We start from the raw sequence: 111,362 nt of genomic DNA, 5'->3' as shown, positions 1-111,362 counted from the left end.
CAGCGGTGGCAGATCATCGAGTCCTACTGGCACCGGTAGAGCTTGAAGCGCGTGAAGGCCCCCTTCCCTCGGCTGAGCCGAGGGAAGGGGCCTTCACGCGCGGTCGTTGTGGCTGTTGTGGCTGCCGGGGCGGGAGTAGCCGCTCCGGGTCGGGTGAGGGGAACTTCGAGGGACTCTGGGTCCCTCAAGGAGTCCTTCACGTACTTGCGGGCACGAGCCCGACGGGCACTCAGCGCCGCGAGTCGACGGCCTTCGCCAGCGTGTCCAGCAGGTCCGCCGTCGTCTCCCACCCGAGGCACGCGTCCGTGATCGACTGCCCGTAGGTGAGCGAAGCCGCCGAGCCCAGCGTCAGGTCCTGCCGCCCTTCCACCAGGAAGCTCTCCAGCATCAGCCCCGCGATGCCCCGCTCACCGGCACCGATCCGCTCCGCGAGTTCACGGACGACCGAAGCCTGCCGCACGTGGTCCTTCGCGCTGTTGCCGTGGCTCGCGTCGATGATCACGCGCTCCGGCAGCCCCGACTTCGCCAGCCGCGCGAGCGTGTCGGCCACCGTCGCGGGGTCGTAGTTCGGGCCGGCGGAGCTTCCCCGCAGGATCACGTGGCAGTCCTCGTTGCCTGCCGTGGTGATCAGCGCGGCGAGCCCGTCGGGGTTGATCCCCGCGAAAACGTGGCTTGCGCCGGCCGCGCGGGTGGCGTCGACGGCGACCTGGACGTCGCCCTCGGTCGAGTTCTTGATCCCCACCGGCATCGACAGCGCGCTGCACAGCTGCCGGTGCACCTGGCTCGCCGCGGTCCGCGCCCCGATGGAACCCCAGGTCACGGTGTCGGAGATGAACTGCGGGGTGATCGGGTCGAGGAACTCGCAGCCCACCGGCAGGCCGAGCGCGGAGATGTCGAGCAGCAGTTTGCGCGCCATCCGCAGGCCGTGGTTGACCTCGTACGTCCCGTCGAGCCCGGGGTCGTTGATGAGGCCCTTCCAGCCGAGCGTGGTCCGCGGCTTCTCGAAGTAGACCCGCATGACGATGTGCAGGTCGCGGCGGTGTTCTTCGGCCTTGGCGGCGAGGCGGCGGGCGTAGTCGAGCGCGGCGTCCGCGTCGTGCACCGAGCAGGGCCCGACGACGACGAGGAGCCGGTCGTCCCGGCCGTCGAGGATGTCGACGGCCGAGGCCCGCCCGGCTAGGACGGTATCGGCGATTTCCGCCGTCATCGGATGTTCGTGCCGCAGCATCGCGGGCGACAGCAGCGGGTTGACGGCCGCCGTGCGGTGCCCGTCGAGGGCGATCAGGGTGTCAGCGGAGGGAGACATCGCGGGTCTGGTTCCTTTCGAAAGGGATACCGACCCGCGGGAACTCGCCGAGCCGGTGTGATTCCGGCTCGGGGTGGAGGTCAGCGCAGGTTCACGCGGCCGTGCCCACCCGGGGCCGGCTTCGTAAACCAGAAATAGCGCTGCACGGGGCCAAGCTAGCACATCGCGGGCGTGGACCGATTCCCGAGGTGGTCCGCCCTGCACCGATCCAGAGAACTCCCGCTACGCTGGCGGCGGGACATGTGACTGTCATCTCTACGGAACACAAGACGGAGGCTTCTCATGCGTGTCGGTGTGCTGACCGGCGGTGGCGACTGCCCGGGGCTCAACGCGGTGATCCGCGCTGTGGTGCGCAAGGGCATCGAGGTGCACGGCTGGGACATCGTCGGGTTCCGCAACGGCTGGAACGGTCCCCTCACCGGGGACAGCCGCCCGCTCGGCCTGAACGACGTCGAGGACATCCTGACCCGCGGCGGCACGATCCTGCGTTCGTCGCGGACCAACCCGTACAAGGTCGACGGCGGCGTCGACAAGATCAAGGCCGTGCTCGCCGAGCAGCAGGTCGACGCGCTGATCGCGATCGGCGGCGAAGACACCCTCGGCGTCGCGAAGCGGCTGACCGACGACGGCGTCGGCGTCGTCGGGGTGCCCAAGACGATCGACAACGACCTCGGCGCCACCGACTACACCTTCGGCTTCGACACGGCCGTCTCGATCGCCACCGAGGCCATCGACCGGCTGCACACCACGGCCGAGTCGCACCACCGGGCGCTCGTCGTCGAGGTCATGGGCAGGCACGCGGGCTGGATCGCGCTGCACTCCGGTCTCGCGGGCGGCGCGAGCGTGATCCTGGTGCCGGAGCGGCACTTCAGCGTCGACCAGGTCGTCTCGTGGGTCGAGCGCCGGTTCGAGAAGGAGTACGCGCCGATCATCGTGGTCGCCGAGGGCGCGCTGCCCGAGGGCGGCGAAGAGAAGCTGTTGACCGGGGAGAAGGACGCCTTCGGGCACGTCCGGCTCGGCGGTATCGGCACCTGGCTGGCCGACGAGATCGCCGCCCGCACCGGTAAGGAGTCCCGCGCGGTCGTGCTGGGGCACGTCCAGCGCGGCGGCACCCCGACGGCGTACGACCGCGTGCTCGCCACCCGGTTCGGGCTCAACGCCGTCGACGCCGTGGCCGACGGTGACTTCGGCGTGATGGTGGCGCTGCGCGGCACGGACATCGTCCGCGTCAAGCTCTCCGAGGCCACCGCCGAACTGAAGACCGTCCCGGTCGAGCGGTACGAAGAGGCCGAGGTCTTCTTCGGCTGAGCCCAGTTTCAGGAGAAGGCCCCTTACTTTGTGCTGAGTTCAGGTAAGGGGCCTTCGTTTTCTTGCGGCACCGCCTCCGCGACAAGTTGAATCGGCCATCCGGGGATCCAGGCGAAAAGGGACGGCGGTTCTCATGGCGGATGCGGGATCCAGTAGGCGCGAGTTCCTGAGGTGGCTCGCCGCCGGCGGGACCGGGATGGCGTTCGCCGGGCTGCTGCCCGGTACGGCCACCGCCGACCTGGGCGAAATCGTCGTCATCGCCGACGTCACGCTGATCGACGGCACGGGTTCGGCTCCGCGACCCCGCGTTTCGGTGGTGCTCGCCGGTGACCGGATCGCCTGGGTGGGTGGCTCCGCCGAGATCCCGGACACCGGTGGCGCGCGGGTGATCGACGGCCGCGGCAAGTACCTCCTTCCGGGCCTGTGGGACATGCACTCCCACGGCGGAGACCTCGAAGAGGTCGTCCCGCCCCTGCACCTGGTCCACGGTGTCACGGGCGTCCGCGAGATGTGGGGGTACGCGGAGAATCGCGCGACGAAGGGCAAGATCGACCGCGGTGAGCTGCTCGGCCCGCGCATGGTGGTGGCGAGCGGGATCGTCGACGGGCCGGTGACGCTTCTGGCGCCACCGGTGCTCCATGTGTCGACGGCGGTCGAAGCGCGGGCCGTCGTCCGCGCGGAGAAGGCCGCCGGCGCCGAATTCGTCAAGACGTACTCCTACCTCGGCCCCGACGCCCTGCGCGCGCTCGCGGACGAAACCCGCGCGCAGGGCCTCCGGTTCTCCGGGCACTGGCCGTACAAGCTGTCCCACCTCGAGGTGAGCGACCTCGGCCAGCACAGCTTCGAGCATTTCTTCGGGGTGTCCGTCCACTGTTCGTCCCGACGCGACGAGATCCTCGACCTGTTGGCGGCGACGCCCTACGACCCCGAGGAGCCGCGTGCGTTCTTCGACCTGGCGCGGCGGCTGGAGTTCGAATCGGTCACCACGTACGACCGCGGCCGGGCGCAGTCCTACTTCGCCAGGCTGCGGCACAACGGCACCTGGCATTCGCCGACGCTGACGATCAACCGGGTGGTCACGCAGCCCGCCGAAACCCACCAGCACGATCCGCGGCTGAAATACGTGCCCGCCGACATGCGCGAGAGCTGGGCCAAGGGCATCGAACGGCTGGCTCCCCGGACCCCGGCGGACATCGCCCTGCAGGAGCGCTACTACCAGGAGACGCTGCGGCTGGTCGGCGTCGCGCACGACGCGGGCGTCGGGATCATCGGCGGCACCGACTGCCTCAACCCGTACGCCTTCCCCGGGAGCGGGCTTCACGAGGAACTCGCCTTCCTGGTCGAGGCCGGGCTTTCGCCGGTGCGGGCGTTGAAGACCGTCACGGGTGACGCCGCGAGGTTCCTGGGCAGGGAAGCGACGTCGGGCACGGTGACGGTGGGGAAGGAGGCGGATCTCGTGCTCCTGGACGCGAACCCGGCCGCCGACATCCGCAACGTCGCGAAGATCGACACGGTGATCACCCGCGGCCGGGTCCTCGGCAGGGCGGAGCGCCGCCGGATGCTCGACGCCGTCGAGGCCGCCGCGAACCGGCCCGAGCCGGTCACGAGCGCGCGGCTCCACTCTCTCGCCCGGCGGGGTTGCTGCTGACCTCACGAAACGCGGGGGGAGTCAGATACGCGCGAGGGTGTCCAGAAGCGACACTGCGCGGGCGATGTCCTCGGTGAGCGGCCGGTCCTCGACGCTGGGGTCGAGCACCGCCGCGGCGGCCTCGTAGGCGTCCCGCGCGGGCAGGGACACGAGATCGGCCTTGCGCATCCGCAGTGCCCGGACGGCCGCGACCAGCTCGCACGCCAGCACCTGCTGGTACGCCGCCCCGGCCGCGGTCGCCGCCCGCGCGGCCTGGGTGGAGAAGCTCGCGTGGTCTTCGATCCCGCGTGAGACGACGGCGGTGCCCAGCGTCGCCGGGAGCGCGGCCTGCCGCAGTTCGGTGAGCGCGTCGTGCGCGACGTACTCCAGGATCATCACACCCGAACTGCCCGACGGCCCGGCCGCGAGGAACGGCCGCAGCCCGGTGAACTCGGGCTCCACCAGATCACCGAGCCGGGCCACCGACAGTTCGGCGACCTGATGGACGGTCGCGCGCACCTGGTCGAGCGCGGTCGAGACGTACGCGGTGTGGAAGTGCGCGTGGTGGTAGGCGTCCTGGTGCACCGTCGAGATCATCGGGTTCTCGGTGCTGGCGTTGATCTCCACCGCGAGCACGTCGCGCAGGTAGTGGATCGCGTCCAGCGCCGGCCCCTGCACCTGCGGGAAAGCGCGCAGCCCGAACGGATCCTGGATCCGCCTGCCGGGTTGGGGCGTGCCCTCCATCCCGAGCAGCCGCCGCATCTCCGCCGCGCACGCGACCTGCCCGGCGTGCGGGCGCGCCTCGTGCACGGGAGTCGCGTACGCCTCCGGGTTCCCGTCGAGCGCGATGTAGGTCAGCGCCGCGACAGCGTGACTCGCCCGCGTCAGCGTGTCGAGCCGCATCGCCGCGAGGGTCGCTTCGGCCAGGGTCGCGGCGTTGCTGCTCATGAACGCGAGCGCGTCACCGGCCCGCACGGGCACCGGAGGCACACCACCCGCCAGCCACGGCCGTTCGCCGGTGAGGGCGAGCGCGGTCTCCGCGAGCGGCGCGAGGTCGCCGGTGCCGATCGCGCCCAGCCGGTGCACCAGCGGCAGCGCCCCGGTCCGCACGGCGGCGGCCAGCGCCCCGATCAGTTCGGGGCTGAGCCCGGACCGCCCGGCCAGCAGCTGGTTGAGCCGGATCAGCATCATCGCCCTGGTCTGGCCGGGCGACATGACGTCACCGCTGCCGCCCGCGTGACTGCGCAGCAGCCGTAGCCCGTGATCCGGCGATTCGCCTTCGCCGACCGGGTCCTCCTTGTTGGCGCCGACGCCGGTGGTGCGGCCGTAGACGATGCGGCGCGTGCTCAGCTCCTCGGCGAGTTTCCACGCGCTTTCCGCGCCCCGCAGGGCGGCGATCGAGACGTCGATACCCAGCGGGCCCTCGGTGCTCGCGGCGGTCACGACGTCCGCGCAGCGCAGGGTCCGGCCGTCCACCCGGATCACGGCGGCCTCCTTTCACGACCGCCCCACTATGAACGCTCTCAGTCCGACGGCGGCTGCCAGGGCGGCCGGTTGCCCCAGTCCCATTTCGGCATGGGCTCGGGAACGGTGACCTCGCGACCCGGTTGCGAGAACATCACCGCGAGCCTGCTGCCCCATTCGACGTACGCGGCGAACGCGGAGCGGAACTCGGGATCGGCGGGCAGCCCGGCCTCGTCGGCGGCGTCGAAGAGCAGGTTCACCCAGCGGCGGCGCTGCGCTTCGGTGATGGCGCGGCCGAGGTGCCGCCCGACCATGTGCCGGTGGCCGCCGTGGTCGTGGCTGTAGGTCTCCGGGCCGCCGAAGACCTCGGCGAGCCAGACCGCGACGTGCTCGGGATGGCCGGGGTCCATCTCGCGGAAGACCGGTTCCAGCAACGGGTCCTTCAGCACGTGGCCGTAGAAGACGGTGGTCAGCCGTCGCAGGGCCGCCAGTCCGCCCGCCCATTCGTACAACGTCGGCGTCTCGGTCACGTAGGGTCCTCCCAGCGGCGCTGATCTTCCGGTCCGGCAAGGCAACCACCCCGGACCGCTCGGGACAACCGCTTACTTTTCGGTGCGTGCCAACGGGAGTGACGATGAAGCGGTACCGCTGCGCGGTCGAGCTCGCGGTCGACGTCATCGGCGGCAAGTGGAAGCCGGTGATCCTGTCGCATCTGAAGGAAGGGGTGCACCGGTACGGCGAGCTCCGGCGCCGGCTGCCGGGCGTCAGCGAGAAGATGCTGACCCAGCACCTGCGCGAGCTGGAGGCGGACGGCCTCGTGCTCCGGGAGAGCAGGGAGGGGCGGGTGCCGCATGTCGAGTACCGGCTCACCGAGGAGGGGGAGCGGTTACGCCCCGCACTCGAAGCGCTCTACGACTGGGGGACGCGGCGTGCGGCGGACCGCGGCATCGCTTTCGAGCCGTTGCCGATTCACTGACTGCGGTCGCTGATCCCGGTCTTGCCGGAAGATCGCGAGGCCGGCGAAGCCTGTTTCCTCGGGAAACGGCCCCATGGAAACATTCTCTCCGGTGAATGTTCGAAAATGTCCATCCGAAAGTCTTGGTCTGAACCATTGACGGAGTGGTCTAGTCCACTTAACTTGTGCGTGTCCCGCCGCAGTCCTCTCGTCACCGCTGGTGACCGTGAAGGGAGCACGCATGTCCCGTTTGACCAGGTTCACCGCGATCGCGGGTGCCGCGGCCGTCGCGCTGGGCGCGCTGGCCGTCGCCGCACCGGCGCAGCAGGCGGCGGCCGCACCGGAAGCGCAGGCGGCCTCGGTCGGCAAGGTACTCGGGTACTTCGCCGAATGGGGCGTCTACCAGCGCAACTACCATGTGAAGAACATCGACACGTCGGGTTCGGCGAGCAAGCTGACGCATATCAACTACTCGTTCGGCAACGTGACGAACGGTGGCTGCGCGATCGGTGACGCGGAGGCGGCGACCAGCAAGTTCTACGACGCCGCGGGCAGTGTGGACGGTGTCGCCGACAGCTGGGACAACGGTGCGCTGCGGGGGAACTTCAACCAGCTGAAGAAGCTCAAGGCCAAGTACCCGGACCTCAAGGTGCTGTGGTCCTTCGGCGGCTGGACCTGGTCCGGCGGCTTCGGCGAGGCGGCGAAGAACCCCGCCAAGTTCGCGGAGTCCTGCTACAACCTGGTCAACGACCCGCGCTGGGCGGGTGTCTTCGACGGTATCGACATCGACTGGGAGTACCCGAACGCCTGCGGTCTCTCGTGTGACACCAGCGGACCGGCCGCGATCAAGAACCTCGCGCAGGCCCTGCGGGAGAAGTTCGGCTCGAAGCTGGTCACCGCCGCGATCACCGCGGACGGCACCGACGGCGGCAAGATCGACGCGGCCGACTACGGCGGCGCCGCGCAGTACTTCGACTGGTACAACGTCATGACCTACGACTACTTCGGCGCCTGGGCCGCGCAGGGCCCCACCGCCCCGCACTCGCCGCTGACCGGCTACGAGGGCATCCCGACCGCCGGCTTCCACTCCGACGCCGCGATCCAGAAGCTGAAGAGCAAGGGCGTTCCGGCGAACAAACTGCTGCTGGGCATCGGTTTCTACGGCCGAGGCTGGACCGGCGTCACCCAGGAGGCCCCGGGTGGCACCGCGACCGGCCCGGCGGCGGGCACCGAGCCGGGCATCCAGGACTACAAGGTCCTGAAGAACACCTGCCCGGCCACCGGCACCGTCGCGGGCACCGCCTATGCCAAATGCGGCAGCGACTGGTGGAGCTACGACACCCCCGCGACCATCGGCGGCAAGGTCACCTACGCCAAGAACCAGGGGCTCGGCGGCGCCTTCTTCTGGGAGCTGTCCGGTGACACCCCCGACGGCGAGCTGATCACCGCTCTGGCCAAGTAAGCCCCTCTCGGACGCGCGTGAAGGCCCCCTTCCCTCGGCTCAGCCGAGGGAAGGGGGCCTTCACGCGCTTCTGTCGGGGGCGGGGATTAACGTCACCGCATGGGTTTCGAGGGTTTCGGCGAGTACGCCATCGACTTCTACGACGGTCTCGAAGCGGACAACTCCAAGTCCTATTGGGACGCGAACCTCGCCACCTACAAGGCCGACGTCCGCGCCCCGATGGAGGCGCTGCTCGCCGAACTGGTCCCGGAGTTCGGCGACGGCTTCGGCGAGGGGAAGGTCTTCCGCCCGTACCGCGACGTCCGGTTCGCCAAGGACAAGACGCCGTACAAGACCCACTGTGGCGCGGTGATCGAACAGGGCCGCGGCGGCGGCGCGTACTACGTCGAGGTCGGCCCGGCCGGGCTGCGGGTCGGCGGCGGCTGCTTCCACTTCGAGTCCGATCAGCTCGCCCGCTTCCGCAAGGCCGTCGACACCGAACTGTGTGGCGCCGAGCTGGCCAAGATCCTCGCGAAGCTGGAGAAGGCGGGCTGGGAGATCAAGGGGGACAGGCTCAAGTCGAAACCGCGCGGCTTCGCCGAGGACCATCCCCGCATCGACCTGCTGAAGTATCGCTCCGTGTACGCCGTCCGCGGCTGGGAGCCGGACGACGTCCTGCACGAACGGGGCACGCTCGACCGGGTGCGGAAGGCATGGCGGCAGGTCCGCGCGTTCAACGAGTGGGCGCGGGACCGGGTCGGGCCGAGCGAGAAGCCGCGACGATAACCACCGAATCCTGATCGGCGGTTGCCTCTCGCCCAGGTGAACTGACACTTTTCTTGAACTTTCGGTATCGGTACAGACGTATCCGCGATGAGGGACTACGCTGTGCGAACGTGAGCCGACGCGCGAAGATCGTTTGTACCCTTGGCCCCGCGACCGCTACGCCGGAGAAGATGCGGCAACTCGTCGACGCCGGGATGGACGTCGCGAGGATGAACTTCAGCCACGGGACGCACAGCGACCACAAGCAGGTCTACGACCTCATCCGCACCGCCGCCGCCGAATCGGGCCGCGCGGTGGGCATTCTCGCTGACCTCCAGGGGCCGAAAATCCGTCTCGGCACCTTCGCGGGCGGGCCGGTCGAGTGGCACAACGGCGACATCGTGCGCATCACCGTCGAGGACGTCGCGGGTACGCACGACCGCGTCTCGACCACCTACAAGGGACTCGCCGACGACGCGAAGCCCGGCGACCGTCTCCTCGTGGACGACGGCAAGGTCGGCCTCGTGGTCAAGCAGGTCGAGGGCCCGGACGTCGTCTGCGAGGTCACCGAAGGCGGCCCCGTCAGCAACAACAAGGGCGTCTCCCTGCCGGGTATGGACGTCTCCGTGCCGGCCCTGTCCGAAAAGGACATCGAAGACCTCGAGTTCGCGCTCGAACTCGGTGTGGACTTCATCGCGCTTTCGTTCGTCCGCTCGCCCGCCGACATCGACCTGGTCCACCAGGTGATGGACCGCGTCGGCAAGGGACGCCTCCCGGTCGTCGCGAAGATCGAGAAGCCCGAAGCCGTCTACAACCTCGAAGCCATCGTGCTGGCCTTCGACGCGGTGATGATCGCCCGCGGGGACCTCGGCGTGGAGCTCCCGCTGGAGCAGGTCCCCCTGGTGCAGAAGCGCACCATCCAGATCGCCCGCGAGAACGCGAAGCCGGTCATCGTCGCGACGCAGATGCTCGAGTCGATGATCAACAGCTCCCGCCCGACCCGGGCCGAGGCCTCGGACGTCGCCAACGCGGTGCTCGACGGCGCGGACGCGCTCATGCTCTCGGGTGAGACCAGCGTCGGCCGCTACGCCATCGACGTGGTCAAGACCATGGGCCGGATCATCGAAGCCGTCGAGACCGACTCGCCGGTCGTGCCGCCGCTGTCGCACGTCCCGCGCACCAAGCGCGGCGTCATCTCCTACGCGGCGCGGGACATCGGCGAGCGGCTCAACGCCAAGGCCCTGGTCGCCTTCACCCAGTCCGGTGACACCGTCCGGCGGCTCGCGCGGCTGCACACGCGGCTGCCGCTGCTGGCGTTCACGCCGGAGGAGAGCGTTCGCAGCCAGCTCGCGATGACCTGGGGCACCACGACGCGGATCGTGCCGAAGGTCGGCTCCACCGACCAGATGATCCAGCAGGTCGACCACGCGATGCTCGAAATGGGCAAGTACGCCAAGGGTGACCTGGTGGTCATCGTGGCCGGTTCGCCGCCCGGGACCGTCGGCTCGACCAACCTCATCCGGGTGCACCGCCTCGGCGAGGACGACCACGCCTGACGCCGGTCTCGGCGAAAGTCCGTGAAGGCCTCCTTGAGGGACCCAGGGTCCCTCAAGGAGGCCTTCACGGACTTCAGGCACGCCTCCCGCGCCGTCCCAGGTGTCCTGAAGGTGGCCTTCGCGACAAACGTCCCGCCTCACCCGGGCCCAGGACACCCGCACGGCCTAAAGTCCATGACATGACTGAGATGGCCAGGGAAGCCGCGGCCGGTTTCGACAACGCCGGCGGGGTGGGCGGACAGCCCGTGCTCGACCGGCTGGTCGCGCTGCTGGACTTGGAGAAGATCGAGGAGAACATCTTCCGCGGCGTCTCGCCCGCCCACTCGCCGGTGCGGGTGTTCGGCGGACAGGTCGCGGGGCAGGCGCTGGTCGCCGCGGGCCGCACGGTTCCCGAGGAGCGGAAGGTCCACTCGCTGCACGCGTACTTCATCCGCGGCGGCGACCCGAGCGTCCCGATCGTCTACGAGGTCGACCGCATCCGCGACGGCCGCTCGTTCACCACCCGCCGCGTCGTGGGCATCCAGCACGGTAAGGCGATCTTCTCCCTGTCCGCCTCGTTCCAGAAGGACGAAGGCGGCATCGAACACTCCGAGACCATGCCGGACGTCCCCGATCCCGAGTCGCTCCCGACGTTGCAGGAGCGAGCCGAGGGGTACTTCATGGGCCATCTCGACCGGCCGCGCCCGATCGACCTGCGTTACGTCAACGATCCGCCGTGGGTGACCAGGAAGTCGGGCGACCGGCCCGCCAGGAACCAGGTCTGGATGAGGGCCGACGGCAAGCTCCCGGACCAGCAGCTGCTGCACGTCTGCGTGCTGACCTACGCCTCCGACATGACGCTCCTGGACTCGGTCCTCGCGCGCCACGGCGTCTACTGGGATCTCGACAAGGTCCTCGGCGCGAGCCTCGACCACGCGCTCTGGTTCCACCGCCCGTTCCGGGCCGACGAGTGGTTCCTCTACGACAGCGCGTCGCCGACCGCGTCGGGTGCCCGGGGGCTGGCGACCGGCCGGTTCTTCGCCGCGGACGGAACGCATATCGCCACCGTGGTGCAGGAAGGTCTTCTCCGAGTCGTGTGACGTTCCGCAGTCGAGATCCAGCCTTGTCCACCCTTTAGAGGGAATGACGAAACGCATTAACATCTGGAGCCAGATCATTGGCGAATGGGTGTGGACATAAAGGGAGGGCCGGAACCGATCGGGGGACGGCTCCGGCCCTGCACCGGGGGTGAATCCGGCTTCGACGGGTATCCTTCCGGACGCCCATCGGTGCAGCTCGCGGCCCCGCGCCCGTGCCGCGAGCGGATCCGCTGCCGCCGGCGAAGGCGGGCGTACCGCGTTGCACAATGCTCAACCTACAACGGCAATCTGCAAATTGCAGGATGAAAATCGACGCGTGGGTGAAAATGGTCGTGTGACCATCTCACCGAATGTGTCTCGGGCTGGTTAGATGTGCTTCGTGCGGGGCATAGAACACTGTTCTCCTCGCCGTGTCGCGATCGTTGGTGCTCGGACAGCTTGTGGAGGTGCCGTGATGACGAGGGGTCAGGGACCCACCGTGCGCCGCCGGCGGCTGGCGAGCGAGTTGAGGCGGTTGCGCGAGGCGGCCGACCTCACGATCGACGAGGTGAGCGAGAAGCTCGAATGCTCGGCGTCGAAGGTCAGCCGTATCGAGACGGGGCACGTCGGCGTCACCCCGCGCGACGCGCGCGACATGCTCGAGCTGTACGGCATCGCGGGCGACGAGCAGGAAGCGCTCGTCCAGCTGGCCAGGGAAGCGCGTAAACGCGGCTGGTGGCACGCGTATAACGAGGTGTTCACCGGCACCTTCGTCGGGTTGGAGGCGGACGCGAGTTCGCTGCGGGCCTTCCAGGCGCTGCTGGTGCCCGGCCTGTTGCAGACCGAGCGGTACGCCAAGGCCGTGATCAGGGCGATGCGGCCCGACGCCGAGGACGCCGCGATCAGGCGCCGGGTGGCGGCGAGGATGGCGCGGCAGGAACTGCTGACCGACCCCTCGCCCCCGGAGTACTGGGCCGTCATCGACGAAGCGGTCCTGCATCGCGTGGTCGACGGCCCCGAGGTCATGGCGGAGCAGCTGTACCGGATGGTCACGATGGCGGCGCAGCCGAACGTGACCATCCAGGTCGTGCCGTTCGGCGCGGGTGCCCATCCCGGGATGGAGGGTCCGTTCCTCATCATGGGCTTCCCCGAACTGGCCGACACCGACGTGGTCTACGTCGACAGCACCTCCAGCGGGCTCTACCTGGAGGAACCCCCGGACGTCCGGCGATACGCGTTGATGTTCGACCATCTGCGTGCCGCCGCGTTGAAGCCGGACGACTCGGTCGAGGTGATCGCCGAGGCCGCCGGAAGGTTCGCCGAACAGGCGGCCCTTCCGGAGAAGTCCCTGGAAACAAGTAAGGAGTGGGGAGCATGACGCCCAACGATGATCTTTCCCAGGCCCGGTGGTTCAAGAGCAGCCACAGCGGTGGCGGCAACGACTGTGTCGAGGTCGCCTTCACCGGTTCCGGTGCCGCGCTGCGCGACTCCAAAGACCCCGAGGGAGGTGCCTTCCGCCTCTCGCCGCAGGCTTGGCGCGGGCTGCTCGGCGCCGTGCGCACGAGTGGCCCCGCTCACGACTAGAGCCGCTGAACTCGACCCCTTACGCCCCCCGAGCAGGGGATGGGCCGGCGTAAGGGGTCGAATCACGTCCGGGTGTAGGTGATCACCCGATGCTGCGAGGCACCCCTCAGGACGAATCTCATCACTACCAACAAGGCAGTGAGTTCCTAAGGGGAGAAGATGAACACGAACGACGCTCTGCTCACCGGAGTACTGGCCGAGGTCGAGTACCGCCGCGAAGAGCTCCAGCGAGCGGGCCGCAGCGTATGGGTCGACCGGGCCCGCCGGGCAGGCAAGCGGATCCGCGCGCAGCGCGCCGAAGTCCGGGTGCCCGCTCAGGAGCGCCGCGAGGTGCGGCAGACGCCCGCCCGCAGCGGCGACGTCACCCGGTAGAGGTCGAGTGCGATGAAGCTCTCGGCGAAAACACAGGCGAAGTTGTCGGCCCGGTAGGCAAGAATGCACCTCGTGCCCCGTCTTGGCTCCGGAATCCCGATCGTCGCCCGCACTCAGGAGATGCGGCAGCTCCGCGCCGCCTTCGCCCGTGCAGAACGGAGCGAGGCCGGCGCGGTGCTGCTCTCCGGTGACGCCGGCGTCGGCAAGACCCGCCTGCTGACCGCGCTCGGCGAGTACGCCGCGGGCGCGGGCGCCCTGGTGCTCACCGGGCGCTGTATCGACGTCCATGAGGGCGGTCTCCCTTATCTTCCGTTCGCCGAGGCGCTGGCGCCACTGGCGACGACTTCCGATCCCGCGGTCACCGCCGCGGTCCGGGCCCGGCCGGCGCTGGGCAGGCTGCTCCCGCAGATGCAGCAGGCGGAGGACTACCCCGCCATCGAAGACGGTCAGCTCACCGCGAGCGAACGGGTGTCGACGCAACGGCTCGGTCCCGAACAGGACCTCGGCCAGCTCCAGCTGTTCGACGCGGTACTGGGGGTGCTGACCGTCATCGCGCAGCGCCGGCCCGTGGTGATCCTGCTGGAGGACCTGCACTGGGCCGACGGCTCCACCCGGAACCTGCTGTCCTTCCTGCTGACGAGGCTGCGCACCCAGCGGCTGCTGGTGGTGGCGAGCTATCGCGAGGAGGACGTCCACCGGCGGCATCCGCTCCGGGCGCTGTTGTCCGAGGTGGTGCGGCTGGGCGCGGTCGAACGCGTCGAGGTCAAGCCGTTCGGCGCCGAGGACGCGCGCGCGTTCGTCGAGGCGCTGGCCGACGAGCCGATCGGCCAGGACCTGATCGCCGACATCGTCTCCCGGTCCGAGGGCAATCCCTTCTTCGTCGAGGAACTGCTCGCGTCCGCGAAGGACTGCCGTGACCTCCCCGCAGGGCTGGCCGAAGTGCTCCTCGCCAGGGTGGAGCAGCTTTCCCAGACAACGCGCCGGGTGCTGCGCGTGGTCTCGGTCGCGAAGGACGCGGTGGCGCACGCCGCGCTCGCCGAGATCTCCGGGCTGGCCGAGCTCGAACTGGACGAGGCGCTGCGCGAGGCCGTGCAGCATCACGTGCTGGTGATCGAGAACGGTTTCTACACCTTCCGCCACGCGCTGCTGCAGGAAGCGGTCTACGGCGACCTGTTGCCGGGGGAGCGGGTGCGCATGCACGCGGCGTACGCGGCCCGCATCCGCGACCGTGCGCAGGGCCGTGGCCAGGACGCGCGGCTCGCGCACCACAGCATGGAGAGCAAGGACTTCGTCACCGCGCTGGCGGCGTTGCTGCGCGCGATGGACGAGGCCGAGAAGCTGGGCGCGCCCGGTTCCGCGCTGCGGCACGTCGAGCAGGCACTGTCCATTTGGGACGCCGTACCCGAGGCGGACCGGCCGTCGGAAGTCGACGAGCTCCGCCTCCTGCACGAGGCGTCGTATTTCGCGAGCACGTCGGGGGAGCCGGAGCGCGCGGTCGCCTATTCGCGGTCGGCGACCGAGGCGCTCGGCCCGGACACCGGCAACGAGCGGGCCGCCAAGGTCTGGCGGCGGCACGCGGAGGCGCTGCTTTCGGTCGACGGCACACTGGACGAGGTCGTCGAGGCGATCGACAAGGCCTGGCGGCTGGTCGAACACACCGAGGCGAGTGCCGCGCGGGCCTGGGTGCTCGCCACCCGCGCCGGGATCCTGCGGCTGATCGACAGGCACGACGAGGCGCTGCAGTGCGCGCTGGCCGCGGTCGCCGACGCCAGGGCCGTCGGCGCGGGCGGGGCGGAGGCGGCGGCGCTGGTCTCGCTGGGCACGCTGGCCGATTCGGCGGGCGACGTCGAGGAGGCGCGGGAGCGGCTGCGCGAGGCCGAGCGGAAGGCCAGGGAATCCGGCGCGCTCAACGGCGAGCTACGGGCTCTGCACTTCCTCGGGCTGAGCTACGACGACCGGGCCGAGATCCATTCCGCGCTGAAGTACTACGCCAAGGGCATCAAGCGGGCCAAGGAGACCGGCCTGACCTGGAGCTCGTTCGGCATCGAGCTGCGCACCAAGCACCTCACGCTGCGCTATGTCAGCGGGGATTGGCCGGAGGACGACGACGCCGGCCGCGCGGGCCGCGGTGTTTCGAGTGTCGTGGCCGGGCGCTTCCTGGGGATCTGGGCACAGTTCGTGGTAGGCAGGGGCCGGTTCGCGGACGCGGACAAGATCCTGCCCAGCCTCCGTCAGCACTGGGGCGCGGACTACTCGATCGCGCTCGCGTCGGCCGACGCCGCGATCCAGCTCGCGTCGTGGCGAGGGGACCACGCGGGTGCGGTGCGCCAGGCGCACGAGCTGATCGACTGGCTCGAAGAGGTCGAACCCGCCGTGCTCGGCGGGATCAGGATCAGCGTGCACGGTCTCACGGCGGCCGTCGCCCAGGCCGCCGAAGCACGGGTACGCGGTGATCTGGCGACGGTCGAGGCCGCGGTGGAATCGGGCGAGAAGTTCCTCGCCCACGGCCGCCACTGCGCCGAACACGGCATCCCGCGTTCGGTGTCGCTGGGCCCGGAGGCGCTGGCGTGGCTCGCCCGGCTGGAGGCGCTCGGGAGCTGCCTGCGCGGCGCGGGGGAGCCGGCGCTGTGGGCCAAGGCGGTCGAGGCGTTCGGCTACGGCGCGGTGTACGAGCAGGCCATGTGCCGTCTCCAGCACGCGAAGTCCCTGCTGGCTTCCGACGGCGACACCGCGCTCGCCGCGTCGGAGCTGCTGGCCGCGCACGCGGTCGCCGATCGGCTGGGCGCCTGCCCGCTGCGCGAAGCCGTCCGGGAGCTCAGCCACCGTGCGCGCGTCGAGCTACCCGGGGAGGCCTTGCCGGCGCGCCGTGACGTCGTGGACCCGCTCACCGATCGGGAACGCGACGTGCTGGAACGCGTCGCGCTCGGCCGGACCAACCGGCAGGTCGGCGAAGAGCTGTACATCAGCGAGAAGACGGTGAGCGTCCACCTTTCGCGCGTGATGGCGAAACTCGGCGCGAGCCGCCGGGCCGAGGCGGTCGCGATCGCCTACGACCGGGGCCTGCTGGCCGCGCCCACCTCGCCCTGACCCCGCGATTCGTCATCTGGTTGCGATCCCTTCGCCGGCACGATCGCAACCAGATGACGAATTGCGGAGGGGGTCAGCGGCGCGGGAGGCGGCGGAGCGCCTTGAGACCGGCGCTCAGGCCCCGGGCCCAGAGCTTCGGCGGGATTCCGCGGCCGGGGCGCAGCGGCATCCCGCGCTGCACCGCGATCGCCTGCGCCTCGGTGTACTTGAGCAGGCCTTCGGCACCGTTACGCCGCCCGACGCCGGACTCCTTCATCCCGCCCATCGGCAGCCCGACGGTCCCGAAGGTCGCCGCGAAGCCTTCGTTGACGTTGACGGTCCCGGCCTTCAGCCGCGCCGCGACCTCCCAGCCCGCGCGGCCGTTACGCGACCACACGCTCGCGTTCAGCCCGAACTTCGTGTCGTTGGCGCGCTCGATCGCGTCGGTGACGTCGGTGTAGCCGTAGATCGACACCACCGGCCCGAAGGTCTCCTCGGCGAACAGCTTGACGTCTTCGCTGACGTCGGTGAGCACGGTCGGCTCGTAGAAGAGCGGGCCGAGATCGGGCCGGGCCTTGCCGCCGGTGAGCACCTTCGCGCCCTTGGCGCGGGCGTCCTCGACGTGGGCCGACACGGTCTCCAGCTGGGCCTCGGAGGTGAGGGATCCCATCTGCGCCTGGTAGTCCAGGGCACCGCCGAGCCGCAGCGCGGCGGTCTTGGCGACGAAGGCCCGGGTGAACTCCTCACGGATCGACTCGTGGACGTAGATGCGCTCGACCGAGACGCACAGCTGCCCCGCCGACGAGAAGCACGCGGTCACCGCGCCGGTCGCGGTCTTGGCGATGTCCGCGTCGGGCAGCACGATCATCGGGTTCTTGCCGCCGAGTTCGAGCGAGTAGCTCGTCAGGCGCTCCGCCACCTTCGCGGCGAGCCCCTTGCCCGTGGGCGTGGACCCGGTGAAGCAGAGATAGTCCGACTCCTCGACGAGCGCGTCGCCGATCTGCGAGCCGCGGCCGAGCACGATCTGCCAGATACCGGCGGGCAGGCCCGCTTCCTCGGCGACTTCCTGCAGCCACAGCGCCGAGAGGGCGGTCTGGTTGTCCGGCTTCTGCACGACGGCGTTCCCCGCCGCGAGCGCGGGCAGGACGTCCATCGCGGTCAGCGCGAGGGGGTAGTTCCACGGCGAGATGATCCCGACGACGCCCTTGGGGTGCCGGATCTCGCCGACCTTCGTCAGCACCGGGATCAGCCCGGCGGCCCGGCGCGGCGAGAGGATCTTCGCACTGTGCTTGCCGTAGTAGGCGGCGACGAGGGCGGTGGCGCTGACCTCGTCGAAGGCGTCCATCCGCGCCTTGCCCGCCTCGATCTGCACGAGGTCGAGTGCCTCTTCCTGCCGCTTCAGCACCAGGTCGTGCAGGCGGATCAGGATGCGCTGGCGGTCTTCGACCGGCCGCTCGGCCCACGCGCGCTGAGCCTCGCGCGCCTGGTCGAACACGGCGCGGACGTCGGCGTCGGTGGCTTGGGGCAGGGTCGCGATCGGCTGCCCGGTGAAGGGCGCGCGCATCTGGACCGGCGCCGAATCCGCCCCGCCCACGACCCGCCGCACGAGCCGTTCCGCCCTGGCCGCGGCCGGGGCGCCGGGGACGTCGCCGATGGTGGCCGGTCCTTCGGTGTGGTGGCCCGCGCTCGCCGGTGTCGTGCTCGTCATGCCGTCTCCGTTCCATGCCGCGCGGAGCCGGAAGGCGCCACGCAGAGCCCAGGTGTTACCGACGAGTACAGCATACCGCCGGTATGGAGACTGTCCACCGCTGATATGAATCAGTTTCACGTATTGTCGGGCCGGGGCGGATTGTCCGGGGACGGGCGCAGGATGTCCTGCTGCTGCAACGCGGATCCCGCGGGTGGCGTCGGAGGCGACGGCGGCTCGTAGGCCTGCGGATACTGCTGCTGGGGGACGCCGGGAGCGTAAGGGTTGTGGGGGGCCGGGTAAGGGGCCTGAGGGGGTGGCGCCGGTTCACGCCGGTTGGCCACGACCGCGAGCCCGATCGTGAGCAACGCCACGAGCCCACCGGCGAGCAGGATCCAGAATCCGCTCCCGGTCCCATAACGCGAGACGAACCGGCCGGTGTCCTGCCCGAAACTCAGGCTCGCCGAGATGTCCATGCCGAGCATCCAGACGCAGGCCGCGGTCCCCGCCCCGCCCGCGATGAGCAGCGTCCTCGACGTCGTCGCGGCGGGTGAACCCGAAGTGCGCTGGTATGCGGCGAAACCCACCGCGGCCCCGGCGAACAGCGTCAGCGCGGCGGCGGACAACGGAATGCCGTAGCGGGCGACATGCGTCTTGTCGTAGAACTCCTTCTCCTCCGCCGACGGTTCGATGTCGAAGGTCCGCGTCCAGCCGGTCTCGGCGAATTTCGACACCGTCTTGCCGTCCGAGACCTGCTCGTACGTCGACTGCGGGAGAAAAGTCGCGATGAGGACCAGCAGGCCGGCGAAAACCCCCATCATCGCGGCGAAGAGGCGGGGGAGGCGCACGTCCGACGCACGCGGGGCGGCGGGTGGTATTACGCCGAACGGGCCAGTCGGTTGGTACGGCTGCTGCTGCGGCGCGTTCATGGTCGACTCCTCCGCCGGTTCTGTTGTCCAGCAAGGAATTTCACCACGGATCCGCCGACGGGATAAGTGTCAGCTGTGCTCTGGTCAGGTGCTTTCGCGCGTGCTAGGCGGAGGAGTCCTCGTACAACATCACCGCGACGCGTTTCCATTCGTCGAGCAATTGCCGCCGTCGCTTCGGATCGCCGCCGAGTTCGGCGTCCAGCGCCAGCCCGCGGGTGAGGTTCACGGTCAGCCAGAACAGGATCTCCGCGCGTTCCTTCGGCAGGTCACCGGCGACCGCGGTGATGTGCTCCAGTGTCGAGCGGCCCAGCGCCCGGTCGACCGGGCGGATCGCCGCGCGGAGTTCGGGGTCGGTGCGCGCCGCGACCCACAGTTCGGTGGCGGCCGTGGACAGCGTGCCCGAGTAGCCCTCCCACAGCAGGTCGATCGCCGCCGCGACCCCCGAGGCGCCACCGGGAAGCGCCGTGATCGACGCCGCGAGGCGCCCGCGCAGTTTCTCCGTCAGATGCTCGACGGCGGCCGCCATGAGCTCGGCCTTGGCGGAGAAGTGATGCTGCACGGCGCCCTTCGAGACGCCGGCGCGGGCGCAGATCTCCTGGACCGAGGTGCGCGCGTAGCCGAGGTCGACCAGGCAGTCGATGGTCGCGTCGAGCAGCGCGGTGCGGGTCTGCTCGCGCCGCTCGGCCTGGGTGCGGTGGGTCCTGCCGAGCACACTCACCGGATCCTGCCCCCTTTACGTGCAGCTCGGTACGGATGTACATTCCGAATGGAACTTACATCCTAAGCGTCATGTTTTCCAGGTCCGATCAGGAGGCGTTGGCCGTGCCCTTGCAGATCCAGAAGAGTTCGTGGAGCACGACGGAACTCGAAGACCTCCGGGACCTCGCCCGGACCTTCTGCCAGAAGGAACTCGTGCCGAACCAGGAACGCTGGGCGGCCGAGAAGAAGGTCGACCGCGAGCTGTGGACGAAGGCGGGCGAGGTCGGCCTGCTGGCCCTGTCCATCCCGGAGGAGTACGGCGGTGGCGGCGGCACGTTCGCCCACGAGGCCGTGCTCTACGAAGAGCAGGCCCGATCCGGTGACAGCGCGTGGGGCGTCACCGTCCACAATGGAATCGTCGCGCACTACATCCTGGAGTACGCGAACGAAGAGCAAAAGAAGGCTTGGCTGCCGAAGTTCGCTTCCGGCGAGATGGTCGGCGCGGTCGCGATGACCGAACCCGGCACCGGTTCCGACCTGCAGAACATCAAGACCCGCGCGGTCCGCGACGGCGACCACTACGTGATCAACGGGGCGAAGACGTTCATCACCAACGGTTTCCACGCCGATCTCGTCGTGGTCGCGGTGAAGACCGACCCGGAGGCCGGTGCGCAGGGTGTCTCGCTGATCGCCGTCGAAACCGACACGCCGGGCTTCAGCCGCGGCCGCGTCCTCGACAAGATCGGCCTCAAGGGGCAGGACACCGCGGAGCTGAACTTCGACGACGTCCGCGTCCCCGTCGCCAACCTCCTCGGCGCCCAGGAAGGCCTCGGCTTCATCCAGCTGATGCAGCAGCTTCCGCAGGAACGGCTGATCATCGCCGTCACCGCGGTCGCCGGGATGGAGGCCGCGATCGACCAGACCATCGCCTACACCAAGGACCGCCAGGCGTTCGGCCGCCCGGTCTACAACTTCCAGAACACGAAGTTCAAGCTCGCCGAGGCGGCGACCGAGGCCGCGGTGTCCCGCGCGTTCCTCGACCAGTGCATCGAGCGGCATCTGCGCAAGGAACTCGACGTGCAGGGCGCGGCGATGGCGAAGCTGTGGACCACGGAACGGGTCAACAAGGTGGTCGACGACTGCCTGCAGCTCTTCGGTGGCTACGGCTACATGACCGAATACCCGATCGCGCGCGCGTGGGCCGACATCCGGATCTCCCGCATCTTCGGCGGTACCAGCGAGATCATGAAGGAAATCATCTCCCGCACGCTGTAGCGGAACCGTTGGCGCAGAAAGGAAGAACGTGGCGAAAAAGGCCGGCCCGCTCAGCGGGCTCAAGGTCGTCGAACTGGCCGGGCTCGCCCCGGCGCCGTTCGCCTGCACGATCCTCGCCGATCTCGGCGCGGAGGTCGTCCGGATCGACCGGGCGACACCGGGCAACGACGTCATCGGCTTCCCGAACGATCCGCTCGCGCGCGGGCGGCGGTCGATCGGGATCAACACCAAGACCCCCGAGGGGGTCGAACTGGTGCTGAAACTCGCCGACGACGCCGACGTGCTCATCGAGGGTTTCCGCCCCGGCGTCGCCGAGCGGATGGGCATCGGCCCGGAACAGGTCCACGCCCGCAACCCGCGGCTGGTCTACGGCCGGATGACCGGCTACGGCCAGGACGGCCCGCTGGCGACCGTCGCCGGGCACGACATCAACTACATCGGCATCTCCGGCGCGCTCGAACCCATCGGGCACGCCGGGCAGCGGCCGGTGGTACCGCTCAACCTCGTCGGCGACTTCGGCGGCGGAGGCCTGCTGCTCGCGATGGGCGTGCTGGCGGCGCTGTTCGAACGCCAGACGTCCGGCAAGGGGCAGGTGGTCGACGCGTCCATGGTGGATGGTGCGGCGCTGCTGACCACCAGCCTGCACGGGCTGCTGGATTCCGGGCTGTGGTCCGGTGGGCGCGGCGAGAACATGCTCGACGGCGGCGCTCCGTTCTACGACACCTACGAGACCGCCGACGGCAAATACGTCGCCATCGGCGCGATCGAGATGCGGTTCTGGGGCGACCTGGTGAAGGTGCTCGGCCTCGACCCCGAGGAGACCCCGGTCCACATCGACAAGAACGAGTGGCCGAAGCTGCGCAAGATCGTCGCCGAGGCCGTCGCGAAGCACACCCGCGACGAACTGGTCGCGAAGGCCGAAGGCACCGACGCGTGCTTGACTGCGGTGCTCTCCCCGAAGGAGGCGCCGTCGCACCCGCACAATGTCGCGCGCAAGACGTTCGTCGACGTCGGCGGCATGACGCAGCCCGCGCCCGCGCCGCGCTTCGACCGCACCCCGGCCGAGACGCCGGAACCGCCGCGGCCCAAGGGCGGCGACACCGCCGAGGTCCTCGCCGAACTCGGCGTGGACGCCGACGGGATCGAACGGCTCCGGGCCGCCGGGACGATCGCCTAAGGCGTGTCCTGCAAGCCCTGTTGGCGGTCTCCGCCCCCGGGTGTCGCGAAAGCCACTTTCGGGACACCCGGCGTCGCGAAAGTGGCTTTCGCGACACACTCCGGCCGCACGACCCACTTGCGGGACGCCACCGCCGAGCCAACTGTCCACAAAGGGCTGTCCTCCAGAGGACGGTGCCCGATTGGCCCAGTTCGAGTGGCTTCACCAAGGGGTCGTGAGTGATAAGGAGGGTTAGAACCGCGCTTATCACTCACGACCTCACTTGAAAAGCGTGCATATAAGCATTAAGCGGACACCGGAGGGGCGCGGACTTACCGGCCAGTGTTCAGAGGTGTTCCGGGTCGGGGCCCAGGTCTGACCGCACCACCGAATAGAGGATGTGGTCGCGCCAGGCCCCGTCCCGGAACCCGTAGCCGCGCAGCACACCCTCCCGGGTGAAGCCCGCCTTCGTCAGGGAGCGCTGCTCGGCGAGGTTGCCCGCCTCCGTCGACGCCTCGACCCGGTTCATCTGCGTATGCGCGAAGAGGTAGCGGACCAGCAATCGCTGGGCCTCGGTCCCGTAGCCGTGGCCGCGTGCCTCGGGGATCAGGACGAGCCCGGCGTTCCAGCAGTACGACGTCGAGCCGGTCCTGGTCTTGTGCCAGGACACGAAACCGAGCCGCTGCCCGTCGAGCTCGATCATCAGCATCCCGTTGTCCGCCGCGAGCATGCCGGTCTCGGCCCAGCGGCGGCGCAGGAAGTGCGGGTCGTGCCAGCCGTGCCATTCGAACGGACCCGCGGCCCGCGGATCGTTCGTCAGTGCTTCGAGCGTCGGCAGGTCGTCTTCGTACACCGGTCTGAGCGCGACTCCGGTTTCTGTCATTCGACAGACATTAGGACGGATCGCTCTCGAAACTGCCGTGACGCCCCGCGCCGTCACTGAACCGGCCTGCGCCCGCGACGGCCTCCTCGGCGAGCCCTCCGCCGATCAAGGCGTTCGAGAACTCGGCGCGCATCGCCTCGTCTTCGGTGAGCCCGTACTGGCCGTACGCGGATTTGCGATCCGCACGCAGACACGCCTGAGGGAACGCGGCCAGGTCGCGCGCCAGCGCTTGCGCGGCCGCCAACGCCTCGCCGTCCGGCACGACCCGGTTCGCGAGCCCGATCGCGAGCGCCTCGTCGGCCCCGACCGGCCTGCCGGTGAGGATCAGGTCCATCGCCCGCGAATGCCCGATCAGCCGGGGGAGGCGCACCGTGCCGCCGTCGATCAGCGGCACCCCCCAGCGGCGGCAGAAGACGCCGAACACGGCGGTGCTGTCGGCGACCCGGAGATCGCACCACAGCGCCAGTTCCAGGCCGCCCGCGACGGCGTGCCCGCGGACCGCGGCGATCACCGGCTTCGACAGGACCATGCGCGACGGGCCCATCGGCCCGTCGCCCGCCGGGCTGAGCGAGTTGGTGCGGCCGGTGCCGACGGCCTTCAGATCGGCTCCGGCGCAGAAGGCGTCACCCGAACCGGTGAGGACGGCGACCGCGGCCTCGTCATCGGAGTCGAACGCGCGGAACGCGTCCGCCAGGGCGTTCGCGGTCGGTTCGTCCACGGCGTTGCGCGACTCGGGGCGGTTCAGCGTGATCGTCGTCACCGGCCCGTCCCGGTGGACGAGAACGTTTTCGCTCATCGATCGCTCCCTCGAGGAAATCCGGGTGGGCAACAGGGCCCGATGCTCCTTAAAGTGGTGACAAAGTCCGCAGTGCGCGCGGAGTCATCGTCTGGACACTACGGTGTGATGGGATGGAGCCATGTCGCCCGGCTTGAAGAAATTCGTTGTGATCGCCGTCGTCGCGCTCGTGCTCTTCTTTCTGATCAGCAGGCCGACGCAATCCGCCGACGCCGTCCACACCGCGCTCGGCTGGCTCCGGTCCGGTGCCGAAGCCATCGTGACGTTCGTCCGGAGCCTCTTCTCCTGATTCCTCGCGACGATCACCGGTGCCCTGGTGGCGCCGGTGATCACCGTGCGCAGCCACCAGCGGTTATCACGCAGAGTCACTCGCTTCGGATTTCGGTCGAATGACTCGACCATCCGGGTGGATTGCCCCCGAAAACCCGCTGGTCGACGAATTCGTGCCCGGGAAGCTCTGGCGGAAGAGACCTCCGCGCCCCTACGGTGCTCACATTGCGTGATCGGTTGGTCCTCCAGGCGCCGGAGCCGGCCTCCTGGGCGAGGAGTTTCCGCAGGTGCAAGCCGCAGGGCAGCGGAACTTCCAGCCGGGCAAGTAAGTCAGGACTTGTCAGTCGGGGAATCATGAGGAGGCAGGGATGACCGGAGATCCCGGAGTCGATGCGTTGATCCGGCAGTGGGCCGCCGAACGCGAGCAGACCCCCGAGGAGCAGGAGGCCGACCGCATCGCGTCGGCGTGGCTGGCCGATGTGCCGCGACAGGCTCCCGGAATCCCCGGCCAGCGTCAGCAGTCCGGCCAGGCGCGCTGGGCGCCGGTCGAGGCCGCCGACCCCGGCTACCTCGACGCGATGCGCCGTCGTCTCCCGGAGGTCCCGCAGGACCTGCTCGTCGCGGCCGCCGGCTGGTGGCAGATGGTCGGCGGCGTCGCCGAGGCCGAAGCCTGGTGGGACGCCGGCATCAGCCCGCTCGACCAGCGTGCGCTCGACTACCGTGCGGCCGGGCTCGCCCCGTCCGACCTGAGCCGCCGTCTCGGCCCGATGACCGTTTTGCAGCACCTCCGCCGCGGCAGCGCCCCGGCCTGGTGCGTGGCGCGGCTGGCGAGGCAGCAGAAGTCCGCCTGATGAGAACTTCTCGCACGCGCGGGTGAACCGGCGTGGCAAGGGCGATTCCGGCGACCGCGTAACGCTAACCTGCGCGGGCTCGTTGTTCGAGCATCGGTCGTGATCGCCGCCCACGCTGGAGGACCCGCTTCGTGCGCACCACCCCGGAAAACGACGAACTCGTCGCCGACCCGGCCACGCCCGCTCCGTCACGCCGCGGGGTGGGCGCCGCCGTATTCGGCAGGCTGGTGATCGTGCTGGCCGTGCTCGGCCTCGCCGGCGGCGGGATCTGGCTGGTGACCAAGGCGTCCGCCCCGGTCGCGAGCCCCACGACGATGGAGATCCCCGCGCTGCAGGTCAAGGCGGCGGACGTCAAACCCGGTTCGGTCGCCCCGGTCAACGCCACCCTCGCGGGCGGCGCCACCCAGCAGACCGTGCCGCAGCAGGCGCAGCCGAAGCCGGGCAAGGATCCGCTGACCGCCTGGACCGAGCGGGCGGCACAGGCCACCGGCATCCCGGCCAGGGCGCTGCTCGCCTACGGCAACGCCGAACTGGCGATGCGCCAGATGCAGCCGAACTGCAAGATCTCGTGGGCGACCTTGGCCGGCATCGGCCGGATCGAGTCGAACCACGGCCAGTACGGCGGCGCCGTCCTCGGCCAGGACGGGCGGCCGTCGAAGCCGATCATCGGCGTCCCGCTCGACGGATCGCCCGGCGTGAAGGCGATCGGCGACACCGACGGCGGCCAGTTCGACGGCGACGCGGCCGTCGACCGCGCCGTCGGTCCGATGCAGTTCATCCCCAGCACCTGGCGCCGGTACGCCGCCGACGGCAACCGCGACGGCCTCGGCGACCCGCAGCAGATCGACGACGCGACACTGGCGGCGGCGCGGTACCTGTGCGTGAACAACCGCGACATGGCGGCCGCCTCGGGATGGTGGCAGGGCATCCTGTCGTACAACAACTCGACCGAGTACGCGCAGAAGGTCTTCGGGCTGGCGGACGACTACGCGAAAGCCGTCGCGGCCGCCTCGTGAGTGGTAAAGACGGTTCTAACCGTCCTTACCACTCACGACGTCGGAGGTAGGACCAAGGTCCCGAGCGCCCAGGTCGGCGATGTTTCGCCCCGCGCCCAGTGCTAGCGTCGATCTGTGCCCGCTTCGTCCGTCACCCTGCGCCGTCTCGGCATCGCCGGCGTCTGCCTGGTGAGCCTGGCGCTGTGCTGCGGGCTCGCGTGGTGGCAGTGGGAGCGGTTCTCCTCGGCCAGCGGGACGTTCCAGAACCTCGGCTACGTCCTGCAGTGGCCGCTGTTCGGGCTGTTCCCCGCCTTCATGTTCTGGCGGATCCGCAAGCTCCGCCGCCAAGCCGCCGAGGCCGACGCCCAGGAAACGGTGGCCGAGACCGCCGTCCCCGAGGTGCCCGCGCCCCGGCAGCGGCGTGCCCCGGCGCCGCCGCCCCCCGAGGACGACGAGCTCGCCGCGTACAACCAGTACCTTCGCGAACTCAACGCCCGCGACAAGTAGTCCCCAGAGAGGTTCGAGACCCTATGACCACCCGAACTGACGACGCCGCCCCGGCCCGCCCGGTCTCGTTGGGCGGACCGCTGATCCGGTTCCGCGTCGCGGCGTACGCCACCGGTGTGGCCCTGCTCGGCCTGGTCGTCGAAATGCTGCTGCAGTACGTCTTCCGCGTGGAACTTCCCCAGTTCGTGAAGATGATCCCCATGGTCCACGGCGGGCTCTACCTGATCTATCTGCTGCTCGCGGTCGACCTGGCGATCAAGGCCCGCTGGTCGATGAAGGGCACGCTCCTCGTGCTGATCGCCGGCTGCATCCCGTTCTTCTCGTTCGTGATGGAGCGCAAGGTCACGCACAAGGTCCAGGCGGGCGTCAAGCTCTAAGCCCGGCGCCGGAAGGTCAGCGCGACCAGGAAGGACACCGCCGTCACGACGGCCGCGGCGGTGAAGGCCGCGGTCATCCCGGCGACGGTGGTCTCCGCCGGGCCTCCCGACGGAGTCCGTGTCGCCGCGCCGAACACGGTGATCAGGATCGCCAGCCCCAGTGTCGCCCCGACCTGCTGCAACGTCTGCAGCGCTCCGCCCGCGGCACCCGCGTCGTCGGTGGGCACCGTCGCCATGATGATCACGCTGAGCGGGGAGAACGCCAGGCCCGCGCCCACGCCCATCAGCAGCATCGGCCCGAGCAGATGTGAGAAGTAGCCGCTGTCCGTGGCGAGCGTGGTCAGCCAGACGACTCCGCCGGTCATCAGCGCGGTCCCGGTCAGCGTGAGCGGTTTCGGCCCGAACCGGGGGAGCAGCTTCGGGATCAGCCTGCTCAGCAGGAACATGCAGACCGCCATCGGCAGGAACGCGAAGCCGGTCTCCAGTGCGGCGAAACCCGCGATGTCCTGCAGGAACTGGGTCAGGAAGAAGAACATGCTCATCATCGCCATCGGCCCGAGGAAGAAGTTGACGTAGGCCGCGGCGCGGTCGCGTTCGGCGAACAGGCGCAGGGGGATCAGCGGTTCGCGCACCCTCGTCTCGATGGTGAGGAACGCGGCCAGCAGCGCCAGCCCGGCGGCGAGGCCGCCGAGGGTGATCGTGTCGCCCCAGCCGTGTGAAGCCGCGTGGGTGAAGGCGAACACGAGCGAACCGACGCCGAGGGTGCCGGTGAACGCGCCGGGAAGGTCCAGCCGGGCGCGCCGTCGCGGAGGATCGGCGACATACCGGGAAGTGAGCAGGACGATCGCGAGCCCGAACGGGACGTTGATGTACAGCGCCGCGCGCCACGAGATCCATTCGGTCAACAGCCCGCCGAGCAGCAGGCCGATCGCGAAACCGCTGCTGGACATCGCCGAGAACAACGCCAGCGCGCGCACTCGTGCCTTGGCTTCGGTGAACGTGCCGGTGATCAGCGCCAGTGTGCTCGGCCCGGCGAGCGCGGCGCCGACGCCCTGCGCGACCCGGGCGGCGATCAGCAGTTCCGCCGAACCGGCGAGGCCGCCGAGCAGGGAGGCGGCGGTGAACACGGCCGTGCCCACGACGAACGTCCGGCGGCGGCCGAACAAGTCGCCCGCCCGGCCGCCGAGGAGCAACAGGCCGCCGAAGACCAGGCTGTACGCCGTCATCACCCAGGACAGGCCGGTGTCGGTGAAGCCGAGTTCGGACTGGATGCGGGGGAGCGCGACGTTCATCACCGTCGCGTCGAGGATGAGCATGAGTTGGCAGGTCAGAATGATCGGGAGGACCAGCCGGTGCGGAGGTGGCGGGGCCCCGGCCGGTGCGGGCCTGGGCTCGGCACGCACGGTTCGCTCGGTCAAGGAATACTCCGAAGACGTAACGAGATGAAGCGGAGAGGCTCTCCACTTGAGGTCGTGAGCGATGATATGGAGACAGTCTCCGCTTATGCAAGTGGATTCGGAGAACGTCTCCGTTTTCGTCGCCCGAGGAGGTGCAGATGGTCACGGCCGATCCGGCCCGCCCCATGCGCGCGGACGCGCGGCGCAACTACGAGCGCATCGTGGCCGTGGCGAAGGAGGCGTTCACCGCCGACGGCGTGGACGTGCCCGCCGACGACATCGCCAAACGCGCCGGTGTCGGCGCGGGCACGTTGTACCGGCACTTCCCGACGCGCGACAAACTGATCGAGGCCGTCTACCGCGACGAAATCGACGGGCTGGCGCAGCAGGCGTACGACCTGCTCGACGAATTGCCGCCGGGCAAGGCACTCGAGACGTGGCTGGCCACGCACGTCATCTACGTGGTCGAGAAGCACGGGCTCGCGATGACGCTGAAGGCGTCCGTCGACGCCGGCTCCGAAGTCTTCGCCTGGTGCCAGTCACGCCTGCGGGCCGCGGCCGACACGATCGTGAAGGCGGCTCAGGACGAGGGCGTGCTCCGGCCCGACGTCGCGGGCGTCGACATCCTGCGGCTCGGCCACGGGCTGGGCTCGGCCGCGAGCAAGGCCTCGGAGGAGGACACGAAGCGGCTTCTCACGATCGTGCTGGACGGCCTCCGGGTGCTATGAACGGGCCGGTCCTGGCAAATTTCGCAAGGACCGGCCCGTTTCGTAGCGCGCGTCGGGAGACTCGCAGGTGGGGCGCGCCCAGCGCGTCAGGAGCCGATCCCGGTGAGGGACCGCACCTCCATCTCCGCGTGCTTGACCGGATCGGCCTTCGAGCGGCCGACGAAGGTGCCCACGAACCCGCACAGGAACGAGAACGGGATCGACACCAGGCCCGGGTTCTTCAGCGGGAACCAGTGGAAGTCGACGCTCTTGATGATCGAGTCCGCCGCCCCGGACATCACCGGCGAGAAGAACACGAGCACCAGGCTCGCGAGCAGCCCGCCGTAGATGCCCCACAGCGTGCCGGTGGTGTTGAAGCGTTTCCAGAACAGGGAGTACAGCAGAGTCGAGAGATTCGCCGACGCCGCGACAGCGAACGCCAGCGCCACCAGGAACGCGATGTTCTGCCCGTTCGCCAGGATGCCGCCCACGATCGCGAACGCTCCGACGGCGACCGCGGTCAGCCGGGCGACCCGCACCTCGGCGGCCGGTTCCGCCTTGCCGTTCTTGAAGATGTTGGCGTACACGTCGTGGGCGAAGGAGGCGGACGCGGTGATCGTCAGCCCGGCGACGACGGCGAGGATGGTCGCGAAGGCCACCGCCGAGACGATCCCGAGCAGGACGGTGCCGCCGATGTTCAGCGCGAGCAGCGGCGCCGCCGAGTTCTCCCCGCCGGGTGCGTTCTTGATCGCCTCGGGGCCGACCAGCGCGGCCGCGCCGAAGCCGATGACCAGCGTGCAGAGGTAGAAGAGGGTCATGCAGGCGGTCGCCCAGACCACCGATCGCCGCGCCTCGCGCGAATTCGGCACCGTGTAGAAGCGCATCAGCACGTGCGGGAGCGCCGCGGCACCGAGGACCAGCGCCAGGGCGAGCGAGACGAAGTCGAGCTTCGTGACCTCGCTCTTGCCGTACGAACCGCCGGGCTGGAGCAGTTCGTCACCGAGCGGGCTGTTGTCGGCGGCGGCCGAGAGCAGGTTCGAGAAGCTGAAGCCGAACTTGCCGAACAGGAACACGGTGATCAGCGCACCGGTCAGCAGCAGGATGGTCGCCTTGATGATCTGCACCCACGTGGTGCCCTTCATCCCGCCGACCAGCACGTACAGCACCATGACGACGCCGACGACGCCGATCACCAGCGCCTGGCCGATCCCGCCGTGGATGTCCAGCAGGAGCGCCACCAGGCCGCCGGCGCCCGCCATCTGCGCGAGCATGTAGAAGAAGGAGATCACCAGGGTCGACGTCGCGGCGGCGGCGCGGACCGGGCGCTGCTTCATCCGGAAGCTCAGCACGTCGCCCATGGTGAAGCGGCCGGTGTTGCGCAGCAGCTCCGCGATCAGCAGCAGGTCGACCATCCACGCGACGAGGAACCCGATCGAGTACAGGAAGCCGTCGTAGCCGTGGATCGCGATCGCCCCGGCGATCCCGAGGAACGACGCCGCCGAGAGGAAGTCACCCGAAAGCGCGATGCCGTTCTGTCGTCCGGTGAAGGCGCTGCCCGCCGCGTAGTAGTCCGAAGTGGACGAGTTGCGCGTGCTGACGCGGTACACCACGTACAGGGTGATCGCGACGAAGAGCGCGAACACCGCGATGTTCAGCACGGGGTTGTTGTCGGGGATGCTCATCGCTCACCCGCCCCGACGGAGGCCCGCAGCGCCTCGACCTTGGGATCGAGCCGCTTGTTCGCGAACTTCAGGTAGGCGACCGTGATCAGGATCGTGCTGGCGAACTGGCCGAGCCCGAGCAGCATGCCGACGTTGACCTCGCCCCACACCTTCCGGCTCATGAAGTCGTGCGCGTAGGCCGCCAGCAGCACGAAGGTCATGTACCAGGTGAAGAACAGCAAGCTCATGGGGAACACGAACCGGCGGAAGGTCTTGCGCAGCGCGACGAACTCCTTGCCGTGCTGGATCCGGTCGTAGTCCGGGCCGGTGGCGCGCGGCGGCGGGGAAGCGGGGCGGCGCTCGCGGACGAACAGCGCGGGCATCTGCCCGGTGTCCTCCAGGGCGTTGCTCGCCGCGTAAGGACGCGCGACGTCGGGCATGGGTTCCTCCGGGGCTTGCATCCGTGGCGCGGTACGGGAGCGCACATACTAACTACGGCTTCACCCGCTCTGAATAGGCGACCCTGGTTCCGCGAAGGCGTGAGCCCGTATTCGGTTTTACCTCGTATTAGTGTTTCCGGAAATCGTTTCGGCCGGAATGAACCGGCTTTATCACTCGTCATAGTGAGCGGAGTTGTCACGCGCGGTCGTCGCCCGAACGGCCCACTGCGGCAAACGACGGACGATGACCACGCTCTGTCCCTCGTTTTGGTGACAGATCGTAGTTTTACTACCGGGGCACGCGGGGTTCCGATACCGTGCCCGCCATCCCGGACCGGGGAAGATCCCCCGCTTCGCCGGGTGTCTCGAAAGAAATCACCATGTCGGGCGACATCGAACCGGCTTGGGCGGCAAGGCCACAACATCGGGCACATATTTGGGCTTGACCCACCCGTTGGGGGCACGGAAAGTAGTTCGACCGGGCGACGCGGCTACCGTACGTAGGCTGATCGGGTGATTAGGGCACCCTGTGCATCCGCGCAACCCGTAACCGGAATTCCCTCGTTTGTGACGCACGAGCGGTTTTCCGGCCCGACGGATCGTTCGGACACACGCTTTTCGCTGGTCAGCACCCGTGTACTGAACGGAATTGACGGCACCCGGATTGGTGTACGATTCTTTGGCCCGGCTGACCCGCAGTGATCGATTGGCAAAGAAAAGTTGATCTCGACGACCATGCACTTCGCAGGTTGCGACCTGCACGTGCAGGTGCAAGAACTCCCGAAGCCGACCGGTGTACCCAGGGACACCCGGATCGCCGGACGGGGACCCTCACGTCGCGATCGATCACGCGGTCAGACCAGGGCCGAGTTCCCCGCAGGCAGGTACCTCGCGGGAACGGACGCCTCAAACCGTGCCAGGACGCCGGACAGGGAGTCACCTACGTGACCGTTGCAGGAGAAGGCCAAGTGCCGGTCGGGGAGCTGCTGGGACGCACTCCCCGGCCATCTCGGTGGGCCACCGGCTGGCGCACGCTCGTGCGCTGGCGGGACTGGAGCCTGCCGGTGAAGCTGTCGGCCGTGACGCTGGTGCCGATCCTCATCGCGCTCGCACTGGGCATCGCCACCATCGCCGGCCAGGTCGGCCGGTCCGACGGCTACCAGCGGCTGGACCGGCTCGTCGCGCTGAGCGGGCATATCCGCACCCTCGCCGACGGCCTCGGCCGCGAACGCACCCAGTCCGCCGCGGGGCTGACCGCCGGCACCGTCGGCGGCACCCTGGAGCTCGCCTCGGCCCGCGCCGACGTCGACACCGCCATCCCGCTCTACGGCGCCGCCGCCACCCGCGCGGTCGAGAACGAGCCGTCGCTCCGCCAGGCGCGGGAAGCGGCCGCCGCTCAGCTCGACCGGCTGCCCGACATCCGGCAGCGGGCGTCTTCCGGGCAACTCGACCCCGTCCAGGCGATCGGCGAGTACACCGACGTCACCACCGCGCTGCTGGCCCTCGACACCGCGCTGGCGGCGGGGGCGGGACAGGATGTCCTCGGCGGCACCCCCACGGCACTGCACGACCTCGCCGTGATGAAGGAACAGCTGTCGCTGAGCCAGGCCCTGGTCTCGTTCGGCATCGCCCGGTCGAGCCTCGCGCCGAGCGAGCTCGACCAGGTGCGCACCGCCGAACTCCGGCTGGCCGACCGGCTCACCGACTTCCGTGCCGCCGCTTCGGAACAGCAGCGCCGGGAGTTCAGCGCCGCCGTCACCGACGAGGCGATGGAAAACCGTGACAGGCTCGCGAAAACCGCCCTCGGCGAACAGGGAGCCCCGTCCGCGCAAGCCTTCCGCTCGTTGTCGGCGCAGGGCTGGACCGACGCCTCGACCGCGGTGATCGGCAAGGTCGGCGAGGTCGCGAACAAATTCGGTGCCGAGACGAGCGCCGTGTCGGCCGAGCTGGTCGACGACGCCAGCAGTGGCGCGGGCCTGCTCGCGGTCCTGCTGTTCGGCGCGATGGTGCTCGCCGTCGCCGTCGTCTTCCTCATCACACGCCAGCTGCTGCGCTCGCTGAAGGTGTTGCGCGCCAGCGCCCTCGACGTCGCCGAGAAGCAGTTGCCCGACGCGGTCCGCAACATCCAGGAAGGCCGCTCGCAGGGCACCGACGTGCGGCCGGTCCCGGTCGGCGGCGACGACGAGATCGGCGAGGTCGCCAGGGCCTTCGACAAGGTGCACCACCAGGCGCTGCGCCTGGCCACCGAGCAGGCCTCGATGCGGACCGGCTACAGCAACGTGTTCGTCAACCTCTCCCGCCGCAGCCAGAGCCTCGTGCAGCGGCAGCTGCAGCTGATCGAGCGGCTGGAGCGCGACGAAGAGGACGCCGACCAGCTCGCCACGCTGTTCCAGCTGGACCACCTCGCCACCCGCATGCGCCGCAACAACGAGAACCTGATGGTCCTCTCCGGCGCCGAGCCGGGCAGGCGCTCCGGGCAGCCGGTCTCCGCCACCGACGTGGTGCGCGCGGCGGTGTCCGAGATCGAGCAGTACCAGCGGGTCACCGTGCAGAATCCGCCGCCGGTGCGGCTGGTCGGGTACGCGGCCAACGATCTGATGCGCCTGATCGCCGAACTTCTGGACAACGCCACGGCCTTCTCCGCCCCGGAAACCCAGGTGACGGTCGCGACCAGGCTCGTCGAAGACGGCTCGTTCGGCATCGACATCCTCGACAAGGGCATCGGCATGAACGAGGCCGAGGTCGCCGAGGCCAACGCCCGGCTCACCGAGGCGCCCAACGTCGACCTCACCACTTCGCGCCGGATGGGCCTGTTCGTGGTCGGACGGCTGGCCAGCAGGCACCGCATCGGTGTCTCGCTGCACGGCGGCAAGGACATCGTCGGCGTGCGCGCCACCGTCTCCGTCCCGGCGGACCTCGTGATGGCCCCGCCCGGGGGAGACCCCGGCCCGGCCACCGGCCCGATCACGCAGCGCCTCGCGCCGTTGCCGCCGCAGCAACCCGGCGGCCTTCCCCGCCGCCAGCGGCCCGCGAACGGATCTCGCCCCGCGCTGCCGAGCGTGCCCTCGCAAGGCGGGGAGCGGTGGCCGTCGGCGAACGACCTGGCGGGGCACACCAAGCCCGGCGTCAACGGGCACGCCCCCAAGGCGTCGCGGCCGCCGTCCGATCTGGAGATTTCGGGAACGGCGCTGTTCAGCCCGATTCCCCCGGACGAGGCGACCCCGCCGCCCGCGCCGGAACCCCGCCGTCCCGAACCGGAACCCGTCGCCGAGCCCGAGCCGGTCGCCGAGGAAGCGGAGAAGCCCGCCACGGCGGAAGGTGAACTGCCCAGCGGCAAGGAACTGTTCGAGGCCAAGAACACCGGGACCACGCTGAGCGAATGGTGGAGCCAGGCGGCCACGCCGCCCGCCCCGGCGGCTCCGCCTCCGCCCACCGCGTCCGAGACGACGCCGATCTTCGACGAAATGCTGTCGGCGTGGTTCCGTTCGCCCGCGCCCGCTTTGGACAAGCCCGCGGCCGGATCCGCGGCCAAGAAGGAGAAGCCGGGGAAGAAGGCACCCGAAGAGAAGAAGGCGGCCGAGCCCGTTCCGACCGCCGAGCAGGAGGCCCGCACCTGGGACTTCGCCAGCGACAAGGCCTTCCGCACGGTGCAGGAGGTCTCCCAGAACGCCCCGTCGACGTTCACCGAGGCCGGGTTGCCGCGTCGCCGCAAGGGCGAGCAGCTCCTGCCCGGCAGCGCGGCGTCGTCGGTCCCGGCCGCCGAACCCACCGCCAAGTCGGAACTGCCGGTCCGCGACCCGGCGAACGTGCGCGGCAGGCTGAGCAGCTTCCAGCAGGGCGTCAAGCGGGGACGCAAGGAGGCGGCGGACAAGGCCACGACTGCCACCACCCAGCCCGCCACCGCCCAGCCGGACGCGAAGCCCGAGCGGGCCGCGGCGCCCGAGCCGCCGAAGGCACCCGAGCCCGCGAAGGCGCCTGAGACGGCCGAGCGTCCGGCGGCCCCGCCCGCCGCTCTGCCGAGCAGGAAACCGCAGGCAGCGACCCCGGAACCGGAACCGGTCGCCGCCACGGAACAGACGGACGCCTGGAACTTCGGCTCCGACGAAGGCTGGAAAGCGGCCCAAGCGGTGTCCCAGTCCGTGCCCTCGCGGATGACTTCGGCAGGATTACCCAGGCGCCGTCGCGGGGAGCAACTGCTCCCGGGCAGCGCGGGACCGCCCGCCGGGGTGGTCACCCCCCGACCACAGCGAGACGCGCACGACGTGCGCGGTCGCCTGAGCAGTTTCCAGCAGGGCATCCAGCGCGGACGGCACCACACAGCGCAGGCGACCGAAGCCAACCACGAAACCCTGGAGGGTGAATGACCTCGCCGAACCCGGCCCAGCCCCAGCAGAACCAGTTCGGGTGGCTGGTGAACGACTTCGCCGAGCGCGTACCCGGAGTGGCGCACGCCGTGGTGGTGTCGGCGGACGGCCTCCTGCTCACCGCGTCCAGCAGGCTCCCGCTGGACCGCGCCGATCAGCTGGCCGCCGTCGCCTCCGGCCTGGTGAGCCTGACCCAGGGCGCCGCGCGGTGCTTCGAGGCGGGCGCGGTCAACGAGACCGTCGTCGAGATGGAACTCGGCATCATGGTGCTGATGTCCATCAGCGACGGTTCCTGCCTGGCCATCCTCGCCGCCCCGAACTGCGACATCGGACAGGTCGCCTACGAGATGACGATGCTCGTCGATCGCGTCGGCCAGATCCTCACGCCGGAACTTCGCGCACAATTGCAGGGCGCCGGTGGGTCGCTGATCGGCGAACCGGTGGGATGATGTCCCGATGAGCACCGGGTCCGGATCCTTCGGCGAACCGCCGGGGACGGGTGAACACCAGCCTCCGCACGCGGGGGCTGCCAATGCCGCCGGTTCACGGGACGACGGCACCTTCGCCGACGTCCTGAACGGGTTCACCCTGGATTCGGGACGTGGTCGTCGGAAGCGCAAGAAGAACAAGCACCCTCAGGATTCCCAGGCGGGCGGAGCACCCGCCAAGGAATCGGCAGTCCCGCAGCCGACCGATCAAGGAGACCGCGTGACCTCACTTGCTTCTCCACCCGACAGCGGCGCAGGTGCCGTCGGGCCGAGACCAGGTGGTCTTTTCGACCCGGGTCCACCCAGTGGCGAGTTCATCATGCCCGCCGTCTTCGAGCAGGCGCCGTCGCCGCTCGAGGAGACGGCGATCGTCCGTCCCTATGCCCTCACCGGGGGCCGGACCAAGGCGAACTACGCTCTCGAGCTGGAGACCCTCATCTCCACCAAGGACCACGTCGACTCGGGTAGCCTCCCCGCGATCGCCGCGGACCAGATCGAGTGCGTTTCGATCATCGAGGAGTGCCGCACCCCGCGTTCGGTCGCCGAGATCGCGGCGACCCTGCGCGTACCGCTGGGTGTGGCACGCGTGCTGATCAGCGACGCGGCGGACGCGGGGCTGGTCAGCGTGCACAAGACGATTTCGGGCAATGACGGCGCCGAGGCACATCTGGTGTTGATGGAAAGGGTTTTGAGTGGACTCCGTCGGCTTTAAGGCACCGCGGGAAACCGCGCCCCCGACCATGACATCCGCGAAGATCGTCGTGGCGGGTGGCTTCGGTGCGGGTAAGACGACCTTCGTCGGTTCGGTGTCGGAGATCGTCCCGCTCACCACCGAGGCGATGATGACGGACGCCAGTCGGGGGATCGACAACCTCGACCAGACGCCCAACAAATCGACCACCACGGTCGCGATGGACTTCGGCCGGGTCTCCCTGGACGCGGACCTGATCCTCTACCTGTTCGGCACGCCCGGGCAGCAGCGGTTCTGGTTCATGTGGGACGACCTCGTCCGCGGCGCGATCGGCGCCGTGGTGCTGGCCGACACGCGACGGCTGGCCGACTCGTTCGCGCCGATCGACTTCTTCGAGGACCGGGGCCTGCCCTACATCGTCGGGGTGAACACCTTCGACGGCATCCTCGAGCACGACATCAACGACGTGCGTGAAGCGCTGTCGATCGACCCCAACATCCCGATCGTCCGCTGCGACGCCCGGGAGCGGGAGTCGACGAAACAGACGCTCATCACGCTGGTCGAGTACGCGATGCGGCAGTGGATCGCCTTGCGTGCGAGCAACGCGAGGTGAACCTGACGGCGGCAGCGTAGGGGCTGCCGCCCGGGTTTCACCTCACTTCGCTTCGTAGGTCAGCAGTACCGCGCGCCCGTCCATCGTCCGGGTGCCGGTCAGCCGCAGGTCCGTGCGCGCTCCGCCCCCGAACACCTGCTTGCCGCCACCGAGCACCACCGGGTGCACGACGAGGTGGACCTCGTCGATCAGGCCGTGGCCGGCGATCGCGGTGGCCAGTTCGGCCCCGCCCATCAGCAGCAGATCCTTGCCGGGCCTGCCCTTGAGTTCGGCCATGTGTCCGGCGAGGTCGCCACCGATCACCTCGGTGTTCCAGTCCGCTTCTTTCAGCGTCCGGGAGAAGACGATCTTCGGCGTCTTCCGCCAGACCGGCGCGTAGGCGAGATCGTGCGGGTGGTCCGAGACCTCTTCCGCCCGCGGCCAGAACGACGACATCATGTCCCAGACCCGCCGTCCGTAGAGGAGAGTGTCGGCGCGGTCGGTGAGCTCCTGCGAGTGGGCGGACAGCTCCGGGCCCATGTCGGCCCAATCGAACTCGCCATCCAGGCCCTCGATGCGGCCGTCGAGCGAGGTGTGGACGGCGTAGACGAGCTTGCGCATGGCTTGATCCCTCCGGTGTGGCGCCCGCCTTCCGGGCGCCGGACACCGAGGGGTCGGAGCTGGCGCGGGGTTCTCGACGTCGCCCCTCCGCAATTCGTCACCTACTTGCGGTGCGCTTCCCCGCAAGTAGGTGACGAATTGCGGAGGAGAGGGCTCAGTACTCGTCGTGCCGCTTCCACCAGTGCCCGGGGCCGTCGGTCCCGCGGCCGGACTCCTCCCAGTCCTCCTGCCGCCCGAACGGGGTCAGGTCCAGGTAGCGCAGCGTCCCCACCAGCTGGTCCCCGCCGCGACCGGTGGTGAAGTACGTCCGGAACACGTCGTCGCCGTCGCGCAGGAAGACACTGACGCCGAACCCGCCGTCGATGCCGCAGGCCGGGTTGAAGCCGCCGACGGTCGAGACCCACGGGACGGTCCAGCCCATGCGCTCCTTGTAGCGCTCGATCTCGGGCAGGGTCGCCGGCGCGACCACGTACAGCGTGGTGTCGCGGGCGTGCAGGTGCGCGAGGTGGCCGATGTTGTCCACGAGCATCGAGCAGCCGGGGCAGCCCGCCTTCTGCCCGGGCGCGAGCATGAAGTGGTAGACGATCAGCTGACGGCGTCCCTCGAACAGGTCGAGGAGGGTGACCCGGCCCTGGGGGCCTTCGAACTCGTAGGTGCTGTCGAAGCGGACCATCGGCAGCCGCCGCCGCTCGGCGGCGATCTTGTCCGCGGCGCGGGTGAGCTCCTTTTCCTTGGCCAGCAACGTGTCTCGGGCGATCTGCCAGTCGGCCGCCGAGACGACTTCCGGCAGGGTGACGGTCTCAGTCATCGTGTTCGCCTTTCCTCAGTTCCGCGAGATGTTCTTCCATGCGGTCGAAACCGCCTTCCCAGAAGCGCCGGTACCGCTCGACCCACTCGGAGACGTCGCCGAGTGGCGCGGCCTCCAGCCGGCAGGGCCGCCATTGCGCGGTCCGGCTCCGGCTGATCAAGCCCGCGCGCTCGAGGACCTTGAGATGTTTGGAGATGGCTTGGAGGCTGACCGGAAAGGGTTCGGCCAGCTCGTTGACGCTGGCCTCGCCGGTGGCCAGCCGGGCGAGGATCGCCCGCCGGGTGGGGTCCGCCAGTGCGGCGAACGTGGCGCTGAGCTGATCAGTGGTCATCGCTGCTCAATCAATCGGTTGTTTAACCCTCAGGTTGAATATACTGGTGCGAGTCGATCTGTCAAGGACGAGTGAGAGCGCCATCACGCGAGTGGATGGGTTTAAAACAGTAGGAAGTCCAAGTATTTTGGAGGGATGAGCAGCGACCTGCACCGGCCCGTGAACCCCGTTCGCTTCGTGACGGCGTCGAGCCTCTTCGACGGGCACGACGCGTCCATCAACATCATGCGGCGCATCCTGCAGTCGCAGGGCGCGGAGGTCGTGCACCTCGGGCACAACCGCTCGGTCGACGAGGTCGCCACCGCGGCCATCGCCGAGGACGTCCAGGGCGTGGCCATCAGCGCCTACCAGGGCGGGCACGTCGAGTACTTCAGCTACCTGGTCGAGCTGCTCAACGAGCGCGGCGCGGGCCACATCAAGGTGTTCGGCGGTGGCGGCGGGGTCATCGTCCGCGAGGAGATCGACCTGCTGCACTCGCGGGGCGTGGCGCGGATCTTCTCGCCCGAGGACGGCTACGAGATGGGCCTCCCGGGCATGATCAACCTGATGATCAAGGCCTGCGACACGGACCTGTCCGCGCAGTCGCCCGGCTCGCTGGACAAACTGCTTTCGGGGGACATCCCGGCGCTGTCCCGGGTCATCACGCAGCTTCAGCGCGAGGCGCTGCCGCAGGACGCGCTCGCCAAGATCACCGAGGCCGCCAAGTCGCGGACGGTGCCGGTCCTCGGCATCACCGGGACGGGTGGCTCCGGCAAGTCGTCGCTCACCGACGAACTGATCCGCCGGTTCCGGCTGGACCAGGAGGACAAGCTCCGCATCGCCGTGCTCGCCGTCGACCCGTCGCGCCGCAAGGGCGGGGGAGCGCTGCTCGGCGACCGCATCCGGATGAACTGCCTCGACGGCAGCCCGGTCTACTTCCGTTCGCTCGCCACGCGGACCACCAGCGGCGAGATCCCCACCGGGCTCTCCGAGTCCATCCTCGCGTGCAAGGCCGCCGGGTTCGACCTCGTGATCGTCGAGACGCCCGGTATCGGCCAGGGCGACGCCGGCATCGTCGACTACGTGGACCAGTCGCTGTACGTCATGACGCCGGAGTTCGGCGCGGCGTCGCAGCTGGAGAAGATCGACATGCTCGACTTCGCCGACGCGGTGGCGATCAACAAGTTCGAGCGCCGAGGCGCCGAAGACGCCCGTCGCGACGTCGCGCGCCAGCTCGTGCGCAACCGCGAGGCGTTCAGCTCCTCGCCCGAGGACATGCCGGTCTACGGCACCAGCGCCGCGAAGTTCAACGACGACGGCGTCACCGCGCTCTACCAGCACCTGCGCGACACCCTCGCCGAGCGTGGCCTGACCGTCTCGGCCGGTGTGCTCCCGAAGGTCGAGGGCAAGGTGTCCACCGACGCCAGCACGATCATCCCGGCCAACCGGACGCGCTACCTCGCGGAGATCTCGGAGACCGTTCGCGGTTATCACGCCAAGACCGAGCAGCAGGTCGCCGCGCTGCGCAAACGCGAGCACCTCGCCGCCGCCAAGGAGGCGCTGGCCGCCGTCGACGCGAGCACCGACGCGCTCGACGGCCTGCTCGCCGCCGCCGAGTCCGATGTGGACGGTGAGTCGGCGAATCTGCTGGCCCGGTTCCGGGAACTCGCCGAGTCCTACCGCGCCGACGAACTGGTCGTGAAGATCCGCGACAAGGAACTGCGCACCCAGCTCTGGCGCGACACGCTGTCCGGCAACCGGATCCCGCGCGTGGCGCTGCCGCGCTACACCGAGTCCGGCGAGCTGCTGTCCTTCCTGCGCCGTGAGCACCTTCCCGGGTACTTCCCTTACACCGCCGGCGTTTTCCCGTTCAAGCGCGAAGGTGAGGACCCGGCGCGGATGTTCGCCGGCGAGGGTGACCCGTTCCGGACCAACAAGCGGTTCAAGCTCCTCTCGGCCGACTCCGAGGCGAAGCGCCTTTCGACCGCCTTCGACTCGGTGACGCTGTACGGGCACGACCCGCACACCCGGCCGGACATCTACGGCAAGGTCGGCACCTCGGGCGTCTCCATCGCGACGCTGGAGGACATGGAGGTGCTCTACGACGGTTTCGACCTGACCTCGCCGAGCACCTCCGTGTCGATGACGATCAACGGCCCGGCGCCGACCATCCTCGCGTTCTTCCTCAACACCGCGATCGACCAGCGGATGGCGGCGTTCAGGGCCGAACACGGCCGCGAGCCGTCCGACGCCGAGGCCGCCGAACTGCGCGAATGGGCGCTGCGCAACGTCCGCGGCACCGTGCAGGCGGACATCCTCAAGGAGGACCAGGGGCAGAACACCTGCATCTTCTCCACCGAGTTCAGCCTGCGCATGATGGCCGACATCCAGGAATGGTTCATCGAGCACGGCGTCCGGAACTTCTACTCGGTGTCGATCTCCGGTTACCACATCGCCGAGGCCGGGGCGAACCCGATCTCGCAGCTGGCGTTCACCCTGTCGAACGGTTTCACCTACGTCGAGAGCTACCTCGCGCGCGGGATGGACATCGACGACTTCGCGCCGAACCTGTCGTTCTTCTTCTCCAACGGCATGGACGCCGAATACTCGGTGCTGGGCCGGGTCGCGCGCCGGATCTGGGCGGTCGCGATGCGGGAGCGCTACGGCGCCAACGAGCGCTCGCAGAAGCTCAAGTACCACGTGCAGACCTCCGGCCGGTCGCTGCACGCGCAGGAGATGAGCTTCAACGACATCCGCACCACGCTGCAGGCGCTGTGCGCGCTGTACGACAACGCGAACTCCTTGCACACCAACGCTTTCGACGAGGCGATCACCACGCCGTCGGAGAGCTCGGTGCGGCGCGCGATGGCCATCCAGATGATCATCAACAAGGAATGGGGCCTGTCGAAGAACGAGAACCCGCTGCAGGGCTCGTTCATCATCGACGAGCTGACCGATCTGGTCGAAGAGGCCGTGCTGCTGGAGTTCGACCGGATCTCCGAGCGCGGCGGCGTCCTCGGCGCGATGGAGACCGGCTACCAGCGCGGCAAGATCCAGGACGAGTCGATCCTCTACGAACGCCAGAAGCACGACGGCACGCTGCCGATCATCGGCGTCAACACCTTCCGCAACCCGAACGGCGGCGAGAACGACGTCGAGGTCGAACTCGCGCGGGCGACCGAGGACGAAAAGCGTTCGCAGCTGGAGCGGCTCGAAGACTTCCAGCGCAGGCACCACGCCGAGGCTCAGGTCGCGCTCAAGACGCTGCGCGAGGCCGCGACCCGGGGCGGAAACCTGTTCGGTGTCCTGATGGACGCGGCGCGGGTGTGCTCGCTCGGCCAGATCACCGAGGCGTTCTTCGAGGTGGGCGGGCAGTACCGGCGCAACGTGTAGCGGCCTGGGAATATCGCGGCGCGGGTCCGGGTAGTTGCTGGACATGGAGATCGGAATCGCCACCTTCGTCACCGACGAAGGCATCAGACCGGACGTCCTCGCCGCGGCCGCCGAAGAGCGCGGGTTCAGCTCGCTCCACATCGCGGAGCATTCGCATATCCCGGTCAGCCGGGAAACGCCGTATCCGGGCGGCGGGGAACTGCCGCACGTGTACTACCGGACCCTCGACCCGTTCGTCGCGCTGACGGCGGCCGCCGTGGCCACGTCGAACCTGAAGCTGGGCACGGGCGTCGCGTTGCTGCAGCAGCGCGACGTCATCCACACGGCGAAAGAGGTCGCTTCGCTGGATCTGGTCTCGCGGGGCCGGTTCGTCTTCGGTGTCGGCGTCGGGTGGAACCGGGAGGAAATGCGCAATCACGGCACCGATCCGCGCACCCGTGGCGCGCTCGTCGACGAGCAACTCGCGGCCTTGAAGGAGATCTGGACGAAGGACGAGGCCGAATTCCACGGCGAGCACATCGACTTCGACCCGATCTTCGCGTGGCCGAAGCCGGTGCAGAAGCCGCATCCGCCGATCTACATCGGTGGCGCGGGGCAGAAGGCGATGGAGCGGATCGCCCAGTACGGCGACGGCTGGCTGCCGCACGCCCACACCCCGCCGGAGGAGCTTCGCCGGGCGCGTCAGTGGCTGGCGGACCAGGGCCGCAGTGACCTCAAGTTCTCGGCCTTCGGTGCCACCCCGGAAGAGGGCGCGCTCGGCAGACTGGCCGAGGGCGGCGTCGACGAGGCGACGCTCTTTCTGCCGACCGAGCCCGAAGCGGCGACACTGGAACGACTCGACCAGTTCGCGAAGGTCGCCGAAAGCTTTCGAAAGGGGCAGCAGGCGTGACTGAGGTTCAAATCGGCTTGGCCGCGGCACTGGAGCAGTTCTCGCCGCGTGAGTCGATCCGGCTGGCGGCGCTGGCCGAACAGCACGGATTCTCCGGCCAGATGGCCGCCGACCACTTCCAGCCGTGGGTCCCTCAACAGGGTGAAGCGTCGTTCGTGTGGAGCGTGCTCGCGTCGTTGGCGGAGAACACCACCGGCGACCTCGGGCCAGGGGTGACCTGCCCGTCGTTCCGGCTGCATCCGTCGATGGTCGCGCAGGCCGCGGCGACGCTGGAGGCGACCTACCCGGGCCGGACCTGGCTCGGCATCGGCTCCGGCGAGGCGCTCAACGAGCACATCATCGGCGGTTACTGGCCCGAGGCCCCCGAGCGCGTACGGCGGATGTTCGAGGCGCTGGAGGTCATCCGGAAGCTGTTCACCGGCAAGGACGTCAAGCACAGCGGCGAGTTCTTCAAGCTGCACACCACCCGGCTCTGGACGCTTCCGGACGAGCCGCCGCCGATCTACATCGCGTCGGCGGGCCCGTACACCTCACGCAAGACCGGTGAGCTCGCGGACGGGCTGATCACGCCGGGCGCGGCGATCGAGAAGCTGGCGGGGATCCTCGACAACTTCGGTACCGGCGCGCGGAAGGCGGGCAAGGACCCGGACTCGATGCCGAAGCTGCTTCAGGTGCACCTCTCCTGGGCCGAGGACGATGAGACGGCGTGGGCCAACGCGCTCGACCAGTGGCCCAACGGCGGCATGAAGTTCCCGAAGGCCGACATCCGCTCGCCGTTCGACTTCGCGCAGATGGCGAAACTGGTGCGGCGTGAGGACTTCGAGGGCCGCATGGTCGTCTCGTCGGATCCGGACGTGCATCGCGCGGCGCTGCAGAAGTACGTCGACGCCGGGTTCAACCGGATCTACATCCACAACGTGGGGCGGAACCAGGACGAGTTCATCGAGACCTTCGGCCGGGACGTGCTGCCGAAGCTGACCGCCTGACCCGCTCGTGAGTGGTAAGGACGGTTCTAACCGTCCTTACCACTCACGAGGTTTCAGACGTTCTTGTCCAGCAGCAGGTGCACGGAAAGCTCCAGCCGGTTCGCGACATCGGCCGCCGACGCGCGCCGCGTCACCCAGGCGACCAGGTTCGCCATCCAGACGTCGGCGATGACGTGGAAGATGTCGCGGTCGGCCTCGGTCGGGTCCTCGATGCCCATGGCCTTGGCGAACATGTTCTCCATCAGCCGCCCGACCTGCTCGACCTCGGCGGCGGCGGTCGTGTCGGCGAACATGAACGCGCGGACCATCGCCTCGGTCAGATGCGGATCCCGCTGCATCAGCCGGGTGTTGCGGCCGAGGACGAACATCAGCCGCTCGCTCGGGGTTTCGCCGGGGATGGCCGCGCGGTCGAGTTTCTCCTGCGCGCGTTCGAATTCCCTGGCCAGCCCGGAAACCAGCAGGTGGATCTTCGAGGGGAAGTAGCGGTACAGCGTGCCGAGCGCGACGTCCGCCTTCTCGGCGACCGCCCGCATCTGAACCGCGTCGTACCCGCCCTTCGCGGCGAGGGTGAGGGTCGCGTCGATGATGCGGCGCCGCCGGTCGCGTTGTGCGGCGGAGCCGAGTTCCTCGCCGCCCAGCGCGGAGAGACCATTGCCGCTGCGCGCTTTCGCGCTCGTGGGTGCCTTGGCCTTCCCTGGCATCGCCACGTCCCCCTTCGTCGGAACTTGTTCCACTTTCCTCACGTAGCGTACCTAAGCGGACGAACTGTTCAAGACGTGACCCACTGGGCAAGAAACTGTAACACGTTCTACACTCGCGGGTAGGTCCGGCGAGGAGGTCCCACCCGTGTCGATCGCGCTCACCGAAGAACAGGCGGCCCTGGCCGCGTCGATCCGGGCATGGGCGGCTTCCGCCCGTCCGGTCGACGCCGTCCGAAAGGGCCGGATCACCGAGCCGCCACCAGGGCTGGCCGAACTCGGCCTGTTCGGCGTGGCGATTCCCGAGGACGTCGGCGGGGCAGGCGGAACACTGGCCGATCTGGCCGCCGGGCTCGCCGAAGCGGCCGAAGCGCTCGTGCCCGGCCCGGTCCTCGGGACCGCGTTGGGCGGCGCGCTGCTCGGAACGGATCCTCGGCCGGCCAAGGAGGTCCTGCCGGGTCTCGCGGACGGGACCGAACGCTTGGCGGTGGTGCTGGGCAACGGGTTTCGTATCACGGATTCGGTCGTCGACGGCGAGTCGGGCCCGGCGCTCGACGTTCACCCGTCGGTGTGGACGCTGGTCTCCGGCGGTGACGTCTCCGCGCTCATCCCGCCCGGGGCGTCCGGAATGGACATCGAGCGGTGCGAGCCGTTCGACGTCTCCCGGCCGGTCGGCCGGATCCGGTGCGCGAAGGTACGGCCCGAGGCGGTTTTCGAGGCATTGCCAGTGGATTCCTACGCCGCCACACTCGGCGCCGCGGAAGCCGCGGGGATCGCACGATGGTGTCTTCGGACCGCCGTCGACTACGCGAAGGTGCGGGAACAGTTCGGCCGCCCGATCGGGTCGTTCCAGTCGATCAAACATCTGTGCGCGGAAATGCTGTGCCGGGCCGAAGCCACCGACGCGCTCGCGTGGGACGCGGCGAGAGCGGCTGAGGACACGGCGCAGCACGCCCTCGCGTCGGCGACCGCGGCGGCCTACGCGCTCGACGCGGCCGTGGCCAACGCGAAGGACTGCATTCAGGTTCTCGGCGGTATCGGCTTCACCTGGGAGCATGACGCGCACTTCTATCTGCGCCGTGCCGTGGCCCTGCGCCAGTGGCTCGGTGGCTCGGCCCGCTGGCGTCGCCGCGCCGCCGAACTCGCGCTGCGCGGCGACCGGCGGACGTTGAGCGTCGACGTCGGCGAAGACACCGGACTCCGTGACCTGGTAGGCGAAATCGCCGCCTTGCCGGAACCCGCGCAGCGCGTCGCGCTGGCCGATTCGGGGCTGCTGGCCCCGCATTGGCCCGCGCCGTACGGCAGGGGCGCCGGCGCGGCCGAGCAACTGCGGATCGACGCCGCCCTCGCCGACGCGGACATCCGCCGTCCCGACCTGGTGATCGGCGCCTGGGCGATCCCGACCCTGCTGGAACACGGCTCGGAGGACCAGCGCGAACGGTTCGCCGCGCCCACGTTGCGCGGGGAGATCACCTGGTGTCAGCTGTTCAGCGAACCCGAAGCCGGCTCCGATCTCGCTTCGCTCCGCACGACGGCCCGGCGTGCCGACGGCGGGTGGCTGCTGAACGGTCAGAAGGTGTGGACCTCGCTCGCACGCGAAGCCGATTGGGCGATCTGCCTGGCGCGCACCGATCCCGAGGCGCCGAAACACAAGGGGATCACGTACTTCCTCGTCGACATGACCGCGGACGGGATCAGCACGCGCCCGCTGCGCGAGATCACCGGCGACGCCGTCTTCAACGAGGTGTTCCTCGACGACGTCTTCGTCCCGGACGAAATGGTGGTCGGTGAGGTCGACGGCGGCTGGCGGCTGGCGCGGACGACACTGGCCAACGAGCGGGTGGCCCTCGGGAGTGGATCGGCGGTGGGGGAGGGCGTCGAGAACCTGCTCGCCACCCTGGGCGACGACGCCGACCGGGAGCGGCTCGGCGCGCTGATCGCCGACGGCAGCGCGTGTTCGATGCTGGACCTGCGGGCGACGCTGCGGCGGCTCGACGGCCAGGACCCCGGCGCCGAGTCGAGTGTGCGCAAGCTGCTGGGCGTGCGGCATCGGCAGGCGGTGGCGGAGTTCGCGCTGGAGTCGCTCGGGGAGCGCGCCCTCGTGGACGGTGACCCGGCGCAGCACGAATTCCTGCTGACCAGGTGCCTCAGTATCGCGGGTGGGACGACGCAGGTGCTGTTGTCGCTGACGGCCGAGCGGTTGCTGGGGCTGCCCCGGTCCTGAAAGGTCCTGTCACGGCACTTCGGCGTGCTATGAACGGTCCGTTCCTTGCAAAATGTGCAAGGAACGGACCGTTCATGGCACCGGCGCCCGTCAGCTGTCGGTCCCGTGCTCTAACGTGCGGGTCGTGGAGTTCGGCACAGGAACCCAGGCCACCTTCGTCCCCTCGGATCCCCCGCGGGACGGTGTGCTGGCGCTCTGGGGAGACGGCGTAGCGGGTGACACCGCGATCGAACTCGTGCTGCCGGTGGGGAAGGTGTTCCGGCGTACGAAGGTCGACGCGGCACTCGTCCCGTTGTCACGCGCGATTCCGCGGCTGCTCACCGCGGACGGCGACCTGAGCCCGGCCATCGCCGCGTGGTCGGCCGTCGCCGAGGCCGGGGTGAACCTCATCGCCCGCGGCAGGCTGCTGCCCGCGGCTTCACCCGGCGGGGTGGATTCGTGGCGGGTCGGGCCGCTGGACGTCGCCGACGAGGAGATGCTGCGCGGGCTCGCCGCCGCGCTGCCTCCCGAGGCGCACGCCCTGCCGTTGTCCGGCCTGAAGCGGATCCGGCTGCATTCGCCGGAGTCGTTGATCCGCGCGCTCTGGGACGCCACGGCGGACGTGCTGGTCCGCACGCCGGCCGCGAGCGTCGCGGCGGGCGGGCCCGCGTTCGCCTCGGCCGAGCCGACGCTGGTCGGGCCGGATGGAGCGGCGTGGCTGGCGGAACTGAGCGCCCGGCAGGCCCAGAGCGCGCATCTCGTCCTGCGCATGGAGGTGCACGAGCCCGAGAACCCCGAGGAAGAGCCCACGTTCGCCGCCGTCCTCGCCGTGCGGAGCGCCGTCGATCCGAGCCTGATCGTCGAGGCGGCGACGCTGTGGGACGCGCCCGAAGCGGTGCTGGAACGAATGGGCGAGCAGGTCGAGACGCAGTTGCTGCTCGGTCTCCGCCGGGGCGCCAGGGCTTGGGCGCCGCTCGGCCGCATGCTCCGGTCCGCCGCGCCGACCGGGCTCACACTGGAGTACGACGAGGTCGTCGACCTGCTGACCCACGGGGACGCGGCCCTGGGCGGCGCCGGCATCGAGGTGCAGTGGCCGAAGGACCTCTTCGCGGGCGAGCTCAAGGCGAAGGCGAGCGCGACGCAGGCACCCGGCAGTGTCACCGGGCCCGAGTTCACGCTCAAGAGCCTGCTGCAGTTCCGCTGGCGGCTGAGCCTCGGCGATGAAGACCTCACCGACGCCGAGGTCACGGCGCTCGCGGAGGCGAAACGGCCGCTCGTGCGGCTGCGGGGCAAATGGGTCAAGGTCGACGCGCGCCTGCTCGCCAAGGTGCGCGCTCACCGCGCGAAGAAGCTGTCCGGGGCTGAGGCGCTGGCCGCGGCGCTCACCGGCGAATTGGAGCTCGACGGCGAAAAGGTCGAGTTCACCGCGCCGTCCGCGCTGACGGGGCTGCTCCGGCGAATCCGGGAAAGCGCCGCGGAACCGATCGAGCAACCCGCGGACCTGAAGGCCACCCTGCGGCCGTATCAGAAGGCGGGCCTGGCTTGGCTGGCGACGATGACCGGGCTCGGTCTCGGCGCCTGCCTCGCCGACGACATGGGGCTCGGCAAGACGATCCAGCTCATCTCCCTGCACCTGCATCGCCGTCCGCTCGGTGAGGGGCCTACGCTCGTCCTGTGCCCGACGTCGTTGCTGGGCAACTGGGAGCGTGAATTCGCCCGGTTCGCGCCGGACATCCCGGTACGCCGGTTCCACGGTGGCGGACGGCATCTCGACGAGGTCGCGCCGGACGAGGTCGTGCTCGCCACGTATGGCGTCCTCCGGCGGGATCGAGAAACCCTGTCCGAAGTGGACTGGGGGATGATCGCCGCGGACGAGGCGCAGCACGTCAAGAACCCGCTTTCGGTCACCGCCAAGGAGCTGCGGAAGATCCCGGCCGCCGTGAAGGTCGCGCTGACCGGGACACCGATGGAGAACCGGCTCACCGAACTCTGGTCCATTGTGGACTGGACGACGCCGGGACTGCTCGGCTCGCTGGAAGGGTTCCGTCGCAAGGTCGCCCGGCCGATCGAGCGTGACCGCGACGTCGCCGCCACCGAACGCCTCGCTACGACCGTGCGCCCGTTCCTGTTGCGCCGTAAGAAGACCGACCCGGACATCGCCCCCGAACTGCCGCGCAAGACCGAGACCGACCGGTTCGTCCCGCTCACCGCCGAGCAGACGACGCTGTACGAGGCCGTGGTCCGCGAGAATCTCGCGATGATCCGTGAGCTGGACGGGGTGGCGCGGCGCGGGCAGGTGCTCAAACTGCTCACCGAGCTCAAGCAGATCTGCAACCATCCGGCGCAGTACCTCAAGGAACCCGGCGTGCTGCACGGCCGGTCCGGCAAGCTCGCCGCGTTCGAGGAACTGCTCGACGTCATCCTCGACGAGGGCGACAGCGTGCTCGTGTTCAGCCAGTACGTCCAGCTGTGCCGCCTGCTGGAGAAACGCCTGGCCGAACGCGGGTTGCCGACGATGCTGCTGTCCGGGTCGAGCTCGCCCCAGGTCCGGGAGGACATGGTCGCCCGGTTCCAGGCGGGCGAGGTACCGGTGTTCCTGCTCTCGCTCAAAGCGGGCGGTGTCGGGCTCAACCTGACCAAGGCCACCCACGTGATCCACTACGACCGCTGGTGGAACCCGGCGGTCGAGGATCAGGCCACCGACCGCGCGTACCGGATCGGGCAGGACCGGCCGGTCCAGGTGCACCGGCTGATCGCCGAGGGCACGCTCGAGGAGCGCATCGCCAAGGTGCTGGAGACCAAACGCGGGCTGGCGGACGCGGTCATCGGCGCGGGCGAGAACTGGATCACCGAACTGTCCGATGACGAACTCGCCGACCTCGTCCGGCTCGGGGAGGCATGAGTGTCTGTTGGTGAACCCGTGACCGCGATCGACGTCGGCAGGGCGCTGCCTGGTAGAACGCGTCGCGTTGGGCGGACAGGGCGCCCTGCCACCGCGATAGCGAGGCCTTCGGCCGTGGCGGGTTCACGCGTCTGGTCACTTTTCCGTATCCGTCTCAGCTCCGCCAAGGGGTTCTGATGCCCGGCGTGACAGGACGGAAACGGCGCACCTTCGGCAACACGTGGTGGGGCAAGGCGTGGGTCGAGGCCCTGGAGGAGCGTGCCAAACTCGATCCGAACCGGTTGCCCCGAGGGCGGACGTACGCGCGCAAGGGCACCGTCAGCAAGCTCGCGGTCGGCGAGGGCGAGGTGACGGCCTGGGTACAGGGAAGCCGGGCGGTGCCGTACCGGGTGACCATCCACATGCGGGCGTTCACCGGACCACAGTGGGAGAGCCTCCTCGGGATGGTCGGCTCCCGGCTCGGGCACGTCGCCGCCCTCCTCGACGGCGAGCTGCCGGGTGAGCTGGCCGAGGACGCCCGAGCCGCCGGCGCGGACCTGCTGCCGGGTCCCGGAGATCTGCGCCCGAAATGCTCCTGCCCCGACAGCGCGAACCCGTGCAAGCACGTGGCCGCGGTGTACTACCTGGTCGCGGACGAGGTCGACGCCGATCCGTTCGTGCTGTTCCTGCTGCGCGGCAGGCCGAGGGAGGCCGTGCTCGCGGAACTGCGGTCCCGCCGGGCTCCCGCGAGCGCGCCGGGCAAACGGGTGCGCGCCCCCGCCGCACCAGGGGTGGACCCGAAACGCGCGTACACCCGGCGGATCGCGGCGCTCCCGCCGCGGCCGGCCGTCCCCGGCACGGTCGGGCCGCCCGCGGTCCTCGACATCGACCCGCCGCACCGCACCGGCTGGAGCGGCGAAATGTTCGTCGAACTGGCCGCCGACGCCGCCGCGAGGGCTTGGGAGCTGCTGGTCATGGGGCCCGAGCGCGAGGCGGAGCTGTCGTTCGAGGAAGATCTCGCGCGTCGCGCGGCGGCGAGCGACCCGCCCGTGGTCGCCGATCTCGCCGAGGCGGCCGGGGTCGCGGTGCGGGACCTGGCCCTCTGGGCACAGGCCTGGCGTGAGGCGGGCCGGGGCGGGATGGCGGTGGTCCGGGAGGCCTGGCGGCCGGGGCAGGCGCCGCTCGCGCAGGCCAAGGCGGACCTCGCCGAATCGGGATTGCCGGGAACGCCGAAGACCTGGCGGAACAGGATCACCCAGGGCGACCTGCAACTGCGCTACGGCCGGGACGAACGGTGGTACCGCTTCGTGCGCGACGGCGAAGGCTGGCGGGTCGACGGTCCAGCGTCCACACGGCCGACGGACGTGATCTACCCGCCCTGACGCACTCAAGCTCGGCCGGAAGTGATGTCGCGAAAGCCACTTTCGCGACGTCTGGCGTCCCGAAAGTGGCTTTCGCGACGCCCGGCGAAGAGCGTTGGGTTACCCCGAGCCCACGCTTGGCCGCGCTGGCCTCACCCCAGGCGACACGTTGCGAAAGCCACTTTCGCAACCTTCAACGTTGCGAAAGTGGCTTTCGCGACGTCGTCCTCCCGGCGATAACCGCTTACGACCTGCTGGACCGGCGCCAGGTGCGGTGACTCCACTCCAGGAACCGTTCCACCCCGCGCACGACGTGGGCGCTGCGGATCGAGGGGAAGACGTCGAAGGCGTGCTGCGCGCCGGAGATCTCCGCGTAGGCGACCTCACGCTGGGACTTGTCCCGCAGGCGCCGCACGAATTCGCGGGCCTCGCCCACCGGCACCAGCGAGTCGTGGACGCCGTGGATGACGAAGAACGGCGGCGCGTCCTCGGTGATCCGGTCCAGCGGTGACGCCGCGACGTAGTCGTCGAGGAACTTCACCGGATCCCGGTCCGCCTCGAAGACGTGGCGGGCGATCAGCGTCTTCAGCCGGGTCTGGCTGGAGCGCCGTCCGCTGGTCGCGGCGAAGTCGTAGACGCCGTAATGCGGGGCGCACGCCTGGACGCTCGTGTCGGCTTCGGTGAAGCCAGGCTGCAACGCCGGGTCGTTCGCGGTCAGGGCCAGCAGCGCCGCCAGATGCCCGCCCGCGGAGCCGCCGGTGACGGCGACGAACGACGGGTCGCCGCCGTAGGACTCGGCGTTGTCCCGGATCCAGGCCAGCGCGCGTTTCGCCGCGACGATATGCGCGGGCCAGCGGGCCGCGGGGGAGAGCGGGTAGTTGATCGCGATGCAGATCCAGCCGCGTTTGGCCATGTGCAGCATCAGCGGCAGCCCCTGCTGGTCCTTGTTGCCGATCACCCAGGCGCCCCCGTGCACCTGCAGCAGGATCGGCGCGCCGGTGACGGGCTCGCGTGGGGCGTAGACGTCGAGCAGGAATCGTTTCCCGCCGGGCGCGTAGGCGATGTCGCGGGTCCGCCGGACATCGGGGTCGCGCATGCGGAACGGCATGGCGAGCTGGCCCCACGGGGTCGCGAGGTCGGTCGGGCTCGGTGGGTGTTCGAGTTCGTCGGCGTAGGCCTTGCCGATGCCTTCGGTGAGCGCCGTCTCGATCTCGTCGCGGGCCCGCTGGGACTGCGCGATCAGGGTGCCGAGACCGGCCGCCGACGCCGCCGCGAGGGCGAGCCCGGTCTTGCTCGATCCGCCCCGGTGCCGGGCGACATGCGCCGCCGCGTCGGCCGCGGTGAGCGCGAGCAGATGCGGCGCGAGCTCACCGGTGAGCCAGCCCGCGAAGAACGCCGGGATCGCGGTACGCGCACCTCGCGGCGGCTTCAGCGCGTTCGCGGTGAGCGCGAGCTGGAGTGCCTGACGGACGACGAAACTCGGGTGCATGGGCACCGATCCTACCGCCGGGTGACCGCCTAGAACGGGTTGCAAAGTTCACTTAAGGTGCTTCTCATGCAGAGATTGAGCGGTCTGGACGCGAGTTTCCTCTACCTGGAGACACCGGCCCAGGTGCTGCACATATGCGGGCTGCTCACCTTGGACGGTTCGACCATGCCCGGCGGCTACGATTTCGACCGCTTCAAGGAGAAACTGGCCGAACGGGTCGAGCTGATCCCGGCGTTCCGGCGCAAACTGCACAATCCACTCTGGAACCTGGCGCATCCGGTCTGGGTCGAGGACGAGGACTTCGACCTCGAAGCCCACGTTCACCGGATCGGCGTACCCGCGCCCGGCGACCGGCGGGAACTGGCCGAACTCTGCGCCCACATCGCGGGACAACGGCTGGACCGCGCGCAGCCCCTGTGGCAGTTGTACGTGATCGAAGGCCTGGCCGACGGCGGGATCGCGGTTCTGCTGAAGATGCATCACGCCAGCGTCGACGGGGTCGGCGGCGCCAGCCTGATCGGCTACCTCGCCGGGCTCGACCCGGACGCCCCGCCGCCGCGGATCGCGACGGACGAACGCGCCAACGCGGGTGTTCCCGGCAGGCGCGCGCTGCTCGGCGCGGGGCTGACCTCGTTCGCGAAACGGCCGGTCGAGCTGGTGAAGCTGCTGCCCGACCTCCTCGAACTCGTGCCGAAATGGCTGGGGAAAGCGTTGCAGGGCAAGGGAATGCCGGTTCCGTTCACCGCGCCGCGCACGTCGTTCAACGGGACGATCACCGCGCACCGCAGTGTCGCCTACGCCTCTCTCGACCTCGACGACGTCAAGCATGTCAAGGACGCCTTCGGGGTGACCGTCAACGACGTCGTCCTCGCCGTGGTTTCCGGTGCGCTGCGGCAGTTCCTGCGGGACCGGGGCGAGCTGCCGGACGATCCGCTGGTGGCGACCGTGCCGGTGTCGGTGCACGGCCGGACCGAACGCGACCACGGCAGCAACAAGGTTTCGGCGTTCTTCGCCTCGCTGCCGACCCATCTCGACGACCCCGCCGCGCGGCTGTTCATGCTCGCGGAGTCCAACCGGCTGTCCAAGGACCATCACCACACCATCGACGCCGACATGCTCCAGGACTGGGCGCAGTTCTCGGCGGCGACCATGTTCGGCCTCGCGGTGCGCGCGTATTCCGCGCTGCGCCTGGCCGAACGGCATCCGGTGGTGCACAACCTGGTGGTCTCCAACGTGCCGGGGCCACCGATGCCGCTGTACCTGCTGGGCTGCCGGATCACCGGGCTCTACCCGCTCGGCCCGGTGTTCCACGGCGCCGGGCTCAACGTCACCGTGCTGTCCAACGCGGGCCGGGTCGACGTCGGCCTGCTCGGCGCCCGCGAACTCACCGGTGACCTGTGGCCGCTCGCCGACCACTTTCCCGACGCGCTCGCGGAACTGCTCAAAGCCACCTCCTAGATCCTCCCCCTTGCCGTCACGCCTCCTTCCGGTTAAGACTAGAACAGGTTTCAATATTGTGCCCGTTCGCCCCGGTGAGGAGCCAGTGTGGACTTCCAGTTCGACGAGACGCAGACCGAGGTCACCGCGCTGGCCGCGCGCGTCCTCGGCAAGGAGCGCGAGCCCGCGGACACGTGGCGCGCGCTCGCCGACGCCGGTCTGCTCGCCCTGGCGCTGCCCGCCGAACTCGGCGGTGACGGGCTCGGCGTCGCCGAAGTCGCCCTGGTGCTGACCGAGCTCGGGCGCGTCGCCTCGCCGACGCCCGCGCTGGCGTCTCTGGCCTTTGGAGTCCTTCCCGTGACCACGCTCGGTGGCCCGGATCAGCGCTCGGCGCTGCTCCCGCCGGTCGCCGCGGGCGAAGCCGTGCTCACCGCCGCGCTGCACGAGCCTTCCGCGCCGTTCACCACCCGGCCCGCGACCGTCGCGGAATCGGCGGGGGACTGGCGCCTGAGCGGCGTCAAGATCGGCGTGCCGTTCGCGGCGGAAGCGACGCGGATCCTGACGCCCGCCTCGTTGCCGGGCGGCACCGGCGTCTTCCTGGTCGATCCCCGCGCGGACGGTGTGACGCTGACGCCGACGAGAACCTCTTCCGGCACACCGGACTACACGATGACGCTCGACTCGGTGACCGTCACCGACGCCGACCTCCTCAACGGGCACGGTCCCGGAGAGTCGATCGCGACGCTGCACCGGTTCGCGCTCGCCGGCGCCGTGGCGTTCGGCGACGGGCTGCTCGCCGGTGCGCTCGCGCTGACCACCAAGCACGTCGGCGAACGTGCGCAGTTCGGGCGTCCGCTGGCGGCGTTCCAGGCGGTGGCGCAACAGATCGCGGACGTCTACGTCGCCTCGCGGACGGTCCAGCTGGCCGCGCGGTCGGCGGTCTGGCGGCTCGCGGCGGGGCTCGACGCCGAGGCGGAGCTCGACATCGCGGCGTACTGGCTGGCGGAGGAGGCGCCCGCGGCGCTGGCCGTCTGCCACCACCTGCACGGCGGGATCGGCGTGGATGAAACGTATCCGCTGCACCGGTTCTCGTCGGCGGTCAAGGATCTGGGACGAACGCTCGGCGGCGCCGCTCATCGGCTGGCCGGCCTGGGCGAACTGGTGGCGGGGTGAACCGATGCTGATCGAACTGACCGCGGCGCAACACGAGTTGCGCTCCGAACTGAGAAAGTACTTCGCCGGGCTGGTGAGCGCCGACGAGCGGCGCGCGATGCTGCGGGAGCGGCACGGCCCGGTGTACCGCGAGATCGTCCGGCGGATGGGCCGCGACGGCTGGCTCGGCGTCGGCTGGCCCGAACAGTACGGCGGCCGTGGGTTCGGCGAGATCGAGCAGCACCTCTTCGTCGACGAGGCCGCCCGTGCCGACGTCCAGCTGCCGTCGGTGACCTTGCAGACCGTCGGGCCCACGCTTCAGGCGTACGGCACCGAGGAACAGAAATCGCTGTTCCTGCCCAAGATTCTCGCCGGTGAAGTGCATTTCGCCATCGGCTACACCGAGCCCGACGCGGGAACGGACCTCGCGGCGCTGCGCACGACAGCGGTGCGCGAGGGGGACGAATACGTCGTCAACGGCCAGAAGATCTTCACCACCGGCGGCCATGACGCCGATTACATCTGGCTCGCCGTCCGCACCGCGCCGGACGCGCCGAGGCATAAGGGAATCTCGATCCTCATCATGGATACCCGCGATCCGGGCTATTCGTGGACACCGATCATCACCTGCGACGGCGCGCACCACGTGAACGCCACCTATTACTCGGACGTCCGGGTGCCGGCGAACATGCTGGTGGGCAAGGAGAACGAGGGCTGGCGGCTGATCACCACCCAGCTGAACCACGAACGCGTCATGCTCGGCCCCGCCGGGCGGATCGGCGGTCTCCACGACCGCGTCCGCGAGTGGGCGGCGACCAGGAAGGCGCCGGACGGCACGCCGTTGCTCCAACTGCCCGACGTCCGGGCCGTGCTCGCGGAAACCCTCGCGACCGCCCGGGTCAACGAACTGCTGAACTGGCAGGTCGCGGCGTCGTCGGCGAGCGGGCAGGTGGCGGTGGCCGACGCGTCGGCCACCAAGATCTTCGGTTCCGAACGCATCCAGCGCCTGGCAAGGAGACTGGAGGAGATCGTGGCGCGACACGGTGATCAGTCCGACGCCGAAACCGCGGAACTGGCGCTGTGGCTGGACGTGGTGGCCAAACGCAATCTGGTGCTGACCTTCGGCGGCGGGGTCAACGAGATCCAGCGCGAGCTGATCGCCACCGCCGGGCTCGGTTTGCCGAGGGTGCCGCGATGAGCATCCAGGAAGCCGCCGAACGCATCGCCGCGCGCGGGGAATCCGCGCCGAGGGCCGCGCGCGACGCGGTCAACCAGGCGATGGTGAACAACTGGGTCGAAGCCATCGGTGACCGCAATCCGGTGTACGTGGACGAGGAGTTCGCCGCCAAAAGCGTCCACAAGGGACTCGTCGCGCCGCCCGCGATGGCGCAGGTGTGGACGATGGGCGGGCTGCACTGGACGAGGGCGTCGGACGACCCGCTCGGCGCCATGATGGAGGTGCTCGACGAAGCCGGGTTCACCTCGGTCGTCGCGACGAACTCCGAGCAGAACTACTTCCGCTACCTCCGCCACGGTGAACGGGTCGAAGCGACCGCGAAACTCGAGAGTGTCGTCGGGCCGAAGCGGACCGCGCTGGGCGAGGGCTGGTTCGTGACAACGAAAACCACCTGGTACGTCGGTGACGAGGCCGTCGCGGATATGGTGTTCCGGGTGCTGAAGTTCCGCCCGCCGGGCGCCGAGCCCGCCAAGGCGGCCGCCCCGGTGCTGCGGCCGGTGATCAGCAAGGACACAGAGTTCTTCTGGGCGGGCCTGCGTGACGGCGAACTGCGGATCCAGCGGTGGGGCGAGATCCTGCGGCATCCGCCCGGCCCGATGCCGCCGGACGGCGACCTCGACGCGAAGCCGGACTACGTCGTCGCGTGCGGCCGGGGCACGGTCTACAGCTACGTGGTGCACCATCATCCGAAGGTGCCCGGCAAGGACCTGCCGTTCGTGGTCGCGCTCGTCGAACTGGAGGAGGGTGTCCGGGTGATGGGCGAGCTGCTCGACGCCGATCCCGAAACAGTCCACATCGGACTCCCGGTGGAGGCGGCCTTCGTGAAGATCGACGAGGAACTGACGTTGCCCGCTTGGAGGGTCGCGCGATGAGGGACTGTCCGGTCGGCACCGAGCTGCCGCCGCTGAAGATCGAGGCCACCCCCACGTTCGTGGTGAGCACCGCGCTGGCGACCCGGGACTTCCAGGACGTCCACCACGACCGTGACGCCGCCGTTCAGCGTGGCTCCAAGGACATCTTCCTGAACATCCTCACCGACACGGGTCTGGTGCAGCGGTTCGTCACCGACTGGGCGGGGCCGGAGGTGTTCGTGCGGTCGATCAAGATCCGGCTCGGTGTGCCCTGTTACGCCTACGACACGCTGACCTTCACCGGACGGGTCACGGAACGGGACGGTGACGACGTGGTGGTCGCGGTGTCCGGTGTGGACAGTCTCGGTGAGCACGTGGTGGGCACCGTGGCGCTGACGCTGGGAGGCGAGTGATGACCCTGTCCGGACGGGCGGCCATCGCCGGGATCGGTGCCACGGAGTTTTCGAAGGATTCCGGGCGCAGCGAGCTGCGGCTGGCGGCGGAAGCGGTGTCGAGCGCGCTGAAGGACGCCGGGCTCTCTCCGTCCGATGTGGACGGTCTGGTGTCGTTCACCATGGACGGCAACAGCGAGATCGCCGTCGCGCGGGAACTGGGCATACCGGAGCTCAAGTTCTTCAGCCGGATCCATTACGGCGGAGGGGCCGCGGCCGCGACCGTGCAACAGGCCGCGATGGCCGTCGCGACCGGGGTCGCGGACGTCGTCGTCGCGTACCGGGCGTTCAACGAACGGTCCGGCATGCGGTTCGGGCAGGTGTCCTCGGCCGCGGCGGGGCAGGTGAACTCGTCCGGCGTCGACAACGCGTTCCATTACCCGATGGGGATCGCGACCCCGGCCGCGACCGTCGCCATGCTCGCGCGGCGGTACATGCACGAGTACGGCGCGACCAGCGAAGACTTCGGCCGGGTGGCCGTCGTCGACCGCGCCCGCGCGGCGACCAACCCCCAGGCCTGGTTCTACGGCAAGCCGATCACCCTCGAAGAGCATCAGGCCTCCCGCTGGGTCGCCGAGCCGTTGCACCTGCTGGACTGCTGCCAGGAGAGCGACGGCGGGGTCGCCCTGGTCGTCGTCAGCGCCGAGCGGGCGCGCGACCTGCCGCACCGGCCCGCCGTGATCGCGGCGGCCGCGCAGGGGAGCGGGCCGGACCAGTACGTGATGACCAGCTACTACCGCGACGATCTCCCGGCGCTGCCCGAAATGGGGGTGGTGGGGCGGCAGCTGTGGGAGCAGTCCGGGCTGGGGCCGGGCGACATGGACCTCGCCGTGCTGTACGACCACTTCACCCCTTATGTCCTGATGCAGCTGGAAGAACTCGGCTTCTGCGGGAAGGGCGAGGCCAAGGACTTCATCGCCGGCGGAACCCTGGAACTCGACGGGAAGCTTCCGCTCAATCCGCACGGCGGGCAGCTGGGGGAGGCCTACATCCACGGGATGAACGGGATCGCCGAGGGCGTCCGGCAGCTGCGGGGTGACGCCGTCAACCAGGTCGACGGGGCTTCGCGGGTGCTGGTGACCGCCGGCACCGGCGTTCCCACGAGCGGACTGGTCCTGACCGCGGGCTGACATCACCTCAATGCCCGATGGTGTACTAGAGCGGTACCTGCCACGGTGAAGGGGTTGCCAGCCGGGAGGTGCGATGTCTGGACCAATCGTCGTCGCGTGGGCCCTGACCGCGGTGTTCGCCGCGCTCGTCCTGCCCTGCGTGCTGAGACTCGTCCGTTTGGACTACCGCAGCCAGGGTGCGGCCGTCCGCAACGGCGACCTGGCCGAACTGCTGCTCGTCGTCGCCATGGTCGCGATGCTGTCCCCGGTCGGCGGCCCGATCCCCGCGGCGGGCTGGCAGGCGGTGCTGGCGCTGACCGCGGGCTGGTTCGCCGTCTCGTGGTGGAAGGGGCGGCGGTCCGGGCACGCTTCGTGCGGGCACCACGCCGTCTCCGCCACCGCGATGCTGTTCATGGTGACGTTCATGCCGCACAACGACGTCACCCACGGGCCGTGGCTGGTGATGTCGGGGCCGGGCGGCGGTTCGGCATTGTGGCTGTCGCTGGTCTTCGGAGCGGTGGCGGCGTATTTCGCGGCGGACGCCGTGCGCGCCGGGGTGCTCGCGGCGCGGGGCGCGGGGGAGTCCGGTCAGCTGTCACGGCGGGTGTGCCGGGTGATCATGGGGCTGGGGATGGGCTACATGCTGCTGGGCGCGGCCGTCTGACTTCTCGGTGTGCGTCGCGAAAGCCACTTTCGCGACGTCTGATGTCTCGAAAGTGGCTTTCGCGACACGCCTGTGCCGGCGTGGTGATGAGGACGGTTCTCTCGACGGGTAGGACCCACTCACGAGGCGTGCGGGACGCGGCGCACGACGCCCGCCTCGGCGGTGCCCACGTCCGGCAGGCCCTCGGCGGGGTTGTCCGCGGCCCATTTCGCGGCGTTGGCGATGTCCTTGTTCAGCGCGACGATCAGCGCCTCCGACGACGGGTACGCCTCCTGCTCGCGCAGGTGGTGCCCCAGCCAGACGGTCAGCACCTCGCCGTAGAGGTCACCGCTGAAGTCCAGCAGATGCGCCTCGACGAGCCGGTAGCCGTCGGCGCCGTAGTAGGTCGGCCGCCTGCCGACCGAGACCGCCGCCGCGATCCGGGTGCCGTCGGCGCGTTCGGCCCAGCCCGCCCACACTCCGTCGCCGACTTGGCCGTCCTGGTCGCGCAGCGCGATGTTGGCCGTCGGGAAACCCAGTTCCCTGCCCCGCTGGTCGCCCTTCTCCACCTGGCCACGGACCACGAAGTACTCCGCCGTCATGCCGCTCCCGTCCCCTGCCGTCACGAAAGCCATGAATACCATGCCCCGGCGTCCGGGGTCGACCGCCGTCCACGCCGCGAGAGACGTCCACTGTGTACTGAATCACCTGGTGACGAGCCGGTACCCCAGGTCGAGTTCCGTCCGGCCGAGCAGGCCGACGTGATGCCGGTGCCAGTGCCCGTCGGCGAGATCGGCGCGCAGCCGCTCGACCGCCGTCGCGACGACGTTCTGGTCGAGCAGCGCCACCCCGGACATCCCCGCGCGCACGCGCTCGGACAGGTAGGCCTCGGGCCTGCGCCAATACGCGCCGAGAAACCCGTCGACGCAGTCCGACGGCACGGGCAGCGGAGCCACCGAAGGCGCCCGCCCGGCCACGGTGAGTTCCTCGACGACCCGGTCGAGACAGGCCAGTCTGCTTTCGTGTTCGGCGATCTCCGGCAGGTAGTCCCGCACCAGCCAGAACCGCGCGAACACCGCCTGATCCCAGGTCACGATCACCTGGCGGCGGGACACGCGCCGCAGTTCGGCCAGCCCGGCGGTCACGTCCGTCCAGTGGTGCACGGTCAGCACCGCCAGGGCGGCATCGAAGGCACCGTCGGGAAAGGGCAGCCCTTCCGCGCACGCCTGCACGGCCGGGGCCGCGGTGGACGGACGCTGCGCGATCATCCGTCGCGATGGCTCGACGGCCACCACGTCGCGGTCTTCCGGCTCGTAGGAACCGGCTCCGGCCCCGACGTTGACCACCGAGCGCGCGTCGCCGAGAGCGTCGGCGACGGCGGCCGCGATGCGGGGGTCCGGGCGTCTCGATCGCGCGTAGTCCCGGCCGAGTTCGGCATACGGGTCCGAGATCAAGGGGCGCACCTGCCCGAGTCTAGCCAGAGCCGCTACCTGCGGGAACGAGGATTCAGTCTGTCGTGGTCAAGAAAGTGTCGGAAAGGACCGGTGCCTCGTCCCGGTCCGGTGCCGTGGTGGCGATCAGCAGCCCGGCGGGCTCGCGCCAGACCCGGGTCCGCAGCGGCTCGCCGGGGAAGACGACGCCGGCGAACTTGGCCGAGAACGACGCGACGCGGGCGGTGTCGCCGTCGAGGAATTCGTCGGTGACGGCCTTCGCGATGACGCCGTAGGTGCACAGGCCGTGCAGGATCGGCTTGCCGAACCCGGCCGCCGCGGCGAACGCGGGATCGGCGTGCAGGGGGTTGCGGTCACCGCAGAGCCGGTAGAGCAGCGCCTGCTGCGGCAACGTCGGTGTGTCGATGACCACGTCCGGTTCCCGTGACGGCGGTTCGACGCGATCGGATGGGCCGCGCTCGCCGCCGAAACCCCCTTCGCCTCGGGCGAAGATGCTCGACCGCAACGTCCACAAGGGAGTTCCGTCCGAGTCGGTGGCGACCGTCTCGTTCACGATCACGGCCGCCTTGCCCTTGTCGAAGACGTCGACGATCCGCGTGCGCGCCACGGCCTTCCCCGACGTCGGGATCGGCCGGTGCGCGATCACCTCCTGCTTGCCGTGCAACACTTTCCCGAGGTCGACCTCGACGCCGGGGAACGAGACCGCGGGCGGCTCGAACACGCGCAGGTTCGCCGCCACGGTGGCGAACGTCGGCAGGACCTGGAGGCCGTTCTCGTAGGTGTAGCGCAGTTCGCGCGGGCTCGTCGGATCCGCGCCCGCGCCCAGCGCCAGGTGGTAGAGCTGCACGTCCGACGCGGTCCAGGCGAAGCTCACCTCGCCGAGGTCGGCGCCGATCGCGACCGAGGGATCGATGGGCACGGATAGCTCCTACTCGTAGGTGACGGTGACCTCGTCGGTCAGCGGCAGGGACTGGCACGCCAGTACGATGCCTTCGGCGATGTCGTCGCCGTCGAGGACCTCGTTGTTCAGCATCTTCACCTCACCGGAGACGACTCGGCAGGCGCACGCGCTGCACTGGCCCTCGCGGCACGAGTACGGCGCGTCGAAACCCTTTTCCAGCAACAGGTCCAGCAGTTTCGTCCGGCGCGGCCAGCCGAGTTTCCTGGTCTCCCCGTCGAGGGTGACCTCGACCGACGCCGGGGTCTCGGCCTCTTCGACGGCGACGGGCTCGGCCACCTCGAACGGATTCCCGCCCAGGGAGAGGAACCGCTCCAGATGGATCCGCTTGCGCGGCAGCCCGAGGTCCTTGAGCACCGTCCGCGCGGCGTCCATGAACGGCCCCGGCCCGCAGATGAACGCCTCGTGCGCGGTGTACGGCGTCACCAAGGCCCGCAGCTGCGCTTCCGTCGGCAGTCCTTGCAGGCTCTCCAGCCAGTGCACGACGACCAGCCGGTCCTGGTACCGAGCGGCGAGGTCCGCCAGCTCGCGGGCGAAGATCACCGAACCTTCGTCGCGATTGGCGTACAGCAGCACCACCTTGCCGGTGCCGTGCTCCAGCGCGGACTTGAGGATCGACATCACCGGCGTGATACCGCTGCCACCCGCGAGCAGCAGGAAGTCCTCGTCGAGCGACGCGGGGCTGAACACCCCGGCCGGCGGCAGGACCTGGACCTCTTGACCCGCCTGGAGGTTGTCGCACAGCCAGTTCGACCCGTAGCCGTCGGCGGTGCGTTTGACGGTGACCTGCACCCGGTTCTCGTGCGGCGCGCTGGAGAGCGAGTAGCAGCGGGCCACCGAGCCGGTCCGGTCGCTCGGCACGCGCAGCGTGAGGAACTGTCCTGGGGTGTAAGCGAAAACGGAGGCGTGCTCGGCCGGGATCTCGAACACGATCGACCGCGCGTCGGCGGTCTCGGCGATCACCTCGGCCACGGTCACGGTGACGGGACCGCTCATTCGGGCACCTCCAGCAGGCCGTCCTTCAACGCGGCGTCGATGCTGTCGCTGAGATTGCCGCAGGTGTCGAGCAACGCCGTCTGCGCGCCGGAGGCCTTCTGCTCGGCGAACACCGGGCAGCTCCGGGACGCGTCGCTCGTCCACTGGATGCTGGTGTGCTGCACGCTGTTCTTCTTGACCAGCACGCACGTCCCGCATGCGCGGCAGCTCAGCGGCCGCAGCCCGGCGGTGAGGAATTCGACGGTCTCCGGCTTCACACCCCGGCCTCTTCCGCCTGCCGCCGTGCCAGGTTCTCGGCCACCTCCGCCGCCCAGACCTCGTTGGCGCGGCTGGTGTCCACTTCGAACTCGAACCGGCGCGTCATGTCCTCGGTGACGTCGGCGGCGTCCACATAGAACTGGTCGTACCAGCGGCGCAGCTGATAGACCGGCCCGTCCTCCTCGCACAGCAACGGGTTGTCGATCCGGGTCTTGTTGCGCCAGATCTCCACGTCCTGCAGGAACCCGACGCCGATGCCCTTGGCGAACTTCCCGGCGATCTTGTCCGCGTGCTCGTCCGAGACGCCCTCGAACTTCTTCACGCTCACGCCCCACTGCAGCACGAACGAGTTCTCGGTGACCGGGTAGTGGCAGTTGATCAGCACGTTCTCGATCTCGAAACCCTGGTACGTGTTGAGCAGCTTGTTGATCATGTAGGACGGCCCGAAGTACGACGCCTCCGACCGCAGGAGGTTCTCCTCGCCGCCGTAGTTCGACGCCATTCCCTTGTCCGGGCGGCCCTTCGTGTTCAGGTACTGGGTGGCGACATGCCCCTCGAACACGTTCTTGAAGTAGGTCGGGAAGGCGTAGTGGATGTAGAAGAAGTGCGCCATGTCGACCATGTTGTCGATGATCTCGCGGCAGTTGGAGCCCTCGATGAGCACCGAGTCCCAGGTCCAGTTGCTCCACTCGCCGGTGAAGATGCCTTCGATCCGCGGGATGACGACGTCCTCGGGCGGCGGGTTGCCCTCCGGGTCGTGCCACACGAACAACTGCTTGTTCTCCTCCAGCACGGTCCACGACTTCGTCCGTGCCCGCAGCGGAACCCGTTTGGCGTAGGGGATCGAGACGCATTTGCCGTTGCCGTTCCAGCGCCAGTCGTGGAACGGGCAGGCGATCTCGTCGCCCTTGACCTCGCCCTGGGTGAGGTCGCCGCCCATGTGGCGGCAGTACCCGTCGAGCACGTTCAGCTTGCCGGACGAATCGGCGAAGACCACCAGTTTCGTCCCGAACGCGGTGATGGCGTGCGGCTTCCCGTCACGGAACGTCTCGGCGAGGCCGAGACAGTGCCACCCGCGCGCGAACCGCGAAGGGGGCGCGCCCGCGTCGATCTGCCGTACGGATTCCGTCGTCATCGGCTGCCTCCCGCTTTGGTGTGATCTTGCTGCGCGAGATGCTCGGCCGCAAGGTAGCCGAACACCATCGCCGGGCCGATCGTCGCGCCGGGGCCCGCGTAGGTGCGGCCCATCACCGCCGCGCTCGTGTTGCCGGCCGCGTAAAGCCCGTCGATCACCGACCCGTCCTCGCGCAGGACCCGCGCGTGCGTGTCGGTCCTCAACCCGCCCTTGGTGCCCAGGTCGCCGGGCACGATCTTCACCGCGTAGTACGGCGCGACGTCCAGCGGTCCCAGGCTCGGGTTGGGTTTGTTCCGCGGGTCGCCGTAGTAGTGGTCGTACGCGCTGCGCCCGCGGTGGAAGTCCTCGTCCACGCCGCTCTTGGCGAAGCCGTTGAACCGCCGCACGGTGGCCTCCAGCGCGTCGGCCGGGACCTCGATCCGCTCGGCGAGTTTCGCGATCGTGCTCGCTTTGACCGCGATGCCCGCTTTGAACCAGCGGCCGGGCAGCGGCTGGCGCGGGCCGAGGCCGGTGAACATGTACCGGTTGCGGTTGCGCTGGTCGAACACCAGCCAGGTCGGGATGTTCGCGCCGGGGCCGTCACCTTCGCCGTACATCGCGTGCACGGCCTCGACGTAGGGCGCCGATTCGTTGACGAAGCGTTCGCCCCGCGCGTTGACCATCAGGCAGCCCGGCCGCGACCGCTCGGCGAGCGCGAACCAGGGACCGCCGGTCAGCGGGATGGACGGGCCCCACCAGGCGTCGTCCATCAGGTCGACGGCCGCACCGAGCTTGAGCCCGGCGTCGATGGCGTCGCCGGTGTTGGCTTCGGCGCCGACGGTCCACTCCGTACCGATGGGCGCGCGCTGGTACTTGACCCGCATCTCTTCGTTGTGCTCGAACCCGCCTGCGCCGAGGACGACGCCGAGCCGCGCGCGGATCAGCTTGTCCTCACCCTCGTGGCGGACGACGACGCCGGTCACCCGGTCGCCTTCGCTTTCCAGATCCACCAGCGGGGTGTTCAGCCAGACGGGGACATCCGCCCGCCGCAGCCCCTCACGCAGACCGGCCGCAAGCGCTTGCCCCATGGAAAGCAGCCGCTGACGGCGAATCCGGCCGGCGAGCCAGCGCCCGCCGAGACCCAGCACGCGGAGGATGCCGCGCGGATGCCGGGCGAGCAGGCTCAGCCACCGGTAGTCCGCCTGGGTGATCGGGGCGCCGAGCGGGGGAGCGCTGTATGGCGGCTCCAGGTTCGCCAGCTCCGGTCCGAGCAGGTTGCCGTCGAGCGCGGCCGGTTCGACCGACCGTCCGCCCGCGCGCCCGCCGGGGGCTTCCGGGTGGTAGTCCGAGTAGCCGCGGACCCAGCGGAAGCGCAACGGCGTCTTGTCGCAGACGAACGACAGGACCTCGGGGCCGCGGTCGAGGAAGGCCGACCGGAGTTCGGCGGGGACGACGTCACCGACGATCGCTTCGAGGTACTCGCGTGCCCGCTCCGGAGGCTCCTCGATCCCGGCCGCCCGCAGCGCGTGGTTGCCGGGGATCCAGACGCCGCCGCCGGAGCGCGCCGTCGAACCGCCGAAGTGGGCGGCCTTCTCCACGACCAGGACCTCGAGTCCCCGGTGGGCTGCGGACAGTGCGGCGGTCATCCCGGCGGCACCACTGCCGACCACGATCACGTCGAACTCCATACGCCCCTCACCTGAAACACGTTGTAGGAAGCATGTAGCAGCATCCGCGCTGCTCCAGTCACCATAGACGAGAACGTGTTCTAGTTCTAGGGTGGGGGCATGGACTCCCTCGTCGCGGATGTGGTGATCGTGGGTTTCGGTGCGGCCGGCGCCTGTGCGGCGATCGAGGCCGCCGACGCCGGTGCCCGGGTGCTCGTGCTGGACCGGTTCTCCGGCGGTGGCGCGAGCGCGGTCAGTGGCGGCGTCGTCTACGCCGGGGGCGGGACGGCGCAGCAGCGGGACGCGGGCGTCGACGACAGTGTCGACGCGATGTACGACTACCTGCGGCTGGAGGTCGGCGACGTCGTCTCGGAGGAGACCCTGCGGCGGTTCTGCGCGGGCAGTACGGAGATGATCTCGTGGCTGGAAGGAAACGGCGTGCCCTTCGAGGGCAGTCTGTGCCCGTACAAGACGTCGTACCCGAGCGACAAGCACTATCTGTACTACTCGGGCAGCGAGGCGGCGGGCGGTTTCCGTGACGCCGCCAAGCCCGCGCCGCGCGGGCATCGGGTCAAGGGTCCGGGCACTTCGGGAAAACTGCTGATGAAACGCCTGATGGAGGCGGTCCGGAGCCGCGGGATCCAGGTGCTGCCGCAGACCGCCGCGCGGAACCTGATCGTGGACGCCGACGGGACCGTGACCGGCGTCGTCGTGTCCACCCTGCGGGACGCTCCCGCTCGGGTGCGAGCCGCGCACCGGAGGCTGTCGGCGTATGCCGCGAAACCGGGGATCTACGTTCCGTCACTGCGGAAGTCGCTGCACCGGAGGGTGGAGCGGATCGAACGCCGATACGGCCGTGAGCTGAGGATTTCCGCCTCTCGCGGGGTTGTTCTCGCGGCGGGCGGATTCATCGCGAACCGCGAGATGGTGCGCGAGCACGCGCCCGCGTATCGCGGCGGGCTGGCGCTCGGGACGTCGGCCGACGACGGATCCGGCATCCGGTTGGGCGTCGAGGCGGGCGGGGCCACCGCGGAACTCGGGCGGATCTCGGCCTGGCGGTTCATCACGCCGCCGTCGGCGTTTCTCGGCGGCCTGCTCGTCGACAAGACGGGCGGCCGGATCATCGACGAGTCCCGGTACGGCGCGGCCGTCGGCGAACGCATGATCACCGGGCACGGAGGACGCGGCTGGCTGCTGGTCGACGACGCCATCGTCCGGGAGGTCCAGCGGGACGCGCGCGGGCAAAGTCAATGGTTCCAAGGACTTCAGGTGCGGTACCTGCTGCGGCAACGGGTCGTCGCCGGTTCGCTCGACGAGGTCGCGCGCAAGGCGGGCGTCGATCCAGGCGGGCTGGCCGCCAGTGTCGAGGCGGCGCGGTCCGGCGCGGATCCGACGGGCAAGCCCGCGGAGTTCGCGCGGCCACTGGACAGGGCGCCGTATTCGCTGATCGACGTCTCGATCAAGCCGAACCTCGGCTATCCGTGCCCGATGCTGACGCTGGGCGGCCTGGTCGTGGACGAGGACACCGGCGCGGTGCGGTCCGCCGCCGGCGCCCCGATCCGCGGGCTGTACGCGGCCGGCCGGACGGCGGTGGGAATCTGTTCTAGGTCCTATGTGAGTGGTCTGTCGCTGGCCGACTGCGTGTTTTCCGGGCGGCGTGCCGGACTGCACAGTGCCCTCGACCGGGGATCGGTCGACAAAAACGAGAACGTGTTCTAGTCTTGGACCCGGTTCACCGAGCACGAGAGAGGGAACGCATATGAGCGAGCACGCCGCGCAGGACGTGATCGCGGGCATCCGGGAGCTGCTGCCGGTCCTGCGGGAGCGGGCGCAGGAGGCGGAGGACGCCAGGCGCGTTCCCGAGGAGTCCGTCAAATCCCTGCAGGAGACCGGGTTCTTCAAACTCCTGCAGCCGAAGACGTTCGGTGGCCTCGAAGCCGACCCGGTGAGCTTCTACACCGCGGTCAAACTCGTCGCGAGCGCGTGCGGCTCCACCGGCTGGGTCGCCTCCATCCTCGGCGTCCACCCGTGGCACCTCGGCCTGTTCGAAGCGCAGGCGCAGCAGGACGTCTGGGGCGACGACGCCGACGTCCGGATCTCCTCGTCGTACGCGCCGATGGGCAAGGCGGACGTCGTCGACGGCGGTTACCGGCTCAGCGGGCGCTGGAGCTTCTCCTCCGGTTGCGACCACGCGACCTGGGTGCTGCTGGGCGGGCCGGTGTTCAAGGACGGGAAGCCCGTCGACTTCTGCACCTACCTGGTGCCGATCTCCGACTACACGATCGAGGACGTCTGGGACACCGTCGGCCTGCGCGGCACCGGGTCCAACGACATCATCGTGAACGACGTCTTCGTCCCCAAGCACCGCGCGCTGAGCTTCATCGCGACGTCGAAGTGCAAGACTCCCGGGCAGGAGATCAATCCCGGGCCGCTGTACAAGCTTCCCTACGGTTCGGTGCATCCGAGCACGATCACCGCGCCGATCATCGGGATGGCGCAAGGCGCTTACGACGCGCACGTCGAGTACCAGGGCAAGCGGGTCCGCGCGGCGTACGCGGGTGAACAATCCAAAGAGGACCCGTTCGCCAAGGTGCGGATCGCCGAGGCGGCGAGCGAGATCGACGCGGCCTGGCTCCAGCTGACCCACAACATCGACGAGCTGTACCAGCTGGCGTGCAAGGGCGAGAAGCTGCCGTTCTCCACCCGGCTGCGGGTCCGGCGTGATCAGGTCCGCGGCACCGAGCGCGCGATCTTCGCGATCGACCGGCTTTTCGAGAACTCCGGTGGCCGGGCCTTGCAGGCCGGAACCCCGATCCAGCGGTTCTGGCGCGACGCCCACGCCGGCCGGGTGCACGCGGCGAACGACGCCGAGCGCGCCTACGTCATGTTCGGAACCGGCGCCTTCGGGCTGCCCGTCGAGAATGCGATGGTCTGATGACCGAAGGCAAGTACGTCACCGTCCGAGATGGACTCAAGCTGCATTACCACGAGGCGGGCGCGGAACATTCCGAGACGGTGATCCTGCTGCACGGCGGCGGGCCCGGAGCCTCGGCGTGGAGCAACTTCGGCCGCAACCTGCCGGTATTCGGCAAGAACTACCGGACGCTGGCCATCGACCAGCCCGGGTTCGGCCGGTCGGACAAGCCGACCGAACATCCGCAGTACTTCCGCCACAGCGCGGACGCCGTGGTCGGGCTCATGGACGAACTCGGCATCGAACGGGCGCATTTCGTCGGCAACTCGCTCGGCGGCGGGGCTTCCGTGCGGCTCGCACTCAACCACCCGAACCGCGCCGGACGGCTCGTCCTGATGGGGCCTGGCGGCCTGAGCGTGAACCTGTTCGCGCCCGATCCCACCGAGGGCATCAAGAACCTCGGCCGGTTCAGCGCGCCGCCTGGCCCGAGCCGCGAAAAGCTCGAAGCTTTCCTGCGGATCATGGTGCACGACCAGTCGCTGATCACCGACGAACTGATCGACGAACGGTTCGCCGCCGCGAGCGCACCGGAGTCGCTGGCCGCGATGAAGGCGATGGGCAAGTCGTTCGCCCAGCCCGACACCTACGAAGAGGGCATGCTGTGGCGTGAGGCGCATCGCCTGCGGCAGCGCGTGCTCCTGATCTGGGGCCGGGAAGACCGGGTGAACCCGCTCGACGGTGCGCTTCTCGCGCTCAAGACGATCCCGCGTGCCCAACTGCACGTGTTCGGCGGCTGCGGCCACTGGGCGCAGCTGGAGAAGTTCGACGAATTCAACCGGCTGGCACTCGACTTCCTGGGAGCCTCCTGATGGGTATCCGCTCGCTCGCCTACCTCCGCATCGAAGCCACCGACATGGCCGCGTGGCGCGAATACGGGCTGAAGGTCCTCGGCATGGTCGAGGGCTCCGGCACGAACCCGGAAGCGCTCTACCTGCGCATGGACGATTTCCCCGCGCGGCTCGTGATCTTCCCCGGTGAGCACGACCGGCTCGCCGTGGCCGGCTGGGAGGTCGGCAACGTCGGTGAACTCGACGAGATCCGGGCGTCGCTCGACGCGCACTCGGTGCCGTACAAGGAAGGCACCCCGGATCAGCTGGCCGATCGCCGCGTCGACGGTCTGGTGTCCTTCGAGGACCCCTCGGGCAACACGCTCGAAGTGTTCCACGGCGTCGCGTTGCAGCACCGGCGCGTCGTGAGCCCGTACGGGCACAAGTTCGTGACCGGGGAGCAAGGGCTCGGGCACGTCGTCCTGTCCACCCACGACGATGACGCTTCCCTGCGGTTCTACCGTGACGTGCTCGGGTTCCGGCTGCGGGACTCGATGAAACTGCCGCCGCAGATGGTCGGCAGGCCTGCCGATGGCGCTCCGGCGTGGTTGCGGTTCTTCGGCTGCAATCCGCGTCACCACAGTCTCGCGTTCCTCCCGATGCCGACTCCCAGTGGCATCGTGCACCTCATGGTCGAAGTGGAGAACACCGACGACGTCGGCCTCTGTCTCGACCGGGCCATCCGCCGGAAGGTGCCGATGTCGGCGACCCTCGGGCGGCACGTCAACGATCTGATGCTCTCGTTCTACATGAAGACCCCCGGCGGATTCGACGTCGAATACGGCTGCGAGGGGCGTCAAGTGGACGACGAGAGCTGGATCGCCCGAGAGAGTACGGCGGTTTCCTTGTGGGGACACGACTTTTCAGTCGGCGCCCGCCGGCCGGGGCAGTCGTGACCCCGGTGACGGACCTCGGCGCGGACATCGATCCGGCACGGTTCCGCGCGGTACTCGGACATTTCTGCACCGGCGTCGCGGTGGTGACCGGGCACGACGGCACGGCGCCGGTGGGCTTCGCGTGCCAGTCGTTCGCGGCGCTTTCGCTGGAGCCGCCGCTGGTGCTTTTCTGTCCTGCCAAGACTTCCCGGACCTGGGCGGTCCTCGCCGAGTCCGGCCGGTTCGCCGTCAACGTGCTCGCCGAGGACCAGCAGGACGTCAGCGCGGTGTTCGGCGCGCGGGGCGCGGACAAGTTCGCGTCGGTCGACTGGACCCCCGCCCCGTCCGGATCCCCTTTGCTCACCGGGGCTCTGACGTGGATCGACTGCGCGCTCGAAGCCGTGCACGAGGCGGGTGACCATTATGTCGTCGTCGGCAGGGTCACCGCGCTCGGGGAGCCGTCCGACGATCGGCCGTTGCTGTTCCATCGCGGGCGGTACACGGTGACCGAGCCGGTGACGGACGCGCTCGCCGCGCTCATGCCCTGGCCGCGTCCCGACGATTGGCTCTGATCGGCTCACCGGCTTCGTGCAGACTGCGCAACGCGAGCGAGTAGGACTCGATGAGCCCGGTCTCGTGATACGGGACGCCGATCTCCTCGCAGTATTCTTGGACGATGGGCCGGGCGCGGCGAAGATGCGGCGACGGCATGCTCGGGAACAGGTGGTGCTCGATCTGGTAGTTGAGCCCGCCGAGCGCGACATCGACGACCCGGCCGCCGCGGACGTTGCGGGACGTGAGCACCTGCTTGCGGAGGAAGTCGAGTTCGGTGTCGCCGGACAGGATCGGCATGCCCTTGTGGTTGGGTGCGAAGATCGATCCCATGTAGACGCCCCACAGTGCTTTGTGGACGATGAAGAAGACAAGCGCCTTGCCGGGGGAGAGCACCACGAGCAGTGCGCTGAAGTAGAGCGCGAAGTGCGCTAGCAGCAACGCCGCTTCAAGCCCCCGCCGCCGGAGGCCCGGCTTCGCGACCGCGCGGATACCCGAGAAGTGCAGGTTCAGGCCTTCGAGGGTGAGCAGCGGGAAGAACAGGAACGCCTGGTAGCGGCCGATGAACCGGGGGAGTCCCTTGCTGGCCCGCGCCTGATCCTTCGACCACACGAGGATGTCCGGATCGACGTCGGGGTCGAGGTCCTCGTGGTTCGGGTTGGCGTGGTGGCGGGTGTGCTTGTCCATCCACCAGCCGTAACTCATGCCGACGCCGAGGTTCCCCGCGATCCGGCCGGCGATCTCGCTCGGACGGCGGGTGCGGAACACCTGACGGTGCGCGAGATCGTGCGACAGCAAAGCGATCTGGCCGAACATCACCGCCTGGAAAACGGCGATCCCCAGCTGCCACCAGGAATCCCCGATCGCGAAGAAGGCGATCCAGCCGGAGATGAAGAGGGTGGCGACCAGGCCGATGCGGAAGAAGTAGTAGCCGGGACGGCGGTCGAGGAGGCCCGCTTCGCTGACGCGGCGGGACAGACGGGCGAAATCGCTGCCTGTGCGGAGGTTTGCGGTCACCGTTGTGAGTCTGGTTCGGGGCGGGGCTGGGGTGAATGCGGTGCGCCGGTGGGTTGGTGCGGGGGTTGGCCCTACCTTGGGGGCTAGGGCGTGTCCTGGGGATCTTCATCGGAGGTGGAGGACGATGCAGGCGAGGATGATTTCGGCGCGGTGGTAGGCGGCTCGTTTGGCGAACCGTGTTGCCAGGCCACGGAACTGTTTGAGCCGGTTGAAGCATCGCTCGACCACGTTGCGGAGCTTGTAGAGGTCGGGGTCGAAAGCCGGTGGCCTGCCACCCGCGCTGCCCTTGGCTTTGCGGCGGGCGATCTGGTCGGCGCGTTCGGGAATGGTGGCCTTGATCCCGCGCTCCCGCAGCGCTTTCCGGGTGCTCGGGTGGGTGTAAGCCTTGTCGGCCAGCACCCGCCCGACCCGTATTTTCTGTCCGTCCACCTCGATGTCCCGGATGTCATCCAGCAGCGGCAGCAGCTGCGGGTTGTCCCCGGCCTGCCCCGGCGTGAGGATCACCGCCAACGGCAGCCCCGCGGCGTCGACGGCCAGGTGAAGCTTGGTCGTCAGTCCGCCTCGGGAGCGTCCGAGGCATTCGCCGTCGACGGCGAGGTCTTCGACCCAGTCCGCGCAGCCCCTTTTTTCCGGGCGCCGGCCGCGTGCTGATGCGCCCGGACACTCGTGGAATCGACACTGATCACAAACTCGACGTTCTCCTCCAGTGACCCGAGGGAGTCGTCTTTGACGATCACGTGTTCCAGGATCCGGTCCCACGTCCCGTCCGCGGTCCACTTCCGCAACCGCTCATGCGCGGTCTTCCACGGCCCATAGCGTTCCGGCAGATCACGCCACGGCGCACCCGTCCGCTCATGCCACAAGATCGCGTTGATCACCTGCCGGTGACTACGCCACCGCCCACCCCTGCGACCTGTCTCCACAGGCAGCAACGGCGCAATCGCTGCCCAAGCCCTATCCGTCAGCTCACCACGACCCACCACCATCCATCATCTGCACATGATCATGGAAAAGATCCGCAGGACACGCCCTAGGCGGTGTCCTGCAAGTCTTGTTCGCGGTCTTCGCGCCCAGGCGGCCCCTGACGGCACGGGCGGACGCGGCCGAGTACGACCCGGTACGAGGCCGATCCGCCCGCACCGCCAGGAACCACCTGGATCACGAAGCCCATCGAACAGACTTACAGGACAGCGCCTAGGCGGGCAGAGTCCGCGGCCTTGCCGAAATGAACGCGCGGCGGGAGTTCGTGGCGTGCAGGATGACCGGTCACGAGTTCGAACAGGCATGGCGACAAGCGCTGGCGGGCAGTGAACGCCCGGCGTCGGAATGCCTTCGCTCGGCGAAGATGGACATTTTCGGCTTTTCTTGCCCGCTCGTGCCTTGGGCTCAGATGGTCAGTGCACCGGCTGGGATAATGATCGTTCTGGGTAGCGAAAGGGTGTTCCGTGTCGCGTGGTGTTCCGTTGCGGTCGGTGGAGCGTGAGTTGATCGCGTTCGGGTTGAGGCAGGGGAAGTCGTTTCGGGAGATCGGGGCCTGGATTGGGCGGGATCATTCGGTGGTGTCCCGCGAGGTTGACCGCAACGGTGGGCGGGAGGTGTATTCGCCGTTGGTCGCGCAGCGCCGGGCTGATCGGCTGCGGAAGCGTCCGAAGGAACGCAAGGTGCTGAAATCGCCGTTTCTGACTCGCGTGGTGCATGAGGGGTTGCGGAAAAAGTGGTCGCCGATGCAGATCGCGTGCAGGTTGCGGCTCGACCATCCGATGGATCATTCTCGCTGGGTGTCACATGAAGCGATTTACCAGGCGTTGTTCGTGCAGGCGAAGGGTACCTTGCGGGCAGAGGTGGCCGAGGGGTTACGCCAAGGCAGGATCAAGCGACGGGCTCGGTCGCGGGGGGCGGAGCTGCGGGGCAAGATCAAGGACATGGTCCTGATCAGCGAGCGGCCGGCCCGAGGCCGAGGACCGTGCCGTACCGGGCTTCTGGGAAGGCGATCTGATCGTCGGCGCGAGCAATCAATCGCAGATCGCGACCCTGGTCGAACGGCGTACTCGATTTGTCATGCTGGTGCGTATTCCTCATGATCGCACGGCCGAGAATGTGGGCCCGCGGCTGGCCGCCAAGATGAACACCTTGCCTGACGTTTTCAAGAACAGTGTCACCTGGGATCAGGGCGGCGAGATGGGCAGTCAAAGGAAGTTCACCATGGCCACGGGTATGCCGGTGTATTTTTGTGATCCGCGCTCACCTTGGCAGCAACGAGAACACCAATGGATTGCTGCGTCAGTACCTCCCTAAAGGAACTGACCTATCCGGGTATTCGCAGGACGAACTCGATGCCATCGCAGACGAACTCAACGACCGGCCGCGGCAGACGCTGGGCTGGCTTAAGTCGATCGAAGCGTTCAGCAAAGTGTTGCTAGACTAGAGGTGGTGCACTCACCAGTTGAAACCACCCCATCGATGCAGTGGCTTTCGAACTTGTGTTCGAGTATGATCTTGGTCATGACCACATCGTGTGCTTTCAATCCGAAGGCTGCTCGTTTTCTGGATGCCGCGTTTGACGAGGAGGTGGTGTTGCGTCGGGCGCAGGGGCGGCAGGTGCGTTCGATAGCGGGTTTCGCTGGGGTGGGTGGTTCGCGAAGATCGGTGACCGAGGAGGTCGCGCTGGCGTTCTCGGTCTCCCGTAATCAGGCGTTCCTGTTGGTCGAGACGTCGTGTGCGCTGGTGGGGCGGTTGCCGAACACGTTGGCGGCGCTGGAGAACGGCGACATCGACCTGTACAAGGCCTCGAAGGTCACTCAGCTGACCCGGGAGGTGTCCGACGAGGTCGCCGCCCAGGTGGACGCCTGGATGGCGACGCGGCTGGCCGGGCGTGACCCTGGCGCGATCCGGAAGTCGGTGGATCACGCGGTGCAGAAGTTCGATCCCGACGGCTACCGGGAACGTGCCGAGAGCAAACGCGCGCTGCGGCATGTGGCGCTGGAACATGAGGACGAGACCATGTCCAAGCTGTCGGGCTGGCTTCCCGCCGAGGTGGCCAGTTCGATCTACGCGTCGCTGAGCCAGGCGGCGAAGAAACGCCGCCGGACCGACCAATCCCGCACCCTCGACCAGCATCGGGCCGATGTTTTCGCCGAGCGGCTCCTCGCCGAGGACGGCCACGGGACACCGCGGGCGCACATCCATGTCTATGTCGACTTGCTGACCCTGACCGGTGCGCGGGAGGACCCCGCGACTCTTGCCGGTTACGGCCCGGTTCCCGGGTGGCTCGCCCGCGAGATCGCCGCCGACCCCGGCTCGACGTGGTCCCGGCTGATCACCGACCCCGCCACCGGGCAACTGCTGGAAGCCAGCCCCGGCACCTACCGATCCCCGGCCTCGCTGGCCCGGCTGATCAAAGCCCGCGACCGGGAATGCACCCACCCCGGCTGCCACCGCCCCGCGGAGTTTTCCGACATCGACCACATCACCACCTGGGCCCGCCACGGCACCACCGACCACCACAACTGCCACGCCGCCTGCACCATCCACAACCTCCTCAAAGAAGAACCCGGCTGGACCACCACTCCCATCGGCAACGGCGGCATGACCATCACCACCCCCACCGGCCACACCTACACCGCCACCCCCGAACCACTCCACGACCCACGACCAGAAGACGACACCCCACCCTTCTGACTGGCACAGACGAACGCCCTGGAACCGCCCGGAAATACACCGGGCGGTGGAACCGGTGCGTCCAATGTCTGTCCCGTTGGGAGCCAGGGGGTACGGCAGGCGGTGGCGCCCGCGTGCCGAGGGCGCTGTTAGGTCGGGATCCTCGTAGTAGGCACGCCCAGTGGCCTTCGGACGTGCGCCACGTCGTGACACTGGCGCGTCCAGTGCCTGTCCCGTTGGGAGCCAGGCGGTGACCCGACCCGGTGCCACGAACATGCTCTGAAGCCACAGGATCCACACCAGACGGCGACACCGTGCACGCGCGGAACCATGCGTGTGAAGGCCTCGTCCCGTCGCCGCGCAGAGGGATCAACTCATCCCCGCGCCGCCGGAGCGCCGAGTCCCTAAGCCCCCGCAGCAGCCTTCCGCGCCGCATCGAACGGAGCCCGGTCGAACACGATCCGCAACTCCACGATCTTCCCTTTGCGCACCGTCAGCAGCTCGGCCCCGGGCGCGCTCGCCACCGGCAGGGTCGCCGTGTCGTACATCAATAACGCGGTCGTCTCGTCCCCGAACGCCGCGAGGAGGGTCGAGCCGGTCAGGATCTCGGTGAACGGGCCCATGAACCCGCGGAACGCCTCCGCGCCGGAAAGCGGCCCACCGGGCGCGTGGCAAACGATGTCGTCGGCGACGTAGGTCATCGCCTTCTCGAAATCCTTGCCCGTCCACGCGTGGTGGTAGGCGAGCGCGACATCCAAAGCTGGACTGGTCATGATCGTTCCTTTCGTCGGTCTTCACCCCGTCAGACACCAGCCCCGCCCCGAACGGAACGGTGCGCCGCGAAAGTGACACGATCGGCTCATGCGAAAGGACGAGCAGGCGTTTCGCGAGCTCACCGAGACCTACCGGCATGAGCTCCACCTGCACTGCTACCGGATCCTCGGCTCCTTCACCGACGCGGAGGACGCCGTCCAGGAGACGCTCCTCGCCGCTTGGAAGGGCCTCGACGGCTTCGAAGGGCGGTCGTCGCTTCGCACCTGGCTGTATCGCATCGCCACCAACCGCTGCCTCAACGCCCTGAGGGACGCGGGGCGCCGTCGCCCGCCCGAACCGGTGCCGCCGTTCGACCCACCCGAACCGAGCCGCCGCGGTGAAGTGACCTGGTTGCAGCCGTATCCGGACGAACTCGCCGCCGCCGAGCCCGGCCCCGAAGCGCGCTACAGCGCCAGGGAGGCGATCGAACTCGCCTTCATCACCGGACTCCAGCTCCTCCCGCCGAGACAAGCCGCCGCGCTCGTCCTGCGGGACGTCCTGTGCTTCTCCGCCGCTGAAGTCGCGAGCATGCTCGGCACCACCGAGACGGCGGTCAAAGGCATCCTCCAGCGCGCCCGCGCCTCCCTCGACAAGCATCGAGCCCGCACGGCACACCGCCCGTCATCCGGCGAACGTGAGCTGACCAGGCGCTTCGCCGACGCGTTCACCGCGGGCGACGTCGACGGCGTCCTCAGTCTGCTCACCGACGACGCCTGGCTCGCCATGCCGCCGGCACCGCACGAGTACCACGGCCGCGAAGCGATCGCGGGCTTCCTCCGCGTCACCATGGCCATTCCCGTGGAGGGTTTCACCATGACCCCGACACGGGCCAACAACCAGCCCGCCTTCGTCTGTCGTCACGGTGAGACACCGGCCGGGTTGATGGTCCTCACCCACGATGGTGACCGTATCCGCGCCATCACCCGGTTCCTGGATCAGAAGTAACCCGCCAGGCGGCCGCACAGCGCGCCGATGTCCACAGTCGGCGCGCCCGTCCACGAGGGACCGTCCATCCACCCGAGCTCCGAGGGCGTTCCCCGGTAACGTACGAAAACGTGCTGGTGGAAATGCGTGACACTCCGGCCGGCGATGGCGGAGAAAACGTGCTCCGGAGCCAGTTCCGCGCGCAGGCCCCTGGCCGCGCACCAGGCCGCCCGCGAAACCGCCGAGACCTCCTCCGGGGTCAGCTCGTCCAGCGCCGCCACGTGCCGCCGGGTCTCGACGAACAGGTACCCGGGAAAACGGCCGGGCCGGTGTGACACGACGACCGTGCCGTCAGCCCAGACGACCGGCCCCACCAGCGGGCCTTCACCACGGTGCTTGGCACAGATCGCGCACTCCACCGGCTCACGATAACGGCGGCCGCACCCGCGCGAGGTGGTCTCCCGGCGAGCCGAACAGGTGGGCCGCGCCATGCGCCCGCTTGAAATAGCGGTGTGCCGGATGCTCCCAGGTGATCGCGATCCCGCCGTGCAACTGGATCATCTCGCCCGCCACCGTCGCCAGCGCCTCCGAGCAGTGCACCTTCGCCACCGCGGCCAGCCTGCTCGACTCCGGAGCCGCGTAGGCCGCCGAGCGCGCGGTCTCCACCAGGACGTGGAGATCCGCCATCCGGTGCTTCAACGCCTGAAAGCCGCCGATCGGCCTGCCGAACTGGTGGCGCTGCTTGCTGTACTCGACCGTCAGTTCCAATGCCCGCGCCGCGGCCCCTGCCTGTTCTGCGGCGAGGACGGCGCACGCGACGTCCCGGAGCGCGCCGAGGTCGACCGGGCCGATCAGCCGGGCGGGGGCACCGTCGAAACGAACCCTCGCCAGCCGCCGGGTTTCGTCCATCGCCGGAGTCCGCTCCTGGTGCGCATCGGTGACTTCGTACAGCGAGCCGCCGGCCACGACCAGCAGGATCTCGGCCTCGTCACCATGGAGGACGTAGTGCGCCTCACCCTCCACCGTGGAGCCGGCGACGCGGCAGGCAGGAGCGTCCCAGCGACCTTCGGCATCGGTCCAGGCCACCGCACCGATGGCACCCTCGGCGAGGCGGGGGAGCAGACGCTCGCAGGCCTCGTCGTCGCCCGTGGCCAGGACGGCGTGCACGGCGAGCACGGCTGAGCCGAGGAACGGGACGTCGGCGAGCACCCTGCCCAGTTCTTCGGCGACCACCTGCAGTTCCGCCGTCCCGGCACCGAGGCCGCCGAACCGCTCGGGAACGGCCAACGCCGCCACCCCGATCTGCTCGCACAGCTCCGGCCAGGGATCCGCTTCCCGGTCCAGCAGTTTCCGCACGCTGTCGCGCAGCGCGTCCTGCTCGGCGGTGAACGTCATGACAGCACCCGCTCCCGGTGGAACCGCGGCGTGCCCCAGGCGCCGACCAGCGCGCGGACCCTGGTCAGCCGCAGGCCGAGCGCGTGTTCCGCGGTGTAGCCGATCGCCCCGTGCACCTGCAGCCCGGTCCGGGCGGCGAGATGCGCGGCGTCGCCGCACGCCACCTTGGCCGCGGAGACGTCGCGCCGGTCCAGGGTGACGGCCGCGCCGAACAGCAGCGGCTCGGCCAGCGTGAGCGCGGTCGCGACATCCGCGAGCAGGTGTTTGATCGCTTGGTAACCGCCGATTTCCCGGCCGTACTGCCTGCGTTGCGCGGCGTAGGCGACGGACGTGTCGAGCAGCCACCGTCCCGCGCCGAGGAGCTGCGCCGCGGTGGCGAGACAACCCAGTTCGAAAGCCCGCTCCGCGTCGATCGCCGTGCCGAGATCGTCCCCGGTCACGGGCGGGAACAGCCGCCGCGATCCGTCCACAGAGGACAGAAGCGAGCCGGGGGTGAACGTGCGCAGCCTGCCGTTCTCGACGGCGATACGCGCGTCCGCGACGTCGGAATCCAAGGCGTATGGCACCTGCGGCGCGAAAGCCACCGACGCCAGCGTCTCGCCGGACGCGACCGACGTCAGCAGTTCGTCGTCGAGCAAGGACGGCAGGACGGCCACGGTGTCCGTCCACGGTCCGGGAACGCAGTGATAGCCGAGCCGTTCGAAGCCGACGGCCAGATCCACCGGCGTGGCGCCGAGACCGTCGTGCTTCTCGGGAACCGCCAGCGCGGTCACGCCGAGTTCGGCCAGCCGCCGCCAGATCTTGAGGCCGGGGCCGGGATCGCCCGACGCCCAGGATCGATTGGCCGAGTCGGTGTCCACACCGGACAGAAGATCGTGCAGGCTGCGGGAGAACTGCTTCTGCTCGCCGGAGAGTGCGAACCTCATCGAGCTCCCTTCGGCAGGCCGAGCAGCCGTTCGGCGACGATGGACCGCTGGATCTGGTCGGTCCCGCCGTAGATCGGCCCGGCCAGGGAGAACAGCCAGCCGTCGCTCCAGCCGCCCCGCAGTTCGGCGTCTGGGCCGAGGATGTCGAGCGCCGTTTCGTGCAGGGCGACGTCGAGGTGCGACCAGAACAGCTTGTTGACACTCGACTCCGGGCCGAGCTCGGCGCCGTCCGCGAGGCGGGTGACCGTGCCCAAGGTGTACAGCTGATAGGCCCGCGCCCCGATCCACGCGTCGGCGACCCGGTCCGCGGTGTGCGCCGGCTGCCCGGCGTCGTGCCAGAGCGAGACCAGCCGGCCGGCCGCGGCGAGGAACCGGCCGGGGCTGCGCAAGGACAGGCCGCGTTCGTTGTTCGCCGTCGTCATCGCGACCCGCCAGCCCTCGCCCGGCGTGCCGATCACGTCCCGGTCGGGGACGAAGACGTCGTCGAAGAAGATCTCGGCGAACCCCGGTTCGCCGTCCAGCTGGGGGATCGGCCGGACGGTGACGCCCTCGGCCCGCAGATCCACCATCAGATAGGTGAGGCCCTTGTGCCGCACCGACTCCGGGTCACTGCGGAACAGGCCGAACGCGCGATCGGCGAACGTGGCCCGCGAGCTCCACGTCTTCTGCCCGCTGACCCGCCAGCCACCGTCGCAGCGGGTCGCGGTGCTCCGCAGAGCGGCGATGTCGCTGCCCGCCTCGGGTTCCGACCAGGCCTGCGCCCAGACCTCTTCGGAGCGGGCCATCTTCGGCAGGATACGGCGCTGCTGCTCTTCCGTGCCATGGGAGAACAGCGTCGGCGCGAGCATGAAGATACCGTTCTGGTTGACCCGCAACGGCGCTCCCGCCGCGTAGTACTCCTCCTCGAACAGCACCCATTCCAGAAGGCTCGCGTCCCGCCCGCCGAGTTCGTGCGGCCACGAGACGACCGACCAGCGGGCATCGGCCAGTTTCGCTTCCCACGCGCGGTGCTGCGCGAATCCTTCGGCGGTGTCGAACGACTTCAGCGGCTCGGCGGGAACGTTCGCGGCGAGCCAGGAGCGTGCTTCGTCACGGAAGGCGAGTGTCTGCTCGTCCAGGTCGAGGTTCATCATGAACTCGCGTCTCGCATCGAGCGCGCGTCCTGCCCGCCCAGCGAGTCACCGCCGGAAACCTCGGCGTTGTGCGCGTGTGCGAAGTGGTGCAGCCCGAACACGGAGTCCATTCCGGACCGCAGACCCATCAGGTCTTCCGCCTGGTTCACGGCCTTCTTGGCGAGCGCGAGCCCCATCCGCGGCATCACCGCGATCTTCTCCGCCAGCGCCATCGTCTCGGTTTCGAGGTCGGCGCGCGGGACGACGCGGTTCAGCATGCCCCATTCCTTGGCCTGCTGGGCCGTGAAGCGCTCGCCGGTGAACAGCACCTCCTTGGCCGCGCGCGGGCCGAGGACCCAGGGGTGCGCGAAGTACTCGACACCGGGAATCCCCATGCGCACCACGGGATCGGCGAAGAACGCGTCGTCGGAGGCGACGATCATGTCGCAGACCCACGCCAGCATCAGCGCGCCCGCGATGCACGCGCCCTGCACGCTCGCGATGGTCGGCTTCGGGATCTCGCGCCACCGGCGGCACATGCCGAGGTAGACCTCGGATTCGCGGGCGAACCGCTGATCACCGCCCTCGGCGCCGACATGGTCCCACCACAGGACCGCCTTGCGCTCGAACGAGACGTCCACGTCACGCTCCGGCGTCCCGATGTCGTGCCCGGCGGAGAAATGCTTCCCGGCGCCGGCCAGCACGATCACCTTGACCTCGGGGTCGTCGACGGCGCGGGCGAACGCCGCGTCGAGCGCGTAGGTCATCGCCGAGTTCTGCGCGTTCCGGTACTCCGGCCGGTTCATCGTGACGACGGCCACCGGCCCGCGCCGCTCGTACTCGACGGTCATCCGTTCTCCTCCCGCAACACGCGTTTCAGCACCTTTCCCGACAGATTCCGTGGGAGTTCCGCCACGAAGTCGACAAATCGAGGAGTCTTGTAGTTGGCCAACTGCCCTTCGCAGTACTTCAGAACGTCCTCAGTGGACAGTTCGGCCCCCGGGCGGAGCCGGACGAAGGCTTTGCCGACCTCGCCGAGCCGCCCGTCCGGCACGCCGACGACGGCGGCTTCGGCGACGCCGGCCAAGCGGCTCAGCACTTGTTCGACCTCGGCCGGGTAGACGTTGAACCCGCCGCTGACGTACATGTCCTTGATCCGGTCGACGATCTTCAGGTAGCCGCGGTCGTTCAGTACGCCCACGTCACCGGTGTGCAGCCAGCCGTCGGCGTCGACGGCCTTCGCGGTGGCGTCCGGATCGTCGAGGTAGCCGAGCATCACGTTCGGCCCGCGCAGCAGGACCTCGCCGAGCTCGCCGAGTTTCACCTCGAAGCCCGCCGTCGCGCGGCCGGAGAACTGTGCCACCAGTTCCGCGTCGTCTTCGGGGCGGGACATCGTGGCCACCACGGCCTCGGTGAGCCCGTACGCGGTGAGCACGGTGCCGAAACCCAGCTCCGTCCGCATTCGCTCGACCAAGGCGACCGGCACGGTCGCCGCCCCGGTGACGGCGAGCCGGAGGCTGGACAGGTCGTGGTTCCCGCGTTCGGGCGCGTCCAGCAGGACCTGATAGATCGTCGGCGCGCCGGGGAGCACGGTGATCCGCTCGGATTCGACCAGGCGCAGGGTTTCCCGGACGTCGAAGGTGCGCTGCGGCAGGATCGTCGCCCCGCGCAGGATGGCCGCGAGGATTCCCGCCTTGTAACCGAAGCTGTGGAAGAACGGGTTGATCACGAGGTACCGGTCTTCTTCGGTCAGGCCGCCGCACTCGGCCCAGGCTTCGGCGACGCTGAGCGCCTGCCGGTGACTGCTCATCGCGCCTTTGCTGCGGCCGGTGGTCCCGGAGGTGAACAGGATGTCGCTCACGTCGTCCGGTTTCGCGCGACTGACGAAATCGCCGTCCAGTCCGGCGAGCGCGTCCCATTCCGTCACGCCCTCGACCGGTTCCTCCGGGCCTTCGACGGGGAGGCGCAGGACAGTGGCAGGGCGGGAGGAGCCGAGCTCCGCCAGCCGATCCGTGCCGAGGAACGTGCCGGTGATCGCCAGCGCGGACACCTTCGCGCGCTCGAGGACGTCGATGGTCTCGCGGGCGGTGAAGCGGGTGTTGACCGGGATCAGCGTCGCTCCGGCGTACAACGCGCCGAGCCCGGCGACGACCCAGTGCCAGGTGTTGGGGGAGCAGAGGGCGACCCGTTCGTGGCCCTCGAAGAACCGCGCCGCCTGGCGCACGCGGCGCGCGAGCTCGGCATAGGTGAGCCGGACTTCTCCGTCGACCAGTGCTTCCCGCGCGGCGAAGCGCTCCGCGGCCCTGTCGAGCGCCGCCGGGATGGTGCCTTCAGTCATCGAAGTCTCCCTAGCAAGTGCTTGGTAGGGTAGCCTACGCAGCAGGCTCTGGTTTGGCTAGAGGAGGCAGGCGTGGCCCAAAACGGTTTCCGTGACCGCGTGCGCACCTGGCTGGCGGAGAACCTGCCGCCGGAACTGCGCGGTCTGGGCGGCCCCGGCCGGGAGCACGAGGCCTTCGACGAACGCGTGGAGTGGGAGCGTCGGCTCGCCGCGGCGGGCTGGACCTGCGTCGGCTGGCCGGTCGAACACGGCGGCCAGGGCGCGACACTCGAACAGCAGGTCGTGTTCCACGAGGAGTACGCGCGAGCGGGCGCGCCGGCGAGGGTCAGTCACCTGGCGCAGGAACTCCTCGGCCCGACCCTGATCGCGTTCGGCACGCCGGAGCAGCGGAAGCGGTTCCTGCCGCCGATCGTGGCGGTCGAGGAACTGTGGTGCCAGGGCTATTCCGAACCCGGCGCCGGATCGGACCTCGCCGCCGTGTCGACCACGGCGACCCTCGAAGGCGACGAGTGGGTGCTGAACGGCCAGAAGGTGTGGACGTCGCTCGCGCACGTGGCCGACTGGTGTTTCGTGCTGGCCCGCACCGAACCTGGTTCGAAACGCCACAAAGGACTGTCCTATTTGCTCGTCCCGATGCGACAGCCCGGTGTCGAGGTCCGCCCGATCCGGCAGCTCACCGGGACGTCCGAGTTCAACGAGGTCTTCTTCGACGGCGCCCGCACGGCGAAGGATCTCGTCGTCGGTGAACCCGGTGACGGCTGGCGCGTGGCCATGGGCACGCTCGCGTTCGAGCGCGGTGTCGCGACGCTCGGGCAGCAGGTCGGCTTCCGCCGGGAACTCGAAGAACTCACCAGGATCGCGCCGGAAGACCCGGTGATCGCCGAACGGATCGACCGCGCCTGGGCCGGCCTGGAGGTCATGCGGGCGCAGGCGATCCGCACCCTCGGCGACTCGTCGCCGGGTGTGGCCGAAGTGTCCAAGCTGGTCTGGGCGAACTGGCATCGCGACCTGGGGGAGCTGGCGATGCTCGTCCGCGGCGCGCGGGGCATGCTCGCGGAAGACGGGCTCGACGCCTGGCAACGGCTCTTCCTCTTCACCCGGGCCGACACGATCTACGGCGGCTCCAACGAGATCCAGCGCAACGTCATCGCCGAGCGCGTGCTCGGCCTGCCAAGGGAGGTACGCCCGTGATCCCGGTGCCGAAGTACCCCGAGGGGGCGAACCTCCTGCGGGACAAGGTGGTCGTGGTGACGGCGGCGGCCGGCACCGGGATCGGTTCCGCGGTGGCGAAACGCGCGCTGGAGGAAGGCGCCCGCGTCGTGATCAGCGACTGGCACGAGCGGCGCCTCGGCGAGAAGGCGGCCGAACTCGGCGACGTCCACGCGATACCCTGCGACGTCACCCAGGAAGACCAGGTGCAGGCGCTCATCGACGGGGCCGCGGCGCACTACGGCCGGGTCGACGTGCTGATCAACAACGCCGGGCTCGGTGGCACGAAGTCCATTGTGGACATGACGGACGACGAATGGGCGCGGGTCATCGACGTCACCCTCAACGGCACGTTCCGTGCGACGCGGGCCGCGGTGAACCGGTTCATCGCCCAAGGCGACAGCGGGGTGATCGTCAACAACGCGTCGGTGATCGGGTGGCGCGCGCAGGCCGGGCAGGCCCATTACGCGGCCGCGAAGGCGGGGGTCATGGCGCTCACCCGATGCGCGGCCGTCGACGTCGCCGAACACGGCATCCGGGTCAACGCCGTCGCGCCGAGCCTGGCGATGCATCCGTTCCTGGCCAAGGTGACCAGCGAGGAACTGCTCACCGAGCTCACCGCGCGCGAGGTCTCGGGGAGGGCGGCGGAACCCTGGGAAGTGGCGAATGTGATGGTGTTCCTCGCCAGTGAGTACTCGTCGTACCTCACCGGCGAGGTCGTGTCCGTGAGTTCGCAGCATGCGTGAGGTAACGATGAAAGCCAGTCCAGGGTCCCGCCGCGCCGAACTGCTCGCCTTGGCGGCGAAGCTGTTCGCCGAGCGCGGTTACGTCTCCACCACCGTGCGGGACATCGCGGACGCGGCGGGCATCCTTTCCGGCAGCCTGTACCACCACTTCGACTCGAAGGAGTCGATGGCCGACGAGATCCTCACCGGATTCCTCGACGAACTCTTCGGCGCCTACGCCGAGATCGTCGCGGAAGGGAAAGGCCCGCGGGAAACTCTCGAAGCCGTCGTCGTGGCGTCGTTCGAATCCATTCACCGGCGGCCCGCCGAGGTGGCGATCTACCAGTCCGAGGCGAAACACCTCATGCAGTTGCCGCGGTTCGACTACCTCAACGACCGCAACACCGAATTCCGCAAACTGTGGAACGGGATCCTCACCGACGGCATCGCGGCAGGCGTGTTCCGCGAGGACCTCGACGTCGAACTCACCTACCGGTTCATCCGCGACACCGTCTGGGTGGCGGTGCGCTGGTACAACCCCGGCGGCACGCTGAGCGCGGACGACGTCGCGCAGCAGTACCTCGGGATCCTGCTGGACGGCATCGCGACCAAGAGGAGGCGTCGTGGGTGAAGCGTATGTGCTGGACGCTGTCCGGACACCGGTCGGCAAACGCGGGGGAGCGCTCAGCGGTGTCCACTCCGCCGACCTCGGTGCGCACGTCATCCAGGCCGTGGTCGAGCGGACCGGCGTCGAGGCCGACCTGGTCGACGACGTCATCCTCGGCTGCTGCGACACGCTCGGCCCGCAATCCGGGAACATCGCCCGCACGGCGTGGCTCGCGGCGGGCTTCGGGCACCACGTGCCGGGCGTGACGATCGACCGGCAATGCGGGTCGAGCCAGCAGGCCGTGCACTTCGCCGCGCAGGCGGTGCTGTCCGGCACGATGGATCTCGTCCTCGCCGGCGGCGTGCAGAACATGAGCGCCATCCCGATCAGCGCGGCGATGCTGGCCGGACGCGAGTACGGCTTCGATGATCCCTTCTCCGGCTCGAAGGGCTGGCAGGAGCGCTACGGCAGCGTCGAGGTCTCGCAGTTCCGCAGTGCCGACATGATCGCCGAGCACTGGGATCTGACCCGGGAGGCGATGGAGGAATTCGCCTTGCGCAGCCATCAGCGCGCGATCGCGGCCATCGACGAAGGCCGCTTCGCCGCCGAGATCACACCGTTCGCCGGTGCCGCCCTGGACGAGGGGCCCAGGCGCGACACCACGTTGGAACGGATGGCGGGCCTGAAACCGCTGAGCGAGGGTTCGCGGATCACCGCCGCCGTGGCCAGCCAGATCTCGGACGGTGCCAGCGCGACACTCATCGCGTCGGAGAAGTTCGTCGAGGAGCACGGTCTCACCCCGCGCGCCAGGATCCATCACCTCTCCGTGCGGGCGGCCGACCCGGTGTGGATGCTGACCGGGCCCATCCCGGCGACCGCGCACGCGCTGCGGAAGACCGGGCTGGGCATCGAGGACATCGACCTGTTCGAGGTCAACGAGGCGTTCGCGAGTGTCGTCCTGGCGTGGATCGAGGAGACGGGCGCCGATCCGGACCGCGTCAACGTCAACGGCGGCGGGATCGCGCTCGGCCATCCCATCGGGGCGACCGGCACGAAGCTGTTCGCGACCCTGCTGCACGAACTCGAGCGGCGAGGCGGGCGCTACGGGTTGCAGACCATGTGCGAGGGCGGCGGGACGGCGAACGTGACGATCATCGAGCGTCTCTGACGCCCCACACAACGAGCGCCGCCGCGCTGAACGCCGCGCCGAGCAGGCAGACGCCGGTCCAGCCCGCGGCGGCGTAGACGGCGGTCGAGCCGATGGCGCCCAGGCCGCTGCCGGCGGAGTAGAAGATCATGTACCCGCCGATCAGCCTGCTCCCGGCGTCCGGCCGGAGCGGATAGATCAGGGTCTGGCTCGTGACGTGCACGGCCTGGACGGCGAGGTCGAGCAGGATCGCGCCCGCCGCCAGCGCCCACAGTGACGAGCGGGTGAAACCCAGCGGTATCCAGGAAAGGACGAGCAGGCCGAGGGCGAGGCCGGTCGTCCACCGCGCGCGGCCGCGATCGGCGAGCCGTCCGGCGGGTGCCGCCGCCAGCGCGCCCGCGGCCCCGGCCAGCCCGAAAGCGCCGATGGCGGTGTGCGACAGGCCGTCCTCGCTGAGTGGCAGGGCGACGGAGCTCCACAACGTGCCGAACGCGGCGAAGATCAGCAGCGCGAGCGTGCCGCGCGTCCGGAAGACGGGCTCCTCGGCGAAAAGCGACCACGTGGAACGCAGCAGCCGCCCGTAGCTCATGGACTTTCCCGGTGCCGTGGCGGGAAGCACGCGGTACAGCACGATCGCGATCAGCACGGTCACGACCGCGGACACGACGTACACCGCGCGCCAGCCGGCGAGATCGGCCAGCGTGCCGGACACCGTGCGCGCGAGCAGGATCCCGAGGACGACGCCGGTCGTCACGAGGCCGACCACGCGCCCGCGTTCGGCGGGCTCCGCCAGCGACGCGGCGAACGCGACCAGGAGCTGCGTGACGACCGCGAGCACGCCGATCGCCGCCATCCCGGCGAACAGCACCACCCCGTTCGCGGCCGTCGCGGCGACGAGTTCGGCGATCGCCAGCAGGACCAGCTGGCCGGTGACGAGCCGCCGCCGATCGAGCAGGTCACCGAGCGGGACCAGCAGGAACAGGCCGAGGCCGTAGCCGAGCTGCGTGAGCGTGACGATGCCGCCGACGGTCGACGTGGCGATGCCGACGTCGGCGCCCATCGTGACGAGCAACGGCTGGGCGAAGTAGATCGTGGCGACGGCCGTCCCGGCGGCCACGGCGAACAACAGGACGACACCGCGGTGCACGAACCCTCCAGATGGTTTCAAGTTGCTACCGCTGGGACGGTAGAGCACTGCGGTTGTAAGATGCAACCATGGTGAAGCGGACGACGTTCGACGAAGCTTCGTGCCCGGTGGCGCGCTCGGTCGACACGATCGGCGACTGGTGGTCGCTCCTGATCGTGCGCGACGCCTTCGACGGCGTCCGCCGGTTCGGGGAGTTCCAGCGCAGCCTCGGCGTCGCGAAGAACATCCTGTCCGCGAGGCTGCGGGCGCTCGTGGGACACGGCGTGCTCGACATGGTCCCGGCTTCGGACGGGAGCACGTACAGCGAGTACGTCCTGACGCAGAAGGGGCGGGACCTGTTCCCGGTGATCGTCGCGCTGCGGCAATGGGGGGAGGCGCACTTCTTCGCGGAGGGAGAGCCGCGGTCGGAACTGGTGGACCGCGATAGCGGGCTTCCGTTGCGGGGACTGGAGATCCGGGCTTCGGACGGACGGGTCGTCGGGCCGGAGGACACCGTGGTCGTGAAGGCGCCGTCCTCCTGAACCGTGCCGCCTTCGTGCGGGAAGGGCGATCTCGCGTGATCAGAGCCGTAACTCGCGTGCTTGGAGGCGTAACTCGTGTGTTCCGTCTCCAAGCACGCGAGATACGCCTCCAAGCACGCGAGTTACGCCTTCGAGCACGCGGAGAGGGCGATACTCAGTGCATGGATCGGGGCCCTCCCAGGTGAGTCAAGCCTGGAAGGGCCCCGACCGGAAGCGGGGAGCCCGGAGGGCGGTACCCGGCGGAGCCCGAATCACCGTCGGTCCCGGTACCTCCCGGCGTCCCCAGGGGGTGGCGGTGGGTGCGGAGGCCCGGCTACCCACCGCCACCTGGGGACCGCGGCCGCCGCGCGCGGCCCCGGTCCGTTCGCGATCCCGGGTCACCCGGCGGGAACGCGAGCCCAGGGCATCCTTTCCGGTGCGGGAACGGCCTCGGTCGGCGTCTCGGACAGGAAGTCCCGCTCGAACGGGGCCAGGATGTCCTCCCCGATCGGCGTCGCCGCGAACGAAGGAGCGGCAGGGGCGGGGAACACCGGCTCCGGCACCGGCAGCCGCCGGTCGAGTTCGGCGGTCCAGTGGATCATCGCCTTCGGCCGGTCCCAGCCCGCCGCGCCGATCAGCCTGCCGTCGCGGACGAAACCGGTGACCCCGTCGGAGAGTTCGATCGTGTCCTTGCCCAGCGACGGCATCCCGACGGTCTGCAACCGCGCGTCGTACAGGGACGACCAGGCGCGGGGGAGCGGCGTGTACGGCCGCGCGTTGCCCCGGCCCAGCATCAGGCTTTCCGCCGCCGCGCGCCCGGATTCGACGCCGTTCATCCAGTGCTCGACCCGCCGCGGGGTCTCGTCAATCCGCAGGTTCGGCCATTTCGCGACGTCACCGGCGACCACGACGTCTTCCGCCCCGACGGCGAAAAGGGTCGATTCGCACAGCACGCCGTCGTCGATGGTCAGCTCCGAGCCGCGCAGCCAGTCCACGGCAGGCACGCTGCCGATCGAGAGCACCACGCAGCTGGCCACCAGGAACTGGTTGTTGGTCAGGTGCAGCCCGACCGTCTCCTTGGTGCTGATCCAGTTCCGCACCTCGGTGTTCATCGCCAGCTTGGCGCGATGGTGCTGGTGTTCCTTGGTGAGCGCCGACGCGATCCGCTCCCCGAAGCGGTGCAAAGGCGCCTTCGCGTGGCCGATGAGCGTGACGTCCCGGCCCATGTACCGCATCGACGCGGCGAACTCGTTCCCGATCAGGCCGCTGCCGATCACCACGACGGACTTGGTGCTGTTCCCCAGCGCCCGCCGGACGGCCAGTGAGTCCTCCACGGTGCGCAGCACCCGGACCCGGGGGTCGTGGCGCGGCGAGCCGGGAAGATGCCGGGGGTGGACGCCGGTCGCGATGATCAAACCGTCGTACCAAAGGGATTCGCCACCCGGCAGGTGGACGGTGCGCTCCTTGCTGTCGAGCCAGGTCGCGCGGGTGCCCAGCCGCCAATGGACGTCCAGGTCGACGTAGGGCTCCAGGCTCGCGGCCACCGGTTTCACCCCGCCGGTGATGAGCTCCTTCGACACCATCGGCCGGTGGTAGGGCTTCCGCGGCTCGTCGCCGACCAGCACGATCTCGCCGTCGAACCCGAGTTCCCGCAACCGTTCCGCTGAGCGGAGGCCGGCGACGCCCGCGCCGACGATGACGATCCGATCTCCGTCACTCATCGTCGTACGCTCCTTCTCCCTTGACTCTGATGGCCTGTTTCGGGCAGAGCCGCGCGGCGGAGATGGCCTGGTCCAGACCGTCCCGGTCGACCATCCGGCGGATGCGGAGCTTGCCGTCCGGGCCGATCTTGAACGTGGACGGCGCCTCCATCTCGCAGAAGCCGAAGATCTCGCACCGCTCGTTGTCGACGCTGACGCGGGTGCCGCGCCGGATGCTTCCGAAGATCATTGTTCGTTCTCCAAGTCGTCAGACCAGCTCTTCGACCAGGCCCAGCCGTTCCAGGTACCGGGTCGGCGTGAACCGCAGCGCGGTCAGCAGCACCGCGGGGACCAGCAGCGAGATCCCGCCGAACCACAGCAGGCCGAGATGCCCGTTGGCCATGGCACCGAAGAACGCGTGCAGCGCGGTGATCGCGACCGCCGGATAGGCGAGCCGGTGGATCCACAGAAAGCGGCGGTAGGAGCTGAACCGGCTGATCCCGCCGGTCAGCGCGACCGCGATCATCACCTCGAGCCCGATGACGCCGAGCTCGTGTCGCGCCAGGGTGCCCGGCAGGAGCGGGATCGTGACCTGCGCCAGGGTGAAACCGTCGGGCAGGAACAGGAACGACATCGCGTGCACGACACCGAACGACAACGTCAGGATGCCGAGCACCATATGCGAGCTGCGCAGTGCCTTCCGCCCGGTCAGCGACTTGATCCAGCCGGTCGCGGTGAACACGCCCCAGCACAGGGTGAGGCACATGAAGCCGTACGAGATCCGGGCTGAGGTCTGCGCCATGCCCTTGATGCCGGAGTCGGTGTGCGATTTCTGGGTCAGCACGATCACCACCTCGGACCACTGGTCATACATTGATCTCTCCTGGGGCACTGGGAACCGGATCCGGTTCGGTGGCGGCCGCGCGTGTGCGGGTCCGCGTGTTCTTGCCGCGCAGGGCCCGGACGGCCATGAACAGTCCGCCGCCGAGCACCACCGCGAGCAGCAGGCCGAGCACGAGGTCTCCGAAGCCGACGTCCATCGCGGCGTTGGCCGAATTCGACTGCGGCACCGGGGCTTCCGGCAGCAGGGACTGGTCGACGACGCCGGTGCTCTCCAGCAGGGTCATATGCCGTAGCACCGCCTGGTTGGCCGTGGTGGCGTAGTCGCGGACGACGTCGTTGCGGGTACCGGCCCTGACCTGGGCGATGACGGGGAACAGGATCCCGTGCGCGTACCGGAGGCGGTTGGCGAAGACACGGTCGAATTCACTGTCGTCCCGGGCGGTCTTCATCTCGCCGAGCCACGCGGACTGCTGATCCGAGGGCTCGGAGGGCAGAGCGACGCCGAACCGGTCGGCGATGGCGTGCGTCGCGGTGTCGAGCCTGCCGTGGTCGATCATCAACGCCCGGCCGACTTCGCGGGTCCGCCGGCTCTTTCCGCGTTCCTGCGCCCACATCCCGGCGGGCATTTCCCACAGTCCGGCCAGTTTGACGTTGACGATCAGGTTCTTGTCCGCCGCGGAGAGTTCTTGGGCGTGCGCGTCGCCGAGGGGGCCGAACAGGCTCACCGTGGCCGCGATCAGCAGGATGAGCAGCGGGCGGACCGGTCCGGGGAGGTCAGATGCCGAGGTCATCGGCCTGCCAGGTGTCCGCGGTGAGCAGCACTTTCGTGCCGTCCGGTTTGGCGGGGAACCACGCGCCGTCGACGCCCTGCCCGCCGGTGTTGCCGGGCATCGCGTCGCCGGCGTTGCGGTAGAGCGGCCAGCCCGCGAGCGTGACCTGCTCGGTGCCGTCGTCCCTGGTCACGCTGCCGACCAGGGCGCGATCGATCCCGGTGACCACGAGGTCGCCGCCTGCCTTGGCGGGAATCCAGGTCCGTGAACAGGTTTCGGTGCACTTCGACTGGGGCGGATTCACCGAGTCCTTGTCGTAGCGGTAAAGCGTGAAGCCGTTGGTGTCGGTGACGATCGGGCCGAGGTCGAACAGGATCGCCGCCGTGACACCGGGAGCCGGTTCGGCCGCGGGGTCGGGCATTCCCGGGATTTCCGCCGCTCCGGCGGCCGGGGCCGTGCCCGGGGTGCCGTTCGGTCCCGCGGTACCGGTGGTGCAGGCCGAGGTCAGCGCGACCGCGGCCAGGGTGAGGGTCAGAGGTATGACCGAGCGTGACACGGGGTTCACGGAAATCCTCCTGTCGGGGCAGAGGAGAACGCCATCACCGCGGGGAGATGGTGTGCAGGCAGGTTCAGGTCCACTATGGACAGTCATGATCCACAGTGGATTCGGCGATGCGGGGGGACAGCGCCGGGTCGGGGTCTTCGGTAGGGGATACGGTCACGAGCGGGAAACGGTTCAAAAAACTTTCCCACGCTCGGAGAACCGGGCCGGGCCGGTTTTGGTACTGGACTTATCGCCCCTGAGCCCACAAAGATGTGCCGCGTGGGACGCCACTCTCGGATACTGCAGCCAATCGTCGATCATGAACCCGCGTCGAACGGGCATGACGACCTCATCAGGGCGTTGTACCAGGAGTTCGGGTCCAGCCTGATGGCGTTCGTGCTGAAGCTGACCGGCCACGATCGCCAGTGGGCCGAGGACGTGGTCCAGGAGACGCTCATCAAGGCGTGGCGCAACGCCGGCAAACTCGACCGGCAGCCGGAAATGCTGCGCGCCTGGCTGTTCACCGTGGCCAGGCGCATCGTCATCGACGGCTGGCGGAGCCGGAGCGCCCGCCCTCAAGAGGTGGAGGAACTGGAGTCGGATTCGATCGGAGTGCCGGACGAATCGGAGAAGACGCTCGCGGCCATGATCGTTTACGAGGCCCTGCGCAATCTTTCCCCGGAACAACGCGAGGCCGTTCAGCAGACCTATCTTCGTGACCGCACCGTGAACGAGGTCGCGGCGACGCTCGGGGTCCCGCCGGGTACGGTGAAATCGCGGATCCACCACGCCGTGCGCGCGTTGCGCAGGGCGTTGCAGGAGCGGGGGTGAGCGAGGTGTCCGGAGCCGTCCACACGGACATCGCCGCCTACGTGCTCGGCGTCCTCGGCGAAGAGGACCATGCCAGGTTCGAAGCGCATCTTCTGGAGTGTCCCGAGTGTCAGGTCGAACTGGTGGAGATGTACCACCTGCCCGACATTCTCGACATGGTCAAGAAGAGCTGGCCCGACCCGCCCGTGAAGGGGCCGGGCCCGCGAGTGCTGCGGATGCTGCTCGCGGACGCGGCCAAGGCGGGCCGTCGCCGCAAGATCATCCGGCTCGCGACGGCCGCCGCCGTACTCGTGCTCGTCGTCGGCGGACCGGTCACCGTCCTTTCGCTCACCGACCGTGAACCGGTCGTGACGCAGGCCGCGCCCACCGTCGTCACGTCGGTGGTGCCGCCGCCTCCGTCGTCGTCGCGGGGACGCGAGGCGGGCCCGGACGGAGGCGCCGCCCCGTTCGGCTGGTCCGAGGCGGGCAACGCGGTCGCCGCCGAGGTCACGGTGCAGGAGAAGGAGTGGGGCAGTGCGGTCGAACTCGAACTGCGCGGCCTCGTCGGCCCGATGACCTGCCAGCTTTTCGCCTACTCCCACGGTGGAGAGGCCTACGTCGTCAACAACTGGAGCGTGCCGGCCAAGGGGTACGGCGTGCCCGGTTCCCCGGCTCCGCTCGTCATCACCGGTTCGACGGCGCTGCAGAAGGCCGACATCGAACGCTTCGAGGTGCTCAAACGGGACGGCACCGTGCTGGCCACTGTGCGCCGGTAGTCTTATAACGGAAAGATAACGGCCGGATCGCGTTTTGAACCGATCCTCGGCTGGAGCCGTATTCCCCAGTAGCCGGATCTGAATCGGCGGGCGAACAGAAGGGTTCGCCACGAATGCGGTAATCGGCGTATTCGACAAATGCGTGGCTCATGCCCGGGTGCGAGTGATCGGCGTGCCCGGAAAAGAATGAGGTGAGCAGCTAATGGCACGAAATCAAGGGCGCCATCGGATCGCCCGCAGGACCAAGATCGCGACCGCGTTGCTGGGCTTGTCGATCGCGGTCGGTGGTCTGGTGGTGTCCACCACGACCGGTGACCCCGAACGCGCCGCCGCGGACGAGGTGGACAGGTCGCAGTTCGTGGACATCACCCGGGTCCGGCCGAACGTCGACAAGCCGGAGCCGGGCCGGAACGCCTCCACCGGCTCGTTCACCGTCGACTGCGGCCGGAACGAGAACGGGCATTTCAATCCCGACAACTTCATCGCGCAGCCGGGGGTGCGCAACGGCGCCCAGCATCTGCACGATTACGTCGGAAACCTTTCCACGAACGCGGATTCGGACAACGACAGCCTGCTGGGCGCCGGTACCACCTGCCGCAACGGCGACGAGTCGACGTACTTCTGGCCGGTGGTGCGGATCGACACCGCGGAGGAAGCCGAAGAGCAACAGGGTCAAGAGCGGCGGCAGGGTGACCGGAACCGGCAGCGGAACGACCGGAACCAGCAGGACGAGGCTCAGCTGGAAGAACCGGACGCCGACAACGAACTCGCCGGCAACGACGGTGAGATCCAGCGCCCCGCGGTCGTCGACATCACCTTCAAGGGCAACGCCCGGGGGAAGGTGAAGGAGATGCCGAAATTCCTCCGTATCCTTTACGGTGACGCGAAGGTCTCCACGAACGGTCCCGCCAACGCGCGGGAGAGCTGGACCTGCACCGGCTTCGAGAACAGGCTCATCAAGCAGTACCCGATCTGCCCCGAAGGCAGTGACGTCAAACGGGTGCACACCTTCCCCAGCTGTCTCGACGGCGACAACATCGACAGCGAAAACCACCGGGACCACATCAAGTACCCCGACGAGAACGGCGAATGCGCGAACGGCCTGACCGCCGTCCCGGAGCTCACCATCTCGCTGACCTACGAGATCCCCCGGCAGATCCAGGCCGCCGGACAGTACAAAGTGGACTCGTTCCCCGAGGAGGAGCACAACCCGTTCTCCGACCACGACGATTTCGCGAACGTGATGTCCGACCGGATCATGGATCGCCTCGTCGACTGCGTCAACGAAGGCCGTCAGTGCCGCGAATGACGCCCTGAAGCGGAAGCAGGAACCTGCGAAGAGAAAGGAAGATACTCCGGCCCGGCGGGTCCCCCCTACACCTCACCCATCCGCCGGGCCGGCCCTACCCGAAAACCGATCGACACAACTGAAGAACGCTCCGCGAGCATTCACCCCGTCCTGTCGGCGGCTTCCCTCGGGAGGCTCGCCGGCAGGACGCTTTTCGGTAGGTTGGCGGCATGGGTGAGCAGAAGGACCGCATGCTGCGCGGCGAGCTGTACCGGGACAACGACCCCGAACTGGTCGCGGACCGCGGGCGCGCGCAGGCACTCGTCGACCGGTTCAACGGCACGGGCGCCGAGGAGACCGGTGAGCGGGACACGATCCTGCGCGCACTGCTGGGAAAACTCGGCGAGGGTTCCTGGATCATGCCGCGGTTCCAGTGCGACTACGGCTATCTGATCGAGATCGGCGCCAACAGTTTCCTCAACTACGACGCCATCCTGCTCGACTGCGCGCCGATCAAGATCGGGTCGGACTGCTCGATCGGCCCGCGCTGCCAGCTGCTGACCGCCCTGCATCCGATGGAGGACCACGAACTGCGGCGGCAGCGCTGGGAGTCGGCCGCGCCGATCACCATCGGGGACAACGTCTGGTTCGGCGGCGGCGTGATCGTCTGCGCCGGGGTCACCATCGGAGACGACGTCGTGGTGGGCGCGGGCAGCGTCGTCACGCGTGACCTGCCGCCGAAGGTGTTCGCCGCGGGCAACCCGGCTCGCGTCATCCGGGAGCTCTAACGGTCCACCGGCGTGATCTTGGTACGACGGCTGTGCTCGAACACCATCGAGGTGCGCACGTCGGCCACCTCGGGCCGTTCGGTCAGCTTGTCGATCACGAAGGCGTAGAGACTGTCGTTGTCGGGCACGGCGACATGCAGGATGAAGTCCTCGGTCCCGGTGGTCACGTAGAGACCGACGAGGTCGGGCAGCGCGTTGACCCAGTTCCGGAAGCCTTCGATGTTGCGCCGGGAGGGCGGCCGCACCCGCACCGCGATGAGCGCCTGCACCCCGCGTCCGATCGACGGCAGATCCACGTCCAGCAGGGCGCCGCGGATCACGCCGCGCTCCCTCAGGCCGCGGGTGCGGTCCAGCGCGGTGGTCGGCGAAACGCCCACGGCGGCGGCCACTTCCCGGTTGGTCTTCCGTGCGTCCGACTGCAATTGCGCCAGGATCGCCTTATCAAGTTCGTCCAGTCGCGCCATCCGGGCCCTCTCGCCGTATTAAGTACGAACACGGTGGACTGTACTCGTATGTCCTCTTAGCTTGGCCTTGTTCATCCGTTGATGTGAGCAGGAGATCAGCTGAATGTCCGAGTACGGTACGGCCATCGGATTCGCCCCCGGGGAGATCGACTTCGCCGCGTCCACCCGCCAGGCCCGGTTGAAGTGGGTCATCGTGGTCGACAGTGAGCTGTCGCCGGGCCGCGCGGTCAACGCGGCGGTCTGCACCGCCGTCGCCACCGCGCAGGGGGTCACCGGGCTCCTGGGAGAAGAAGCGGTCGACGCCGGCGGCGAGCATTACACGGGCCTGCCGTGGATCGGCTGCTCGGTGCTGGCGGCCGACGCCGCGCAACTCCGGGCGATCCGGACCAAGGCCGCGGCCTCGCCCGGCTGTCACGTCGCCGACATGCCCGCGGTCGCCCAGCGGATCCGGGTCTACACCGATTTCCTCGCGACGATGAAGGAGATCCCGGCCGAAGAGATGGACTTCTGCGCGATCGGCATCGTCGGCCCACGCAACCGGATCGACAAGCTGGTCGGAAAACTGCCGCTGATGCCGTGACTCAGCCTTCGAGCAGGCCCCGCAGCGCTTCGGTGAACTGGGCGGGATTCCGCTGCGGCGCCAGATGCGCGCCCGGTACCTCGGTGAACGGCAACCCCAGTTCGAGCGCCAGGATCTTCGCGGGCTGGTAGTGGTAGTGCCCTCGGCTGCCGACACCGGCGACGGGGACGATCTCGGTCCTGCTCCGCCGCAGTGCCCGCAGATCGGGAAGGTAGTCGAGGATCTCGGCCAGCTCGCGGCCGAACAGCCGCTTCCAGTCCTCCTCGTTCGGCAGCCGGATCGCGCGCAGCTCGGGCAGCGCGGCGCCGGCGATACCGTCGGTGAACCGTTTGAACGCCCCCATCAGGTCACCGGCCTGCGCGAGCCGGACCTGGGCGTTGGCCTCGTCGAGCCAGCCGAGCGCGTCGGGCAGCAGCTGGATGGCGGGCGGTTCGTGGGCGACCAGCACCGTCGCCGAGTCCGGGTAGCGGGCGACGAGGTCGAGGCCGATCATGGCGCCCGCGCTGGTGCCGAACACGCGCGCAGGGGCACCCCCGACGTGCTGGAGCACCGCGTAGGCGTCGTCGGCCTGCTTCGGCACGCTGACCGGGCCGGTGCTGCTGTCCGTGCTGCGGAAGTGCCCGCGCCGGTCGTAGGTGACGACGGTGTAGTCGTCCGCGAGCAGCTTCGTCATCGCCCGGAAGGTGTCCGCCGAGCCCAGCCCGCCCGCGATCAGGAGCAGAAGCGGCCCTTCGCCGGTGCTGCGGACGTACAGCTCACCGTCCTCGACCGGACAACGACTCTCCGAGATCATGGCCGAAGTCAAGCACAGCGTGCCCGGACCCTCACTCCGAGGCCAGCCGCCGCAGGATGCCGGTGGCGTCGGCGACGATCGTCTCGATCAGGTCGCCGACCGCGGGCAGGTCGCCGAGCAGGCCGACGACCTGCCCGGACGCCAGCACCCCGGCGCTCCGGTCGCCTTCGACGAGCCCGGCGCGCAACAGCATCGGCGTGTTGGCGGCCATCAGGACCTGAGACCAGGTCCGGTCGCCGCCGCGTTTCATCCGCAGCCCCTCGGTGGCCAGCGAGCGCCACGACAGGCCGGTCAGCTTCCGGAACTTCGAAGCGTTCCGGGCGGCCCTGGCGAGCCCGCGCACCGGACCGGCGGATTCGAGCGCGTCGACCAGTTCCGTCCGGAGCACGCGATGCGGCATCCCGTCCACCTTCCGGGTGACGACGGTGCCGTTGAGGTCACGGGCGAGGTACGCCTGCTTGATCTCGTCGGGGACGGTGCTTTCCCTCGTCAGGAGGAACCGGGTGCCCATGGCGACGCCGGCCGCCCCGTAGGCGAGCGCGGCGGCGAGCCCCCGGCCGTCGAAGAAGCCACCGGCCGCGACCACCGGGATGTCGACCGCGTCCAGCACCGACGGCAGCAACAGCGTCGTCGCGACCCCGCCGGTGTGCCCGCCGCCCTCGCCGCCCTGCACGATGACGGCGTCGGCACCCCAGCCCGCGACTTTCTCCGCGTGCCTGGCCGCACCGACCGAAGGGACGACGAGGACGCCGTTGTCCTTGAGCCGCGCGATCATGTCCTTCTTCGGCGCGAGCGCGAAGGACGCGACGCGGACTTCTTCGGTGATGAGCAGCTCGACCCGGCGCGCGGCGTCTTCGGCGTCCGCGCGGAGGTTGACACCGAACGGTTCGGACGTGCGGCTCTTGACCTCCTTGATGGCCGCCGCCAGTTCGTCGTAGGTCATCGTGGCGGACGCGAGGATGCCGAGGCCGCCCGCTTCCGCCGTCGCGGAGACCAGGCGCGGCCCGGCGACCCAGCCCATCCCGGTCTGCACGATCGGGTGCCGGATCCCGGCGAGTTCGGTCAGCGCGGTCTTCACGACGGGACTTCCTTGTCCCGCAGGGACTTCGGATCCAGGCTGGTACGGATCAGGAGCAGTTCGGACTCGGTCGGCAGCCGGGACTCGGTGACTCCGTCGGTGATCAGCGGGAACGACGTCGCCTCGACGACCTCGTCCACGGAAACCCCCGGATGAACGGAAAGCAGCCTCGGCGCGTGGTCTTCGCCGCCGAAGTCCAGGACGCCGAGGTTGGTGACGACGCGGTGGACGTCGTGGTGCCGCAGCCCGGCCTCGCGTGCCCTGGCGTAACCGACCCCGGACACGACGTCGACCTGATCGACGAAAACCCGCTTGCCGTGCCGGGGGACCCAGTAGCTCGTGCGGTGGTTGGCCGTGTTGCCCGGCCCGCCGCGGACACCGAGAAGTTGTTTCCTGGGGCGCGCATGGTCGCCGATCGCCGAGATGTTCTGGTTGCCCTCGCCGTCGATCTGGTTGGCGCCCATCACCACATGCCGTTTCCCGCGCGGTACCACGGTGTCGAGGACCTTGCGGAACGGTTGCCAGCCTTCGACGACGGCGTCCGGGGTCATCAGGTACGCCTCCCCGTCGGACAGCAGGATGTCGGGTTCGAACGTCAGCCGGGCGAGCCGGGCGCCCAGCGACGGGATGAAACCCATGGGGCTCACCACGATCTCGCCGTCACCGCGGAACAGTTCGGCACAGGCCACGACGGCCACTTCGGCACGGCTGATGTCACTCATGCGGACTCCCCGAATTCGGCGACGGCCTTCTGGTACCGCGCTTCGTCGCCGGACAGGAACCTGTCGACGAACTTCGGCCACGCGTCGAGATCCTTGGCCGCTTCGGCGTAGTGACGCTGGAAACGTTCGTCACGTCCGTAGTCCGGGACGGCGGTGGTGAAATGCGCGCCGTTCGGTGTTTCGGCCACCCCGGTGACGAGCATCCGGCTCAGCAGCAGGCTCTGCACCGGCCCGGCTTCGGTGAGCGCGGCCGTCTCCACGATCTTTTCCGTTGATACGTAACACTTGTCGGCGGCGAGGGCGAACAGCTCGTCGAAGTACGGATCCGGCCCCAGGTACTGAGCGTTGCCCCGGGCGTCGGCGCGATTGAGGTGGACGAAGGCCGCGTCGAGCTTCAGCGCGGGCACGGCCAGCAGCTCTTCGGCGTCGTCGTACGGCGAGCGGACGGTGCGCAAGGACGGGTTCAGATCCATGACGCCGGAGCCGAGGCCCGCCCGCGTCGGAAGGAACGGAAGTCGTTGCGCGGCAGCGGAAAGCCCGGTCCCGAACACCCCTTCGTCGTACTCCGTGACGCTGATGGATCCCCCTTCCCGCGCCCGGGAGAACCACGGATCGTAGGGGATCGAGTCCAGCGTGACGAACCCGAAGACGAGATGCTTGATCTTGCCCGCCGACGCCAGCAGCCCGATGTCCGGACCACCGTAGGAGACGACGGTGAGATCCTTGACCGGCGACCGCAGGATCGCGCGCACCAGCGCCATGGGCTTGCGCCGCGAGCCCCAGCCACCGATCCCGATCGTCATGCCGTCCCGGAGTTCGGCGGCGATCTCGTCCGGCGTCATCCGCTTGTCGGCCATCACTTCCCCTTACCGTCCAAGAACTCCTGGCGCGCGCCGTCCGAGACGCCCGCGAGGTTGAGCTCGAAGGTGAATCCCTGCTCGAAGCGGTAACTGCGGTGTACCGGCTGGACGTCGATGCCGTTGATGGCCTGTTTCGCGGCGCGGATCACGCGGGTGTCCTTCGCCGCGATCTGCCGCGCGACGCCGAGCGCGGTCTCGTCGAGTTCCTCCCGCGGGACCACGGCGTAGACCGAACCGTGGTGGTGCAACTGCTCCGCGGTGATCGTCGAAGCCGTGTAGTACAAGGCCCGCATCAGATGCTGGGGGACCAGCCGCGAGAGATGGGTCGCCGCGCCGAGTGCTCCACGATCGACCTCCGGGAGCCCGAAGGTCGCGTCCTCGCTTGCGATCACCACGTCCGCGTTGCCGACCAGGCCGACCCCGCCGCCGAGACAGAAACCCCGCACCGCGGCGATCACCGGGACGGCGCAGTCGTACACGGCGGAGAACGCCGCCGCGCAGCCCTCGTTCGCGCCGATCAGCGCGCCGTACCCCGGGTCGCGCTGGATCTCCTTGATGTCGACCCCGGCGTTGAACCCGCGGCCCTCCGCGCGCAGCACCACCACGTGGGTCGCCGGATCGCGTCCGGCGTCGGTGACGGCGGACGCGAGGGCGAACCATCCCTTCACGCTCAGCGCGTTCACCGGGGGCGCGTCGACCGTGACCACGGCGATGCCGGGCTCCGGTGAGTGGGTGGAAACGGTCATCGTGCACCCTTCTCCGCTACCAAACCTAGCACTTGCTTGGTACGTTAGCAGGACGTCCGGCCCGGGTACAGCGACGTGAAGGAGGCCCGGCATGGCACTCGAACTCCGGCTCGACGGCGCCGTGGTGCTGGTGACCGGCGGGGTACGCGGCGTCGGCGCCGGTGTCACCAGGACTTTCCTGCGTGCCGGGGCCGAAGTCGTCACCTGCGCGCGCACCGAACCCGAGCGGCCCGTCTGCGCCGGGGACAGGGCGTCGACGTTCATCTCCTGCGACGTCCGCGACCCGAAGGAGGTCGACGCGCTCGTCGAAGAGGTCGTCCGGCGGCACGGCAGGCTCGACGTCGTGGTCAACAACGCGGGCGGCGCGCCGTACGCCGAGGCGGCGAACGCCTCGCCTCGGTTCCACGAAAAGATCGTCGCGCTGAACCTGCTGGCGCCGTTGACCGTCGCCCGCGCAGCGAACGCGATCATGCAGCGCCAGGAAAGCGGCGGCGTGATCGTGAACATCAGCAGCGTCAGCGCGACGAGACCGTCGCCGGGCACGGCGTCCTACGGCGCGGCGAAAGCGGGCCTGGACAACCTGACCGCGTCGCTCGCCGTCGAGTGGGCGCCGAAGGTGCGGGTCAACGCGCTCGACGTCGGCATGGTGCGGACGGAGCACTCCCATCTGCACTACGGCGACGAGGCGGGGATCGCGGCGGTGGGCGCGACCGTCCCGTTAGGACGGTTGGCCACACCGGACGAGATCGGTTCCTGCGCGGTCTTCCTGGCGTCCTCGCTGGCGTCCTACGTCAGCGGCGCCTGCTTGACCGTGCACGGCGGGGGAGAGGTGCCCGCCTTCCTCGCCGCTTCCAATTCCCTGGTGAAAGAACGAAAGGAGCCGGTGTGAGCGGGATCGCCGACGGCCGGATCGTGGTGGTGACCGGAGCCGGTCGTGGCATCGGACGGGCGCACGCGCTCGCGTTCGCCGCAGAAGGCGCGCGGGTGGTGGTGAACGACCTCGGCGCCGGGATCGACGGAAGCGGAGGATCGGCCGGGCCCGCCCAGGACGTCGTCGACGAGATCGAGGCGCTCGGCGGCAAGGCGGTGGCGAACACCGGCGACATCGCCTCGTGGGACGGCGCCGCGGCTTTGGTGCGGACGGCCGTCGAAACGTTCGGCGGCTTGGACGTCCTGGTCAACAACGCGGGATTCCTGCGCGACCGGATGCTGGTCAACCTCGGCGAGGACGAGTGGGACGCGGTCATCCGCGTCCACCTGAAGGGGCATTTCGCGCCGACGCGGCACGCCGCCGAGTACTGGCGAGCCGAGGCGAAAGCGGGCAGGACCCGGGCCGCGCGGGTGATCAACACCAGTTCGGGCGCGGGTCTGCTCGGCAGTGTCGGGCAAGGGAACTACGCGGCCGCGAAGTCCGGGATCCTGGGGCTCACGCTGGTCGCCGCCACCGAATTCGCGCGGTACGGCGTCACCGTGAACGCGATCGCCCCGGCCGCCCGCACCCGGATGACCGAGGTGGCCTTCGCCGACGACATGGCCGCGCCGGAGGACGGTTTCGACGCCATGGCACCGGAAAACGTGTCGCCGCTGGTGGTGTGGCTCGGCAGTGAGGAGTCGTCCGGGGTCACCGGCCGGGTGTTCGAGGTCGACGGCGGGCGCGTCTCGATCGCGCAGGGCTGGCGGCACGGCGCGGTACGGGACAAGGGTTCCCGGTGGTCGCCTGCCGAACTCGGGCCGGTGGTGGCGGAGCTGCTGGCGGAGAGTCCGGTACCGGAACCCGTTTACGGCGCTTAAGTCCTTCGGTACAGGCTCGTGAGTGGTAAGGACGGTTAGAACCGTCCTTACCACTCACGAGGCGTCCCGTGCGAGATCCCGGACCTGGGGAAGCCGCCGGAACCCGCCCGATTCGTAGGTCGCGACGGCGGCGACGTTGGAACTCGGCGTGTTCACGCCCGCGCTCGACGAGCCGAGCTCGCGGAGCGCGGCGGCCGCGGCGACGGTGATCGCCCTGCCGTGGCCATGCCCGCGATGGTCCCGGTGCACGCCCATCGGCTCGAGGATCCCGGGCTTCCCCACGCCTGCTGACCACACGGCGACCGCGGCGACGGCGTCGCCCCGATCGTCGTACCCGACCAGGTACCGGGCGTCGGCGTACGGCGCACCGGTCGCCATCGTGCGCCACTTGTCGGGGGTGAACGTCGAGCCGTCGAACGCTCCTCGCATCACGTCGGCCCAGACGTGGCAGTTGTCCGGTCCGATCGTCTCGATCCGCAGGTCCGGGGCCTTCACCGGTTCGGCGAGATCGAGGCTCAGCGGCGTCCATGGTTCGCCGGCATGCCAGCCGTGCTCGGGCAGCAGTTCCTGGAGCAGAGCGTCCATCGGCGCCTCGACGGCCACCTCGCCTGGCGGCAGCACACCGCGCTCCGGCGCGGCGACGTCTCCGGCCAGTCGCCGCGCCAGTTCCTCGTCCCGGCGGACGTCGGGTGCGGTCGTGAGCCGCAGGAGGTCGGCTCCGTCCAGGAGCCCGACGGCGAGGATCCGCCCGTCCCGGCGCCAGATCCGGACCGCCGCGGCCGTCGCCTCCGCCCCCGAGCGCCAGAACCAGCCGAGGTCACCGGGATGCAGTTGCCAGGCCACGCCCTCGGATTGCCACTCTCGCAGCGCTTCCACGGCCTCGTTCAGCCCGCCGGGTCCCGGCTTCTCCACGGTGATCGCCATGCCGCGATCACACACCACACCACGATCGGCCGCATCCGGTTTTCGGCGCGGCAAGATGGAACCGTGAAGTCACTCCAGCGCCGTCTCTGGGAAGCGGTCGAGCCGCTGCACGCCGTCGTCTACTTCGCCCCGGAAACGGCGGCCGCGGCCAAGGCGGTGGGCCTGCCGAGCTGGTGGATGGGCTACTTCGCCGGCCGGGTCGCGCCGCTCGGGCCGTTGCCGGAACCACCCGCGACCGCGATGCTCTTCGGATTCGCCCCGAGGATGGTCGCGCGATCCTTGCCCGACGCGTGGAAGTACGCCGAACCCGCGGCGGTACTCCGAGCCGGATGGCCGCCGTCGAGGAAACCCTGCACCGGATCCTGCCCGCCGACGCGCCGCTCGCGGAACTCGCCGAGCTGCTGGAGGTCGCCCTCGCCGGTGCCGACTACGCGGCCAGGCCACTCGCCGCCGCCTGGTCCTCGGTCGCCAGGCCCGCCACCCCCGCCGGCCGGGTCTGGCTCGCGGCGACGGTGTTGCGCGAGCATCGCGGGGACGGTCACGTGCTCTCCGCCGTCGCCGCCGGACTACGCGGGCTCGACACGACGCTGACCCACATCGGCAGCGGAGCGGTGACCCGCGAGGTCATCCAGGTCAACCGCGGCTGGTCCGACGACGAATGGGACGAGAGCGTCGCGCGGTTGTCCGAACGGGGCATCCTCGACGGCGATCTGGCCCTCACCGGTCCGGGAATCGCGCTGCGCCAACGGATCGAGGGCGAGACCGACCGTCTCGCCACCGGCCCGCTCGAAGCACTCGGCGAAGACCGGGCCGCCGAGGCCGTGCGGCTCGCCGTCCCGCTGAGCCGCCGCGTCTTCGACGCCGGGGCGATCCCGCTGCCGAATCCGATGGGGGCGCCGCGGCCCTGAGGCCTCGAAACTGTCGGACCCCGGTGGGACGCTGTTCCGCATGGCGACGTGGCAGCAGTTCAGTGAAGAGGCACCCGCGCTGGCGGAGAAGATCAAGGAGCGGTTCACCGCGGCGAAGTCGCATGTGCTGGCGACGATCCGGCGGGACGGCTCGCCCAGGGTCAGTGGCAGTGAAGTCGATTTCCGTGAGCGGGAGCTGCTGATCGGTTCGATGATCGGCGCGATGAAGGCGAAGGATCTGCAACGCGACGGCAGGTTCGCGATCCACGCCGCCTCGGCGATCGACGAGGGCGGCGCGGACGCGAAGGTGTCGGGAAAGGCCGTCGAGATCACCGATCCGGCGGAGGTCGCCCGCCTGCAGGGCGACGACGGGGAGGCGCACGTCTTCCGGCTCGACCTCACCGAGGTGGTGCTGACCTGGGTCGAGGGCAACACCATCTTTTTCGACTACTGGAAGGAGGGACAGGGGAGCAAACGGCTCGCGAGGCCGGACAACGGTCCGGTGGTCGAGGTCGCCGTGGGCTAGACGAGGCAAAGCAGGTGGTGTGTCGCGGTCGCCCATGACCGGTCCGGTCGGGAGCACCGTGTGGAAACAGGGACAGTGAACGTCCCTCTTTCCCCACACCCCTCACACCGAGGGAAATCTCGTGGCCTGGGCGCTAGATCCGTTCGATGATCGTGCCGGTGGAAAGCGCGCCGCCGGCGCACATCGTCACCAGCGCGGTGCTCGCGTCGCGGCGTTCCAGTTCGTGCAACGCCGTGGTCAGCAGGCGGGCACCGGTGCTGCCGACGGGATGCCCGAGCGCGATCGCGCCACCGTTCACGTTGACCTTGTCCTCGTCGGGCCGGTGCACCCGCTGCCACGACAACACGACCGAAGCGAACGCCTCGTTGACTTCGAAGAGGTCGAGGTCGCCGATCGTCATCCCCGCCTTGGCCAGGACGCGTTCGGTCGCCTGCACGGGGCCGTCGAGGTGGTAGTACGGCTCCGCGCCGACCAGTGCCTGCGAGACGATGCGCGCTCGCGGCTTGAGGCCCAGTGCCTTGGCCCGGTCCGAGTCCATCAGGAGGAGCGCGGCGGCGCCGTCGGAGATCTGCGACGAAGTCCCGGCGGTGTGCACGCCGCCTTCGAGGACGGGCTTGAGCTTGGCGAGCCCTTCGACGGTCGTCTCACGGAGGCCTTGGTCGCGGGCCACCAGCCGTGTCTCACCGGTCGGCGCGCCGTCCTCGCCGAGCACGGGGGCCTTCACCGCGACGACCTCGCGGTCGAAATACCCCGCTGCCCACGCGGCGGCGGCCTTGGCCTGGGACTCCGTGCCGAACCGGTCGACGTCCTGGCGGGTGATCCCGCGGCGTTCCGCGATCCGCTCGGCCGCGCCGTACTGGTTGGGCATGTCGATCGACCACGACTCCGGACGGGGCGTACCGATGCCCTCGCCGCGGTTCGCGCCCAGCGGGACCCGGCTCATCGCCTCGACCCCGCAGGAGACACCGGCGTCGATCGCGCCTGCCGCGATGAGCCCGGCGATCAGATGCGTCGCCTGCTGCGCCGAGCCGCACTGGGCGTCGATGGTGGTCGCGCCCGTGGTCTCGGGGAGTCCGGCGTGCAGCCACGCGGTGCGCGTGACGTTTCCCGCCTGCTCGCCCGCCTGGGTCACGGCGCCGCCGATCGCCTGCTCGACCAGCGCGGGGTCCAGTCCCGCGCGTTCGAGCAGGGCACGCTGCGCCGCGCCGAGGATCTCGGCGGCGTGCAGCCCCGCCAGGTGACCCCTGCGCTTGCCGACAGGGGTGCGGACCGCCTCGACGATCACCGGACTACCCACGTTCGCCTCCTGGGAAACACTGTTCACTACCTTAAAAAGTAGAACACGTTCTTGATTTGAGCAAGTAGCCGCAGGGTCGGCTCGATTTTGATCACTGGTCGCGGTTCCTGCTCCTTCCTGGGGGTGGATGCTCCAAGTTGGTCGAGTTAACGGGTTTCACTAGAAACTCTTCACTTGGTAAACACCGTATGCTTCAATCGGGTCTAGAACGTGTTTCATTGGCGAACCGCGTAGGAGGTAGCCCGTGGCCGCTCCCCTGATCCCCGCCGGTTTCGATTTCACCGATCCGGATCTTTACGCCACCAGACTGCCTCTGGAGGAGTTCGCCGAACTCCGCCGTACGGCACCGGTCTGGTGGAACCCGCAGCCGCACAACACCGCGGGCTTCCGCGATGACGGCTACTGGGTGGTCAGCCGGCTCGAAGACGTCAAGGCGGTGTCGAGGGACAGCGAGCTGTTCTCCTCCCGGGAGAAGACCGCGATCATCCGGTTCGACGAGAACATGACGGACGACAGTCTCGAAGCCAACCGCCTGGTCCTGCTCAACATGGACGCCCCGCAGCACACGAAGCTGCGGCGCATCGTGTCGAAGGGCTTCACGCCGCGGTCGATCGCGAAGCTCGAGGACACCCTGCGCGATCGCGCGGAGCGGATCGTCAGCGAGGCCAAGAAGAAGGGCTCCGGCGATTTCGTCGTCGACGTCGCGTGCGAACTTCCCTTGCAGGCCATCGCCGAACTGATCGGCATCCCGCAGGAAGACCGGCTCAAGGTCTTCGACTGGTCCAACCAGATGGTCGCCTACGACGACCCCGAGTACGAGGTCGAACCGCTCGCCGCGTCCGCGGAGATCGTCGGCTACGCCTGGAACATGGCCGAAGAACGGCGCAAGTGCCCGATGGACGACATCGTCACGAAGCTGGTGCAAGCCGACGTAGACGGCGAGTCGCTGGCCTCCGACGAGTTCGGCTTCTTCGTCATCCTGCTCGCGGTAGCGGGCAACGAGACCACGCGCAACGCGATCACCCACGGGATGAAGGCGTTCCTCGATCACCCCGATCAGTGGGAGCTGTACAAGAAGGAGCGGCCGAAGACCGCCCCGGACGAGATCGTCCGCTGGGCCACGCCGGTGGTCGCCTTCCAGCGCACCGCGACCCGGGACACCGAACTCGGCGGGCAGCACATCCGTAAGGGCGACCGGGTCGGGATGTTCTACAGTTCCGCGAACTTCGACCCGGACCATTTCGACGAGCCGGAGAAGTTCGACATCCTCCGCGAGGACAACCCGCACGTCGGCTTCGGCGGCACGGGTTCGCACTACTGCATCGGCGCCAACCTCGCGCGGCTGGAGATCGATCTGATCTTCAACGCCATCGCCGACGTCATGCCGGACATCGCCGAAGTGGCCCCGCCGGACCGGCTCCGGTCGAGCTGGCTCAACGGGATCAAGCACTACCAGGTCCGCTACGCCTGAACCGGTGCCGTGGGGCACCATGGGGCCATGGGTCCCCACGTTCAGGTCGATGTCGAAATGTCCTTCCGGGTCACGAAACCCGGCCCCGCCGCGTTCGTGGTCGCGCTCGCGGGCGGGGCCGCCCAGGAGGAGTTCGCCTATCCCGCGCCGCCGCGCCAGGTGGCGTTCGAACACGGCACCCGTGCTCAGGTCGTCGACCTGCCGTCCGGGGAGCACGTCGTGCGGTACCGGGCCGAACGCGCCCTCGGCCCGGCCGACGCCGAGCCGCTCGGCCAAGACGATCTGATCCGCTACACCAGGCCCAGCCGGTACTGCCCCTCGGATCGGATGGGCGGGCTCGCGCTGTCCCGCTTCGGCGGCTTGCCCGGCGCGCGCGCCCAGGTCGAGGCGATCGTCCGGCATGTGCGCGAGCACCTGTCCTATGTGGTCGGTTCGGGCTCGCCGACCGATGACGCCGTCGACACCTACCTCGCCGGGGAAGGGGTGTGCCGCGACTACGCGCACGTCTGCATCTCGCTGTGCCGCGTGCTCGACATCCCCGCCCGGTTCGCGGCGGTCTACGCGCCCGGACTGTCCCCAATGGACTTCCACGCCGTGTTCGAGGCCGCGATCGACGGCCGCTGGTACGTGTTCGACGCCACCGGCCTCGCGCCGAGGCAGAGCCTGTGCCGGATCGCGACCGGGCGGGACGCCGCCGACACCGCGTTCCTCTCCACGCTCGGCTGTGAGCTGGACTTTCTCGGCAACACCGTGCTGGCGACCGCGGGCCCGTCACTGCCGGAGGACGACGGCGCGGAGCTGATCGCGCTCGCTTGATCGCGTGTTGACCACGAGCCGTGACCTCACTGAGGTAGACATGGGCGGGTGAGGGAGAAGCAAGCACCGACGAAATGGCAGCGGCTGCGTGCCCGCTACCGCTGGCTGGACCACGTGGCGCGGGCGGTGAACCGCTACATCGAATACGGCGGTTACCACTACGTCGCGTCGATCACCTATTTCAGCCTGTTCTCGCTGGTGCCCATCCTCATGGTCTCGGTGTCGGTGGCGGGCTTCGTGCTGGCGAGCCAGCCGCAGCTGATCGAGTCGATGCTGAACGCGATCACCGGCACGTTGCCAGGGGCCCTCGGGGACAAGGCGGGGGAACTGCTCACCGGGTTCGTGGAGCAGCGCACCAGTGTGGGGCTCATCGGTCTGATCATCGGGTTGTACTCCGGCTGGAACTGGATGAACGCGCTCCGCGACGCGCTCACCGCGCTGTGGGGCCAGAACCGGTCGGATCTCCCGTTGCTGCGCACGATCGCCGCGGATCTGCTCGCGCTGCTCGGCCTCGCGAGCGCGCTGCTGGTCTCCTTCGCCATCACGATCTCCGGGTCCGCGCTCGGCCGGTACCTGCTGGGGCTGGCCGGGGTGGACGACACCGCCTGGGGGCACAACGTGCTGTCGGCGATCTCGATTCCCTTGGCGCTGCTGGCCAACTGGCTCGTCTTCCTCTGGGTGCTCACCCGGCTGCCGCGGAAACCGGTCGGGGTCCGCAGCGCAATGCGCGGCGCGGTCGCGCTGGCGCTGGGCTTCGAACTCCTGAAGCTGGCCGGGGGGATCTACCTGCGCCTGATCGGGAACTCGCCGACCGGCGTCGCGTTCGGCTCCATCATCGGCCTCATCTTCTTCATCTCGCTGGTGGCCCGGATGCTGGTGTTCGTGACAGCCTGGACGGCGACCGCGCGCGACGCCCCGCCGGACCCGGTGCGACCACCGCCGCCCGTGGTGGTCCGGCCCGTGGTGGCGGCACCGGACCGGCACGGGCTGAAGCCGGTGTTGGTGGGCGCGGTGACCGGAGTGGTCGCGACCCTGGCCGCGCAACGCCTCCGGCCGCGCCGCCGCCCCTGACGAAGGGAGGGTCCGATGTTCGGTGATCGAGCACCGTCGTTCGCGCTGTCCGAGCTCGTGGGTTCGCGGGTGGACGAGGCACGGGGGAAGTGCGAGGCCGACGGCTTCCAGGTCGAGGTCCTCGATCTGGACCGGCCGGGAGCCGTGACACTGGAACGCCGGTCGGATCGCATCCGGTTACGGGTCAGGCGCGGGAAGGTCGAGGAAGCCAGAGTCGGCTGAAAGATCAGCTCGGTTTGGCCGCTCCCACCACCCACATCGAGAAGAACTGCGAACCGCCGCCGTACGCGTGCCCGAGCGCGATCCGCGCCCCGTCGACCTGGTAGTCCCCGGCCCGGCCCATCACCTGTTTGGCCGCTTCGGAGAACCGGAGCATCCCGGACGCCCCGATCGGGTTCGACGACAGCACGCCCCCCGACGGGTTGACCGGCAAGCGCCCGCCGAGCGCGGTCTCGCCGGCTTCGGTGAGTTTCCAGCCTTGCCCTTCGTCGGTGAAGCCCAGGTTCTCCAGCCACATCGGCTCGAACCACGAGAACGGCACGTAGATCTCGGCGGCGTCCACTTCGGACAGTGGGTCGGTGATCCCCGCGTCCCGCCACAACGCGGCGGCGGCGTCCCGGCCCGCCTGGGGGTTCACCTGGTCCCGTCCGGCGAACGTGGTCGGCTCGGTGCGCATCGCGGTCGCGTGGATCCACGCCGCGCCACCGGGAACGGCGTCGCCCGCCGCTTCGTCTCCGATCACCATCGCGCAGGCGCCGTCCGAAGACGGGCAGGTCTCGTCGTAGCGGATCGGGTCCCACAACATCTGCGACGCCTGCAC

At 69.3% G+C, this 111,362-nt stretch carries 109 protein-coding genes and 2 pseudogenes (2 of these 111 running past the window's edge); 64 read left to right on the top strand and 47 right to left on the bottom strand.

Annotated features, from left to right (window positions below; all coding sequences use genetic code 11):
• Nucleotides 1–39, top strand: partial view of a polyadenylate-specific 3'-exoribonuclease AS gene (locus tag CVV72_RS17065; RefSeq protein WP_034322519.1) — the 3' end only. It extends 447 nt beyond the left edge of the window; the window shows 39 of its 486 coding nt (coding positions 448–486); its start codon lies off the left edge, out of view; it ends in the stop codon at nt 37–39.
• A gap of 190 nt (nt 40–229) precedes the next feature.
• Here the strand turns inward: CVV72_RS17065 and CVV72_RS17060 are convergent, their stop codons facing one another.
• Nucleotides 230–1,306 (bottom strand): 3-deoxy-7-phosphoheptulonate synthase, encoded by a 1,077-nt coding sequence (locus CVV72_RS17060; RefSeq protein WP_219153317.1) that lies wholly within the window; start codon nt 1,304–1,306, stop codon nt 230–232.
• A gap of 282 nt (nt 1,307–1,588) precedes the next feature.
• Between CVV72_RS17060 and CVV72_RS17055 the strand changes: the two genes are divergently transcribed.
• Both CVV72_RS17055 and CVV72_RS17050 read left to right on the top strand, forming a co-directional pair.
• Nucleotides 1,589–2,614, top strand: a complete 1,026-nt coding sequence (locus CVV72_RS17055) for a 6-phosphofructokinase (RefSeq protein WP_034322513.1) — start codon at nt 1,589–1,591, stop codon at nt 2,612–2,614.
• 133 nt (nt 2,615–2,747) lie between these two features.
• On the top strand, nt 2,748–4,262 hold the full coding sequence (locus CVV72_RS17050) for an amidohydrolase family protein (RefSeq protein ID WP_219153316.1): 1,515 nt from the start codon (nt 2,748–2,750) through the stop codon (nt 4,260–4,262).
• 21 nt (nt 4,263–4,283) lie between these two features.
• Here the strand turns inward: CVV72_RS17050 and CVV72_RS17045 are convergent, their stop codons facing one another.
• Both CVV72_RS17045 and CVV72_RS17040 read right to left on the bottom strand, forming a co-directional pair.
• Complete coding sequence (locus CVV72_RS17045) at nt 4,284–5,726, bottom strand: aromatic amino acid ammonia-lyase (RefSeq protein WP_219153315.1); 1,443 nt, start codon at nt 5,724–5,726, stop codon at nt 4,284–4,286.
• A 38-nt stretch (nt 5,727–5,764) separates the two neighbouring features.
• Nucleotides 5,765–6,235, bottom strand: a complete 471-nt coding sequence (locus CVV72_RS17040) for a group II truncated hemoglobin (RefSeq protein WP_219153314.1) — start codon at nt 6,233–6,235, stop codon at nt 5,765–5,767.
• Between the two features lie 104 nt (nt 6,236–6,339).
• On the opposite strand from CVV72_RS17040, the gene CVV72_RS17035 reads away from it, so the two are divergent.
• The 9 genes from CVV72_RS17035 to CVV72_RS16995 all read left to right on the top strand — a co-directional run bounded on the left by CVV72_RS17035 (nt 6,340) and on the right by CVV72_RS16995 (nt 16,523).
• On the top strand, nt 6,340–6,681 hold the full coding sequence (locus CVV72_RS17035) for a helix-turn-helix domain-containing protein (RefSeq protein WP_219153313.1): 342 nt from the start codon (nt 6,340–6,342) through the stop codon (nt 6,679–6,681).
• 220 nt (nt 6,682–6,901) lie between these two features.
• Complete coding sequence (locus tag CVV72_RS17030; protein WP_219153312.1) at nt 6,902–8,122, top strand: glycoside hydrolase family 18 protein; 1,221 nt, start codon at nt 6,902–6,904, stop codon at nt 8,120–8,122.
• Between the two features lie 99 nt (nt 8,123–8,221).
• Nucleotides 8,222–8,887 (top strand): DUF2461 domain-containing protein, encoded by a 666-nt coding sequence (locus CVV72_RS17025; RefSeq protein ID WP_219153311.1) that lies wholly within the window; start codon nt 8,222–8,224, stop codon nt 8,885–8,887.
• Between the two features lie 110 nt (nt 8,888–8,997).
• A complete protein-coding gene (gene pyk, locus CVV72_RS17020; RefSeq protein ID WP_007033718.1) occupies nt 8,998–10,422 on the top strand; it encodes a pyruvate kinase in 1,425 nt (474 codons plus the stop codon).
• Nucleotides 10,423–10,601: 179 nt separating this feature from the next.
• Nucleotides 10,602–11,501, top strand: coding sequence for an acyl-CoA thioesterase II (gene tesB / locus CVV72_RS17015; RefSeq protein ID WP_034322491.1), 900 nt, complete (start codon nt 10,602–10,604; stop codon nt 11,499–11,501).
• Between the two features lie 454 nt (nt 11,502–11,955).
• The gene (locus CVV72_RS17010) at nt 11,956–12,858 is read left to right on the top strand and encodes a helix-turn-helix transcriptional regulator (protein ID WP_219153310.1); all 903 of its coding nucleotides are present in this window, start codon (nt 11,956–11,958) and stop codon (nt 12,856–12,858) included.
• Nucleotides 12,855–13,064 (top strand): DUF397 domain-containing protein, encoded by a 210-nt coding sequence (locus tag CVV72_RS17005; protein WP_125675531.1) that lies wholly within the window; start codon nt 12,855–12,857, stop codon nt 13,062–13,064. The genes CVV72_RS17010 and CVV72_RS17005 overlap by 4 nt, the downstream gene beginning before the upstream one ends.
• A gap of 159 nt (nt 13,065–13,223) precedes the next feature.
• On the top strand, nt 13,224–13,436 hold the full coding sequence (locus CVV72_RS17000) for a hypothetical protein (protein ID WP_034322481.1): 213 nt from the start codon (nt 13,224–13,226) through the stop codon (nt 13,434–13,436).
• Nucleotides 13,437–13,499: 63 nt separating this feature from the next.
• The gene (locus tag CVV72_RS16995; protein ID WP_219153309.1) at nt 13,500–16,523 is read left to right on the top strand and encodes a helix-turn-helix transcriptional regulator; all 3,024 of its coding nucleotides are present in this window, start codon (nt 13,500–13,502) and stop codon (nt 16,521–16,523) included.
• 73 nt (nt 16,524–16,596) lie between these two features.
• Here CVV72_RS16995 and CVV72_RS16990 read toward each other — a convergent pair whose 3' ends face one another.
• The 3 genes from CVV72_RS16990 to CVV72_RS16980 form a co-directional block, all read right to left on the bottom strand.
• Entirely contained in the window at nt 16,597–18,210 is a 1,614-nt protein-coding gene (locus CVV72_RS16990; RefSeq protein ID WP_219153308.1) for a succinic semialdehyde dehydrogenase, read from the bottom strand.
• Between the two features lie 116 nt (nt 18,211–18,326).
• Nucleotides 18,327–19,118 carry a hypothetical protein gene (locus CVV72_RS16985; protein ID WP_219153307.1) on the bottom strand — a complete coding sequence of 264 codons (792 nt, stop codon included), beginning with the start codon at nt 19,116–19,118 and terminating at the stop codon, nt 18,327–18,329.
• Nucleotides 19,119–19,221: 103 nt separating this feature from the next.
• On the bottom strand, nt 19,222–19,830 hold the full coding sequence (locus CVV72_RS16980) for a TetR/AcrR family transcriptional regulator (protein WP_091599714.1): 609 nt from the start codon (nt 19,828–19,830) through the stop codon (nt 19,222–19,224).
• Between the two features lie 110 nt (nt 19,831–19,940).
• On the opposite strand from CVV72_RS16980, the gene CVV72_RS16975 reads away from it, so the two are divergent.
• Together CVV72_RS16975 and CVV72_RS16970 are read left to right on the top strand one after the other, a co-directional pair.
• On the top strand, nt 19,941–21,092 hold the full coding sequence (locus CVV72_RS16975; RefSeq protein WP_125676677.1) for an acyl-CoA dehydrogenase family protein: 1,152 nt from the start codon (nt 19,941–19,943) through the stop codon (nt 21,090–21,092).
• Between the two features lie 28 nt (nt 21,093–21,120).
• Nucleotides 21,121–22,269 (top strand): CaiB/BaiF CoA-transferase family protein, encoded by a 1,149-nt coding sequence (locus CVV72_RS16970; protein ID WP_219153306.1) that lies wholly within the window; start codon nt 21,121–21,123, stop codon nt 22,267–22,269.
• 325 nt (nt 22,270–22,594) lie between these two features.
• On the opposite strand, the gene CVV72_RS16965 is transcribed toward CVV72_RS16970, so the two are convergent.
• Together CVV72_RS16965 and CVV72_RS16960 are read right to left on the bottom strand one after the other, a co-directional pair.
• Nucleotides 22,595–23,131 carry a GNAT family N-acetyltransferase gene (locus CVV72_RS16965; RefSeq protein WP_219153305.1) on the bottom strand — a complete coding sequence of 179 codons (537 nt, stop codon included), beginning with the start codon at nt 23,129–23,131 and terminating at the stop codon, nt 22,595–22,597.
• A 10-nt stretch (nt 23,132–23,141) separates the two neighbouring features.
• Complete coding sequence (locus tag CVV72_RS16960) at nt 23,142–23,927, bottom strand: crotonase/enoyl-CoA hydratase family protein (protein WP_219153304.1); 786 nt, start codon at nt 23,925–23,927, stop codon at nt 23,142–23,144.
• A gap of 133 nt (nt 23,928–24,060) precedes the next feature.
• Here CVV72_RS16960 and CVV72_RS16955 point away from each other — a divergent pair, with 133 nt between their 5' ends.
• From CVV72_RS16955 to CVV72_RS16935, 5 genes are all read left to right on the top strand, one after another.
• Nucleotides 24,061–24,216, top strand: coding sequence for a hypothetical protein (locus CVV72_RS16955; RefSeq protein WP_162182762.1), 156 nt, complete (start codon nt 24,061–24,063; stop codon nt 24,214–24,216).
• Between the two features lie 349 nt (nt 24,217–24,565).
• The gene (locus tag CVV72_RS16950) at nt 24,566–25,048 is read left to right on the top strand and encodes a hypothetical protein (RefSeq protein WP_007033703.1); all 483 of its coding nucleotides are present in this window, start codon (nt 24,566–24,568) and stop codon (nt 25,046–25,048) included.
• A gap of 131 nt (nt 25,049–25,179) precedes the next feature.
• Complete coding sequence (locus CVV72_RS16945; RefSeq protein ID WP_219153303.1) at nt 25,180–26,064, top strand: lytic transglycosylase domain-containing protein; 885 nt, start codon at nt 25,180–25,182, stop codon at nt 26,062–26,064.
• Between the two features lie 114 nt (nt 26,065–26,178).
• Nucleotides 26,179–26,550 (top strand): hypothetical protein, encoded by a 372-nt coding sequence (locus CVV72_RS16940; RefSeq protein ID WP_219153302.1) that lies wholly within the window; start codon nt 26,179–26,181, stop codon nt 26,548–26,550.
• A 23-nt stretch (nt 26,551–26,573) separates the two neighbouring features.
• On the top strand, nt 26,574–26,927 hold the full coding sequence (locus CVV72_RS16935) for a DUF3817 domain-containing protein (protein ID WP_034322453.1): 354 nt from the start codon (nt 26,574–26,576) through the stop codon (nt 26,925–26,927).
• Here the strand turns inward: CVV72_RS16935 and CVV72_RS16930 are convergent.
• On the bottom strand, nt 26,924–28,345 hold the full coding sequence (locus tag CVV72_RS16930; protein WP_255632720.1) for an MFS transporter: 1,422 nt from the start codon (nt 28,343–28,345) through the stop codon (nt 26,924–26,926). The two genes, CVV72_RS16935 and CVV72_RS16930, sit on opposite strands and share 4 nt — an antisense overlap.
• Before the next feature lie 137 nt (nt 28,346–28,482).
• Between CVV72_RS16930 and CVV72_RS16925 the strand changes: the two genes are divergently transcribed.
• On the top strand, nt 28,483–29,052 hold the full coding sequence (locus tag CVV72_RS16925; protein ID WP_219153301.1) for a TetR/AcrR family transcriptional regulator: 570 nt from the start codon (nt 28,483–28,485) through the stop codon (nt 29,050–29,052).
• An 86-nt stretch (nt 29,053–29,138) separates the two neighbouring features.
• Here CVV72_RS16925 and CVV72_RS16920 read toward each other — a convergent pair whose 3' ends face one another.
• Both CVV72_RS16920 and CVV72_RS16915 read right to left on the bottom strand, forming a co-directional pair.
• Nucleotides 29,139–30,713: a cation acetate symporter gene (locus CVV72_RS16920; protein ID WP_219153300.1), complete on the bottom strand. Its 1,575-nt coding sequence runs from the start codon at nt 30,711–30,713 to the stop codon at nt 29,139–29,141.
• Nucleotides 30,710–31,132 carry a DUF485 domain-containing protein gene (locus tag CVV72_RS16915; protein ID WP_219153299.1) on the bottom strand — a complete coding sequence of 141 codons (423 nt, stop codon included), beginning with the start codon at nt 31,130–31,132 and terminating at the stop codon, nt 30,710–30,712. Before CVV72_RS16915 ends, CVV72_RS16920 begins: the two co-directional genes overlap by 4 nt.
• Before the next feature lie 968 nt (nt 31,133–32,100).
• On the opposite strand from CVV72_RS16915, the gene CVV72_RS16910 reads away from it, so the two are divergent.
• Genes CVV72_RS16910 through CVV72_RS16895 form a run of 4 tightly spaced genes read left to right on the top strand, consistent with a single transcriptional unit; the run spans nt 32,101 to nt 37,288 of the window.
• Nucleotides 32,101–35,496, top strand: coding sequence for a nitrate- and nitrite sensing domain-containing protein (locus tag CVV72_RS16910; protein ID WP_219153997.1), 3,396 nt, complete (start codon nt 32,101–32,103; stop codon nt 35,494–35,496).
• Complete coding sequence (locus CVV72_RS16905) at nt 35,493–35,945, top strand: roadblock/LC7 domain-containing protein (protein ID WP_005166055.1); 453 nt, start codon at nt 35,493–35,495, stop codon at nt 35,943–35,945. The genes CVV72_RS16910 and CVV72_RS16905 overlap by 4 nt, the downstream gene beginning before the upstream one ends.
• A gap of 7 nt (nt 35,946–35,952) precedes the next feature.
• Complete coding sequence (locus tag CVV72_RS16900) at nt 35,953–36,696, top strand: DUF742 domain-containing protein (protein ID WP_219153298.1); 744 nt, start codon at nt 35,953–35,955, stop codon at nt 36,694–36,696.
• Nucleotides 36,697–36,724: 28 nt separating this feature from the next.
• A complete protein-coding gene (locus CVV72_RS16895; RefSeq protein ID WP_007033694.1) occupies nt 36,725–37,288 on the top strand; it encodes an ATP/GTP-binding protein in 564 nt (187 codons plus the stop codon).
• A gap of 42 nt (nt 37,289–37,330) precedes the next feature.
• Here CVV72_RS16895 and CVV72_RS16890 read toward each other — a convergent pair whose 3' ends face one another.
• The 3 genes from CVV72_RS16890 to CVV72_RS16880 form a co-directional block, all read right to left on the bottom strand.
• Complete coding sequence (locus tag CVV72_RS16890; protein WP_219153297.1) at nt 37,331–37,888, bottom strand: dihydrofolate reductase family protein; 558 nt, start codon at nt 37,886–37,888, stop codon at nt 37,331–37,333.
• A 154-nt stretch (nt 37,889–38,042) separates the two neighbouring features.
• The gene (locus tag CVV72_RS16885; RefSeq protein ID WP_219153296.1) at nt 38,043–38,696 is read right to left on the bottom strand and encodes a DUF899 domain-containing protein; all 654 of its coding nucleotides are present in this window, start codon (nt 38,694–38,696) and stop codon (nt 38,043–38,045) included.
• A complete protein-coding gene (locus CVV72_RS16880; protein WP_219153295.1) occupies nt 38,689–39,027 on the bottom strand; it encodes a helix-turn-helix transcriptional regulator in 339 nt (112 codons plus the stop codon). The genes CVV72_RS16885 and CVV72_RS16880 overlap by 8 nt, the downstream gene beginning before the upstream one ends.
• 135 nt (nt 39,028–39,162) lie before the next feature.
• On the opposite strand from CVV72_RS16880, the gene icmF reads away from it, so the two are divergent.
• The 3 genes from icmF to CVV72_RS16865 are packed head-to-tail and all read left to right on the top strand — an operon-like array spanning nt 39,163 to nt 44,274.
• Nucleotides 39,163–42,399, top strand: a complete 3,237-nt coding sequence (gene icmF / locus CVV72_RS16875) for a fused isobutyryl-CoA mutase/GTPase IcmF (RefSeq protein WP_219153294.1) — start codon at nt 39,163–39,165, stop codon at nt 42,397–42,399.
• A gap of 43 nt (nt 42,400–42,442) precedes the next feature.
• Complete coding sequence (locus CVV72_RS16870; protein ID WP_219153293.1) at nt 42,443–43,288, top strand: LLM class F420-dependent oxidoreductase; 846 nt, start codon at nt 42,443–42,445, stop codon at nt 43,286–43,288.
• Nucleotides 43,285–44,274 carry a TIGR03557 family F420-dependent LLM class oxidoreductase gene (locus CVV72_RS16865; RefSeq protein ID WP_219153292.1) on the top strand — a complete coding sequence of 330 codons (990 nt, stop codon included), beginning with the start codon at nt 43,285–43,287 and terminating at the stop codon, nt 44,272–44,274. Before CVV72_RS16870 ends, CVV72_RS16865 begins: the two co-directional genes overlap by 4 nt.
• A 53-nt stretch (nt 44,275–44,327) precedes the next feature.
• Here CVV72_RS16865 and kstR read toward each other — a convergent pair whose 3' ends face one another.
• Entirely contained in the window at nt 44,328–44,975 is a 648-nt protein-coding gene (kstR, locus tag CVV72_RS16860; protein ID WP_034322562.1) for a cholesterol catabolism transcriptional regulator KstR, read from the bottom strand.
• Between the two features lie 145 nt (nt 44,976–45,120).
• Between kstR and CVV72_RS16855 the strand changes: the two genes are divergently transcribed.
• From CVV72_RS16855 to CVV72_RS16845, 3 genes are all read left to right on the top strand, one after another.
• The gene (locus CVV72_RS16855) at nt 45,121–47,196 is read left to right on the top strand and encodes an acyl-CoA dehydrogenase (RefSeq protein ID WP_219153291.1); all 2,076 of its coding nucleotides are present in this window, start codon (nt 45,121–45,123) and stop codon (nt 47,194–47,196) included.
• A 115-nt stretch (nt 47,197–47,311) separates the two neighbouring features.
• Entirely contained in the window at nt 47,312–50,077 is a 2,766-nt protein-coding gene (locus tag CVV72_RS16850; protein ID WP_219153290.1) for a DEAD/DEAH box helicase, read from the top strand.
• A 176-nt stretch (nt 50,078–50,253) separates the two neighbouring features.
• Entirely contained in the window at nt 50,254–51,438 is a 1,185-nt protein-coding gene (locus CVV72_RS16845) for an SWIM zinc finger family protein (protein WP_219153289.1), read from the top strand.
• Between the two features lie 223 nt (nt 51,439–51,661).
• Here CVV72_RS16845 and CVV72_RS16840 read toward each other — a convergent pair whose 3' ends face one another.
• Nucleotides 51,662–52,906: an alpha/beta hydrolase gene (locus CVV72_RS16840; protein WP_219153288.1), complete on the bottom strand. Its 1,245-nt coding sequence runs from the start codon at nt 52,904–52,906 to the stop codon at nt 51,662–51,664.
• 66 nt (nt 52,907–52,972) lie between these two features.
• On the opposite strand from CVV72_RS16840, the gene CVV72_RS16835 reads away from it, so the two are divergent.
• From CVV72_RS16835 to CVV72_RS16805, 7 genes are all read left to right on the top strand, one after another.
• Complete coding sequence (locus tag CVV72_RS16835) at nt 52,973–54,364, top strand: wax ester/triacylglycerol synthase family O-acyltransferase (RefSeq protein ID WP_219153287.1); 1,392 nt, start codon at nt 52,973–52,975, stop codon at nt 54,362–54,364.
• Between the two features lie 87 nt (nt 54,365–54,451).
• Nucleotides 54,452–55,516 (top strand): acyl-CoA dehydrogenase family protein, encoded by a 1,065-nt coding sequence (locus CVV72_RS16830; protein ID WP_219153286.1) that lies wholly within the window; start codon nt 54,452–54,454, stop codon nt 55,514–55,516.
• A 4-nt stretch (nt 55,517–55,520) separates the two neighbouring features.
• A complete protein-coding gene (locus tag CVV72_RS16825) occupies nt 55,521–56,693 on the top strand; it encodes an acyl-CoA dehydrogenase family protein (RefSeq protein WP_219153285.1) in 1,173 nt (390 codons plus the stop codon).
• Entirely contained in the window at nt 56,690–57,604 is a 915-nt protein-coding gene (locus CVV72_RS16820) for a bifunctional MaoC family dehydratase N-terminal/OB-fold nucleic acid binding domain-containing protein (RefSeq protein WP_219153284.1), read from the top strand. The genes CVV72_RS16825 and CVV72_RS16820 overlap by 4 nt, the downstream gene beginning before the upstream one ends.
• Complete coding sequence (locus CVV72_RS16815) at nt 57,601–57,996, top strand: MaoC family dehydratase (protein WP_219153283.1); 396 nt, start codon at nt 57,601–57,603, stop codon at nt 57,994–57,996. Before CVV72_RS16820 ends, CVV72_RS16815 begins: the two co-directional genes overlap by 4 nt.
• On the top strand, nt 57,996–59,165 hold the full coding sequence (locus CVV72_RS16810; RefSeq protein WP_219153282.1) for a lipid-transfer protein: 1,170 nt from the start codon (nt 57,996–57,998) through the stop codon (nt 59,163–59,165). Before CVV72_RS16815 ends, CVV72_RS16810 begins: the two co-directional genes overlap by 1 nt.
• 73 nt (nt 59,166–59,238) lie before the next feature.
• The gene (locus tag CVV72_RS16805) at nt 59,239–59,808 is read left to right on the top strand and encodes a DUF5134 domain-containing protein (RefSeq protein ID WP_219153281.1); all 570 of its coding nucleotides are present in this window, start codon (nt 59,239–59,241) and stop codon (nt 59,806–59,808) included.
• Between the two features lie 119 nt (nt 59,809–59,927).
• Here CVV72_RS16805 and CVV72_RS16800 read toward each other — a convergent pair whose 3' ends face one another.
• The 7 genes from CVV72_RS16800 to kstD all read right to left on the bottom strand — a co-directional run bounded on the left by CVV72_RS16800 (nt 59,928) and on the right by kstD (nt 66,252).
• Entirely contained in the window at nt 59,928–60,389 is a 462-nt protein-coding gene (locus CVV72_RS16800) for a riboflavin kinase (protein ID WP_219153996.1), read from the bottom strand.
• A 102-nt stretch (nt 60,390–60,491) separates the two neighbouring features.
• Nucleotides 60,492–61,241: a class I SAM-dependent methyltransferase gene (locus CVV72_RS16795; RefSeq protein WP_219153995.1), complete on the bottom strand. Its 750-nt coding sequence runs from the start codon at nt 61,239–61,241 to the stop codon at nt 60,492–60,494.
• 52 nt (nt 61,242–61,293) lie between these two features.
• A complete protein-coding gene (locus tag CVV72_RS16790) occupies nt 61,294–62,157 on the bottom strand; it encodes a MaoC/PaaZ C-terminal domain-containing protein (RefSeq protein WP_219153280.1) in 864 nt (287 codons plus the stop codon).
• Nucleotides 62,158–62,166: 9 nt separating this feature from the next.
• Complete coding sequence (locus CVV72_RS16785) at nt 62,167–63,192, bottom strand: ferredoxin--NADP reductase (RefSeq protein ID WP_219153279.1); 1,026 nt, start codon at nt 63,190–63,192, stop codon at nt 62,167–62,169.
• Nucleotides 63,189–63,449: a hypothetical protein gene (locus CVV72_RS16780; protein WP_219153278.1), complete on the bottom strand. Its 261-nt coding sequence runs from the start codon at nt 63,447–63,449 to the stop codon at nt 63,189–63,191. The genes CVV72_RS16785 and CVV72_RS16780 overlap by 4 nt, the downstream gene beginning before the upstream one ends.
• Nucleotides 63,446–64,585, bottom strand: a complete 1,140-nt coding sequence (locus tag CVV72_RS16775; RefSeq protein WP_219153277.1) for a Rieske 2Fe-2S domain-containing protein — start codon at nt 64,583–64,585, stop codon at nt 63,446–63,448. The genes CVV72_RS16780 and CVV72_RS16775 overlap by 4 nt, the downstream gene beginning before the upstream one ends.
• A complete protein-coding gene (kstD, locus tag CVV72_RS16770) occupies nt 64,582–66,252 on the bottom strand; it encodes a 3-oxosteroid 1-dehydrogenase (RefSeq protein WP_219153276.1) in 1,671 nt (556 codons plus the stop codon). The genes CVV72_RS16775 and kstD overlap by 4 nt, the downstream gene beginning before the upstream one ends.
• A 99-nt stretch (nt 66,253–66,351) precedes the next feature.
• On the opposite strand from kstD, the gene CVV72_RS16765 reads away from it, so the two are divergent.
• The 5 genes from CVV72_RS16765 to hsaB are packed head-to-tail and all read left to right on the top strand — an operon-like array spanning nt 66,352 to nt 71,479.
• Nucleotides 66,352–67,950 (top strand): FAD-binding protein, encoded by a 1,599-nt coding sequence (locus CVV72_RS16765; RefSeq protein WP_219153275.1) that lies wholly within the window; start codon nt 66,352–66,354, stop codon nt 67,948–67,950.
• A 40-nt stretch (nt 67,951–67,990) separates the two neighbouring features.
• The gene (gene hsaA, locus CVV72_RS16760; RefSeq protein ID WP_219153274.1) at nt 67,991–69,166 is read left to right on the top strand and encodes a 3-hydroxy-9,10-secoandrosta-1,3,5(10)-triene-9,17-dione monooxygenase oxygenase subunit; all 1,176 of its coding nucleotides are present in this window, start codon (nt 67,991–67,993) and stop codon (nt 69,164–69,166) included.
• Complete coding sequence (hsaD, locus tag CVV72_RS16755; RefSeq protein ID WP_219153273.1) at nt 69,166–70,014, top strand: 4,5:9,10-diseco-3-hydroxy-5,9,17-trioxoandrosta-1(10),2-diene-4-oate hydrolase; 849 nt, start codon at nt 69,166–69,168, stop codon at nt 70,012–70,014. Before hsaA ends, hsaD begins: the two co-directional genes overlap by 1 nt.
• On the top strand, nt 70,014–70,928 hold the full coding sequence (hsaC, locus tag CVV72_RS16750; protein WP_219153272.1) for an iron-dependent extradiol dioxygenase HsaC: 915 nt from the start codon (nt 70,014–70,016) through the stop codon (nt 70,926–70,928). Before hsaD ends, hsaC begins: the two co-directional genes overlap by 1 nt.
• Nucleotides 70,925–71,479, top strand: coding sequence for a 3-hydroxy-9,10-secoandrosta-1,3,5(10)-triene-9,17-dione monooxygenase reductase subunit (gene hsaB / locus CVV72_RS16745; protein ID WP_219153271.1), 555 nt, complete (start codon nt 70,925–70,927; stop codon nt 71,477–71,479). Before hsaC ends, hsaB begins: the two co-directional genes overlap by 4 nt.
• Here hsaB and CVV72_RS16740 read toward each other — a convergent pair.
• A complete protein-coding gene (locus CVV72_RS16740) occupies nt 71,445–72,476 on the bottom strand; it encodes an acyl-CoA desaturase (RefSeq protein WP_219153270.1) in 1,032 nt (343 codons plus the stop codon). The two genes, hsaB and CVV72_RS16740, sit on opposite strands and share 35 nt — an antisense overlap.
• 105 nt (nt 72,477–72,581) lie before the next feature.
• A pseudogene (locus CVV72_RS16735) lies at nt 72,582–73,462 on the bottom strand (IS5 family transposase).
• A 459-nt stretch (nt 73,463–73,921) separates the two neighbouring features.
• Here CVV72_RS16735 and CVV72_RS41670 point away from each other — a divergent pair.
• From CVV72_RS41670 to CVV72_RS16725, 3 genes are all read left to right on the top strand, one after another.
• Nucleotides 73,922–74,557 (top strand): IS30 family transposase, encoded by a 636-nt coding sequence (locus CVV72_RS41670; RefSeq protein ID WP_370641929.1) that lies wholly within the window; start codon nt 73,922–73,924, stop codon nt 74,555–74,557.
• The gene (locus CVV72_RS41665; RefSeq protein WP_370641961.1) at nt 74,469–74,771 is read left to right on the top strand and encodes a transposase; all 303 of its coding nucleotides are present in this window, start codon (nt 74,469–74,471) and stop codon (nt 74,769–74,771) included. Before CVV72_RS41670 ends, CVV72_RS41665 begins: the two co-directional genes overlap by 89 nt.
• Nucleotides 74,772–75,122: 351 nt before the next feature.
• Nucleotides 75,123–76,154 carry a DUF222 domain-containing protein gene (locus CVV72_RS16725; RefSeq protein ID WP_370641928.1) on the top strand — a complete coding sequence of 344 codons (1,032 nt, stop codon included), beginning with the start codon at nt 75,123–75,125 and terminating at the stop codon, nt 76,152–76,154.
• Nucleotides 76,155–76,537: 383 nt separating this feature from the next.
• Here CVV72_RS16725 and CVV72_RS16720 read toward each other — a convergent pair whose 3' ends face one another.
• Entirely contained in the window at nt 76,538–76,906 is a 369-nt protein-coding gene (locus CVV72_RS16720) for a nuclear transport factor 2 family protein (protein ID WP_219153268.1), read from the bottom strand.
• Nucleotides 76,907–76,994: 88 nt separating this feature from the next.
• On the opposite strand from CVV72_RS16720, the gene CVV72_RS16715 reads away from it, so the two are divergent.
• Nucleotides 76,995–77,891, top strand: coding sequence for an RNA polymerase subunit sigma-70 (locus CVV72_RS16715; protein WP_219153267.1), 897 nt, complete (start codon nt 76,995–76,997; stop codon nt 77,889–77,891).
• Here CVV72_RS16715 and CVV72_RS16710 read toward each other — a convergent pair.
• The 6 genes from CVV72_RS16710 to CVV72_RS16685 are packed head-to-tail and all read right to left on the bottom strand — an operon-like array spanning nt 77,882 to nt 83,641.
• Nucleotides 77,882–78,289 (bottom strand): HIT family protein, encoded by a 408-nt coding sequence (locus tag CVV72_RS16710; protein WP_219153266.1) that lies wholly within the window; start codon nt 78,287–78,289, stop codon nt 77,882–77,884. The two genes, CVV72_RS16715 and CVV72_RS16710, sit on opposite strands and share 10 nt — an antisense overlap.
• 4 nt (nt 78,290–78,293) lie before the next feature.
• Complete coding sequence (locus CVV72_RS16705; RefSeq protein WP_219153265.1) at nt 78,294–79,265, bottom strand: acyl-CoA dehydrogenase family protein; 972 nt, start codon at nt 79,263–79,265, stop codon at nt 78,294–78,296.
• Complete coding sequence (locus tag CVV72_RS16700) at nt 79,262–80,191, bottom strand: acyl-CoA dehydrogenase family protein (RefSeq protein ID WP_219153264.1); 930 nt, start codon at nt 80,189–80,191, stop codon at nt 79,262–79,264. Before CVV72_RS16700 ends, CVV72_RS16705 begins: the two co-directional genes overlap by 4 nt.
• On the bottom strand, nt 80,188–81,321 hold the full coding sequence (locus tag CVV72_RS16695; protein ID WP_219153994.1) for an acyl-CoA dehydrogenase family protein: 1,134 nt from the start codon (nt 81,319–81,321) through the stop codon (nt 80,188–80,190). Before CVV72_RS16695 ends, CVV72_RS16700 begins: the two co-directional genes overlap by 4 nt.
• Entirely contained in the window at nt 81,321–82,154 is an 834-nt protein-coding gene (locus CVV72_RS16690) for an enoyl-CoA hydratase (protein WP_219153263.1), read from the bottom strand. The genes CVV72_RS16695 and CVV72_RS16690 overlap by 1 nt, the downstream gene beginning before the upstream one ends.
• Entirely contained in the window at nt 82,151–83,641 is a 1,491-nt protein-coding gene (locus CVV72_RS16685; protein WP_219153262.1) for a FadD3 family acyl-CoA ligase, read from the bottom strand. Before CVV72_RS16685 ends, CVV72_RS16690 begins: the two co-directional genes overlap by 4 nt.
• Before the next feature lie 72 nt (nt 83,642–83,713).
• Between CVV72_RS16685 and CVV72_RS16680 the strand changes: the two genes are divergently transcribed.
• The 4 genes from CVV72_RS16680 to CVV72_RS16665 are packed head-to-tail and all read left to right on the top strand — an operon-like array spanning nt 83,714 to nt 87,350.
• Entirely contained in the window at nt 83,714–84,832 is a 1,119-nt protein-coding gene (locus CVV72_RS16680; protein ID WP_219153261.1) for an acyl-CoA dehydrogenase family protein, read from the top strand.
• A complete protein-coding gene (locus CVV72_RS16675) occupies nt 84,829–85,596 on the top strand; it encodes an SDR family oxidoreductase (protein WP_219153260.1) in 768 nt (255 codons plus the stop codon). The genes CVV72_RS16680 and CVV72_RS16675 overlap by 4 nt, the downstream gene beginning before the upstream one ends.
• A gap of 7 nt (nt 85,597–85,603) precedes the next feature.
• Entirely contained in the window at nt 85,604–86,206 is a 603-nt protein-coding gene (locus CVV72_RS16670; protein ID WP_034317213.1) for a TetR/AcrR family transcriptional regulator, read from the top strand.
• Nucleotides 86,199–87,350: an acetyl-CoA C-acetyltransferase gene (locus tag CVV72_RS16665; protein WP_219153259.1), complete on the top strand. Its 1,152-nt coding sequence runs from the start codon at nt 86,199–86,201 to the stop codon at nt 87,348–87,350. Before CVV72_RS16670 ends, CVV72_RS16665 begins: the two co-directional genes overlap by 8 nt.
• Here the strand turns inward: CVV72_RS16665 and CVV72_RS16660 are convergent.
• Nucleotides 87,334–88,476: an MFS transporter gene (locus CVV72_RS16660; RefSeq protein ID WP_219153993.1), complete on the bottom strand. Its 1,143-nt coding sequence runs from the start codon at nt 88,474–88,476 to the stop codon at nt 87,334–87,336. The genes CVV72_RS16665 and CVV72_RS16660 overlap by 17 nt on opposite strands.
• Before the next feature lie 68 nt (nt 88,477–88,544).
• Between CVV72_RS16660 and CVV72_RS16655 the strand changes: the two genes are divergently transcribed.
• Nucleotides 88,545–88,997, top strand: coding sequence for a helix-turn-helix domain-containing protein (locus CVV72_RS16655; protein WP_219153258.1), 453 nt, complete (start codon nt 88,545–88,547; stop codon nt 88,995–88,997).
• Between the two features lie 377 nt (nt 88,998–89,374).
• Here CVV72_RS16655 and CVV72_RS16650 read toward each other — a convergent pair whose 3' ends face one another.
• The 5 genes from CVV72_RS16650 to CVV72_RS16630 are packed head-to-tail and all read right to left on the bottom strand — an operon-like array spanning nt 89,375 to nt 92,854.
• Nucleotides 89,375–90,697 carry an NAD(P)/FAD-dependent oxidoreductase gene (locus CVV72_RS16650; protein ID WP_219153257.1) on the bottom strand — a complete coding sequence of 441 codons (1,323 nt, stop codon included), beginning with the start codon at nt 90,695–90,697 and terminating at the stop codon, nt 89,375–89,377.
• Nucleotides 90,690–90,926 (bottom strand): ferredoxin, encoded by a 237-nt coding sequence (locus tag CVV72_RS16645; protein ID WP_007033644.1) that lies wholly within the window; start codon nt 90,924–90,926, stop codon nt 90,690–90,692. Before CVV72_RS16645 ends, CVV72_RS16650 begins: the two co-directional genes overlap by 8 nt.
• An 18-nt stretch (nt 90,927–90,944) precedes the next feature.
• The gene (locus CVV72_RS16640; RefSeq protein ID WP_219153256.1) at nt 90,945–91,550 is read right to left on the bottom strand and encodes a ferric reductase-like transmembrane domain-containing protein; all 606 of its coding nucleotides are present in this window, start codon (nt 91,548–91,550) and stop codon (nt 90,945–90,947) included.
• The gene (locus CVV72_RS16635; RefSeq protein ID WP_219153255.1) at nt 91,543–92,310 is read right to left on the bottom strand and encodes a DUF4142 domain-containing protein; all 768 of its coding nucleotides are present in this window, start codon (nt 92,308–92,310) and stop codon (nt 91,543–91,545) included. Before CVV72_RS16635 ends, CVV72_RS16640 begins: the two co-directional genes overlap by 8 nt.
• On the bottom strand, nt 92,294–92,854 hold the full coding sequence (locus tag CVV72_RS16630) for a hypothetical protein (protein ID WP_219153254.1): 561 nt from the start codon (nt 92,852–92,854) through the stop codon (nt 92,294–92,296). Before CVV72_RS16630 ends, CVV72_RS16635 begins: the two co-directional genes overlap by 17 nt.
• A gap of 258 nt (nt 92,855–93,112) precedes the next feature.
• Between CVV72_RS16630 and CVV72_RS16625 the strand changes: the two genes are divergently transcribed.
• The 4 genes from CVV72_RS16625 to CVV72_RS16610 all read left to right on the top strand — a co-directional run bounded on the left by CVV72_RS16625 (nt 93,113) and on the right by CVV72_RS16610 (nt 96,495).
• The gene (locus CVV72_RS16625; protein ID WP_034317190.1) at nt 93,113–93,664 is read left to right on the top strand and encodes a sigma-70 family RNA polymerase sigma factor; all 552 of its coding nucleotides are present in this window, start codon (nt 93,113–93,115) and stop codon (nt 93,662–93,664) included.
• Complete coding sequence (locus tag CVV72_RS16620; protein WP_219153253.1) at nt 93,661–94,419, top strand: anti-sigma factor; 759 nt, start codon at nt 93,661–93,663, stop codon at nt 94,417–94,419. Before CVV72_RS16625 ends, CVV72_RS16620 begins: the two co-directional genes overlap by 4 nt.
• Before the next feature lie 202 nt (nt 94,420–94,621).
• Nucleotides 94,622–95,728, top strand: a complete 1,107-nt coding sequence (locus CVV72_RS16615; RefSeq protein WP_219153252.1) for a DUF1996 domain-containing protein — start codon at nt 94,622–94,624, stop codon at nt 95,726–95,728.
• Between the two features lie 209 nt (nt 95,729–95,937).
• On the top strand, nt 95,938–96,495 hold the full coding sequence (locus CVV72_RS16610) for a sugar O-acetyltransferase (RefSeq protein ID WP_219153251.1): 558 nt from the start codon (nt 95,938–95,940) through the stop codon (nt 96,493–96,495).
• On the opposite strand, the gene CVV72_RS16605 is transcribed toward CVV72_RS16610, so the two are convergent.
• Nucleotides 96,492–96,959: an Lrp/AsnC family transcriptional regulator gene (locus CVV72_RS16605; RefSeq protein WP_034317178.1), complete on the bottom strand. Its 468-nt coding sequence runs from the start codon at nt 96,957–96,959 to the stop codon at nt 96,492–96,494. The two genes, CVV72_RS16610 and CVV72_RS16605, sit on opposite strands and share 4 nt — an antisense overlap.
• Nucleotides 96,960–97,062: 103 nt before the next feature.
• On the opposite strand from CVV72_RS16605, the gene CVV72_RS16600 reads away from it, so the two are divergent.
• Nucleotides 97,063–97,539 carry a DUF2000 domain-containing protein gene (locus CVV72_RS16600; protein WP_219153250.1) on the top strand — a complete coding sequence of 159 codons (477 nt, stop codon included), beginning with the start codon at nt 97,063–97,065 and terminating at the stop codon, nt 97,537–97,539.
• Nucleotide 97,540: 1 nt separating this feature from the next.
• Here CVV72_RS16600 and CVV72_RS16595 read toward each other — a convergent pair whose 3' ends face one another.
• The 5 genes from CVV72_RS16595 to CVV72_RS16575 are packed head-to-tail and all read right to left on the bottom strand — an operon-like array spanning nt 97,541 to nt 101,738.
• On the bottom strand, nt 97,541–98,332 hold the full coding sequence (locus tag CVV72_RS16595) for an alpha/beta fold hydrolase (protein WP_219153249.1): 792 nt from the start codon (nt 98,330–98,332) through the stop codon (nt 97,541–97,543).
• A gap of 31 nt (nt 98,333–98,363) precedes the next feature.
• Complete coding sequence (locus CVV72_RS16590) at nt 98,364–99,410, bottom strand: nitronate monooxygenase family protein (protein WP_219153248.1); 1,047 nt, start codon at nt 99,408–99,410, stop codon at nt 98,364–98,366.
• On the bottom strand, nt 99,407–100,132 hold the full coding sequence (locus CVV72_RS16585; RefSeq protein WP_219153247.1) for a CoA-transferase subunit beta: 726 nt from the start codon (nt 100,130–100,132) through the stop codon (nt 99,407–99,409). The genes CVV72_RS16590 and CVV72_RS16585 overlap by 4 nt, the downstream gene beginning before the upstream one ends.
• Nucleotides 100,129–100,989 (bottom strand): CoA transferase subunit A, encoded by an 861-nt coding sequence (locus CVV72_RS16580; protein WP_219153246.1) that lies wholly within the window; start codon nt 100,987–100,989, stop codon nt 100,129–100,131. Before CVV72_RS16580 ends, CVV72_RS16585 begins: the two co-directional genes overlap by 4 nt.
• Nucleotides 100,989–101,738 (bottom strand): enoyl-CoA hydratase family protein, encoded by a 750-nt coding sequence (locus CVV72_RS16575; RefSeq protein ID WP_219153245.1) that lies wholly within the window; start codon nt 101,736–101,738, stop codon nt 100,989–100,991. Before CVV72_RS16575 ends, CVV72_RS16580 begins: the two co-directional genes overlap by 1 nt.
• 91 nt (nt 101,739–101,829) lie before the next feature.
• Between CVV72_RS16575 and CVV72_RS16570 the strand changes: the two genes are divergently transcribed.
• Together CVV72_RS16570 and CVV72_RS16565 are read left to right on the top strand one after the other, a co-directional pair.
• A complete protein-coding gene (locus CVV72_RS16570) occupies nt 101,830–102,627 on the top strand; it encodes an SDR family oxidoreductase (protein WP_219153244.1) in 798 nt (265 codons plus the stop codon).
• On the top strand, nt 102,624–103,529 hold the full coding sequence (locus CVV72_RS16565) for an SDR family oxidoreductase (protein ID WP_219153243.1): 906 nt from the start codon (nt 102,624–102,626) through the stop codon (nt 103,527–103,529). Before CVV72_RS16570 ends, CVV72_RS16565 begins: the two co-directional genes overlap by 4 nt.
• A gap of 54 nt (nt 103,530–103,583) precedes the next feature.
• Here CVV72_RS16565 and CVV72_RS16560 read toward each other — a convergent pair whose 3' ends face one another.
• On the bottom strand, nt 103,584–104,453 hold the full coding sequence (locus tag CVV72_RS16560) for an N-acetyltransferase (protein ID WP_219153242.1): 870 nt from the start codon (nt 104,451–104,453) through the stop codon (nt 103,584–103,586).
• A gap of 63 nt (nt 104,454–104,516) precedes the next feature.
• On the opposite strand from CVV72_RS16560, the pseudogene CVV72_RS16555 reads away from it, so the two are divergent.
• Nucleotides 104,517–105,361, top strand: a pseudogene (locus CVV72_RS16555) (hypothetical protein).
• Nucleotides 105,362–105,401: 40 nt separating this feature from the next.
• Entirely contained in the window at nt 105,402–105,887 is a 486-nt protein-coding gene (locus CVV72_RS16550; RefSeq protein WP_219153241.1) for a pyridoxamine 5'-phosphate oxidase family protein, read from the top strand.
• 133 nt (nt 105,888–106,020) lie between these two features.
• Here CVV72_RS16550 and CVV72_RS16545 read toward each other — a convergent pair whose 3' ends face one another.
• Entirely contained in the window at nt 106,021–107,184 is a 1,164-nt protein-coding gene (locus CVV72_RS16545; protein ID WP_219153240.1) for a steroid 3-ketoacyl-CoA thiolase, read from the bottom strand.
• 244 nt (nt 107,185–107,428) lie between these two features.
• Between CVV72_RS16545 and CVV72_RS16540 the strand changes: the two genes are divergently transcribed.
• Genes CVV72_RS16540 through CVV72_RS16525 form a run of 4 tightly spaced genes read left to right on the top strand, consistent with a single transcriptional unit; the run spans nt 107,429 to nt 110,764 of the window.
• Complete coding sequence (locus CVV72_RS16540) at nt 107,429–108,655, top strand: cytochrome P450 (protein WP_219153239.1); 1,227 nt, start codon at nt 107,429–107,431, stop codon at nt 108,653–108,655.
• A gap of 27 nt (nt 108,656–108,682) precedes the next feature.
• Entirely contained in the window at nt 108,683–109,471 is a 789-nt protein-coding gene (locus CVV72_RS16535) for a transglutaminase family protein (RefSeq protein WP_219153238.1), read from the top strand.
• Between the two features lie 48 nt (nt 109,472–109,519).
• On the top strand, nt 109,520–110,542 hold the full coding sequence (locus CVV72_RS16530; protein WP_219153237.1) for a YhjD/YihY/BrkB family envelope integrity protein: 1,023 nt from the start codon (nt 109,520–109,522) through the stop codon (nt 110,540–110,542).
• Nucleotides 110,543–110,557: 15 nt separating this feature from the next.
• Entirely contained in the window at nt 110,558–110,764 is a 207-nt protein-coding gene (locus CVV72_RS16525; RefSeq protein WP_219153236.1) for a hypothetical protein, read from the top strand.
• Between the two features lie 4 nt (nt 110,765–110,768).
• Here CVV72_RS16525 and CVV72_RS16520 read toward each other — a convergent pair whose 3' ends face one another.
• Nucleotides 110,769–111,362: the 3' portion of a thiolase domain-containing protein gene (locus CVV72_RS16520; protein ID WP_219153235.1), read on the bottom strand. 567 nt of this gene lie beyond the right edge of the window; only the last 594 of its 1,161 coding nucleotides appear in the window; its start codon lies beyond the right edge, outside the window — the gene reads right to left on this strand; the stop codon is at nt 110,769–110,771.

The organism is Amycolatopsis sp. TNS106 (genome assembly GCF_019330265.1).
In the GTDB taxonomy this organism is placed as follows: domain Bacteria; phylum Actinomycetota; class Actinomycetes; order Mycobacteriales; family Pseudonocardiaceae; genus Amycolatopsis; species Amycolatopsis lurida.
The sequence above is the reverse complement of the archived record's forward strand: the minus strand, read 5'-3'. Positions and strand labels throughout refer to the sequence as shown.

Excerpts from the sequence above, each read along its gene's own strand:
- CVV72_RS17060 (WP_219153317.1), bottom strand. The coding sequence starts at position 1,306 with ATGTCTCCCTCCGCTGACACCCTGATCGCCCTCGACGGGCACCGCACG.
- CVV72_RS17055 (WP_034322513.1), top strand. The coding sequence starts at position 1,589 with ATGCGTGTCGGTGTGCTGACCGGCGGTGGCGACTGCCCGGGGCTCAAC.
- CVV72_RS17050 (WP_219153316.1), top strand. The coding sequence starts at position 2,748 with ATGGCGGATGCGGGATCCAGTAGGCGCGAGTTCCTGAGGTGGCTCGCC.
- CVV72_RS17035 (WP_219153313.1), top strand. The coding sequence starts at position 6,340 with ATGAAGCGGTACCGCTGCGCGGTCGAGCTCGCGGTCGACGTCATCGGC.
- CVV72_RS17030 (WP_219153312.1), top strand. The coding sequence starts at position 6,902 with ATGTCCCGTTTGACCAGGTTCACCGCGATCGCGGGTGCCGCGGCCGTC.
- CVV72_RS17025 (WP_219153311.1), top strand. The coding sequence starts at position 8,222 with ATGGGTTTCGAGGGTTTCGGCGAGTACGCCATCGACTTCTACGACGGT.
- tesB (WP_034322491.1), top strand. The coding sequence starts at position 10,602 with ATGACTGAGATGGCCAGGGAAGCCGCGGCCGGTTTCGACAACGCCGGC.
- CVV72_RS17010 (WP_219153310.1), top strand. The coding sequence starts at position 11,956 with ATGACGAGGGGTCAGGGACCCACCGTGCGCCGCCGGCGGCTGGCGAGC.
- CVV72_RS17005 (WP_125675531.1), top strand. The coding sequence starts at position 12,855 with ATGACGCCCAACGATGATCTTTCCCAGGCCCGGTGGTTCAAGAGCAGC.
- CVV72_RS17000 (WP_034322481.1), top strand. The coding sequence starts at position 13,224 with ATGAACACGAACGACGCTCTGCTCACCGGAGTACTGGCCGAGGTCGAG.
- CVV72_RS16995 (WP_219153309.1), top strand. The coding sequence starts at position 13,500 with ATGCACCTCGTGCCCCGTCTTGGCTCCGGAATCCCGATCGTCGCCCGC.
- CVV72_RS16990 (WP_219153308.1), bottom strand. The coding sequence starts at position 18,210 with ATGACGAGCACGACACCGGCGAGCGCGGGCCACCACACCGAAGGACCG.
- CVV72_RS16985 (WP_219153307.1), bottom strand. The coding sequence starts at position 19,118 with ATGAACGCGCCGCAGCAGCAGCCGTACCAACCGACTGGCCCGTTCGGC.
- CVV72_RS16965 (WP_219153305.1), bottom strand. The coding sequence starts at position 23,131 with ATGACAGAAACCGGAGTCGCGCTCAGACCGGTGTACGAAGACGACCTG.
- CVV72_RS16960 (WP_219153304.1), bottom strand. The coding sequence starts at position 23,927 with ATGAGCGAAAACGTTCTCGTCCACCGGGACGGGCCGGTGACGACGATC.
- CVV72_RS16950 (WP_007033703.1), top strand. The coding sequence starts at position 24,566 with ATGACCGGAGATCCCGGAGTCGATGCGTTGATCCGGCAGTGGGCCGCC.
- CVV72_RS16935 (WP_034322453.1), top strand. The coding sequence starts at position 26,574 with ATGACCACCCGAACTGACGACGCCGCCCCGGCCCGCCCGGTCTCGTTG.
- CVV72_RS16925 (WP_219153301.1), top strand. The coding sequence starts at position 28,483 with ATGGTCACGGCCGATCCGGCCCGCCCCATGCGCGCGGACGCGCGGCGC.
- CVV72_RS16920 (WP_219153300.1), bottom strand. The coding sequence starts at position 30,713 with ATGAGCATCCCCGACAACAACCCCGTGCTGAACATCGCGGTGTTCGCG.
- CVV72_RS16915 (WP_219153299.1), bottom strand. The coding sequence starts at position 31,132 with ATGCCCGACGTCGCGCGTCCTTACGCGGCGAGCAACGCCCTGGAGGAC.
- CVV72_RS16905 (WP_005166055.1), top strand. The coding sequence starts at position 35,493 with ATGACCTCGCCGAACCCGGCCCAGCCCCAGCAGAACCAGTTCGGGTGG.
- CVV72_RS16900 (WP_219153298.1), top strand. The coding sequence starts at position 35,953 with ATGAGCACCGGGTCCGGATCCTTCGGCGAACCGCCGGGGACGGGTGAA.
- CVV72_RS16895 (WP_007033694.1), top strand. The coding sequence starts at position 36,725 with ATGACATCCGCGAAGATCGTCGTGGCGGGTGGCTTCGGTGCGGGTAAG.
- CVV72_RS16890 (WP_219153297.1), bottom strand. The coding sequence starts at position 37,888 with ATGCGCAAGCTCGTCTACGCCGTCCACACCTCGCTCGACGGCCGCATC.
- CVV72_RS16885 (WP_219153296.1), bottom strand. The coding sequence starts at position 38,696 with ATGACTGAGACCGTCACCCTGCCGGAAGTCGTCTCGGCGGCCGACTGG.
- CVV72_RS16880 (WP_219153295.1), bottom strand. The coding sequence starts at position 39,027 with ATGACCACTGATCAGCTCAGCGCCACGTTCGCCGCACTGGCGGACCCC.
- icmF (WP_219153294.1), top strand. The coding sequence starts at position 39,163 with ATGAGCAGCGACCTGCACCGGCCCGTGAACCCCGTTCGCTTCGTGACG.
- CVV72_RS16870 (WP_219153293.1), top strand. The coding sequence starts at position 42,443 with ATGGAGATCGGAATCGCCACCTTCGTCACCGACGAAGGCATCAGACCG.
- kstR (WP_034322562.1), bottom strand. The coding sequence starts at position 44,975 with ATGCCAGGGAAGGCCAAGGCACCCACGAGCGCGAAAGCGCGCAGCGGC.
- CVV72_RS16845 (WP_219153289.1), top strand. The coding sequence starts at position 50,254 with ATGCCCGGCGTGACAGGACGGAAACGGCGCACCTTCGGCAACACGTGG.
- CVV72_RS16840 (WP_219153288.1), bottom strand. The coding sequence starts at position 52,906 with ATGCACCCGAGTTTCGTCGTCCGTCAGGCACTCCAGCTCGCGCTCACC.
- CVV72_RS16835 (WP_219153287.1), top strand. The coding sequence starts at position 52,973 with ATGCAGAGATTGAGCGGTCTGGACGCGAGTTTCCTCTACCTGGAGACA.
- CVV72_RS16825 (WP_219153285.1), top strand. The coding sequence starts at position 55,521 with ATGCTGATCGAACTGACCGCGGCGCAACACGAGTTGCGCTCCGAACTG.
- CVV72_RS16820 (WP_219153284.1), top strand. The coding sequence starts at position 56,690 with ATGAGCATCCAGGAAGCCGCCGAACGCATCGCCGCGCGCGGGGAATCC.
- CVV72_RS16815 (WP_219153283.1), top strand. The coding sequence starts at position 57,601 with ATGAGGGACTGTCCGGTCGGCACCGAGCTGCCGCCGCTGAAGATCGAG.
- CVV72_RS16810 (WP_219153282.1), top strand. The coding sequence starts at position 57,996 with ATGACCCTGTCCGGACGGGCGGCCATCGCCGGGATCGGTGCCACGGAG.
- CVV72_RS16805 (WP_219153281.1), top strand. The coding sequence starts at position 59,239 with ATGTCTGGACCAATCGTCGTCGCGTGGGCCCTGACCGCGGTGTTCGCC.
- CVV72_RS16800 (WP_219153996.1), bottom strand. The coding sequence starts at position 60,389 with ATGACGGCGGAGTACTTCGTGGTCCGTGGCCAGGTGGAGAAGGGCGAC.
- CVV72_RS16785 (WP_219153279.1), bottom strand. The coding sequence starts at position 63,192 with ATGAGCGGTCCCGTCACCGTGACCGTGGCCGAGGTGATCGCCGAGACC.
- CVV72_RS16775 (WP_219153277.1), bottom strand. The coding sequence starts at position 64,585 with ATGACGACGGAATCCGTACGGCAGATCGACGCGGGCGCGCCCCCTTCG.
- kstD (WP_219153276.1), bottom strand. The coding sequence starts at position 66,252 with ATGGAGTTCGACGTGATCGTGGTCGGCAGTGGTGCCGCCGGGATGACC.
- CVV72_RS16765 (WP_219153275.1), top strand. The coding sequence starts at position 66,352 with ATGGACTCCCTCGTCGCGGATGTGGTGATCGTGGGTTTCGGTGCGGCC.
- hsaA (WP_219153274.1), top strand. The coding sequence starts at position 67,991 with ATGAGCGAGCACGCCGCGCAGGACGTGATCGCGGGCATCCGGGAGCTG.
- hsaD (WP_219153273.1), top strand. The coding sequence starts at position 69,166 with ATGACCGAAGGCAAGTACGTCACCGTCCGAGATGGACTCAAGCTGCAT.
- hsaC (WP_219153272.1), top strand. The coding sequence starts at position 70,014 with ATGGGTATCCGCTCGCTCGCCTACCTCCGCATCGAAGCCACCGACATG.
- CVV72_RS16720 (WP_219153268.1), bottom strand. The coding sequence starts at position 76,906 with ATGACCAGTCCAGCTTTGGATGTCGCGCTCGCCTACCACCACGCGTGG.
- CVV72_RS16715 (WP_219153267.1), top strand. The coding sequence starts at position 76,995 with ATGCGAAAGGACGAGCAGGCGTTTCGCGAGCTCACCGAGACCTACCGG.
- CVV72_RS16705 (WP_219153265.1), bottom strand. The coding sequence starts at position 79,265 with ATGACGTTCACCGCCGAGCAGGACGCGCTGCGCGACAGCGTGCGGAAA.
- CVV72_RS16700 (WP_219153264.1), bottom strand. The coding sequence starts at position 80,191 with ATGAGGTTCGCACTCTCCGGCGAGCAGAAGCAGTTCTCCCGCAGCCTG.
- CVV72_RS16695 (WP_219153994.1), bottom strand. The coding sequence starts at position 81,321 with ATGAACCTCGACCTGGACGAGCAGACACTCGCCTTCCGTGACGAAGCA.
- CVV72_RS16690 (WP_219153263.1), bottom strand. The coding sequence starts at position 82,154 with ATGACCGTCGAGTACGAGCGGCGCGGGCCGGTGGCCGTCGTCACGATG.
- CVV72_RS16685 (WP_219153262.1), bottom strand. The coding sequence starts at position 83,641 with ATGACTGAAGGCACCATCCCGGCGGCGCTCGACAGGGCCGCGGAGCGC.
- CVV72_RS16670 (WP_034317213.1), top strand. The coding sequence starts at position 85,604 with ATGAAAGCCAGTCCAGGGTCCCGCCGCGCCGAACTGCTCGCCTTGGCG.
- CVV72_RS16655 (WP_219153258.1), top strand. The coding sequence starts at position 88,545 with ATGGTGAAGCGGACGACGTTCGACGAAGCTTCGTGCCCGGTGGCGCGC.
- CVV72_RS16650 (WP_219153257.1), bottom strand. The coding sequence starts at position 90,697 with ATGAGTGACGGAGATCGGATCGTCATCGTCGGCGCGGGCGTCGCCGGC.
- CVV72_RS16645 (WP_007033644.1), bottom strand. The coding sequence starts at position 90,926 with ATGATCTTCGGAAGCATCCGGCGCGGCACCCGCGTCAGCGTCGACAAC.
- CVV72_RS16640 (WP_219153256.1), bottom strand. The coding sequence starts at position 91,550 with ATGTATGACCAGTGGTCCGAGGTGGTGATCGTGCTGACCCAGAAATCG.
- CVV72_RS16635 (WP_219153255.1), bottom strand. The coding sequence starts at position 92,310 with ATGACCTCGGCATCTGACCTCCCCGGACCGGTCCGCCCGCTGCTCATC.
- CVV72_RS16615 (WP_219153252.1), top strand. The coding sequence starts at position 94,622 with ATGGCACGAAATCAAGGGCGCCATCGGATCGCCCGCAGGACCAAGATC.
- CVV72_RS16610 (WP_219153251.1), top strand. The coding sequence starts at position 95,938 with ATGGGTGAGCAGAAGGACCGCATGCTGCGCGGCGAGCTGTACCGGGAC.
- CVV72_RS16605 (WP_034317178.1), bottom strand. The coding sequence starts at position 96,959 with ATGGCGCGACTGGACGAACTTGATAAGGCGATCCTGGCGCAATTGCAG.
- CVV72_RS16600 (WP_219153250.1), top strand. The coding sequence starts at position 97,063 with ATGTCCGAGTACGGTACGGCCATCGGATTCGCCCCCGGGGAGATCGAC.
- CVV72_RS16595 (WP_219153249.1), bottom strand. The coding sequence starts at position 98,332 with ATGATCTCGGAGAGTCGTTGTCCGGTCGAGGACGGTGAGCTGTACGTC.
- CVV72_RS16585 (WP_219153247.1), bottom strand. The coding sequence starts at position 100,132 with ATGAGTGACATCAGCCGTGCCGAAGTGGCCGTCGTGGCCTGTGCCGAA.
- CVV72_RS16580 (WP_219153246.1), bottom strand. The coding sequence starts at position 100,989 with ATGGCCGACAAGCGGATGACGCCGGACGAGATCGCCGCCGAACTCCGG.
- CVV72_RS16575 (WP_219153245.1), bottom strand. The coding sequence starts at position 101,738 with ATGACCGTTTCCACCCACTCACCGGAGCCCGGCATCGCCGTGGTCACG.
- CVV72_RS16570 (WP_219153244.1), top strand. The coding sequence starts at position 101,830 with ATGGCACTCGAACTCCGGCTCGACGGCGCCGTGGTGCTGGTGACCGGC.
- CVV72_RS16560 (WP_219153242.1), bottom strand. The coding sequence starts at position 104,453 with ATGGCGATCACCGTGGAGAAGCCGGGACCCGGCGGGCTGAACGAGGCC.
- CVV72_RS16550 (WP_219153241.1), top strand. The coding sequence starts at position 105,402 with ATGGCGACGTGGCAGCAGTTCAGTGAAGAGGCACCCGCGCTGGCGGAG.
- CVV72_RS16535 (WP_219153238.1), top strand. The coding sequence starts at position 108,683 with ATGGGTCCCCACGTTCAGGTCGATGTCGAAATGTCCTTCCGGGTCACG.
- CVV72_RS16525 (WP_219153236.1), top strand. The coding sequence starts at position 110,558 with ATGTTCGGTGATCGAGCACCGTCGTTCGCGCTGTCCGAGCTCGTGGGT.